This is a genomic window from Achromobacter sp. Root83 (assembly GCF_001428845.1).
GTDB lineage: Bacteria > Pseudomonadota > Gammaproteobacteria > Burkholderiales > Burkholderiaceae_B > Achromobacter.
On sequence record NZ_LMIU01000023.1, the window covers coordinates 169,098 to 282,307 of the forward strand.

The following is a 113,210-nucleotide window of genomic DNA, read 5'->3' on the forward strand; positions in this document are numbered from 1 at the left end:
TCGAAATCCTCGGCGCGCCCGAAGCGGAACAGTGACCAGCTTTCCTCGGCGTTGCGGATGATGGGCGGCTCCGGCCAGACTTGCGCGAACGGCGCCCAGCCGGCGCGCCCGCGCTCCACATTGTCCACGACATACACCGCATGCCCCTGGCGCAGGAAATGCTGCACCCAGCCCGGCCGGCCGTCCGGCGTCTGTTCCCACATCGCGCCCGTCATGCCGCCGCCGTGCAGCAGCACGACGGGCAGCGGATGCGCCAGCCGCGCCGGGATGAAGTACTGCACGTAAGCCTGTTCGAAGTGATACAGGCCGTTGGGGTCATAGGCCAGCGACGCGCTTTGCGTGAAGGCAATGTCGCGCTTGGGCAGCCCGTGGATGCACACCTGCCTGCCGCCCGCGTAGAAGCTGCCGAAGTCGGCCAGAGCCAGCGCCTGCGTCATTGCTTGGCCAGCGGGCATTGGCTTTCCGACAGCGGCCAGGCCAGGGTGTCGCCAGGAATGGTCCGCACGACGTTGTAATAGTCCCAGGGCGCCTTGGACTGCGCGGGTGTCTTCACCTGCGCGAGCATCATGTCGCGCACCACCAGGCCGTCGGCGCGGATATGCGCGTTCAGGCTGAAGGGGTCGTCGATGGGCAGCGACTTCATCTTGGCCATCACCGCGTCGGCGTCCACCGTGCCGGCGGCCTTCACCGCTTGCAGATAGTGGCGCACCGAGCTGTAGACGCCGGCCTGCAGGAAGGTAGGCGGGCGGCCCACGCGCGCTTCGAACTTCTTGGTGAAGGCGCGCGTGCCGTCATTCATGTCCCAATACGACGGCACGGTCAGGTAGGTCTTTTGCGCGGCCTGCAGGCCCAGGCTGTGCACGTCGGTCAGCAGCAGCAGCATCGCCGCCAGCTGCTGCGTGCCGCCCACGCCGAATTCCGCCGCCTGCTTGATGGCCGATATGGTGTCGCCGCCCGCGTTGGCGATGGCGATGATCTGCGCCTTGGAGCCTTGCGCCTGCAGCAGGAACGATGCGAAGTCCGGTGCATTCAGCGGATGGAAGACGGTGCCGACCACCTCGCCGCCGTTTGCCTTCACGACGGTCTCGGTGTCGGCGGCCAGCTGCTTGCCGAAGGCGTAGTCGGACGCCAGGATGAACCAGCGCTTGTTGCCCTCTTTGACGACGGCGGTTGCCGTGCCGCGCGACAGCGCATAGGTCGTGTAGGTCCATTGCACGCCGTAAGGCGAGCATTGCGCCTGCGACAGCGCGGTCGTGCCGGGACTGGAGAACAGCACCAGTTTTTTCTTTTCCCGCGCGATGCCCTGCACCGCCAGCGCGACCGATGAGTTGGGCACGTCCACCACCACGTCCACGCCGTCCGTGTCGTACCACTTGCGGACCATGCTGCTGCCGATGTCGGGGCGATGCTGGTGGTCTCCCGAGACCAGCGAGATGGGCTTGCCCAGCAGGGTGCCGCCCATTTCCTCGATGGCCAGCCGGGCGGCTTCCACGGAGCCCTTGCCGGTGGCGTCGGCGGTGACGCCGGCCATGTCCGTCAGCACGCCGATCTTCACGCCGTCGGCGGCGCTGGCATGGGCCAGGTGTGCGCCCGACGCGAAACACAGGCCCAGGCCCAGGCTCAACGCCGCGCGGCTGCGCAGGAATTGCTTTTTCATTTGTCTTCCACCCGTTTGATGCCGTCGATGCGGCGAATTCTTGTGGCGAAAGTGTAGCGCGGCCCCCCTGCAAACACGCCAAAAACCGCACCCCAAAAGCAAGACGCCCCGGCCGTGAGGCTCGGGGCGTCTGAATGCGGGGGCGGCGCGGGGCTTACTTGTTGCGCGCCATCGGGATCAGGCGGTCCACTTCCTTCAGGGCGCCTTCGTAGCTGTTGCCCGCCATGACCGGCGAGGTCATGAACTTGCCGCCGACGGCAAACGAGGGCGTGCCCTCGATGCGGTAGGCGTCGGCAAGCTGGTTGGCGCGCTGCACTTGGGCCTGCACGCTGAACGAATCGAACACCGAGTCGAACTTGGCGCGGTCCACGCCTTGCGTCGCGATCCAGTCGCCCATGGCCTTCTTGTCGAACAGGCGCTTGTGCTCGCCGTGGATGGCAGTGAAGACCTTGGGATGCAGGTCGGGGCGGTCCATGGCCAGCAGCGTGTAGTAAAGCTGCTGCAACGGCTTCATGCCGGCATTGAAGGCGATGGGAACTTGCTTGAGCACCACATCGGACGGGGCGGTCTTGGCCCAGTCTTCAACCATGGGTTCCATGGACGCGCAATGCGGGCAGGTGTAGGCAAAGAACTCCAGGACCTCGACCTTGCCCGGGGTGTCGGAGGGCAGCGGCGGATTGATGGGCACGTACTGCTGGGTGCCTTGAGCATGGCTGACCGGGCTGAAGAACGCCGTGGCGGTCAGCGCGGCGGCTGCCAGGATGCGGATGAGCTTGGGGGACAGCATGGATGAGGTTCCTGAGTAAAAAGCTACAGACAGGCTCGGGGCCGGATTAGTTCAATGCAAACCACCGCCGGGCGCCCCTACTGGCGCACCACCGCGGTTTCGATCTTGTTCTCGCCCAGCCTGCCGCGGGCGCGGTTCATGTCGTCCAGGCGCGCGAACGGCCCCACCCTGACGCGGTTGATGGGCTTGCCGTTCAGGTCCGCTTTCTGCACGGCCACGGGCAAGCCCAGCAGGATGATGCGGGCCTTGAGCGATTCCGCGTCGTTTTCGCCGCGGAAGGCGCCAGCCTGAAGGTAATACGTGCCCGTCGCGGCGGCATTGGGCGCCGGTTTGGCCGCCGCGGTGGCGGCAGGTGCCGGCTTGGAGACGGGCGTGGGCGCAGCGGCGGCGGCCGGCGCGGGCGCGGCCGGGGCCGCCTTGGACGTGGGCAGCGTGGCGATCAGGGCGCCCAGGTCGTCCAGCCTGGAAGGCGTCTCGTCGCCTTTGGCGGGGGCGCCGGCGCCGGGCAACGGCGCGGGGGCGGTGGCTGTCGGGCCGCTGGGCGGGGCGCCTGCCGCGCCGTCGCGGCCGTACAGGCCGGCGTTGGGGTCCGGCGCCTGGCGGGGATCGGGCAGCTTGCCCGTGTCGCCCTGGCGGCTGGCCCGGTCCACGAATGGCACGGGCGCCTTGGTGACATAGAACGCGACGACGGCGGCGACGATCAGCCCGATCAGCAGGCCGGCCAGCGCCCCATACAGGGTGCTGCCGCTTTCGCCGGAGGAGCGGCGGGTGGGTTTACGCTTGGTTGCCATGAACCGATGTTACATCCGCTCGGGCGCGGAAACACCCATCAGCTCCAGGCCATTCGCCAAGACCTGGCGCGTGGTGGCGGCCAGGCGCAGACGGGCCAGCTTCAGGGCGGTGTCGTCGACCAGCACGCGCTCGGCGTTGTACCAGGCATGGAAGTCCGAGGCGCAGTCGCGCAGCCAGAACGCGATGTGATGCGGCGACAACTCCTGGGCGGCCAGGGCAACCACCTGCGGGAATTCGGCCAGACGCTGCATCAGCGCGAATTCCGTGGGGGCGGTCAGCAGCGCGGCGTCGGCCTGGGCCACGTCCGCGGCGGGCATGCCGGCGTTGTTGATCACCGAGCAGATGCGCGCATGGGCGTACTGGATGTAATAGACGGGGTTTTCGTCGCTCTTGGACAGCGCCAGGTCCACGTCGAACACGAATTCCGTGTCGGCGCGGCGCTGGATCAGGAAGTAGCGCACCGCGTCGCGGCCGACCCAGTCGATCAGGTCGCGCATGGTGACGTAGCTGCCGGCACGCTTGGAGATCTTGACCTCTTCGCCGCCACGCATCACCTTGACCATCTTGTGCAGTACATAGGACGGATAGTCCTTGGGGATGCCCTCTTCCAGCGCCTGCAGGCCGGCGCGCACGCGCGCCACGGTGCCGTGGTGGTCGCTGCCCTGGATGTTCACGGCGCGATGGAAGCCGCGCTCCCATTTGGCCTTGTGATAAGCCACGTCGGGCACGAAGTAGGTGTAGCCGCCTTCGCTTTTGCGCATGACGCGGTCTTTGTCGTCGCCCGTGCCGAGTTCGGTCGTGCGCAGCCACAGCGCGCCGCCTTCCTCGTAGGTGTGGCCGCCGGCGACCAGGGCCTTGACCGTGGCTTCCACGCGTCCGGACGTGTAGAGCGAGCTTTCCAGGTAGTAGTTGTCGAACGCCAGGCCGAAGGCCTGCAGGTCCAGATCCTGCTCGCGGCGCAGATAAGCCACGGCGAAGACGCGGATGTCGTCCAGGCTTTCAATGTTGCCGGTGGCGGTGACGGGCTCGCCGTCGGACGCCTGGATGGTCTTGCCAGCCTGGAAGTCGCGGGCGATGTCGGCGATGTAGTCGCCCTTGTAGCCGTCGGCCGGCCAATCGGGCGATTCGGTCGTCAGGCCGCGGGCGCGAGCCTGCACGCTGATGGCCAGGTTATGGATCTGGTTGCCGGCGTCGTTGTAGTAGAACTCGCGCGTGACATCCCAGCCGCTGGCGTCGTACAGGCGGCACAGGGCGTCGCCCAGCGCGGCCTGGCGGGCGTGGCCCACGTGCAGCGGGCCGGTGGGATTGGCCGAGACGAACTCGACCAGGATCTTCTCGCCGCTGCGCGGGGCGCGGCCGAACGCGGCGCCCTGCTCGGCCACGGCCGCGATGACGGCCTGGCGGGCGGCGGGGGTGATGCGCAGGTTGATGAAGCCGGGGCCGGCCACTTCCGCGCTTTCGACCAGCGGGGCCGCATCGGGGTGCGCCAGCAGCGCATCCACGATGGCCTGGGCCAGTTCGCGGGGGTTGCGGCGGGCGGGCTTGGCCAGTTGCATGGCCACGTTGGTGGCGACGTCGCCGTGCGCGGCAACCTTCGGGCGCTCCAGGAGCACGTTCGCCTGGGCCGTATTGGCCTGGGCGTCGGGCAGGCTCTGCGCGACGGCGGCCTGGATCAGGGAGATAAGCTGTGTTTGTTGCTCGAGGAGCATGGGCGTCTGGAGATGTTCTGAGTGAGTGACGAAGGCGGCGATCAGTGGGCTACGGCCGGCCCGGCAATCCGCGTGCCGCATCCGCCAGCCGAAGCGGCGTTCGCGGGGCGGGCCGGGCGCGGGCCGGCGATGCCTGGCGCGCTCCGTGCCGGATTCATGGCCGCCACAGGCCTGCTGTCACGGGAATCCCCTGAATCATAGTTGATTTGAGGGCCAGGCCGCCGGGACGCCCCTTGTGTCCTCCAAGGCGCCAGTTGGCATCACCCGGGCGTTGCGGTAGTGTATGTAAGGTATTCAATGTGGGAGACTGCAACATGCTGATCACTTTTCATTCCAAGGTCGTGGCCGAAGTCCTGATGCTGACCGACCATGCCGGGGCGCTGCTCCAGGCCGCCGGCAAGCCCGTGGGCGACAAGATCCCGGAGCGCGGGGTATTCACCGTCGAACAGCTTGGGCCCGCCATCAGCGGCATCGAGCGCGCGATCGACGAATACCAGCACTCCCATGACGGCAGCGACGAAGAAGACGAAGACAAGGCGCCGGTTTCGCCGATGGCGCGCATGGTTGGCCTGAAAGAGCGCGCCTTTCCCTTGCTGGACATGATGCGCCAATCCCAGGCTGCCGGCGCCGAGGTCACCTGGGAGGTGTCGCGAGGCTGGTAGGCACTGTCGCCGGACGGACAATCTCTCCGGCGGTTTTTGCCTACCCTTCTTGCCTGACGCCATTCCAAGGAGCCTTCCGCCATGCGCAGCGACATCACCATTGTTTTCGACCCCCGGCGTTCGCTGGATCTCTCGGCCAGCGTCGAGCCCTCGCCGCAGCGCCAGGCCCAGGCGCGCGACTGGTTCGACGGCGCCTGGGAAACCCTGGGCTGCGAGCCGCTGCGCCCCAGCGGCAAGGTCCTGTTGCTGGACAAGGTGCTGGGCGTGGCCGACGCGCTGGGCTATGACACGCTCTCCACCGATGAAAAGGAAGCCCGGGAATTCGCCGAGAACCTGGCCCTGGCGCTGGAGCGCCCGCGCATCACCGTGGACCTGCCCGGACTCACCGTGGGCTATTGATACCCGCGCGCCTGCCCAAGAAAAACCCCGCTCGCGCGGGGTTTTTTTGGGTCGTGCCACGGAGAGCCTAGCGTATCCCCGCGCGCATGAACGACTGCACGAACTGGCGCTGGAACAGCAGGAACGCGATCAGCAGCGGCGCGGCCGACATCAGGGTGGCCGCGGTGATCACCGACCAGTCGATGCCCTGATCGGTGGACGAGAACACCTGCAGGCCCACGGTCAGCGGCCGGGATTCCACCGAGTTGGTGATGATCAGCGGCCACAGGAAGTTGTTCCAGTGGTGGCTGACCGACACCAGCCCATAGGCGACGTAGATCGGCTTGGCCAGGGGCACGTAGACCTTCCAGAGTATCTGCAGCGCGTTGGCGCCTTCCATGCGGGCCGCCTCTTCCAGTTCGCGCGGCACCGTCTTGAAGGTCTGGCGCAGCAGGAAGATGCCGAAGGCCGATGCGAAGTACGGCAGGCCGATGGCGAACACCGTGTCGCGGATGCCAAGCTGGCTCATCGAACGGTAGTTCTCCACCAGCAGCACGTCCGGCATGATCATGAGCTGCAGCAGCACCAGCATGAAGACGAAATCGCGGCCGCGGAATTCGAAGCGGGCGAACGCATAGCCGGCCAGGGTCGACAGGACGAGCTGCGCGGCCAGCACCATCGTCACCAGCACGAAGGTGTTGAGGAAGTACCGCGGGAACGGCGCCGCTTCCCAGGCGCGCACGAAGTTGTCCAGCGTCAGCGGCGCGAACAGGTCAAAGCGGGTCGCGTAGGCGGGCGGATGGAACGCCGCCCACATGGCGTAGGCCAGGGGCAGGATCCACAACAGGCCCAGCGCCCAGGCGCCCAGGGTATCGAGCTTGTCTTTCATTGATAGTGCGTCCTGCGGTCCAGCCAGCGGAACTTGATCAGCGCCGTCAGCGCCAGCACCACCAGCAACACGACGGTCAGGGTGGCGGCGTAAGCCGTGTCCCAGAAACTGAAACCCACCTGGTAGATGTAGTACAGCAGCAGCGTGCTGGCATTATCGGGGCCGCCGCGCGTCATCACGACCACGTGGTCGACCAGCCGGAACGCGTTGATCAGGGCGTTGATCAGCACGAAGAGCGTGGTGGGCATCAGCAACGGCCACAGGATACGGCGGAAGTACTGCCAGCGCGATGCGCCTTCCAGCATGGCGGCCTCGCGCAACGACGGTGACACCGTCTGCAGGGCGGCCAGGTAGAAGATCATGAAGAAGCCCGCTTCCTTCCAGACCGTCACCACCATCAGCGCGGGCAAGGCGGTCTCGCGGCTGCCCAGCCAGTTGGGGCCGGGCGAGCCGAACCAGCCCATCACCTGCGCGATCAGCCCGTACTGCGGCGTATAGAAAAACAGCCAGATGTTGGCCACCGCCACCATGGGCAGCACGGTGGGCGTGAAGTACGCCATGCGCAGAAACCCGCGGCCGCGCAGGTTCCGATTCACCCAAAGCGCCATGATCAGGGCGATGCCGATCGATGTGGGTATCGTGCCCAGCGCAAACCACAGGTTGTTCCACAGCGATTGCCAGAACACAGGGTCGTCGCGCATGACCGCGTAGTTGTCCAGCCCGACGAAGCGCGCCGGCCGCGCGCCCTTGGGGGTGGAGAAAAAGCTGTGCCATAGCGTCGCCAGCGCCGGGTAATGCGTGAACGCGGCGAGCAGCACGATGGCTGGCAGCAACAGCAGCCAGCCATAAAGCGCGTTTAAAGAGCGGCTCATCGTGCTGGGTCGGTTTACTTGTAGGAACGCAGGATGCGGTCAGACTCGCGCTGCGCGTCGGTCAGGGCCTGTTGCGGCGTCTTCGAGCCGGTCAGGGCCGCTTGCAAGGCGTCGTTCAGGGTCTTGGTGACGCGCTGGTTTTCATGCGTCGAGAATTCCGCCACGCTGACTTCCAACTGGTCGCGCGCGACTTCCGCGGCCGGCACTTCCTTCGCGTACTTCTTCATCTTTTCGGTCTGCCAGGCGGCCGGCGTCACGGCAACGTAGCCCGTGGCGATGCTCCAGTCGGCCGCGCGCTCCGGCGTGGTGGCCCACTGTGCGAACTTCAGCGCCGCCTGCTGCTGCTCCGGCGTGCCGCTCTTGAAGATGTAGAAGTTGCCGCCGCCCGTCGGGCTGCCGCCGCGCTTTTGCTTGGGCATCATGGCCACGCCGAACGGGAAGTCGGCGTTCTTGCGGATGTTGGTCAGGTTGCCCGTGGTGGTCCAGACGATGGCGGCCTTCTTTTCCAGGAAGTCCTTGGGGGTGGTGCCCCAGTCGATCGTGCCGGTCGGCATGATCTTGTGCTTGGCCGACAGGTCGCGCCAGAACTGGGCGGCTTCAACCACGGCCGGCTTGTCCAGGTAGACCTCGTTGCCAGCCTCGTTCATGAGGATCGCGTCGTTGGGCGTGGTCAGCGCCTGGAACAGCCAATAGGCGAAGGCGCCGCCCGAGGGGATCTCGACGCCCCACTGGGTGGTGTTGCCAGAGGCGTCCTGCTTGGTCAGCTTCTTGCCGTATTCGACCAGCTCGGCCCAGGTGGCGGGCGGGCGCTCGGGGTCCAGGCCCGCGGCCTTGAACAAGTCCTTGTTGTAGTACATGACGATCGTCGAACGCTGGAACGGCACGCCCCAGGTGTGGCCGCCGGTGCGGCTGTTCTGCATGAAGGCGTCATAGAAGCTGCCCAGCCATTTCTTGTCGGCGTCGCTCTTGGCCAGCCCGTCGATCGGGACGATGGCGTCCTCGTCGATCAGCGTGAACATGTCGGTGGACAGCAGCACGGCCAGTTGGGGCGGCGTGCCGCCCTTGAGCGCGGTCAGCGCCTTGGCGATCGAGTCCTGGTAGGAACCGGCGTAGATCGGCTTGATCCTGATGTTGGGATTTTCCTTCTGGAAATCCGCGACCATGTCGTCGACGATCTTGGTGATCGGGCCGCCGACCGCGACCGGGTAATAGAACTCCACCTCGACGGGCTTGTTCTGGGCCTGCACAGGCAGGGACAGGCAGGCGGCGGCCAGGCTGGCGGCCAGGGTCTTGAGTACGGTGCGTCGCATGTTGCGTTTCCTTCCTGTGGATTGGGCGTCTTCTAGCGCCCGACGGTGTTGATGACCGCCGAATCGGCGGCAAAGAAATGCTGTTGCCCGTCCAGCCAGGACAGGCGCAGCGCCTCGCCCGCGCTGGCGCGCAGATGCCCGCCCACGCGCACGGCGACGCCGCTGGTATCTCCGACGCGGCACACCACGATGGAGTCGGCACCGAAGTACTCCACGCTTTCGACGGTGGCGGGGATGCCGTCGCCATCGATGCGTATGTGTTCCGGGCGCACGCCCAGCTTCACGGCCCCGGCGGGAGCGTCCGCGATCGCGCAGCCTTGCGCGCCGGCGATGACCGTGGCGCCCTGCTGCGTCGTCAGGCCGATCAGGTTCATGGGGGGCGTGCCGATGAAGCGCGCCGCGAATTCGCTGGCCGGACGCGCATACAGGGCGTCGGGCGTGTCGTGCTGTTCGATCTGGCCGCCGCGCAGCAGCACCACCTGGTCGGCCATGCTCATGGCCTCGGTCTGGTCGTGCGTCACGTACACCATCGTGATGCCCAGGCTCTGCTGGAGGGCGCGGATCTCGCGCCGCATTTCGTGGCGCAGTTGCGCATCCAGGTTGGACAGGGGCTCGTCCATCAGGCAGACCGGCGCTTCGGAAATCACGGCGCGGCCCAGCGCCACGCGCTGTTGCTGTCCGCCCGACAACTGCGACGGCTTGCGGTCCAGCAGATGGCCCAGACCCAGCAGGCCGGCCACGCGCTGCAGGCGGCGGTCGTGGTCGCGCGCGGGCTCCTTGCGGACCTTCAGGCCGAACAGGATGTTCTCGCGCACCGACAGATGGGGGAACAGCGCATACGACTGGAAAACCATCGAGATGCGGCGCTTGGCCGGCGGCAACTGGGTCACGTCGCGGTCGCCGATACGGATGGTGCCGGCGGTGGGTGTGTCCAGCCCGGCGATCATGCGCAAGGTGGTGGACTTGCCGCAGCCGGACGGACCCAGCAGCACCGTGAAGCTGCCGGCCGGAACCGTGAAGCTCACGCCATGGATCGCGGCCGCGCCGCCGTACTGTTTGGTGAGGTTATCCAGAACGATGGATGACATGCTGTCTCGAAGATCTAATTGTTAGATCCGCATTGTTGCCTGTTATGAAAACCTTTTCATTGTGCAGCGCAAACATGACGGATATATGGCAAAAGCACGGGTTCGTAGTCTAGCGTCGGCCCTAGGCAAAGGGATAAGGGCCGGGGTATTCCCCAATGACCGCGTGATGCGTGACCAGATTGCCGCCCTGCCACCAATGAAGCTGGTAGCCCGGCGGTTCCATGATGTATTGCAGCGTCGGGCGCGGTCCCAGTTCCAGCGCAAGCTGATGCGCGGTTCCGGGACAGGTGGACGCGATCGTGCCGCCGAAGCGCTGGAAGATGGTGCGATGCAAGTGGCCGCACAGCACGCGTTCCACATTCGGAAAACGCGCCACGACACCTTCCAGTTCCGGCGCGCCCGCGAGCAGGCCGATGGCGTCCATGTGCTCGATGCCGGTCAGGAAAGGCGGATGATGCATCAGCACCAGCGTGGGCCGGCCGGGCTGCTCGGCCAGGCGGGCCGCCAGCCAGTCCAGGCGCTCCTGGCACAGTTCGCCGTGGCTCTTCATCGGCACCACGGTGTCCAGCGCCAGCATGCGCAACGGGTAGGTCTCGACGGCGTACTGGATGAAGGGTCCGCCGCCCTGCAGATAGGCGTGGTCGGGGAAGGCGGCGCGCAACTGGGCGCGGTCATCGTGGTTGCCGGGCAGCAGGAAGTACGGGATCTCCAGCGCTTGCAGATGCTGGCGCAGCGCCTGGTATTCCACGGGCTTGCCCAGATCGGTCAGGTCGCCCGTTATCAGCACGCAATCGGGCCGCGGCGTCAGGGCATTGAGCGCGCGGACCGCGGGCGCCAGGAAGGCGGCGGGATCGATGATCCCGTAGGCCTTGTCGCCGGGGGTGCGCATGTGCAGGTCGGTGATTTGTGCGATGAGCATGACGCGTGGAAATCTGAAAGTTGTCGGGGATGTGTGGATGCGGCGGCTAGCGGCGCACGGACGCCGCGGTGCCGCCCACGACGATGCAATGCGGCAGGCGGTTCGACTGCGGCGGCTGGCCGTGGATCTGCGCCAGCAGGTTCGAGCACGCCGTCTGCCCGATGCCGTCGCTGGGCTGCGCAACCGTGGTCAGCGGCGGGGTCAGCAAGGCGCCGAAGCGCATGCCGTCAAAGCCGCACACCGAGATGTCGGCCGGCACGGACAGCCCCAGGCCCACCAGGTCCGCGATGACCGCGGTGGCCAGCAGGTCGTTGGAGCAGAACAGCGCGGTGGGCGCCTGCTTGCCGCGCAGCGCGGCCTTCAAGGCGTCGACGTCGCTGCCGGTGTGCGAGCTCATGGCGATGTGCTGGATGGCGTCCAGGCCCAGCTTCTTGGCGCAGGCGCGGGCGCCCATCAGGCGGCGGCGGGCCCGGTCGGATGCGGTGAGCGGGCCCGTCACCAGGGCAATGCGCTTATGCCCCATCGCGGCCAGGTGGGCCACCATGTCGCTCGCGGCGGCGCGGTTGTCGACCGACGCAAAGGGATGGTCCGAGGATTCGTTATAGACCAGCACATAGGGAATGGCGGCGCGGTCCAGGTCGTCCAGCGTGGCGCTTTTGCTCACGTCCGCCACCGTCAGGATCAGGCCATCCACCTGATGGTCTATCAAGCCCTGCACGGCCGCCGACTCCACCGCGGGGTCATAGCCGGTGGCGGTCAGCATGACGCTGTAGCCGGATTCGCGCGCGCGCCGTTCGGCGCCTTCGAAGCATTCGGCGAAGACCGGATTGGACAGCGTCGGCAGAATCAGTCCGATGGTGCGCGTGCTGCCCGACCGCAGGCTGCGGCCCACGCGGTTGGGCCGGAAACCCGCGCGCTTGGCCACGCTGCGGATGTGCGCCAAGGTATCGGGATGAACGATCTCGGGTTGGTTGAACGCGCGCGAAACCGTCGCCGGCGACACCCCCGCCTTGCGAGCCACTTCAATGATGGAAAAGCGGGGCGACGAGCGCGTAGCCATGGCTGCATTGCTGCCGATTTGCTGAAAACGATTTCATCTTACAAGACAAATATGACCTTTGTATTGCACGGGTTTGCGCTATGCTGGTAGCGACGCAACAACACAAAGCCATGGCGCGGCGCGGGTACTTTTGCCGGGAAATCCCACGTTTTTTCGGTGTTTTTCCCAATTGACGCGGCGCGCACAATGGCAAGGATCGGTCTGCTCCGGCCGCGCGGCTGATTGCCGCATTGCAGGATCGGGCAGACCCTCGGTCAAGGGGACCGGGTGCGGAATGAATTACCGCGCATTCAGGCGCGGCACCGGTAAAGAGGAAAGGACCATGTCTACTGCCTTGAACAGACTTGGCGCGATTGAAGCCGCGCGCAAGCTGCAACGGCGCGAATTAACCGCGGTGCAACTGGTGCGCGCCTGTTTTGCGCGCATCGAGCAACGCGAGAACACCGTCCATGCGTGGACCGCCCTGCAAAAGCAGGCCGCGCTGGACCATGCGGAAGAACTCGACCGCGGCGCCCTGCGCGGCCCGCTGCACGGCTTGCCGATCGGCGTCAAAGACCTGTTCGACACGGCGGACCTTCCCACCCGCTACGGTTCGCCCATCTACGAACGTCATCGCCCCGGCCTGGATGCGGCGTCGGTGGCGCTGTGCCGCGCCGCGGGAGCCGTCGTCATCGGCAAGACCGTCACCACCGAGTTCGCCACCTACCTGGCGGGTCCCACGCGCAACCCGCGCAACGAAGCCTATACGCCTGGCGGCTCGTCCAGCGGGTCGGCCGCCGCGGTGGCCGACGACATGGTGCCGTTCGCGCTGGGTTCCCAGACCGCGGGTTCCATCATCCGTCCGGCGTCCTATTGCGGCATCGTGGGCTTCAAGCCCACCTTCGGCGCCATCCCCCGCGCGGGCGTCAAGAGCCTGGCGGAATCGCTGGACACCGTGGGCGGCTTCGCGCGCTCGGTGCCCGACGTGGCCCTGTTCGCGTCGGTGCTGATGCGCGATCCGCGCATGCAGAACCTCGCCTACGACGGCAAGCCGCGCATCGGCATGTGCCGCAGCCTGCAATGGCGGCACGCGCAGCCGGAAACCAAGGAAGCGTTCGCGCAGGCCGCGGCCACGCTGTCGCGCGCGGGGGCGGTGGTTCAAGAGGTGCCGCTGCCGCCGGCCGACTGCATGCTCGTGCAGCTCCATGCCGACATCATGGCGTTCGAGGCCTCGCAGTCGCTCGCGTACGAGCGGCTGGAACATGCCGGCCAGCTCAGCCCCAAGATCCAAGCCATCCTCGAAGCCGGCTCGCACATCACCGCCGAAGAACACATCAAGAATCTGGCCCGCGCCGAGGAATCGCGAGCGCGCGTGAATGGCTGGTTCCAGGAATACGATGCAGTGCTGACGCCCAGCGCCGCGGGCGAAGCGCCCTTTGCCGACCTGGGCACCGGCGATCCCCAGTTTTCGCGCGCCTGGACGCTGTTCGGGCTGCCCTGCCTGAACCTGCCGTTCGCGACGGGTCCCCAGGGTCTGCCCGTGGGCCTGCAATTGCTTGGGCAGCGCTACGACGACTATCGCACCCTGGCCATTGGCGCCTGGATTCACGAGCGCCTGCTTGCCGCCAATGCGCCCGATATCGGCGCCTCTGACATGTGGCCCCGCGGCTGAACGCTCCGCACAAAAAAAAGCTCGCCGGATAAGGCGAGCTTTTCATTTACGTCGTCGCGGATCACGCGGCTTCGGTGGCTTCCTGTTCGGCTGCCGTCACGGCGCCCGAATTGATGTGGCGGTTCACGGCGCTCAGTACGGCCTGGAACGATGCCGTCACGATGTCGCGGTCGATACCCACGCCAAAGCCCGTACCGGACTCGCCCACGCGCAATTCCACATAGGAAGCGGCGCGCGTGCCGGTGCCGGTGCCGATGGCGTGCTCGTGGTAGTCCATGATGCGCACGGGCACGTCCAGGGCGGCCACGAAGGCGGAAATGGCGCCATCGCCCTTGCCCGTCACGATGCGGCGTTCGCCGTTGTATTCGAGCTCGGCTTCGATGCTGAAATGCTGGCCTTCCCCGGCCGACGGATTGCCGTCGATGCGGTGGCGGATCAGCTTCCAGGGCGCCTTCTGTTCGAGGTATTCGCGGTTGAAGATCGTGTGCACGTCGTCGGCCGTGACTTCGCGGCCGGTTTCGTCCGTGACGCGCTGGATGGCGCGGCTGAACTCGATCTGCAAGCGGCGCGGCAACACCAGGCCGTGTTCCTGTTCAAGCAGGTACGACACGCCGCCCTTGCCCGACTGGCTGTTCACGCGGATCACGGCGTCGTAGCTGCGGCCGAGGTCGGCGGGGTCGATCGGGAGGTAAGGCACTTCCCAGACGGCGTCGGGTTGCTGCAAGGCGAAGCCCTTCTTGATCGCGTCCTGGTGCGAACCGGAGAACGCCGTGAAGACCAGGTCGCCCGCATACGGGTGGCGCGGGTGGACGGGCAACTGGTTGCAGTATTCCGCGCAGCGGCGCACTTCGTCGATATCGGAGAAATCCAGGCCCGGATGCACGCCTTGCGTGTAGAGATTCAAGGCCAGCGTGACAAGGTCGACGTTGCCGGTGCGTTCGCCGCTGCCGAACAGGCAGCCTTCGATGCGGTCGGCGCCGGCCATCACGGCGAACTCGGCGGCGGCGACCGCGGTGCCGCGGTCATTGTGCGGATGGACGCTGAGCACGATGCTGTCGCGGCGCGCAAGATTCTTGTGCATCCATTCGATCTGGTCGGCGTACAGATTGGGGCTGGTGGCCTCGATCGTGGCGGGCAGGTTCAGAATCATCTTGTGGTCGGGCGTGGGCTGCCACACGTCGGCCACGGCATCCGAGACTTCAAGCGCGAATTCGGGTTCGGTCGTGCTGAACACTTCGGGCGAGTACTCGTAGCTCCATTTGGTCTCGGGGCGCTGCGACGTGTATTGCTTGATCAGGCGCGTGCCGGTGGTGGCGATGCCCTTGATCTCTTCCTTGGACATGTTGAACACGACCTTGCGGAAGGCCGGCGCGCAAGCGTTGTACATGTGGACGATCGCCTGCTTGGCGCCCGCGGCGGCTTCCACCGTGCGGCTGATCAGATCTTCGCGCGACTGCGTCAGCACGATGATGGTCACGTCGTCGGGAATGCGCTTTTCGTCGATGAGCTTGCGCACGAAGTCGAAATCGGTCTGCGAGGCCGACGGAAAGCCCACTTCGATTTCCTTGAAGCCGATCTTCACGAGCTGTTCAAAGAAGCGGACCTTGCGTTCCACGCTCATGGGCTCGATCAGCGCCTGGTTGCCGTCGCGCAAGTCCGTGCTCATCCAGATGGGCGCCTTCGTGATGCGGCGGCTGGGCCAGGTGCGTTCGGAGAAGTCGCGGGCAAAGGGCGCGAAGGGGACGTATTTGGTGGCGGGGTTGGCAAGCATCATTACTACACCTCGATCGGTTTCTTATGAATCCCGGGAGCACTGAGTCTCGGCGGCGCATGCGACCGGATGACGGTCTTGTGCCAGGGGTTGCCGTGATTGACCGGCAGGATTCAGAGATAAAAGGGGGGAATCGCGTGTGGCAAGCGTGGCTGCCGAGCTACCACGGGGACACTAGGCCCGGCAACCGATCGGTAGCAGTAGCGATAGCGCAGCGAAGGCGCGAACGCGCAGGCCGGCAACCGGAGCGTCGGAGCGTCCGGCGGCAATCGCGAAGGGGGTGCGGTGTGCGGCCATAGGTTGCTAGTCAAACATACTTTGCCGGGAAGCGCAAACGGAAAAAGCCAGGGACGGATGGATATCGCGCGCTTTCCGCTGGCGCTTACCCGCAGGCCTGCCGGGCTTGCGGGCGGCCGGTGCATTACGGCCTGCTTGAGCGTTTCCCCGGGTGGCTGGGGGCTGAAACAGAAAGGCCGCCTTGCGGCGGCCTGGAGCGATGTTGGCGTGCGCGAACTTAGCGGGCCGGGCCGATGCGCGGTTCCACGTAGCGGTCGGCGCGGGCTTGGCCAAGCGGCTCGCGGCGGCCGTCGTCGCGCGGATCGCGGGTGGAGCGATCCGCGGAAGGTTCGAGGATCCGGGCCTGCTCGGCAACCATGTCGATCTTGCCGATGCGGTTGTGGCGGATTTCAGACAGGGAGCGGCGCAGGTCGCCCACGGTGAAGGGCTCCTGGCGGTCGCCCCAGGTCCAGCGCAAGACGCCCAGGGACTCTTCCGAGAGGTTAGGCGCCAGATCGGCCAGCACGTCCGTGCCCACCGGCGTCGCGGCGCCCGAGGCCAGGCTGGCGTAGAACCACGCGCGGACCAGGAAGAAGACGATCAGCGACCAGATGCCGGCGACCACCCACCAGATGTAGGGATTGACCCTCTGCGCCATGTCCATGGTCGGCTGGCCCAGGGTGTGCAGGAAGTCGTAGTTCATGCGCTTGCCGAAATCCAGTATCCAGGAGGCAACCAGATACCAGAGGACGATGGCGACGGCGATGACTATCGCGCGCACAACGAGTCGGGGAAGCGCCAATTTGAGCAGGGTCTGGCCGATGAGTCGGCAGTCCTGGCGAACGCTTGCGGGCGAAGTCAGATTCATCATGCAAAATATTGTACCTATGACCCGTCCAATTTTAGAACTGCGACCTGGGCAGCACCTGACGCTGACCCCACAATTACAGCAATCGATACGATTGTTGCAATTGTCCACGCTCGACCTAGAGGCCGAGATCTCGCAAGTGCTTGCGGAAAACCCGCTGCTGGACCGTGAGGACGAGTCGCCGTCGGCCGAGGCGCAGGCCGAATCCGAGCGCGAATCTTCCGTGCAGGACGACGAGCCCGCGGCCGAGCGCGAGACGCCGGTCGACGAGATGCCGGGATCCGGCGGCGTGTATCCGGATGACGACTCCAGCCTGCCGGAAGCCGCCCGGCCGGATACCCTGCGCGAGCATCTGCTTGGGCAGCTTGCCCTGACGCGCGCGGCCCCACGCGATGCGGGCTTGGCGTCGCTGCTGATCGACGAGTTGGATGAAAACGGCTATCTGGGTTCTCCGCTGGAGGAGATCCTGGGCTGGCTGCCGGCCGAACTCGAGCCGGATATCGATGAATTGCGCGCGGCGCTGTCCCTGCTGCAGTCATTCGATCCGGTGGGCATCGGCGCGCGCGACATGGCCGAATGCCTGCAACTGCAGTTGCGCAACCCGGATCTCGCTCGCCTGCCCGAGGCCGCCGACGCCACGGTGCTGGCCTGTGCCAGGCAGATCTGCGCGCAGCACCTGCCGCTGCTGGCCACGGGGAATGCCGCGCGCCTGTGCGCGGCGGTGGGCTGTGACGAGGCCACCTTTCGAGCAGCGCATTCCCTGATCCTCCGCCTGGAACCCCGCCCGGGACGCGCCTGGACCGTGCCGGCGGCCGAATATGCGGTGCCTGACGTCATCGTGCGCAAGACCCGGCGCGGCTGGCAGGTCACGCTCAACAGCGCGGCGGTGCCCCGGCTGCAGATCAACGGACTGTATGCCCAGATGCTGGGCAATCAGAAAGAGTCCGCCCACGCGGGCCTGCAGGCCCAGTTGCAACAGGCCAGATGGATGATCCGCAACGTGGAGCAGCGCTTCGATACGATTCTTCGCGTGTCGCAGGCCATCGTGGAACGCCAGACGGCCTTTTTCAGCCAGGGGCCCGCCGCCATGCGGCCGCTCATCCTGAAAGACATCGCTGGCGAGCTGGGTTTGCACGAATCCACGATTTCACGCGCCACAACGCAGAAGTACATGCTCACTCCGTTTGGCACGCTCGAGCTCAAACGCTTCTTTGGCGCGGGCGTTTCGACGGAGGGCGGGGACGCCACCTCGGCCACCGCCGTGCAGACCCACATCCGCCAAATGGTGGCCGACGAGAACCGGGCCAAGCCCTTGTCCGACAGTCAGATCATGCAAAAACTGGCCGATCAGGGGATAGTGATCGCGCGCCGGACGGTGGCAAAGTACCGCGAAGCGCTTCGAATTGCGCCGGCTGCGCTGCGCAAGGCCCAAGCCTCGGCCCGGTGAAATAAGGGACGCAATACCGGAAATTCGTCCCTATTTTCAACGACTTGCGTGACACAATCGTTGCAAATTTATTAGCGCGGGGGGCTTGTCAGCGCAGGAATAATTTTCGATAATCATTCGCATGTACATTTGCGTATGTAATGCCATCACCGAACGCCAAGTCCGCGCCAGCGTGGACGGTGGCGCGACGACGCTTTCCGACCTGCAATTCGAGCTGGGCGTGGCCACGTGCTGCGGCTGCTGCGCGGCAACCGCCGCCGAATATCTGCCGGGCGGCCGCTGCTCCAGCGTGTGCGACGTGCGCTCCATCGCAGTTCCGGTCAATGCCCCGGCCGCCATGGTCGAATCGGGTGCGCCTGCCGCCAACAGCAGCTTCCCGATCCCGCTGGTCGCCATCGCCTGACCTGGGGTGTCTCTTTCCGGCTCGCTGCTTTCATGCCGCGAGCCGCGTCGCTTCCTTCTCGCAAAAATCCCTGATAACCATCGCCAGTTGGCGAGCGGCGTCGCGCGCCGACCCGGCCACGCATAGCGCCAGCTCCGACGGCGGTACGGCCGGCAGGCCCACGTCCAGGATCCTGTGGCCCGGCGCGATGCAGCGCCGTTCCAGCAGGGCGATCCCCAGTCCTCCCGTCAACGCGGCCTGCAGCCCCGCCAGGTTCGGGCTTTCATACGCGATGCGCCAGCGCCGGCCGGCGGACTCCAGCGCGTGGATGGCGCGATTTCGATAGATGCAACCCTGCGGAAATGCCACCAGCGGCACGGGCGCGTCGGTTCCCAGGGGAACAGGGACGGACGCGCTGCCGATCCAGTGCAGACGTTCCGGCCAGGCGGCCATCGCGGCGCCCGCGCCGGGCTCCCGTTTCAGAAGCGCCACGTCCAGATCGCCGCGTTCCAGGCTGCGCGTCAGGATGGCGGTGAGGTCCGAGCGCACCGACAACTGCACCGCCGGCCGCGTCTGGGCGAACGCGGCGACGACGCCGGTCAGCGTGTCCACGGCGTAATCGTCGGGGATGCCCAGGCGTATCACGTCGACGCGTTTGCGTCCGCTTACCGCCTCGCGGACCTCGGTGGAAAGCGCCAGCATGCGCCGGGCATAGCCCAACAGGCGCTCGCCTTCCTCGGTCAATTGAACCTGGCGCCCTTCGCGCAGGAACAGGGGGCATTCCAGCGTTTCTTCAAGCTTGCGGATCTGCTGGCTGACGGTGGATTGGCTGCGGTGCACGCGTTCGCCCGCGGCGGTGAAGCCGCCGGCGTCCACCACCGACACAAAGCTGTGCAGAAGATCGAGGTCGAGCATAGAGCCGTCCAAAGCATTTGATTTTCAAATACTTTCGATCCAAATAAAGAGTTTGTCAATGAATCAGCCGCCGAGGAGAATCACGTCATTCCGCCGCTCCACCGGCTGCCGTTCTTCTTCCCCGGACGTTTCATGAAGGCCATTCCCACCCCTGTTGCCGCCCTGTCCGTGAATGACGCCCCGGGCATCAGCCTGGCGCCGATCGCCGCGTTCTGTTTCCTCTGGAGCTCCGCGTTCGCCGCCGCGAAGATCGCGGTCCGCGACTGTCCGCCGTTGACATTGCTGACCATCCGTTTCCTGATCGCGGGGGCGCTGATGCTGGGCGTGGCGGCAGCCAGCGGGCGCTGGAAACTGCCTGCTGGCCGCGACCTTGCATCCCTGGTCCTGCTGGGCGTGCTGAACAATGCGTTGTACCTGGGCCTGAGCTGGTCGGGCATGACCACGGTGTCGTCGGCGTTCACCGCCGTGCTCATCAGCACCAATCCGCTGCTCATCGGCGTACTGGCCGGGCCGGTCCTGGGCGAGCACCTGAACTGGCGCAAGCTGCTTGGCCTGTGCCTCGGGCTGGCAGGCGTGGCCCTGGTGCTGCGCTCGCGCCTGTCGGGCATGCAGGAGGACCTGCATGGCACGCTGCTCGTGACGGGCGGTCTGGTGGCGCTGGTGGCGGGCACTCTGTTCTACAAACTTTTGAAGCCGGCGTCGGGGCTGTGGACCTCGACGGGCATACAGTCGCTGGCGGGCGCGGTGGCTTTGTTGCCGGTGGCCCTGTTGACCGAAAACATTGGCGACGCGCGGCTGACGGCCAGCCTGTTCTGGAGCATGGCCTACATGGTCGTCGCGGTGTCGATGGGCGGCTACTACCTCTGGTTCATGATTCTTGGCCGCGCCAGCGCCACGTCCGCCAGCGCGCTGCATTTTCTGATGCCGCCGCTGGGCCTGCTGTTCGGATGGGTGGTGCTGCGCGAAGCCGTCACATGGCTGGATCTGCTGGGCATCGTTCCCATTGCGTTCGGCATCTGGCTGGCAACGCGGCGGGCCGAATGAGCCGCAAGCGATATTCGGTTGTTGATATGCAACGAGGCAGCGCCGCGCACTTCGGGCGCCCACCCGGCTGACGCGCGTCCGGCGCCGGGGCCCGCATCGGCGTGTGCATCCGGCGATTGGATCACCGCGCCTGCTTCGCAACCCGCGTGAACACTGCCCACTGCCCGCAAGGCATCAAGCATGCATACTCATTCTCATTGGCTTGTCGCTTTCTTGTTGCGCTCCTAAAGCCGTTTACCAAATGCAGCGCAAGGCTAGGCGCGGCCCCGCGCCTGGTGGTAGTCTGCCTGGGTTGCGTACGCGCGGCATCGTGCGCTCCTTTGTCGCGATGCGCTCGCGTCGCGCCTGACTGCAAGGAGTCCATCATGAAAGGCGACAAAACCGTCATCCAGTTCCTGAACAAGCAACTGACCAACGAACTGACGGCCATCAACCAGTATTTTCTGCATGCCCGCATGCTGAACCATTGGGGCTTCGACAAGCTGGGCAAGCACGAGTACGAAGAATCCATCGGCGAAATGAAGCATGCCGATCGTCTGATCGCACGCATCTTCATGCTGGATGGCCTGCCCAACCTGCAGGACCTGCACAAGCTGCTGATCGGCGAAGATGTGCCCGAGCTGCTGGCCTGTGACCTGAAGCTGGAGCAAGGCGCTCAAGCCACGGTCAAGGAAGCGATTGCCTATTGCGAATCGGTGCGCGACTACGTCTCGCGCGATCTGTTCCAGGACATCCTGGACGACACCGAAGAGCACATCGACTATCTGGAAACCCAGATCGATCTGATCGACAAGGTCGGCATCCAGAACTACCTGCAAAGCCAGATGTCCGTGCCCGAATAAGGCGCGCTTCGGCAATGAAAAATGGCGCCCTTTCGGGGCGCCATTTTTTATACCTGCGGACCTGCACGGCGGCAGGCTGCCGCAATTACTGCGGCCGGGCCGGGCATTCGGCCATCGTGCCCCAGGCGCGGTTCGGTGCGCAGTACTTGTTGCGCGCGTTCCAGGAGCAGGAGGGACGTTCGAAGAAGCCCTGCGTGGCGCACTGCGCGAGTTCACGCTTGAGCGCGTCCTGCCAGCCCGGTGCGCCGGCCGAGGTGGGGGTATTGGGGGGCGGCGGAGGCGCCTGCACCATCTGGGGCGTGCCATAGCCGCCGGCCTGCACCTGGCCGCCGTTGATTGCCGTGGACGTGCCGGGCACCTGGAGATCGAGCGTGCTGACGTCGGACGTGCCAGAGGGCAGCGGCACTTGGGAAGCCGCTGCGATCTCGCGGGCCTGTTCGGGGCTGATGCGTTCGCGGGAGATCTTCACGGCGGGGTCGCTGACGGTGTCGAACAGCGATACCGTGTTGACCTGCCATTCGCGGTCGGCCGGCTTGTCGGGCACGCCCAGCGTGCCGTCGATGCGCGGCTGCGGAGGCTGGGCCACATAGGGACGCCCGTTGGCGTCCAGAACGGGCTGCTGGGAAGCCGCGGTGTCGCCAGGAGCGGGCGCCGCGGGCGGCGCGTGCGCCACCAGCCAGTCACCCAGTTGAATTCCGCCCCAGGCCGACGCGCCAAGCGCGATCAGGAGCGTTGCGAATAATAAACGCCAAGACATTGCTACCCTCATCTGCCATGCGGAACCCGAACGGGTCTACGCTTTGTCTCCGAAAACCTTGCCGCCGTGCTCGCGCATGGCGTGGAATTTCACATCGGGATACAGTTCTTCGGCAACGCGCAACTGCGCGGGAGAACCGATCAAAAACGCCGCAGCATCGACCACATCATAGGCGATATGGGCGGCATTGGCATCCATGAACTTGCGCAGCGCCTTGGGGTTTTCAGACGTAATCCAACGTGCCATTGTGTAGCGCGACGGCAGCATCCGGGCGTCGGCACCGTACTCGGTCTTGAGGCGGTGGGCGACCACTTCGAACTGCAATTGGCCGATTGCGCCCAGCAGCAAGGAGCCGCCGGCAGCGGCCGGACGGAACACCTGGATGGCCCCTTCCTCGCCCAATTGGGTGAGGCCGGTGCGTAGCTGTTTCGTGCGCAGCGGGTCCTTCACTTCGACCGCCTGGAAGAGCTCAGGCGCGAAGAACGGCAGGCCCGTGAACTGCAGCGTTTCGCCTTCGGTCAGCACATCGCCCAATTGCAGCACGCCATGGTTGGGAATACCGATGACATCGCCCGCATAGGCTTCGTCGAGCAGCTCGCGCCGCTGCGACAGGAAGGACACCACGTTGTTCGGGCGCATTTCCTTGTTGGTGCGCGCCACCTTCAGGCGCATGCCGCGTTCGAAGCGGCCCGAACTGACGCGCACGAACGCGACGCGGTCGCGGTGCGCGGGGTCCATGTTGGCCTGCACCTTGAACACGACACCCGTGAACTTGGGTTCTTCGGGCTGCACTTCGCGCTGCAGGGCAACGCGCGGGCCCGGGGGCGGCGCCTGTTCGACCAGGGCGTCCAGCACTTCCTGCACGCCGAAGTTGTTGATGGCGGAGCCGAAAAACACCGGGGTCTGCTTGCCGGCCAGGAACTGGTCGCGGTCGAAGGCGGGCGCGGCTTCGTTGATGAGTTCGATCTCGCCGCTGGCCTGGTCGAAGGCCGAGCCGAAACGCTTCGCGATATCGGGATTGGTCAGGCCTTCGATGAAGTCGTCGGTGTCGGAACGCCGCTCCTGGCCGGGGCGGAACACGCGCATGCGGTCGCGGCGGATGTCGAACACGCCGCCAAACGCCTTGCCCATGCCGACTGGCCACGAGAACGGCACGGCGTCCATGCCCAGGTGGCCTTCGATCTCGGACAGCAGCTCCAGCGGTTCGCGCACCTCGCGGTCCATCTTGTTGATGAACGTGATGATGGGCGTATTGCGCGCGCGGCAGACCTGCAGCAGGCGGATGGTTTGCGGCTCGACGCCGTTGGCGGCGTCGATCACCATCAGCGCGGCATCGACCGCCGTCAGCACCCGGTAGGTATCTTCGGAGAAGTCCTGGTGGCCCGGGGTGTCGAGCAGGTTGATGACGCAGTCGCGGTATTCCATCTGCATCACGGAGGACGCCACGGAAATGCCGCGCTGCTTTTCGATTTCCATCCAGTCGGACGAGGCGTGGCGCGACGCCTTGCGCGCCTTGACGCTGCCGGCGATCTGGATCGCGCCCGCGAACAGCAACAGCTTTTCCGTCAGCGTGGTCTTGCCCGCGTCAGGGTGGGAAATGATGGCGAACGTACGGCGCCGCGCGACTTCGTTGGGGATGCTCATGATCGGAGGATTCTACTTAACGCCGGTTTTTAGGCCGGCGCGGTCCGGTATCGTGCATGAAAACATGTGGGGCATGCGCCGTTGCCGGCGCATGCCCCACGCTTCAAATTCAGGAATGGCGGCGGAACGTCGCCAGGAACACGCCGGCCAGGATGAACAGCGAACCAAAGGTGCGGTTCATCCAGCGGATGTGCTTGGCATCGCGCAACAGGCGCAGCACGCGCGCCGCCAGCAGCGTGTACACGCCCATCGCCACCAGGTCGGTGAACGCCAGCGTGGCGGCCAGCGCCGCGTACTGCTGCGTCAGCGCCAGCGCGGGGTCCACGAACTGCGGCACCACGGCCAGCAGGAACACGGTGCCCTTCGGATTCATGGTGTTGATCAGGAATCCGCGCATGACCAGCTCACGGATGGACGCCTTCTTGGGATCACCGGCATCCACCGCGACTGGCGCGGCGTCCGTGCGGATCTGGCGCACGCCCAGGTAAATCAGATAGGCCACGCCCAGGTACTTGACCACATTGAAGGCCATTTCGGACGTTGCCAGCACGGCGCCCAGTCCCACGGCCACGACGACGAACTGGAACAGGATGCCCAGGATCAGGCCCGCCGTGTTCCAGTAGCCGCGCGCAAAGCCGTATTTCAGGCCAGACGACATGGCCGAGATCGCGCCCGCCCCGGGTGAGAACGAAATGGCCCAGGAGGCCAGGAAGAACGTCAACCAGGTAGATAAGGGCATGATGGCGCGGGTCCGTCGGTCGCAGGATGGGGTTTGCCGGTGATATTACTTGCTTGGGATTACTTGCTCAGCAAAGCCGCGCGGGGGCCGCCTGCCGGACGCCCCTGTGCCGGGCGGCCAGAGCCGCCGTTGCCAGCCGGGCGGGAAGATCCTTCGGGATGGCGATGGCCCTGTTGGGGGCGGCTTTCGGTGCGGCCGGCGTGAGCCGGACGGTCGGCGGGCTTGCCGTCGCGCGAACCGCCGTTGCCGCGGCCTTCACCGCCGGCGCGGGCCGGAGCGGGCGCCCGGCCGCCGGCGGCGGCGCGGGGCTGGCCTTGAGCGGGACGCGAACGGCCCGCGCCGGCATTGCCATTGCCATTGCCACGGCCGGCATTGCCGCCGTTGCCGCCACGGCCGCCATTGCGGCCGCCGCCGCCGCCGCGCGGGCTGCGGGAATCCTCGTCGCGCTCCTGGCGCTCGAAGGCGGCTGCGCTGGTGGCGGACGGGGTCCAGCCTTCAACGGGCTTGCGTTCGATGGTCTTCTTGATCAGGCGCTCGATGTCCTTGAGCAGCTTGATTTCGCTGTTGTCGACCAGCGAGACCGCGGCGCCGGTGGCGCCGGCGCGGCCCGTGCGGCCGATGCGGTGGACATAGTCTTCCGGCACGTTGGGCAGTTCGAAGTTCACCACCTGGGGCAGCTGGTCGATGTCCAGGCCGCGGGCGGCGATATCGGTGGCAACCAGCACGGTCACGGTGCTGTCCTTGAAGCCGGCCAGCGCGCGGGTGCGGGCCGATTGGCTCTTGTTGCCGTGGATGGCGGCCGCGGTCAGGCCGTCCTTGACCAGCTTTTCAGCCAGGCGGTTGGCGCCGTGCTTGGTGCGCGTGAACACCAGGACCTGGTGCCAGCCGCTTTCGCGGATGATGTGGCTGATCAGGTCGCGCTTGTGGTGCTGTTCCACCATGTGCACCGTCTGGGTGACCAGTTCGGTGGCGGTGTTGCGCGGGGTGACCGAGACTTCGCCCGGATTGTTCAGGACGCCGCGCGCCAGGGTGCGGATCTCGTCGGAGAACGTGGCCGAGAACAGCAGGTTCTGGCGTTGCTTGGGCAGCAGCGCGAGGATCTTGCGGATGTCGCGGATGAAGCCCATGTCCAGCATGCGGTCGGCTTCGTCCAGCACCAGGATTTCCACGCCGGACAGGTCCACCGTCTTCTGGCCGCAATGGTCCAGCAGGCGGCCGGGAGTGGCCACCAGAATGTCCAGCGGCTTGCGCAGCGCGGAAATCTGGGGGTTGATATTGACGCCGCCGAACATCACCATGGACGTCAGCGAGGTGTACTTGCCGTAGGTCTGCACCGATTCCGCGACCTGCGCGGTCAGTTCACGCGTCGGGGTCAGGATCAGGCAACGGGGGCGGCCGGGCTTGCGGGCCTCGGGCTTTTGTTGCATCAGCAGATGCAGGATGGGCAACGTGAAACCGGCGGTCTTGCCGGTGCCCGTCTGGGCGGCCGCGAGCAGGTCGCCGCCTTTCAGGACTTGAGGAATGGCCTGGGCTTGAATAGGCGTGGGCGCGGTGTAGCCGGTATCGGCAATGGCGCGCAACAGGGAATCAGCCAGCCCGAGGTCGGCAAAAGGGGAAGAGGTAGTCAAAACAACTCCAGCGGCAGCCCGTCGCTCAAGTTGAGAGACTCCAATCCAGGCGGACGAATAAGGAGAAAAGGGAAGCGCCCTGATGGGCGAAGCTTGGCAGCGAAGGGCCTAGCGAACGTGTGCAGATTGGCAAAGCACACGGCCGGATTGTAGCTGATGTCGCGCCGCAGCACCGGCAAGAATGCCGACGTTCGTATCATCAGGCAACAATTTGCATCGACTATCAACCAAATAAGTGTTTTCCCTAGGCCACACTCCCTATAATCCGGGCGTTTTCATCCATTTGAAGAATAAAGGGTCGCAATGAAGAAATCGGCAATAGTGGGCATCGTGGTCGCGCTGGGCGCGGTCTGGACCGGCACGGCCTGGTACACGGGCCAAAAAGCCGAGGCATTCGTCAAGCAGACCATCGACGAGTCCAACGTCCAACTGAAGAAATTCGGCGAGCAATGGGGCATCTCGGCCGTGGCGGAACTGTTGTCGTTCGAACGCGGCGTCTTTTCGTCCACCTCGCGCTATCGCATCAAGTTCACCGAGCCGGCGGTCGACGGCAAGCCGGCGCAGGAACGCGACGTGGTGTTCGTCGAGCACCTGAGCCACGGCCCGCTGCCCTTCTCCAACCTGAAGGCAGGCAAATTCATGCCGGCCATGGTGGCCAGTGACTTCGCCCTGGAAGAGACTCCCACGCTGAAGGAATGGTTCGCCGCGGCGAAGGGCGCGACGCCCCTGTCGGGCCGCTACAGCGTCAGCTATGGCAAGGACATCACCGGCAACTTCGGCATGGCGCCCGTGGAATTCGGCAAGGAATCGACGCTGTCCTTCTCGGGCATGAAGGGCGACTTCGAGTACGCCACCTCCAGCAAGCGCGGCGTGTTCGCCCTGGCCTCCGACAGCCTGGTGCTGTCCGGCCCGTCGGACACCAGCGACATCACCAGCATGGCGATCAAGGGCATCACGCTGAACAGCGATATGAAGCCGGCATCCAACGACATGTACGTGGGCAGCCAGAAGATCGTGTTCAAGGACTGGACGATCACCTCCCGCGAAAAGCCGCCGGTCCAATTCAAGGACACGTCGATCGCCGTGGACCTGACCGAAGCCGGCACGGCCATGGGCGCCAAGATGGACGTGGACTTTGGCATGATCAATGTGCAGTCCAAGGACATGGCCGGTCTGAAGCTGTCCATCGACGCGCAGAAGCTGGACTCCAAGGCGCTGAAGGCGCTCAACGACGTCTATGAGGCCTCGTCGCGCCGCATGCTGCAAAGCCAGGGCGAACAGCAGACGCCGCAGTTCACGGACGAAGAAAAGGCCGTGATCAAGACCAACGTCGAGCAACTGCTTGCCGGCAATCCGACGCTGGCGGTGTCGCCGCTGGAAGTGCGTACCGCCAACGGCACGTCCACCTTCAACCTGAACCTGGACCTCGCCAAGCCCGCGTCGCTGGACGGCAACCTGCCCGACACGCTGATGCAGGCGCTGCGCAAGCTGGATGCCAAGCTGGTGCTGTCCAAGGGCAACCTGGGCGACCTGATGGCCATCGAGCCGCAGATGCGCGGCGTGCCGGCCGAGCAGGCTGTGCAGACGGCCAAGGGCCAGGCTGAAATGGTGGGCACGATGGCTACCGCGATGGGTCTGGGCAAGGTCGAAAACAACAACATCGTGACGTTCCTGAACTATGCCGACGGCCAGGTGGACTTCAACGGCAAGAAGATGCCGGTTGAACAGTTCATGATGATGGTCATGAGCGGCGCGATGGGCGGCATGCGCTGATCGCAGCCTCCGGACGGCCCTGACAGGGCAGAAGCCGCCGCGCCCAGGGCGCGGCGGTTTTTTTTCGTCAGGCGGGCAAAGCCCCCGCCGCGACTTCGCCGCCACGCAGGACCGCCACATGGAAGCGCTTGTCGGCCGCCTTCATGATGTCTTCGGTGGGATCGCCCCGCACCAGCAGCAGATCCGCCATCTTGCCGTCGGCGATGACGCCGTGCTCGTCCATGCCCATCAGGTCATGGCCGCGCGAGGTGCCGGCGATCAGCGCGTCCACGGGCGTCATGCCGAATTCCACCATGTAGGCAAGTTCCATCGCGTTCTCGCCGTGCAGATTGAACGGCGTGCCGGCGTCGGTGCCCAGCGCGATGCGGCCGCCTGCCTTGTAGTACATCTGGAACGATTCGCGGTGGCGCTGTTCCACCGCGCGGGCCTTCTCCACCGCGTACGACGGGATGCCGTTGTCGGCGTTGGCGATGATGTTGCGCACGGCGGCGATGGTGGGCACCAGGTAGGTCTGGGCCTCCAGCATCTCGCGCAGGCAGTCGTCATCCATGAAGATGCCGTGCTCGATGGAATCGATGCCGGCGCGCACGGCGTTGAGTATGCCCTGCGTGCCCTGGGCATGGCTGGCGGTGCTTTTTCGGAAGCGCTTGGCCTCGTGCACGCCCGCCTTCATTTCGTCGAAGCTGTAGTGCGCGTCCATGGGGCTCACGCCCGGCGTCATGACGCCGCCCGTGGCCATGATCTTCACCAGGTCGCAGCCCGCGTGGACTTGTTCGCGCACGGCCTTGATCACATCCTCGCAGCCGTCGGCCACGCGGCCGATGCGGTTGCCATGGCCGCCCGTCATGCAGATGATGCGGCCCGACGCCTTGATGGCGGGGCCCGCAAACACGCCGCGCGCGATCGCGTCGCGCACGCCGAACTCCAGGTAGTCCTTGCCGCCGCAGTCGCGCAGCGCCGTGATGCCGCCGCGCAGGCTGGCCTGGGCGTTTTCCAGCGCGGTCAAGGTGATCTGCGCCGGTCCCTGCTTGCTGAGATGCGCGTTGGGGTCCGCGCCGCCGGTGTAGACCAGATGCACGTGACAGTCGGCCAGGCTGGGCATCAGCGTCATGCCCGTGGTGTCCACCTTCGCGCCGGCAAAGCCGGAGAATTCGCCGGCGGGCGCAACGCGGGCCACGCGCTGCCCCTCGACCAGCACGCCGTGGCCGCGCAGCGTCCGCCCCTCGCCGTCAAATACCTGGCCGCCGATGAAGAGGGTCTGTCGTGATAGCGCCGTCATGTCTCGCTCCGGTTGCGCCCGGGTTCAGCTCACCACATCCAGCCCCTCGCGGGACATGGATTGCAGGCGGGGCATCAGGCCGAGCAGGTGTTGGCTGTAGGGATGCTGCGGGTGTTCGAAGAGGTTTTCCGTGTCCGCCACTTCCAGCAGTTCGCCGTAGCGCATCACGCCGACGCGGTCGCACATCTGGCGGATCACGGGCAGGTCGTGGCTGATGAACAGCATGGTCAGGCCCAACTCTTCCTGTAGGTCCTTCAGCAGGTTCAGGATCTGCGCCTGAATGGACACGTCCAGCGCGGACGTGGGCTCGTCGCAGATCAGGAAGCGGGGGCGCGTGGCCAGCGCCCGCGCGATACAGATGCGCTGGCGCTGGCCGCCGGAGAACTCGTGCGGGAAGCGTTCGGCCGCGCGGTCGCCCAGGCCCACCACGTCGAGCAGGTCGGCCACGATGCGGCGCGTTTCCGCTTCGTTGGCGGACAGCTTGTGAAAGCGGATGGGCTCGGCCACGATGTCCAGCACCCGCATGCGCGGATTCAGCGACGAGAACGGATCCTGGAAGATCATCTGGATCTGCCGGCGGAATGGGTTCAGTTGCTTTTCGCCCTTGAGCGCGGTGAGGTCGGTGCCGCCGAAATTGACCGAGCCTTCGCTGGGCGTGTACAGCCCGGAGATCAGGCGCGCCACGGTGGACTTGCCCGAGCCGGATTCGCCCACCAGGCCGAAGACCTCGCCTTCTCCGATGGAAAGGTTGACGCGCTTGACGGCGTCGAGCGTGCGCTGGTTGCGCTTGAAAAGGGCGCTCTTCAAGACAAAGCGCATGCTCAGGTCGCGGACCTGCACCAGCGGGCCGTCCGTGCGCTTGCCGAAGTCGCGGCGCTGGCCCAGCCAGTGCGTGGCCAGGTCCAGCGGCTGCGACGGCGTCTTCACGTCTTCGATGTAGGTCACCAGCGGAAAGCGCTTGAGCTTGATGTCGGGACGCGGCACGGCCGAGATCAGGCTGCGGGTGTAGGGATGGTCGGGATCGCCCAGTATCTTGGCGGTGCGGCCCTGTTCCACCAGCTTGCCGTGGTACAGCACGGCCACGCGGTCCGTCACGTCCGCGATCACGCCCATGTCGTGCGTGATGATGATCATGCCCACCTGTTCTTCGCGGCAGAGCTTCTTGAGCAGATCCAGGATCTGCGCCTGGATGGAAACGTCCAGCGCGGTGGTGGGCTCGTCCGCGATGATGACTTCGGGCTCGCAGCACAGCGCCAGCGCGATCACCACGCGTTGCCGCATGCCACCCGAGAACTGATGCGGGTACTGCTTGACGCGCAGTTCGGGCTGGTCGATGCCGACCTGCACCAGCAACTGCACCGCGCGCTTCTTGGCCGTTTCGTGCGACAGGTTCAGGTGCACCTGCATGGTTTCAACGAGCTGGCTTTCGACGGTCTGCAGCGGATCCAGCGAGGTCAGCGGATCCTGGAAGATCATGCCAATGCGGCGGCCGCGCACCTTGCGTTTCTGCGCCGGCGTCAGGGTGTCGATGCGTTCGCCGTTCAGCAATACCGACCCGCCGGCCAGGCGTCCCGGCGCTTCCAGCAAGCCGATGACCGCGTTGCCGATGGTGGACTTGCCCGCGCCGGACTCGCCGACCACGCCCAGGATCTCGCCTTTTTCCAGTGACAGCGAAACGCCGTCCACCGCCACCAGCGTGCCGCGGCGGCTGGGGAATTCGATGCGGATGTCTTCTATGTTCAACAGAGCCATGACGTCCTCAGCGCAGCTTGGGGTTGAGCGCGTCGCGCAGCCAGTCGCCCAGCAGGTTGACCGATAGCACCAGCGCCACCAGCGCAATGCCGGGGAAGATGGAGATCCACCACATGCCAGAAAACAGGTAGCTGTTGCCGATGCGGATCAGCGTGCCCAGCGATGGCGCGGTGGGCGGCACGCCCACGCCCAGGAAGGACAGCGTGGCCTCGGTGATGATGGCGATCGCCAGGTGGATGGTGGCGATGACGAGCACCGGACCCATGACGTTGGGCAGGATGTGGCGGCGCAGGATGGTGATGGGGCCGATGCCGATCAGCCGCGCGGCCTGGACGTATTCCTTGTTGCGCTCCACCAGCGTCGAGCCGCGGACGGTGCGCGCATATTGCACCCAGCCCGAGATGCCGATGGCGAATATCAGCACATACAGCGCAAGCTGATCGTGCATGTCGCGCGGCAGCAGGCCGCGCGCGACGCCGTCGATCAGCAGCGCCACCAGGATGGCGGGAAAGGAAAGCTGCACGTCGGCGATGCGCATGATGAAGCTGTCGATGCGCCCGCCGGCGTAACCGCTGATCAGGCCGAGCGTCACGCCCAGTACCATCGAGAACAGCACCGAGGCGAAGCCGACCAGCAAGGACACGCGCGAGCCATACATGACCGCCGACAGGATGTCGCGGCCCTGGTCGTCCGTGCCCAGCAGGAAGTCCGGGCTGCCGCCCTCTTCCCAGGCAGGCGGCGTATTGGCGTCCATGATGCTCAGGGACGCCAGATCGAAGGGATTGTGCGGTGCGACCAGCGGCGCGAACAGCGCGCCAAGCAGGATGACCAGCGTGACGATCGCGGCGACGATGGCGCCGGGAGACCGCTTGAAGCTGTGCCACAGGTCGCTGTCGGCCGCGCGTGAAAAGAAGGGAGCGATGCGAGCAATCATGCGAATTCCTTTTTTACCGCCGGGCCGTCCCAAGGTAAAAGGCGCCCCCTCGGGGGGCAGCAAGCCGAAGGCGCGGCGTGGGGGCTCTTTTTTACCGCCGGGCCGTCCCAAGGTAAAAAGCGCCCCCTCGGGGGGCAGCAAGCCGAAGGCGTGGCGTGGGGGCTTTTGTTCATTTGCTCTGCACGCGCAGACGCGGGTCCACGGCGAAGTACAGCAGGTCGACGACCAGGTTGATGACCACGAACATGAAGGCGATCAGCACCAGGTAGGCCGCCATGACGGGAATGTCCACCATGCTGATGGCCTGGATGAACAAGAGGCCCATGCCCGGCCACTGGAACACCGTCTCGGTGATGATGGCGAAGGCGATGATGGACCCGAGCTGCAACCCTGTGATGGTGATGACGGGAACCATGGTGTTCTTCAAGGCATGGCGGAAGTTGATGAGCCGTTCCGGCAGGCCGCGGGCGCGCGCGAACTTGATGAAGTCGGCGCGCAGCACCTCCAGCATCTCGGCGCGCACCAGGCGCATGATCAGGGTCATCTGGAAGAGCGCCAGCGTGATGGCGGGCATGATGAGCGCCAGCCATCCCGACTTGGTCAGGAAGCCCGTGGTCCACCATCCCAGGCTGACCACGTCGCCGCGTCCGAAGCTGGGCAGCCATCGCAACTGCACCCCGAAGAACAGGATGAGCAGGATGCCGATCAGGAACGTGGGCAGGGAAATCCCCGCGAGCGAGATCGCCATGAATGCCTTGGACAGAACGCCATGGCGCTTGAGCGCGGTATAGATGCCCATCGGGATGCCCAGCGCCAGTGCCATGACGGCGGACACGAAGGACAGTTCCAGGGTGGCGGGCATGCGTTCTTCCAGCAGGTCGCTGACCGGCCTGCGATGGCGGTACGACATGCCGAAGTCGCCGCGCACGGCGTTGGCGACGAAGTGCGCGTATTGCACGACGAATGGATCGTCCAGGCCAAGCTGTTCGCGCAATTGGGCGCGCTGCTCGGGCGTGGTGTCCTGGCCGACCATGCTGGCGACCGGGTCGCCCACATAGCGGAACATGGAGAACGCGATCAGCGCCACCGTCAACATCACCAGCACCGACTGGATAAGCCGCTGCGCAATAAAGGAAAGCATTATCGGAAGCCCTTTTGGTCGGATGGCGCCGGGCCGCGTTCACCGCGCGGGGCGGGAATCGGGGCTGGGCCGGGCGCACCCGGACGGCGCGCGCCGTCCGGGGTTTGCTACGGGGCCGCTTACGGCAGGACGACGTCGCGCAGGTCGAGCACGTCGTCGGCGCGCTGGGTGACCTTGACGTTTTCCTTGACGCCCCAGGACATGGGTTGCTGGTGCAGCGGAAGGTAGCCGAAGTCGCTGCGCACGATGCCGAAGGCTTCCTTGATCATCGCGTTGCGCTTGGCCTGGTCGGTTTCGACGCCGATCTTGTTGGTCAGATCGTCCACCTTCTTGTTGCAGTAGCCGCCCAGGTTGAACTGGCCCGCGGCCGTCTTGGCGTCGCGGCACGAGGTCAGGTTCAGCAGCGTGTTGTGCGCGTCGGTGGAGCTGGGCGTCCAGCCCAGCATGTACATGCTGGTCTGGTTGCCGGCCTGCAGCAGGATCTTGCCGAAGTACTTGGACTTGGTCTGCGCCAGCAGATTGATCTTGATGCCTACTCGCGCCAGCATGCCGGCGACTGCCTGGCAGATCTTTTCGTCGTTGACGTAGCGGTCGTTCGGGCAGTCCATGGTGACCGTGAAGCCCTTCGGATAGCCGGCTTCAGCCAGGAGCTTCTTGGCGCGTTCCGGATCGGGCTTGTAGGGCGCGCCGAAGGATTCGTCGTAGCCGTTGATGGCGGTGGCGATGAGCGAGCCCAGCGGCTTGGCCGCGCCGCGCATGATCTTTTCGTTGATGGCCTTGGTGTCCACGGCCAGCACGACGGCTTCGCGCACCTTGGGATCCTTGAAGGGGTTCTTGCCCTTCACGTCCGAGAACAGGAGTTCGTCGCGGTCCTGGTCCATGCCGATGAAGATGGCGCGGGCCTCGGGCGCGGTCAGCGGCTTCACGCCCTTGGCGTCTTCAAGGCGTTTCCAGTCCTGTACCGGAACGGGCTGCACGACGTCCATCTCGCCGGAGATCAGCGCGGCGACGCGCGTGGCTTCCTGCGTGATCGGCTGGAAGATGACCTCGTCGATGTTGGTCTTGACGTTCTTGTTCCAGTAGCCGCCGTAGCGCTTGAGCACCGTCTTCACGTCGGGCTGGCGTTCGGTCAGCATGAACGGGCCGGTGCCGTTGGCGTGCAGGTTGGCGTAGTTGCCCTGGTTGTCGCCCTTGACGTTGGTGGCTTCGGTGGTCTTGTTCTTTTCAGCCCACGTCTTGCTCATGATGTACAGGAACACCCATTCGCGCGGCAGGATGGGATTGGGCGTGGGCGTGGTGACCTCGATGGTGTAGTCGTCCACCTTCTTGATGTCGGAAGCCTTGGCGCCGTAGCCCTTCATGTCGGAGCCCGGGGTCAGGCTGCGCTTCCAGGAGAAGATCACGTCGTCGGCCGTGAAAGGCGAACCGTCGTGGAACTTCACATCGCGGCGCAGCTTGAAGACCCATTTGGTGGGTTCGGGGTTTTCCCAGCTTTCGGCCAGCAGCGGCGTGAGCTTCAGGTTGCCGTCGTAGCCGGCCAGCGTTTCGTAGATGTTGCCCTGGAAGCCCAGCGTGAAGGTTTCGTTCAGGGCCATCGGGTCCATCGATGTGGCGTCGCCCTGGTAAGACCAGTGCAGGGTCTTGGCGGCCGCGCCGGCGCTGAACGCCAGCGAGGCGGCTACGGCAGCGGCAAGCGCTGCCTGCTTGAGGTGGGGAAAAGTACGCATAGCCCTCATGCTCCGTGTGGTGCGCGGATCGCGCGACAGAAGTGATAGGGCCCCGGCCCCATCTGGAACCGGGGCATGGCGTTGCTGCTTACGACGAAGGACGGACCAGGGGCGGGCGGCGCGCGGCGCGAACTGCGCACAGGCCGAGGTTGGCGATGCCGGGAATCACTGCGCAGGACTTCGACTTCACGATAGACCCAACCCCTTGTGATTGTCATGGCGGGGACGGAACCACGCCGATGCAAAACGAATCTTATAGACCCATTCGTTTAAGCGTCAATCGGTTTGGATTGGGGTTAGTCCTTGCTTGCCGGATGGTCCGAATGGTGCGTTCGGCAAGGCGCGCGGACAGTGGCGTCAGGCGGCGGACAAGGGCGCGGCGGCAAGGGTTTTCGCCAAGTCGCGCAAGACGCGCTTGCGGCGCTCGCTGTCTTCATAATGCTTGCCCAAGGCGGACCATTCCGGCCTGCTGCGGGCTTCCTTCAAGGCGTCCGGCAAGGGTCCCTTGCGCCAGGTCTCATCAACCGGAAGATCGAGTTTCAAGGGGGCTTTGGCCGCATGGCCGCGGCGCTCCAGCGCGTCGATCAATTGCCGCTGGCGCAGCGCGAGCAGGCGCAGGACGGCATCGTCCACGCTGATCTCGCGCCAGCCGCGCAGCTTGCCCGCCACGCGCTTGCCCAGCTTCTCCACGCCCTGCCACAGCCCGCCCGCCGCGGCGCCGATCAGCATGCCGGTACCCAGGCTCAGGCCGGCGCTCATCAGGTCCACCGCCGCGCCCGCCATGGCGCCGGCGGCGGCGCCCATGCCGACCTGCACGCCCATGTCCTTGAGCGCCTGCGGATGGAACAGGTCCATGCCCCAGCGCTCGCCCTGTAGCGGCAGCGCGTCGTCAGTGAAATCGGACGAACGGAAGTTATAGAGCGCGAGCAGCGCATTGACGCAGGTCTGTTCGCGCTGGCGCACCTGTTCGCGAAGCTGATTCGACGCGGCGGCCAGCGCGGCTTCGCCGCTGGGGCTGGACACGTGCAGCGCGGCCACGTCGATCAGCAGGTCCGCCAGCAGCTCGTAGGCCGCGGCGCGGCGCTCGCGGCGCTGCGCGGCCAGGCTGTCGGAAAGCCGCGCCAGCGCGCCGGCATGGCGGTCCAGCAGCACGCCCAGCTTGGCATAGAGCTGCTGTTCTCCGTCCAGCGGCGGCGCGACGGTATCGAATTCCACCACCGCATGCAGACCCAGCCGCGCCATCGCGCCGCGCCATTCGTCGGCGCGATGCGCGGGCGCATTCACGAAGTTCAGCACCGGCAGCAATGGGCGCCCGCAAGCGGCCAGGATGGCGAGTTCATCGCGATGCTTGCCGAGCACCGGATCGCGCGCGTCGATGACATACAGGCCGGCATCGCAGTCCAGCATCTTGGTCAGGACGCGGGCTTCCTGTTCGTAGCGGCCATGCGCTTCCGGCGTGTCCAGGAAGCGGCGGATGCGCGCGGGGCCGTCGAGCCGTTCGCCGGGTTGGCCCAGACGCTCCAGATACTCCAGCAAGGCGATGCTGTCTTCCATGCCGGGCGTGTCGAACCATTCCAGCACGGCGCGCCCGTCCAGCCGCAGGCGCGCGCCTTCGACGTGGCGCGTGGTGCCGGGCCGGTCGGCCACTTCGCCGAATGTGGTGTCGCGCGTCAGGGTGCGCAGCAGCGACGTCTTGCCCGTGTTGGTGTGGCCGACCAGCGCGATCTTGATGATGGGCTCAGCCATGTCCGGACTCCAGCCAAGCCAGCGGGGCGGCGGTCGCCTGCATGATGGCATCGGCGGACAGGCCCAGCGCAAGCAGCCGGTCGCGCCAAAGTGCCGCGCGGGTGTCGGCGCCGGCGTGCGGCATGATGAGCCAGATGCGGGTCTGCCGCGCGTGCGCGGACAACTCCGCGATCAGGGACAGCGTGCCGCGGTCGGGCGTCTGGCGCGCATCGCAGGCGATCAGCAGGCGAGAGGCCGCGGCCTGGGCCAGCGCATCCAGCACGCGGTTGCGTTCTTCGCGCGTGTCCAGGTTGCCCGCCTGCCGGATGCCGGCGGGCAGGTCCGCGGGCGGCCACGCCAGGTCGCCGGGCAGTTCCAGTCCCAGTAGCAGGGGCTGGCCGCCCAACCCGTCCAGCGATGGCGCGTGCAGGCGCGGCTCGTGCAAGGGATCGACCAGACGGTCGATGCCAGTGGAAAGGGCGGGCGGCTCCAGCCGGTCGCGCAGCGTCGAAAAGCCTGCCAGCGAGGGATCGATGCGCAGGCCGCGCAATGCGCGCACCGTGGCGGCGATGCACAGCGCGCCTGCCGCCAGGCGGGGCAGGATGCCGTAAACCACCACGGTGCCGATCAGCCACAGCGACCACTGCACTTGCGCGCCGGCCGGCAAGGTCTGCGAGCCGTCGCTGGCGCGGACCGTGGCGGCGTCCGGCATGGGAAAACCCAGATGGGCGGGCAGCCAGCCGATGGCGTGCGTGAACCGGACGAAAGCGTCGGGCGCCAGCAGCGTGGTGGCCCAGACGAAGCGGTAGCTGGCGGTGGACAGCACGGCCAGCAGGGTCGCCAGCGCGGCGCACAAGGCCGTCAGCCACAGCAGATGGCTGATACTGCCGAACAGGCCGCGCAAGGCGCCCGCGCGCGCCAGCAGATTCAGGAAGGCTTGCGGCACCAACGCGCCATCCGGGCCGCGCGCCAGCTTGCGCGTGGCCCAGAGCCACAGGCGCCCCAAGCCGGTCACGGCCGCGGGCCTCAAGAGGAAGCTGGCCAGCCACAGCAGAAACGTCAGCGCGTGCAGGCCCAGCAGCGCGCCCAGCGCCCACAGCACGTTCACCGGCCGCGATCCGTCGCCCAGCGCACCCAGGGCCGCGCCCACGCCCGATGCCAGGGCAAGCAGGAACAGGGCAATCAGAATGCCCGTGGCGCTGCGGCGCCAGGCATCGACGAGCGGGGACAGGTTTTCGCGCTGCGCCAGCAGCGCGGCGCGGGCCAGGATGCGAGTGGGGAGATCCGCGTCCATCTGGCGCACGCGCCGGACGGTTTCCGCGTCTTCGAGAGGGCCCCAGTGCGCCTCGCGCAGGCGGACCAGTTCGGCCAGCCAGTGGGCGCGCAAAGGCCGCTGGCTGGGGCTGTCGGCCGGGGGGGCGAAGTCGCGGGAGGTCGGGGACGGCATCGCGTCGGGATGGGCGAGGTCAGGCCGCGTGAGGCCGCTAGGGCGATGCGCCATTGTAGACCGGGCAGGTCGTAAAACGGGGCCGGAGGGCGGCCGGGAATCAGTGCCTGGCGCGCGCGCCGCGGTATTGGCCCGGCGTGACGCCGATGGCATCGCGAAAAACCCGCGCCAGATGGCTGGCGTTGCCGAAGCCGCTGGCCTGCGCGATGCCGGCCAGGTCGCCCTTGCCCGTGGCCAGCAGGGTTTTGGCCCGAGCCAGGCGCCGTCCGCGCACCCACGCGTGCGGAGGCTCGCCGAACGAGGCGTGGAACATGCGGGCGAAATGATAGGTGGACAGCGCCGCCACGCCGGCGAGCTGATCCAGCGTCAGGGTTTCGGCCAGGTGCGCGTCCACGTAGTCCATGACGCGGCGGCGCACGCCGGGCGCCAGGCCGCCACGCACGGGCTGCGGGGGTTTGCGCGCCACGCCCTGCACCAGCAGATGGTGCAGCACGGTCTCGGCCGCGCTGCTGGCCGCCAGGCGGTCCGCGGGCTGGTTCCAGTCGGCGCCCAGGAGCTGCCGGCAGACGTCGATCAGCGAGTCGTCCTGGATGTAGGTGCGATCGCGCAGTTCCAGCGTGCGGGGTTCGCAGTCGAGCCGCATGACGGCTTCACGGGCCAGCCGTTCCGGCGCGATGTACAGGTGCAGGAAATGCACGTTGTCGTTCATGCTCCAGCGGGATTGGTGTTCGGCCGGCAGGACGCAGAACTTGCCCGCGCCGCCATGCAGCCGATCATGGCCGACGCGGAACGATTTATCCCCGCCGTGGAGATACAGCGACAGCGTGTGGTGGCCGGGCATGTCGTAGCCCACGGTTTCGCGGGCGCTGCGTGTCCATTGCGAGATCGCGATGCCTTCGCCCAGGGGCGCGGCGCGGTCCAGCGTTGCCGTGGAGCGCGACAGGGTGCGAAAGACGGAAAAATCGGCCGGGGCCGAAGCGATGGTGCCCATAGGATTGGGATGCTACTGCGATCTCTTCCACGCGACGCGCCCGTTTCGGACAAAAAACCGCAAGAACCGGCAATCCCGGCGCGCCGCCGGGGCGCACACTGGTTGCCCGGCGAGGCTTCGGAGCGCCGCATCCGTTCTTACCCTGCGCATCGTGAATCTATTCCTCTACTTCCTTACCGTCGTCATCTGGGGCACCACCTGGATCGCCATCAAGCTGCAGCTCGGCGTGGTGGCCATACCCGTGTCGATCTTCTATCGCTTCGCGCTGGCTGGCCTGGTGCTGTTCGCGGCCCTGCTGCTGACGCGCAAGCTGCAGAAGCTGGACCGGCGCGGGCACTGGCTGTGCGTGGGCCAGGGCCTGTGCCTGTTCTGCTTGAACTTCCTGTGCTTCTACACGGCCACGCAGTGGATTCCCAGCGGCCTGGTGTCGGTCGTGTTTTCCGCCGCGACGCTGTGGAACGCGCTGAACGCCCGGCTATGGTTCGGCACGCGCATCGCGCCGCGCGTGATGGCGGCGGGCGCGTTTGGTTTTTCTGGCCTGGTGCTGCTGTTCTGGCCGGAACTGGCCAGCCAGCAGGCCAGCCATGAAACCCTGCTGGGCCTGGGCTTCGCGCTGCTGGGCACGTTCTGCTTTTCCACGGGCAACATGCTGTCGTCGCTGCAGCAGCGCGCCGGTATCCGCCCGCTGACGGGCAACGCCTACAGCATGCTCTACGGGGCGGCGATCCTGCTGGCGGGCTGCTTGGTGGCGGGGCTGCCCTTCAATTTCGACGCCTCGCCGCCGTACGTGGGCGCCCTGCTTTATCTGGCCATCCCCGGGTCGGTGATCGGCTTCACGGCCTATCTGACGCTGGTCGGCCGCATGGGTCCGGCGCGCGCCGCCTATTGCACCGTGCTTTTCCCGGTCGTGGCGCTCAGCGTGTCCACCGTGGCCGAGGGCTATCGGTGGACGCCAGTCGCGCTGCTGGGCCTGGTGCTGGTGATGGTCGGCAACCTGCTCGTCTTCACGAAATGGTCGCCGTTCGCGCGGCGCGCGGGAATGTCCGGCCCGACCTAGCGCGCCAACCCGCGCAAGCCTTCCAGCAGGCGGTCGACTTCCGCGTCGCTGGTGAGATAGCTGACCGACGCGCGTGCAATGCGCGTCAGGCCGCGGGCCTCCATGTCGAACGGGGTGTAGGGCACGCCGTTGCTGCCGATGACGATGCCCTGTGCCGCCAGTTCGCGCTGCACGGCCACGGCGTCCCGGTCCGCCAGATTGAAGGCCACCAGGCCCGAGCGCTCGCGGCCCTGGTCCAGCACGGCGATGCCCGGAATGGCCGCCAGTTCGCTGCGCAGCGCCTGGGCGCGGGCGTCGATGCTCGCGCGGATGGCGTCCAGGCCGAGGTCCAGCGCTTCCCGCAAGGCGTTGGCCAGGCCGCAGCGCAGCGCCAGCGAGTTTTCGGCGGATTCCAGGCGCGCGGCGTCCGGGCGCAGCATGGGCCGTCCGTCCGCGCCCAGCGGCGCGGAATGGCTGTCCACGAAGGCGGGGGTGAGCTGGTCCAGAAAGCCGCGCCGCACATACAGCAGCCCCGTCCCGCGCGGGCCGCGCAAGGCCTTGCGGCCGGCGCCGCTCAGCACGTCGCAGCCAATCTGCGCGACGTCCACCGGGATCTGGCCCACCGCTTGCGCGGCGTCCACGAAATACGGAATACCGTGCTTGCGCGCCACGCGCCCGATGGCGGCGGCGGGGTTGATGAGGCCGCCGTTGGCGGGCAGCCAGGTCAGCGCGATCAGGCGGACCTTGCCGTCCAGCATGGCCTCCAGCGCGTCCGCGTCCACGCATCCGCTGTCGTCCGACGGGATGGCTTCCACGGTGGCGCCCGCGCGTTCCGCAGTGAACCGCATGGCGGCCAGGTTGCCGCCCCATTCGTGGCGGGCGACCAGGATGCGGTCGCCAGGCCGCCAGGCGGGCAGCGCGGCGAAGGCGGCGCCCCATCCCTGCGAATTGCCGCCGGTGAGCGCGATCTCATCGGTTTGTGCATTGAGCAGTTCCGCGGCGAGGGTACGGGCTGTTTCGGTGAGTTCGCGGGATGCCACGCCCGCCTCCATCGGGCCCTGCGCGGCCTCACGCGCCAGGTGCGCATGGATGGCTTGCAGCGTGGCCGTGGAAGGCAGCGAGGCGCCGGCGTGATTGAAGTGCACGGTGCTGCGCGTGCCGGGCGTCAGATCGCGCAACGCCGCTACGGCGCGTGGGGTCAGGGGGGCGGACATGGCGGTTCCTGTTGGGATCAGGCCTGGGTGAGCGCAATGACGGCTTCGACTTCCACGGCCACGCCCTGGGGCAGGGACGCCACGCCGACGGCGCTGCGCGCGTGGCGGCCGGCGTCGCCGAAGACTTCGACCATCAGGTCGGAGGCGCCGTTGGCGACCGCGCTCTGGCGGTTGAAGTCCGGCGTGCTGGCCACGAACACGCCCAGCCGCACGACGCGCGCCACGCGGTCCAGGCGGTCGCCCGTGGCGGCGGCGATCTGCGCCAGGATGCCCAGCGCGGACAATCGCGCCGCCTCGATGCCGTCGGCATCGGACACCTGGTTGCCCAATTGGCCCAGATGTGCGGCCTTGCCGCCCTTGCGGGATATCTGGCCCGAGATATAAAGCAGATTGCCTTCCTGGACGAAGGGGACGTAGTTCGCGGCCGGGGCGGCGGCGGCTTCAAGGGCAAGGCCAAGTTCGGCAACGCGGGCGGAAATGGTACGGGTCATATCGGTTCACCTGGTAGAGAAGATGCGGGAAAGTTCACAAACCACCCCGATGCTATCGGCCATGGCGCCGCCTGACCAATCAATTCTTGCTCTTTCCACGCGGCAGGAGGCAATGCGTACCGCCATGACGGGCTTCGGCCCCAATGCAAAAAGCCCGCAAGCAAACGCTGCGGGCTTTTTTAAGGGTACTGCGGGTACTGCAAAATTCTTGGCTCCCCGAGCTGGGCTCGAACCAGCGACCTGCGGATTAACAGTCCGTCGCTCTACCGACTGAGCTATCGGGGAACAGGTAGAGGGGCCGAATTATGCACAAAAATCGAGAAGAATGCAAAGCGGCCCGTGAAAAGGCCGGGTCCGGCGCGCGCCTCCAGCCTGCGCCGGGCTCATCACCACAAAAACCTGATGCCCGCGTGTCCGGCCAGGCTGTGTCCTGACCCGCGATCGACGGAAATGTTGTATTCGCCGCTCACGAAGACGCTGACGTTCTTCTTCAGTTCGCCGGACACGCCGACGCCGAGCTGCGTCCATGTGCTGCCAAGACCGGGAGCCAGGGTCGTGGGGCTGGAGCCATCCAGGGCCGCGAAGGTCGTGCGGCTTTCGGTGTCGAACGTGTGCCACAGATTGGCCTTGGCCCAGGTCTTGACGGTTCCGCCGTCGCGCGTGATCCAGTCTTTCGTCAGGCGGCCGCCGATGCGCCCGGAGACGGCATCGACGTCGCCAAAGCTGACCAGGCCGTAGCGGTCGGCGGCGTTTGCGATCTTGTTGTGCTGATAGACTAGCTGGGCCTGAGGCTCGATGGCGTAGTCCATTCCCAGCGGGATCCGGTAGCCGGTTTCCAGCGAGGCGGCGAGCCCATATCCGTCCGTGTCCAGCCGTTCGCCGTTCACGGATTTCGATTGGATGTCGCCGTATCGGGTGGCCTGGACGATCGCATCGGTATGCCAGCCGCCGTCGGTCTTGTGGTTCCAGTATCCGCCGATCGAGTAGCCGGTCATGTCGATGGTTCCCGCGCGGGATCCGTTCACGCCATATACCGTGCTGTTCAGCTGCCCCAGCCCCGCGTAGGCGCCAAGCACGTGATTGCCGGTGCGATAAAGATCGACGCCCGCCTGGACACCGGCGATCCCGTAGTCGTAGGAAGCGCCCTGGCTCGTGAAGCTGCCCAGGCGGTCCGCGGGGGTGCGTCCGCCATCGTTGTCGAAGGTACCGGTTTCCCCGAACACTCTTCCCCATGCGGACGGCTTGTCATTGCAGGTTTCGGCGCGGTCCGTGCGTTGGCGCTTGGTCCGTGCATCGTCCTGGCACGCGAGATCGGGCTGGCGAATCTCGGAAGTGCCAAGCATCGCCAGGTCAAAGCGATTGGCGAGCCTGGAGATCGTCATGTTCAACGGCACTTCAGCGCGGAAGTCCGGCGTTTCCCCGTCGATCCGCGTGCTGCGCAGATACCAGTCTCCATTCGCCGCATCGGCCCCCAGTCCATTCTGCGATAGCTTGTATTCGTATGCCCCCGCGGCAATCCGGCCGGCTTGCGTGAACTGGCCTTCCGAGGCTCCCTGCACGTCGATCAGCAGGATGCCATTGCCCGTGGTCTGGGCGCCCAGCCCGCCGGCGGACGGCTTGACGGTGACATTCGTGGCGCCCGAGGTGTTGCCCTGGACGACCATCTTGTCCGTTGGCGACGTATCGGCGCCAAGAAGCGTATTGAACGCGATGGTGCCACCCCTGCCGACATAGTCTCCCGCGACGGTCAGGACGGCGCCCGGCGCGGTGTCAGCGCCCATGGACACCACGCCCGCGTTGGCAAGGCCGCCTATGGTCTGGCTGAAGCCCGCCAGATCCAGGTTGGCGTTCGGCGCGATGTCGACCGTGGACCTTGCGCTCAACGCATTGCGGGCGCCGGCCCGCAGGCTGCCGGCTACGACATCGGTGTTGCCTGAATAGGTGTTGCTGCCGCCAAGCACGGTCGTGCCGGCGCCAATCTGCCTGACGGAGCCGCCGCCGGAAATCGCGCCGTCGAATGCAAGGGTGTCGGACCGGTTGAACGCAAGAATGCCGTTGTTCTGGACGGCGCCGACGACGGACCCCGACGCGCCGCCATCGCCAAGCTGCAGGGTTCCTGCCGAGATCGTGGTGCCGCCGGCATAGCGGTTTGCGCCGGTCAGTGTCAGCGTCCCGTCGCCCGCTTTCGCGAGCGCGCCGGGCCCGGCGATGGCCTGGCTGATGGTCGTATCGAAGGCCTGCGTGTCGATGGTGCCGCCCAGCGCATCCAGGGTGATCGCGCGTGCGGTTCCCAGATCGAAGCCCGACGCGAATTTCAGCGCCCCGCCATTGAAGGTCAATCCGCCCGAGGGCGCGCCCAGGTTGCTGTCGGAAGCTACCTGCAGTGCGCCGCCCGATATCAGCGTGCCGCCGGTATACGTATTGGCGCCGCCAAGCGCCAGCGTCCCCAGGTCGGACTTCTCAAGCCGTACATTGCCCGCCAGCGACGAATCGATCGTTGCCGTCATGCCCAGGCCTGCCAGGGTTCCATCGCCGACGCGGATGACGGAATCGCCGGGACGGGCTGCGCTTGTCTCGGCAAGCACGATGTTGCCGCCACCGACCGTGTAGCCATCGACGGCGAATTGCATGCCGCCCGCGCTTACCTGCCCGAGGCCATTGTCGACGGCGACGGTTCCGGGGGCGCCCTGGAACACGGCGAAGGCGCCGTTGCTCCAGGGCGCATTCACGGCGCCCGTGCTTTCCGTCCAGTTGTCGTTGCTGCCGGCGCCCGTCTGCCATGTTCCGGAGCCGCCGTTCACGACGCTATCGTCCCGGGCGCCGGTGCCGTCCCAGAAATTGAGCGCGAGCCCCGTTGCGTTGACCAGATTGACCTGATGGGCGACGGACGTCTGGACGCCGAGCGTGGTGCCGGCGGGGACGGCGCCAAGCGCCAGCCCATTGTTGACCAGCGACCCCGCATAGTTGAAGACGCGGTATATGCCGGGCCCGAACGTGCCGCCGGACGCCTGGGTCACATTCAGCGTCCCGTCCAAAGCGAGGTCTCCTCCAACCGCCACGAGGTCGTTGAAGGCGCCGCCGGGAACGTCAGGCTGGCCGAAGCTGTAGTCCAGAAGGGAGGCGCCGTTCAGATAGAGATTGCCGTTGACCGACAGGGTGCCGATGGCCCCGCCGGGGGCTCCGGGCGCCAGCGTTGCGCCATTGGCGACAGTGACGTCTCCGCCTATCGTGCCGCCGCCGCCCAGCACGGCGCCGGCGTCCACGGTGGTCGAACCGATGGCGGCGGATTGGTCGCCATTGATGTACAGCCCGCCGCCCGCAACCGTCGTCGAACCCAGATAGCTGTTGGCGCCGCCCAGAATCGTCGTGCCGGTCCCGGCCTGGCGAATCGCGCCCGCGCCCGAGATCACGCCGTCGAAGGCGATACCGTCCGACCGGTCGAACACCAGAGTCGCGTCGTTCTGGACATTCCCGATGATCGAGCCCGATGTGCCGCCATCGCCGATGCGCAAGGTGCCAGCGGCAATGCGGGTGCCGCCGGTATAGGTGTTGCCGGCCGTCAGCGTGGTGGTGCCGGTGCCCATTTGGCTGAGCGCGCCGTTGCCCGAAATCAGGCCGCCGAACGTCAGGTCGCTGGACCGGTTGAACGCAAGGACGCCATTGTCGAGGACATTGCCCACGATCGATCCCGAGGCGCCGCCATTGCCGACCTGCAACGTTCCGGCCGAGATGACCGTCCCGCCGGCGTAGTTGTTCGCGCCCGTCAGCGTCAGGACGCCGCTGCCTTCCTTGGTGAGCGCGCCGGGGCCGGTGATGTTTTGCGTGACCGTCGTCTGGAAGCCCTGCGTATCGATCGTGCCGCCGGCTTCCTGGATTGCGACGGAGCGTATGGCGCCAAGATCGAAGCTGGAGCCAAATCGAAGCGCGCCGCCATTGAACGTCACGCCGCCGCCGGCCGCGCCCAGATTATTGTCGGCCGAGACTTCGAGCGCGCCACCGGCGAGCAGCGTGCCGCCCGTGTAGGTGTTGACGCCGCCAAGGACGAGAGTGCCCAGGTCGGACTTTTCAAGCTGGACCGTTCCCGATAGCGCGGCGTCGATGGCCGCGGTCATGCCGGCGCCAGCCGTCGTGCCGTCACCAACACGAATGCCAGCGATCCCGGGCCGGGCGGGGTCCGTCTCCACCAGGACGAGACCGTCCCCGCTGACGGCATATCCGCCGGCCGCAAACTGCATGCCGCCTGCAATCACCTGCCCACGGGTGTTGTCCACGATGACCGATCCCGGCGACGCCTGGAAGATCGCGAACGAACCGGACGCCCAAGGGGCATTCGCCGCGCCCGCGCTGTCCGTCCAGTTGTCGTTGCTGCCTGGGCCTGCCTGCCATAGCCCGGAGCCGCCGCTTATGATGCCGTCGTTTCGAGCGCCGGTCCCGTCCCAGAAATTCAGCGTAATCCCCGCCGAATTGATGATGTTGACCTGATTGGCGACCGATGTCTGGACCAGCAGCGGAGGTCCGATCGGCGCGGTGCCGATGGCAAGCTGGTTGTCGATCAGCGATCCCGCGTAGTCGAAGACCCGATAGACGCCAGGGCCGAAACTGCCCCCGGGTGTTTCGCTGACGTTGAGCATGCCGTCGAGCGTGAGGTTGCCGCCTACGATCACCCGGTCGTTCAGCGCCCCGCCTGGAACATTGGCCTGGCCGAAGCTGAAGTGCAGACTGGAACCGCTGTTCAGCCCTAGATTGCCGTTGATCGCCAACGTGCCGACCGACCCGGCAGCGCCGCCGGGCGACAGGGACGCGCCATTCGCGACCTCGACATTGCCGCCGATGATGCCGCTGCCGGCCAGTTCAGCGCCTGCGCCCACGGTGGTCAGGCCCGTGGCTCCGGTCTGGTTTCCGTTGATGAACAGGGTGCCGTTGGTAATCGTGGTTTCGCCGGCGTAGCTGTTGTTGCCGGACAGCGCCGTGGAGCCGGTCCCGATCTGACTGACCGTGCCCGAGCCCGCGATCAAACCGCCAAAACTGAATGCGTCGGAACGGTCGAAGGCAAGGACGCTGTTGTTCAGGACGCCGCCCATGATCGAGCCCGACGTGCCGCCATTGCCGACCCGCACGGTGCCGGCCGAGATCGTGGTGACGCCCGCGTAAGTGTTCGCCCCCGTCAGCGTGAGGGTGCCGCTGCCCTGTTTGGTGAGCGCGCCCGGTCCGGTGATGCCTTGGGTCACGGTCGTCGAGTAGGCCTGCGTGTCGATCGTGCCGCCCAGGCTGTCGAGCGACAGCGCCCTGGCCGATCCAGGATCGAAGGCCGAACTCAGTTGCAGGGTGCCGCCGTTGAAGCTCAGCCCGCCCGCGGAAGCGCCCAGCGCGTTGTCCGCCGCTGCCTGCAGCGTGCCGCCAGAAAGGCGGGTGCCGCCCGCATAGGTGTTGGCCCCGCCAAGCACCAGCGTGCCGGCGCCGGCTTTGTCGAGCGCACCTGTCCCGCCGACGACGCCGTTCAGGGTCAGGACCGTGGCGGGATCGACTTCGATGGTGCCGCCGCCTGCGTTCAGGACCGTGGATCTGGATGTGGCGAAGCTTGCCGTGGTCTTCAGCGATGCGCCGTTGTCGAGCGTCAGCGATGCCGCGGAGGCGCCCAGGCTGGCATCGCTGGCGATCTGAAGCTTGCCGCCAGAAACCGTCCAGGGCGTGAGGGTCGCGGTCGAGCCGATCAGCGCCCATGTCCCGGCGCCGGTTTTTCCAAACGTGGAAAAGCCCTGGAATTTTCCGCCTAGTTGCGAGACGTCCAGGATGGTGGAATCGGAGGTGCCCAGGGGGTTGCTGGCGAGGTCGGTGCCCGCCCCGCCGAGCACGAAGCGGTTACCTCCCGAACCGGCTACGTTGCCGGTGAGTGCCCAGCCCTGCCGTAATTCGAGCGTATTGGCGCCTCCGGTAAAGGTGATCGCATTGGCGCGTATCGTGCTGTTGCCGTTCAAGCCGCCGGCGATCGAACCGGCGTTGATGATGTTCAGGTCGGAGCCCAGCACGCCGGCGCCGCCGGCGGCGGCCGAGCTGCCGTTCGTGCCGGTCGCGCCACCATTGCCGCCCCGGATCGAGCCAGAGTTCGTAAGCTGGAAGCCCGAACCGCGCACGCCGGCGCCGCCCGTGCCGCCCAGCCTGCCGGACCCGGCGTCCACGCCGTTCCCGCCATTGCCGCCATCGCCCCCGGCGATGGAGAATCCGTTGTCGATATTCACCGCGGTGCTGATCAGGCCCGAACCGCCGCCGCCGCCAAAGCCCGCGCCGCCATGGCCCAGGGGCGCGCCGCCATTGCCCCCGCTGCCGCCGCTGATGTTGCCGCCGACGATCGTGGAGCCCGACCCGGTGATGACGGCGCCTGCGCCGCCTCCACCGCCGCTGCCGGCGTCGCCGCCGGCATTCGCATTGGCGCTTTGAGGGGTGCCGCCATTGCCGCCGCGCCCGCCCGTGATCGGGCCCGAAACGCCGTCCAGCAACGACCCGTTGAAACCGTCGCCACCGCCTCCACCGCCGCCAGCGCCGATTCCTTGAAGACAGCCTCCACAGACCGCTGCCCCGCCCGCGCCGCCGTTTCCACCGTTGGGGTTGGCGCTGGTACCGGCGGTGCCGCCGGCGCCGCCCGCACCGGGCACGCCGCCCGAGACGGCATGGCCCGCGCTGCCCGCGCCGCCATTGCCGTTCGATCCGTTCTGTCCGGGATTCACGTTGGGGCTGCCGGCGCCGCCCAGCCCGCCGGTTCCCCCGCCTCCGCCGGCGCCGCCATTGATGCCGATCCCGCCCGACGATGCGCTGTTGCCGCCGCCGTTCCCCTCCGCCAGGACAGGAATGGGCGACAGCAGCATGACCGCCGCCGTGATGGAGAGAAGTCCGCCGGTAAAGGATCCACCTGCGCCGATGGCCCCGGCCGCGGATGCGGGCGGGTTGCGCCTACGGCCGCTCAAGCTGGGGGGGATGGGTTCTTGGGTTGGCGTCCCGGCCGACGGGGTGTCCGTCCCGGAATCGTCAACGACAGCGCCGGATAAGGCGCGGGTAAATGACGCGATTTGCATGCTTGGCCGATATTTACAGGGCCCGCCCGGCAGGCGGTGAAAAACCCGTTCTCGTTGCCGAGAATACTCCGGCGCAAGCGTCCGCGTGGGTAAATATTGCCAGTTTTCGGTGAAGATGAGCGTTATTGAGCGATTTTCGAATATTTATGAGGCCGCGTGGACCGCGATCGGCGCTGCTGCGGAGCGGGGTGCGAGGCGCCGTAATCCCTTATGATGGGCGCCGAAAGGCTCGCGACCTCTCTTGTCTTTTCTGGACTTACCTATGTCTTCGTTCGACATTCAATTGCTGCTCACCGCCCTGGTGAGCGTTTTGGTGCTGGTCGCGCTTATCGTCTCGCGCATCCGCATGCATCCGCTGCTGGCGCTCCTCATCGTTTCCATCGGCGTCGGTTTCGCGACAGGCATGTCGCCCGTGGCCATCGTCAAGAATCTGACGGACGGCGCGGGCAAGACCTTGGGCGCGGTGGGCGTGGTGATTGCGCTTGGCGCCATGCTGGGCAAGATCCTGGCGGATTCGGGCACGACCGAGCGCCTGGCCAACGCCATCCTGCGCCACACCTCGGCGCGCATGATTCCCTGGGCCATGACGCTGGTGGCTTTCGTCATCGGCATCCCCATGTTCTTTGAAGTGGGGCTGGTGGTGATGCTGCCGCTGATCTTCAGCGTGGCGCGCAAGCTGGAGAGCCAGGAACGCTTCAAGGGGTCGGCCTATGTCTATGTGGGCGTGCCGGTGATTTCGGCCCTTGCGGCCATGCACGGCATGGTGCCCCCGCACCCTGGACCGCTGACCGCAATCGCCACCCTGAAGACCACGGTCGGTCCGACCATGATCTATGGCTTCATCGCGGCGCTGCCGGCCATGGTCTTTGGCGGGCCGCTGTACGGCGCGTTCATCGCGCCGCGCATGACGACGCGCCCTGACGAAGCCCTGCTCGACCAGTTCACCGCAACCAAGGAAGGCGCGGCCGGCGACGCCGCGCCCAGCGTGGGCCTGGGCGTTCTGGCGGCCCTGCTGCCCGCGCTGTTGATGCTGGTGCATGCCCTGGCCGAGATGCTGCTGCCCAAGGATTCAAGCGTGACGCACGTCGCCGCCTTCCTCGGAAATCCCGTGGTCGCGATGTTGCTGGGCGTGCTGTTCGCAGCAGTGACGCTGGTTGCGCTACGTGGAGGCGATGCGGAGAAGTTGCGCGGCGCGCTTGGCCAAAGCCTGAAGCCGATCGCCGGCATCATGCTCATCATTGCCGGCGGCGGCGCTTTCCAGCAGGTGCTGACCAGCGCCAAGGTCGGCGATGCCATCGTGCACCTGACGCACCAGTTCGCCTTTCCGCCGCTGATCCTGGGCTGGCTGATCGCCATGCTGTTGTCGGTATCCACCGGCTCAGCCACGGTCGGCATCGTGGGCGCCGCCGGTCTGCTGGCGCCGCTGGCCGGCGCCGATCCCACCTTGAACCTGCCGCTGCTGGCGCTGTCGATCGGCTGCGGCTCGCTGTTCTTCAACTACGCCAACCACGCCGGCTTCTGGATGGTGAAAGAGTCGTTCGGCATGACCATGGGCGAAGCCACCAAAACAATCTCGGTGGTGCAGTCCATCGTCTCGCTGGTGGGACTGGCCATGGTCCTGCTGTTCAACATGTTGCCGCCGCTGGGCTGAGGCGATGCCGGGGCGATGCTCAGCATGGCCACGCAAAAGAAAAAAGCCCAACCGGGTGGTTGGGCTGGATGGCTTGATCTGGTGGTGCCGGGTCTGGGCTTATGCCGGGACCAGCTTTTTCAGGGGTGACGGCGGGCCGGCATCTTCGCGTGCTCCCTGCCTGATGCCCGCACTTCCGCTGGTAATTGCACGCACGCCAAAGTCCGTAAGCGTCAATTCGTGGACTTTGATCACTGCACCAGGTTTGGAAATGAGTTTGGACTCTTTGACGAAAGTCTCAGACGGCTTCTTGTTGGCAGTGTTCATATCAATAAGTGAGCGAGGTCACTCGAATCAGAGAACAAGACTTCTCTAGGCCATTTCTTTTGCCAGAAGCGCTTTTTTTGTGCCCCCGGAAGATGATTTGCAATCATGCCGGCAAGCCTCCTCGAGCCAGAGAGTGCCACGGTTCTAGTCTAGCGCGGCGTGGGAAAGGCGCGGGCTGTCTTTACGGCAGGGGTGCGCAAATCAGACCGAAGCCACGGCCTCCGCGAAAGAGAGGCTCGTGCAGGGCCTCAGCACTCGCTGAAGGCCGCACGCGTGCACCCCGAAACGACACAAACGAAAAAGGCCGATTCGCAAGGAATCGGCCTGGATCGTGGATCTGGTGGTGCCGGTGAAAGGAATCGAACCCTCGACCTTCTCATTACAAGTGAGCTGCTCTACCAACTGAGCTACACCGGCACGGCGTGCCGGGGCACGCGCAGGGACTGCATTGTAATGAAAAAAATGCAGGCCCTGCTTCGGGGGACGTTATTTGACGATGGTCAGGCGCGGACGCTTGGGTTCGTCGTCGTCGTTGCCGCCGCCGTCGCCTTCGGGGGCGGCATTGGCATCGGGGCCTTCTTCGGGCGCGGCGGCGTTTGCCGTCGTGCCCTGGGCGCCGGCCTCGGGCGGTTCGTAGGGCTGCACTTCAAAGCCCATGCCCGCTCCGGTTTCGCGCGCGTAGATGGCGCTGACGGCGCCCACGGGTACGTAGACGTTTTCGGTCACGCCGCTGAAGCGGGCCTGGAATTCGATGAATTCATTGCCCAGCACCAGACGGTTGGTGGCCAGCGTGCCCACGTTCAGTGTGATCTGCCCGTCGCGCACATGCGCCACGGGCACCATCGTGTGCTCGTCGACCTGCACGGTGATGTACGGCGTGTAGCCGTTATCGGTGCACCATTCGTGCAACGCGCGGATCAGATACGGTTTGGTCGAAGTTTCACCCATCACACAGCCAGCCTTAACGACGCATTACTTTTTCCGAAGGCGTCAGCGCTTCGATGTAGGCCGGACGCGAGAAGATGCGTTCAGCGTACTTTTGCAGCGGAGCCGCGTTCTTGGGCAGTTCGATGCCGTAGTGATCCAGGCGCCACAGCAGCGGAGCCACGGCCACGTCGAGCATGGAGAATTCCTCGCCCAGCATGTACTTGTTCTTCAGCAGCATGGGAGCCAGCTGGGCCAGGCGGTCGCGGATGTTCTGGCGGGCGTTGGCCAGCTTCTTCTCGTCGGGCTTGGCGCTGCGGTCTTCCAGCGTCGAGACGTGAACGAACAGTTCTTTCTCGAAGTTGTAGAGGAACAGGCGGGTGCGGGCGCGCATGACCGGGTCGGCGGGCATGAGCTGCGGGTGCGGGAAGCGCTCGTCGATGTACTCGTTGATGATGTTCGACTCGTACAGGACCAGGTCGCGTTCGACCAGAATGGGCACTTGACCGTACGGGTTCATCACCGAGATGTCTTCGGGCTTGTTGTACAGGTCGATGTCGCGGATCTCGAAATCCATACCCTTTTCGAACAACACGAAGCGGCAGCGTTGCGAAAACGGACACGTGGTTCCGGAATAGAGCACCATCATGGCGGTAAGTCCTTTATGAAAAACGAAAGGCCAGCGCCTAAATCTAGCAGGCGCTGGCCCCAATTGCCAGACGGGATAGGCATTACAGCCCTATCCGCCTCTTCCGGCCCCTTTTTAAAAAGAGGGCCGGTTGGGAACCTGGCGGGGCGTTGCGGTTAGCGCACGTGTTTCCAGTACGAGGCATTCAGGCGCCACGTAACAAAGAAGAACAGCAGCAGGAACAACATGACACCGACGCCGATGCGGACACGCAGTGTCTGGACCGGCTCGGCCATCCAGGACATAAACGCGGTCAGGTCGGCGACGTCGTTGTCGTATGTTGCGACTTGGGCCGGGTTGGCGGCCTTAAATTTGGCATCGAAGGTGGCATGGCCGTGGTAGTTGTCTACCGGTTCGGCCTTGACCGTGGAAAAACCCTGTGCATCGTACACCGTCGTGACGCGTTCCCAGGATTTGGGGGTGCCTTCCTTGCCTTCCACTTCATGCATGGCGACGGTCGTGAGCTCGCGCGGACCCTGATCTTGCCAGAGGGCGTGAGGCATGCCGACGGACGGGAAAACCAGGTTGTTCCAGCCCGTGGCACGCGACGTGTCGCGGTAGAAAGTGCGCAGGTAGGTGTAGATGTAGTCCGAGCCCGAGGGGCCGGCGTTCACGGATTTGGCGCGCGCGATCACGGACAAGTCCGGGGGCGTCGTGCCGAACCATTGCTTGGCGTCCTTGGCGGTCATGGCGACGTGCATCATGTCGCCCACCTTTTCGCCGGTGAACAGCAGGCTTTCCTTGATTTGCTGGTCGGTCAGCCCGATGTCCTTGAGCTTGTTGTAGCGCATCGAGGATGCGCTATGACAGTTCAGGCAGTAGTTGACGAACAGCTTGGCTCCGTTCTGAAGCGACGCCATGTCGTTGACGCGGTACGGCGCCTTGTCCAGCGGAAAGCCGCCTCCGGCGGCGAATGTAGCGGTACACGTGAGCATCAAGGCCACGGCACCAATCAGCTTCTTGATCATGGTTAGTCCGTTATTCTCGTGGGCTCAGTGGGCGTGGAACGTGACGCGATCGGGCAGTTGCTTGAAAGTGCCAAGGCGGCTCCATACCGGCATCAGGAAAAAGAATGCCAGGTACAGCAGCGTGCCGATCTGCGACGTGATGTTCAACGGCGGACTGGGCGGCTGCGTACCGATGTAGCCAAGCACCAGGAAGTTGACCATGAAGATGCCGTAGATCCACTTGTGCCACGTGGGGCGGTAGCGGATCGACTTGACCGGCGAATGGTCCAGCCAGGGCAGGAAGAACAGGATGACGACGGTGCCACCCATGGCGACCACACCCCAGAACTTGGCGTCGATGACGCGCAGCAGCACGGCGACGACGATCAGGATGCCGGGGATGGCGACGCGCATGATGCCCTTCAGGTTGCTCTTGACGAGCAACGCGATGGCGCCCAGCACCGATGCACCCGCCAGCACCCACGTGAATTCGTCGGTCGTGGCGCGCAGCATCGAGTAGAACGGCGTGAAGTACCAGACCGGGGCGATGTGCGGAGGCGTCTTCAGCGAGTCGGCAGGAATGAAGTTGTTGAACTCGAGGAAGTAGCCGCCCATTTCCGGCGCGAAGAACACGATGGCCGCGAACACGAGCAGGAAGCCCGCCACGCCCACCAGGTCATGGACCGAGTAGAACGGGTGGAACGGGATGCCGTCCTTCGGGCGGCCGTACTTGTCCTTCGGGCCCTGCTTGATCTCGATGCCGTCCGGGTTGTTGGAGCCCACTTCGTGCAGCGCCACCAGGTGAGCAGCGACCAGGCCCACCAGCACCAGCGGAATGGCGATGACGTGGAAGGCGAAGAAGCGGTTCAGCGTGGCGTCCGACACGACGTAGTCGCCGCGGATCCAGATGGACAGTTCAGGGCCGATGAACGGAATGGCCGCGAACAGGTTCACGATCACCTGGGCGCCCCAATACGACATCTGGCCCCACGGCAGCAGGTAGCCGAAGAAGGCTTCGGCCATCAGACAGAGGAAGATCGCGACGCCGAAGATCCACACCAGTTCGCGGGGCTTGCGGTAGGAACCGTAAAGCAGCCCGCGCAGCATGTGCAGGTAGACGACGACGAAGAACATCGACGCGCCGGTGGAGTGCATGTAGCGCACCAGCCAGCCCCACGGGACTTCGCGCATGATGTATTCGACGGATTGGAACGCGCGTTCGGCATCCGGCTTGTAGTGCATGACCAGGAAGATGCCGGTCACGATTTGCAGCACCAGCACCAATAGGGCCAGCGAGCCAAAAAAATACCAGAAGTTGAAATTCTTCGGTGCGTAGTACTCGGACAGATGGGCTTTCCAGGTGGATGTCACCGGAAAGCGCCGGTCCAGCCAGCCCAACAGGCCTGTCGTCTCGACGGTTTTCTCGCCAGCCATGTAACGGCTCCTTCTCTAATACGTGGCGTATTGTTTTACTTACGTAATTCGGGAAAAAAGCGCGACGCGAGCGTCAGGCCTTGTTGTCTTCATCGACGCCCACGATGATGCGGGTGTCGCTGAGATATTGGTACGGCGGAACTTCGAGATTGTCGGGAGCGGGCTTGTTCTTGAACACCCGGCCGGCCAGGTCGAACGTGGAGCCGTGGCAGGGACAGAGGAATCCGCCTTGCCAGTCCGAGCCCAAGCCGCCGCCGCCACCCGTTTCGAAGTGCGAAGTCGGCGAGCAGCCCAGGTGGGTGCAGATGCCGACGCAGACGAAGAGCTCGGGCTTGCGCGAGCGGCCTTCGTTTTCGGCGTAGGGAGGGGTGAAGCCAGGCCGTTGCGACTGGGGATCGGCCAGCAAGGGATCCAGCGCCTTCAGGCCGGCGAGCTGCTCGGGAGAGCGGTGCATGATCCACACCGGTTTGCCGCGCCATTCGACCGTCTTCATGGTGCCGACGGGGATGTCCCCGACGTCCACTTCCACGGGGGCCCCCGCCGCGCGGGCTTTTTCAGAGGGGGAAAACGTGCTCACAAGCGGCACTGCCGTTGCGACACCTGCTACGCCACCCACCGCACAGGCTGTGGTAACCCAGAAACGTCGCGAAGGATCAGGTGGCAGGTTGGGATCAACCGCACCGTCATCGTCATGCACCAGCGTATCCTGACTCATCTTCCTATCCTTGTTGATGCGCCCGCTCTACGAGTAGCATCACTTCTGCGGCATCGGGTTCGCGGGAATATGTAACAACATAGCAACCGCGTATTATAGGCCAGCCTACTCACAGGCGTATCACGAATGGAGTGCTTTTATGAGCAAAGCGACTGGTTTCGTCAAAGAATTTCGAGATTTCGCTGTAAAAGGCAACGCGGTCGACCTGGCTGTCGGTGTCATCATCGGTGCGGCGTTCGGCAGGATCGTTGATTCCCTGGTCCGGGACATCATCATGCCGCTGGTCAATTTCGTGCTTGGCGGATCGGTCGATTTCTCGAACAAGTTCTACGTCCTGTCGATGCCGGCCGGCTACAACGGCCCCATGACCTACGCCGACCTGGTGAAGGCGGGCGCCAACGTGTTCGCCTGGGGCAATTTCATCACGATCATCATCAACTTCGTGTTGCTGGCGTTCGTGATCTTCTGGATGGTGAAGGCCATCTACAAGGCCCGCGCGAAGGCCGAGGCGGCGCCCGCCGCAACGCCGGAAGACGTGGCCCTGCTGCGCGAGATCCGCGACCTGCTCAAGAAGCCATGACAAAAAGCGCCCTCCGGGGCGCTTTTTCATTGTGCTGGCGGTGAACCGCCAGCGGGCGGGAAGCACGTGCGGCAAGCGCACCGCGGGCGCACGCTAGGCGGGGTTGTCGATGTCCACGAACTCGACCTTGATGCCGAACTGCCGGGCCACGGCCTCGCCCAGCGCCTGTACGCCGTACCGTTCGGTCGCGTGGTGGCCTGCCGCAATGAAGCCCACGCCGGTCTCGCGCGCCAGATGGACGGTGGATTCCGACACTTCGCCGGTGATGTAGACGCTGGCACCCGCGTCCACGGCGTCGCCCATCATGCCCTGCGCGCCGCCCGTGCACCAGGCAATCCGCGCAAGCGGCTGGCCGGGATCGCCCACGACCAGCGGCTGCCGGCCCAGGCGCTCGGCCACCCGTTCGCCGAGCTGGCCCAGGGTTTGCAGGCCGTTGGCCGTGCCCAGCCAGATCAGATTGTCCTGTCCGCAGGTGAGCGGCGAGCCGTCATCGCGCCGTGCCGGAACCAGGTCCAGCACGCGCGCCAACTGGGCGTTGTTGCCCAGCGTGGGGTGCGCGTCCAGCGGCAGGTGGTAGGCGTACAGATTGAGGTCGTTCTTCAGCGTCAGGGCCATGCGGGTACGGCGCGTGCCGATGACGCGGCGGTCTTCGTTGCGCCACAGCCAGCCGTGATGCACCAGCACCGCATCGGCGCCGCGTTCGACCGCAGTGCGCAGCAATGCTTCGCTCGCGGTGACACCGGTGATAATGTGTCCGACTTCGGATCGGCCTTCCACCTGCATCCCGTTGGGACAGTAGTCCTTGAAGCGGGCCGCTTGCAGGGTGTCGTCCAGCCAATTGGCCAGGACGCGGGCGTCGACTTTACTCATTGCTAGTCCTATCAGAAACATGCGCCGATATTGGCTGATATTCGCTCAGGCCGTCACGGTCTGCCTGGCTATTCTATTCGTGGTGACGACCTTGCGGCCCGACCTGCTGCGGCTTGCGGGTCCAGCCACGGCCCAGCAAGCCTCGGCGGCGGGCGGGCTTTCGCCCGCCGGACCCGGCATGGGCGTGGTGTCCTACGCGGACGGCGTGGCCCGCGCGGCGCCCTCGGTCGTCAACGTTTTCACCACCAAGCACGTGAATGTGCCGCTGATTCCGCTGCCCGATGACCCGGTGCTGCGCCAGCTGTTCGGACAGGTGCCCGGGGTGACGCGGCGCGAGGCCTCGACCAGCCTGGGATCGGGCGTGATCGTGAACCAGGACGGCTACGTGCTGACCAATTATCACGTGGTGCAGGCCGCCGACGCGATCGAAGTGGCCTTGACGGACGGCCGCCGCGACACCGCCAAGGTGGTGGGCGCGGACCCGGACACCGACCTGGCGGTGTTGAAGCTGTCGACACTGCGCTCGCTGCCGGCCGCGACGCTGGCATCCGACCGCGGCTTGCGCGTGGGCGATGTGGTGCTGGCGATCGGCAACCCGTTCGGCGTGGGACAAACCACCACGCAGGGCATTGTGTCGGCGCTGGGCCGCAATGGGCTGGGGCTGAACACCTACGAGAACTTCATCCAGACCGACGCCGCGATCAACCCCGGCAATTCGGGCGGCGCGCTGATCGATGCCCAGGGCAACCTGGTGGGCATCAACACCGCCATCTATTCCGAATCGGGCGGATCGATGGGCATCGGCTTTGCCACGCCCATCGAGATTGCGCGCAAGGTCATGGACGAAATCGTCAAGACCGGTGGCGTCAAACGCGGCTGGCTGGGCGTGGAACCGCAGGACGTGACGCCGGAACTGGCCCAGGCCTTCGGCCTGCCTCGCGGCGCGCAGGGCGTGATCATCGCCGGCGTTATGCGCGACGGGCCGGCCGGGCGGGGCGGCCTGCGCGTGGGGGACATCGTGCAGTCGGTCAATGGCAAACGGGTGACGGACACCACCAGCCTGCTGACGGAAATTGCGCAACTGCCGCCGGGCCAGCGTGCCACGCTGGGCATCTTGCGGGCCGGAAAATCCGCGGAGCTGGCGGTGGCGGTGGGCACGCGCCCAGGCAAGCCGCGCTAGGCGGAGGCCGAAGGCCCAGCCAGCCGCGCCCGGGCGCCCAGCCATCCGCAACCGAATGCCGCGCCGCCCGCGTCCCAGCCCGGCGGCCGGGCGCCGAGCCGCCCGCACCCCCACGCGCCCGCCCGCGCCCGCACCCGCCCGCCCGGCGATACGTCCGTGGCCCTTACGCGCCGTCTTGCCTTTCGACGATCAGGCGCACCACCGTCAGGACCTTTCTTTTGGTGCTGTCGGGCAACTGCCGCAGCAGCGTGCAGATTTCGGTGCAGTAGCCATCGCCGTTGCTGTCGGGGTCGTCGTGGACGCGGTGCGCGCGGGCAGGGCCGGAGGCGGGCACCACGCCGTCCGTCAGCCATGGCACGCTGGTGTCCAGCGCGTGCGCCAGGCGGACCAGCGTGCCTCGGGCCGGTGAGTAGCGGTCTTCTTGGCGGGTAAGAATGCGATGGATGCAGGACTGCGGCACGCCGGATATGCGTGCCAGCTGGTTCTGGCTGCGGATTCCGCGCCACCGCATGAGGGTGCGCAGGCGTTGGGCTAGCGACATGACTGCAATGTAGGATTGCAGTCATGCGCGGACAAGAGTGAAACCGTCCTGCTTTTGCGCGGAATGCCCGTTAACGGGGCACGCCGCCCGGCGTCAGTGGCGTTCGGTCAGGGAGTCGGAGGCCGCGTCGTCCGCGGCGCCTTCCTTGGGGGTGACCATGCGGGCGCAGATCAGGCCGACTTCATAGAGCAGGCACAGGGGCACCGCCAGCATGAACTGACTGACCACATCCGGCGGCGTGACCACGGCGGCGATGATGAAGGCGCCCACCACCACATAGCCGCGCGCGGCCCTCAGCTTGGAAAGCTCGACCACGCCCATCTTCACCAGCAGCACCACGACCACGGGCACTTCGAACGTAATGCCGAACGCCATGAACATCGTCATGACGAAGCTCAGGTAGGCCTCGATGTCCGGCGCCGGCGTGATGGACTGCGGCGCGAAGGTGGCGATGAAGTGGAAGACCGTGCGGAACACGACGAAATAACAGAACGCCATGCCCGCGATGAACAGGAAGGTGCTGGAGACGATCAGCGGCAACGCCAGCCGCTTTTCGTGGCGGTACAGGCCGGGCGCCACGAAGGCCCAGGCCTGGTACAGCACCACGGGCAGGGCCACGATGAACGCCGCCATCATGGTGACCTTGACCGGCACCATGAACGGCGTGATGACGCCGGTTGCGATCATGCGCGTGCCTTCCGGCAGCGAGGCCAGCATGGGCGCCGCCAGCACGTCATAGATGGCGGAGGCGCCGGGATAGATGAACAGCACGATGAACACGGCCACCACGGCGCCGACGGCGCGCAGCAAGCGGGTGCGCAGCTCGACCAGATGGGAGATGAAGGTCTCCTGCTGGCCTTCTTCTTGGGATGCGTCCTGGGTCACGACGGTGTTCCGGAGGGCGGGACGGGCTTGGCGGCGGGCGCGGCGTCGTCAGCCTTGGGCGCGCTGGGCGCCGGGGCGGGTTGTTGGGCGGCGGCGGCCGGAACAGGGGCGGACCCGGCTGCGGGCAGGTCCAGATCCAGATTGTGATTCTGTCCAGGCGGCGCGATCGAGCGTCCGGCTTCGGCGCCTGCGTCACCGACGATGACCGGCGCGGCCTTGCCGCTGGCTTCGCGGGCCACTTCGTCGAGTTCCGCGCGGAACTGCTGCACGGGCTCTTGCAAAGAGGCCTGGGTTTCGTTCAGCGATTGCTGGACCCCCTGGGCGGCGTCTTCCATTTCGGTCTTGAACTTGCGCAGTTCGTCGAGTTCGATTTCGCGCTGGATATCGGACTTCACGTCATTGACGTAACGCTGCGCGCGCCCCAGCAGGTGGCCGACGGTGCGGGCTACCTTGGGCAGGCGTTCGGGCCCGATGACGATCAGGGCGACGACGCCGATCACCATCAGTTCAGTGAGGCTGACATCAAACATTCGACGGCCGCTTGGGAATTGAAGCAATAAGGGCCGGCCCTTTCAGGGCGGGCCCGCGGGAGGAGCAGGGGCTCAGGAGTTGGATTTTTCCTTGGCCTGCACGTCGATGGTCTCGCCGGCGACGCGCTGCTGCGCGATCGGTTCGGCGGGCTTGTCGCTGTTGGCGTCCTTCATGCCTTCCTTGAAGCCCTTGACGGCGCCACCCAGGTCGCCGCCGATATTGCGCAGCTTCTTGGTGCCGAAAATCAGAGCGACGATGACCAGAACGACCAACCAATGCCAAATGCTGAAACTACCCATGATGTTTCTCCGAATTACGCAGTGGGCGCCACGCGCCCTTTCCAGGGTCGCGAGCCGCCGATGATATGGAAATGCAGGTGCGGGACTTCCTGGCCGCCTTCGACGCCAGAATTGATCATGATGCGAAATCCGCCGTCATGGCCCGGACGGCAACCGTTCTCGGCGGCAAGCCGCGGTGCCAACGACATCATTCTACCCAACCAACCTGCGTCCTCGCCCGTAATATCCTGCATGGATATGACATGACGTCGAGGAATCAGAAGTAAATGCACCGGTGCGGCCGGATTGATATCGTGAAATGCAACAAAGTCCTGGTCTTCGTAGACCTTTTTGGACGGGATGTCGCCAGCGGCGATCTTGCAAAACAGGCAGTTATCGCTCATGGATTCGGGCTCCGTGGTCAGTCTTGCGGGCGGCTGGCCTTTTCCGCCAGTCCCGACAGCCCTTCGCGGCGGGCAAGCTCGGCCAGCACGTCTTCGGGCCGCAGGTTGAAATGCGTCAACGCCACCAGGCAATGAAACCACAAATCGGCGGTTTCGCTGACGATGCGGTCCGGCACGCCGTCCTTGGCGGCCATGACCAGTTCCGTGGCCTCTTCTCCGATCTTCTTCAGGAACGAGTCCGGGCCCTTGGCCAGCAGCTTGGCGGAATAGGAGGCCTTGGGATCGCCGCCATTTTCGGGGCGCCGGGTTTCCAGGGTATCGGCGATGCGGGCCAGGATGTCGGCCGCGCTCAGGGCTTGATCGGTCATTTGTAGATCAGTTCGGGGTCTTTGAGCACCGGGTCCACCGTGACCCAGGATGCCTGGTCCGTCTGGCCTTCCAGGCGGCGGAAGAAGCAGCTTGCGCGGCCGGTGTGGCAGGCGATGCCGCCTTCCTGGTGGACTTTCAGAAGGATCACGTCGCCGTCGCAATCCAGGCGCAGTTCGTGCACTTCCTGGACGTGGCCGGATTCCTCGCCCTTGCGCCACAGGCGCTGGCGCGAGCGCGACCAATACACCGCGCGCCCGGTGGCGGCGGTTTCCGACAGGGATTCGCGGTTCATCCAGGCCACCATCATGATCTGGCCGTTGTCGGCGTCTTGGGCGATGGCGGGGATCAGGCCGTTTTCGTCGAAGACGACGTCGGCCATCCAGGCGGGTTCGTTGCTCATAGTCAGTCCAATCGTACTGCGATGCCCTGTTCGGCCATGAAACGCTTGCACTCGCCGACGGTATGCTGGCCAAAATGGAAGATGCTGGCCGCCAGCACCGCGCTGGCGCGGCCGGTGGTGACGCCGTCGGCCAGATGCTGCAGGTTGCCCACGCCGCCGGAGGCGATGACGGGCACCGGCACGGCGTCGGACACGCTGCGGGTCAGTTCCAGGTCGAAGCCGGACTTGGTGCCGTCGCGGTCCATGCTGGTCAGGAGGATCTCGCCCGCGCCATAGGCGGCCATGCGGCGCGCCCAGGCCACGGCGTCCAGCCCGGTGGCCTTGCGGCCGCCGTGGGTGAAGACTTCCCAGCGCGCGGGTTCGCCGGGTGCCGACACGCGGCGCGCGTCGATGGCCACCACCACGCATTGCGAGCCGTGGTAGTCGGACGCGGCGCGGACCAGGTCGGGGTTGGCGACCGCGGCGCTGTTGATGCTGATCTTGTCGGCGCCGGCGTTCAGCAAGCGCTGGATGTCGGACACCTGGCGCACGCCGCCGCCCACCGTCAGCGGGATGAAGACCTGCGACGCGACCTGCTCGATGATGGGCAGGATCAGGTCGCGGCCATCGCTGGTGGCGGTGATGTCCAGGAAGGTCAGTTCGTCGGCGCCCTGCTCGTTGTAGCGGCGGGCGATTTCGACGGGGTCGCCGGCATCGAGCAGGTTGACGAAGTTCACCCCCTTGACGACGCGGCCGGCCGTGACGTCAAGGCAGGGGATGATGCGGCGGGTCAGCGCGTTCTGCAAAGGTGCGCCGGCCCCGGGGGTGCTGCGGGAAGTGGTCATTTTGCCAGTTCGTCGGCGCGGGCCTGCGCGGCCTGGAAGTCGAGCGTGCCTTCGTAGATGCTGCGGCCCAGGATGGCGCCTTCGACGCCCTCTTCCTCGACGGCGCACAGGGCTTCGATGTCCTGGATGCCGGCGATGCCGCCCGAGGCGTACACGGGGATGCGGACGTGCTGCGCCAGGCGGACCGTGGCGTCCACGTTGACGCCCGACAGCATGCCGTCGCGGCCGATGTCGGTGTAGATGATGGCTTCGCAGCCATAATCTTCGAACTTCTTGGCCAGATCCAGCACGTCGTGGCGGGTCAGCTTGCTCCAGCCGTCGGTGGCGATCTTGCCGTCGCGGGCGTCCAGGCCGACGATGATCTGGCCGGGGAAGGCGCCGCAGGCGTCTTGCAGGAAGCCCGGGTTCTTGACCGCGGCGGTGCCGATGATCACGTACGAAATGCCGGCGTCGAGATAGCGTTCGATGGTGTCGAGGTCGCGGATGCCGCCACCGATCTGGACAGGGATGTCGTCGCCGACGGCTTCCAGGATCGCCTTGATGGGGGCTTCGTTCTTCGGTTTACCGGCAACGGCGCCGTTCAGGTCGACCAGATGCAGGCGGCGGGCGCCCTGGTCCAGCCAGCGGGTGGCCATGGCGGCGGGGTCTTCGGAGAACACCGTTGCATCGTCCAGGTCGCCCTGGCGCAGACGCACGCAGCGCCCGTCTTTGAGATCGATGGCGGGGATCAGCAGCATGGTTGGCAGCAAGAAAATAGAGAGGTTGAATGGGCTGGCGCGTGGGCTCTAGGCCTACGGCTGCCAGTCTACAAAATTGCGATACAGGCGCAAACCGTGCTCGGCGCTTTTCTCGGGGTGAAACTGCACCGCGAAAATGTTAGCTGCCGCCACCGCGCAGGTAAAGGCGACGCCATAATCGGTTTCACCAACAGTCAGGCCCGGATCAGCCGGATCGGCGTAGTAACTATGGACGAAATAGAAGTGCGAGTCGTCCGGAATGCCGTCCCAGATGGGATGAGAGCGCGTATGGCGGACTTTGTTCCATCCCATGTGCGGCACTTTGAGCCGTTCGGGGCGGGTGTCCACCTGGCCCGCGGCGCCCGTGTCGGCCAGGCAGGCTTCGTCGTCGGCGGGGATCAGTTCCGCGAAGCGCGGGCCGGAAAAGCGGCGCACGACGCCGGGAAACAGGCCCAGGCAGGACGTGCCGCCTTCTTCGCTTGCGTCGAACAGCATCTGTTCGCCCACGCAGACGCCCAGCAGGGGCTTCTCGCGCGCGGCGCGGACGACGGCTTCGCGCAGCCCGGATTCATTCAGGGTGCGCATGCAGTCCGCCATGGCGCCCTGGCCCGGGAACACCACGCGGTCGGCCGCGGCGATGTCTTGAGGCTGGTTGCAGATGCGGACGTCAGCATCGGGCGCGGCGAATTTCAGGGCGCGTGCGACCGAGTGGAAATTGCCCATTCCATAGTCGACGATGGCGATAGTGGTCACTTCTGTCTGCCTGGTGCGGTGCGGTGTTGAGCGCGTACGTTACAGCACGCCTTTGGTGGAGGGCACGACGTCGCCCATGCGGGGATCGACTTCCATGGCCATGCGCAGCGCGCGGCCACAGGCCTTGAAGACCGTTTCCGCCTGATGGTGGGCATTGAAGCCGCGCAGGTTGTCGATGTGCAGCGTGATGAGCGCGTGGTTGACCAGGCCCTGGAAGAACTCGCGGGTCAGGTCCACGTCGAAACCGCCGATGTGGGAGCGGGTGAACGGGATGTGGTATTCCAGCCCGGGACGGCCCGAGAAGTCCACCACCACGCGCGACAACGCTTCATCCAGCGGCACGTAGGCGTGCCCGTAGCGGCGCAGGCCGGCCTTGGTGCCCACCGCTTTGGCGATGGCCATGCCCAGCGTGATGCCCACGTCTTCCACCGTGTGATGCGCATCGATGTGCAGGTCGCCTTCGGCCTTGATGTCCAGGTCGATCAGGCCGTGGCGCGCGATCTGGTCCAGCATGTGGTCCAGGAAGGGCACGCCGGTGTCGATGGTCTGCTTGCCGGTGCCGTCGATGTTGATGGCCACGCGGATGCGGGTTTCGTTGGTGTTGCGGGTGATTTCTGCGGTACGCATGTTAAGCACTCAAGATCTCTTGCAGGGCGGATAGCAAGGCGGCGTTCTCGGCCGGGGCGCCCACCGAGATGCGCAGGCAGTTGGCCAGGAGCGGGTGGGCGTTGGAGAAGTTGCGAATCAATATTTTGCGCGTTTTCAGGGCAAGATGCACGGCGTTGCCGTCGAGCTTGCCGGAAAAGCGCGCGAGTATGAAGTTGGCGGCGGAAGGGAATACCCTGACGCCGGGCAGTGCGGCCAAGGCCGCGGCCAGCGGTTCACGGTCGGCGCGCAGCCGGGCGGCCTGCTCGTCCAGCACGGGCTTGTGGCGCAGCACGGCCAGCAGCGTCGCCTGGGTCAGCACGCTCAGGTTGTAGGGCGGGCGGACCTTGTTCAGTTCGGCGATCCACTCGGGATGGCCGGCCAGGTAGCCGAAACGCAGGCCCGCAAGGCCGATCTTGGACACCGTGCGCATGACGACCACGTTGGGGGCGTCGAGCACGCGCGGCATCCAGGTGTAGTCGGCAAACGGCTGATAGGCCTCATCCACGACCACCAGCCCGGGGGCCGCGCGGACGATCGCGTCCACGTCCTCGACGGACCACAGCCCGCCGGTGGGGTTGTTCGGCGCCGCCAGGAACACCAGCTTGGGCTGATGTTCCTGAATAGCCGCCAGCATGGCCGGCAAATCCAACGTCAGGTCTTCGGTGAGCGGCACGCCGACGAAGCGGGCGTGGTTGAATCCGGCCGCCATGTCGAAGTAGACGAACGACGGCCACGGCGACAGCACCGCGTCGCCGGGGTGGCAGCAGGCCTGGATCATGAGGTGGATGAGCTCGTCCGAACCATTGCCGAACAGCACGTCCGCCGCGTCGGGCACGCCGAAGGCCGCCTTGACGGCGGCTTGCAGCCCGGACAGGTCGGCGGACGGATAGCGGTTCAGCGCGGTGTCGCGGACGGCGCGCGCGATATCGTCCCGGACAGACTCTGGAAGCTCATAGGGGCATTCCATCGCGTCCAGCTTGATGCAGCCTTCGGCGTGGGCGACGGGATAGGCGGCCAGTTTGCGGATATCGGCCCGGACGGTGCCGGCGATGCGGCCGGCGACACTTGCCGTCGGAGCCGCGGTCACTGCACCGCCTTCGGGCTGCGCACTCCGGTATTCGCCTTTGGGGCGGCCCGGCAGGCTCATGGTTTGTCGACCCGGTACTGGGCGCTTGCGGCGTGCGCCTGCAGGCCCTCGCCCAGCGCCAGTTCGGCGGCGATGCGGCCCAGCGTCTGGGCGCCCGCGTGCGAGACCTGGATCAGGCTGGAACGCTTCTGGAAGTCATAGACGCCCAGCGGCGACGAGAACCTGGCCGTGCGCGAGGTAGGCAGCACGTGGTTCGGTCCGGCGCAGTAGTCGCCCAGCGCTTCGGAGCTGAAGCGGCCCATGAAGATGGCGCCGGCGTGGCGGATCCGGGCGGTCCAGATCTCGGGCTGTTCGGTGGAGATCTCCAGGTGCTCCGGCGCGATGTCGTTGGCGATCTGGCAGGCTTCTTCCAGGCTCTGGACCTGGATCAGCGCGCCGCGGTTGGCCAGGCTGACGCGCAGGATGTCGGCGCGCGGCATCGTCGGCAAAAGACGGGCGATGGCGGCTTCGACTTCTTCAATGAAGGCGGCGTCCGGACAGAGCAGGATGGACTGGGCCAGTTCGTCGTGCTCGGCCTGCGAGAACAAATCCATCGCGATCCAGTCGGCCGGCGTCTTGCCGTCGCAGATGACCAGGATTTCGCTGGGGCCGGCGATCATGTCGATGCCCACCACGCCGAATACGCGGCGCTTGGCGGCGGCGACATACGCGTTGCCCGGGCCGACGATCTTGTCCACGGCGGGCACGGTCTCGGTGCCATAGGCCAGCGCGCCCACGGCCTGCGCGCCGCCAATGGCGAACACGCGGTCCACGCCACCGATGGCCGCGGCGGCCAGCACGATGGGATTGCGCACGCCGTCGGGCGTGGGCGTGACCATGACCAGTTCCTGCACCCCCGCGACCTTGGCGGGGATGGCGTTCATCAGCACCGACGACGGGTAGGCGGCCTTGCCGCCGGGCACGTAGAGGCCCACGCGGTCCAGCGGGGTCACCTGCTGGCCCAGCAGGGTGCCGTCGGCTTCGGTGTAGGTCCAGGTCTCGGCCCGCTGGCGTTCATGGTAGGCGCGCACGCGGTCGGCGGCGGCTTCCAGCGCATTGCGCTGGGCGGCCGGTAGCGTGGCCAGGGCCGCGTGCCAATCCGCCTTGGGGATCTCCAGCGTATGGGCCGATGCCCCGGGCATGCGGTCGAAACGCTGCGTGTATTCCACCAGCGCGGCGTCGCCGCGGGTGCGCACGTCCGCCAGAATGCTGGCGGCGGCGCGGTCGATGGAATCGTCCTCGGCGGCCTCGAAGGCCAGCAGCTTGGACAAAGCGGATTTGAATCCGGGATCGCGGGAGTCGAGACGATTGATCAGGGCCATGGCGTCATGGAGCAAAGCGGGATAGCGGCCGCCGCGACAAGCGCGGCGGGCGGGGGTCAGGCGTTGCGGGAGGCGGCTCTTTCGAACGCGTCCAGCAGCGGTTGCAGGCGGTCGCCGCGGGTTTTCAGCGCGGCCTGGTTGACGATCAGGCGCGACGAGATAGGCATCACGTCTTCCACGGCGACCAGGTCGTTGGCGCGCAGCGTGCCGCCGGTGGACACCAGGTCCACGATGCAGTCGGCCAGGCCGACCAGCGGCGCCAGCTCCATCGAACCATACAGCTTGATGATGTCCACGTACACACCCTTGGCGGCAAAGTGTTCACGGGCTGATTGCACGTACTTGGTGGCCACGCGCAGGCGCGCGCCCTGGTGGACGGCGGCGTCGTAGTCGAAGCCGTTGCGCACGGCGACGGCCAGGCGGCACTTCGCGATGTTCAGGTCGATGGGCTGGTACAGGCCGCCGGGCTGTTCCTTGGCGTGCTCGATGAGCACGTCCTTGCCCGCGATGCCCAGGTCGGCCGCGCCGTACTGCACATAAGTGGGCACGTCGGAGGCGCGCACGATGATCAGGCGCAGGCCAGGATCGCTGGTGGGAAGAATCAGCTTGCGCGAGCTTTCCGGATTCTCGGGTACCTCGATGCCGGCTTCCGCCAGCAGCGGCATGGTTTCTTCGAAGATGCGGCCCTTGGACAGCGCCAGGGTCAGGGGGGTGACGGGGGCATTGTTCATCGCCGAGCCGCCTCAAGGTGGACACGCCCCCTCGGGGGGCAGCAAGCCGAAGGCGCAGCGTGGGGGCTATTGGTTTTCATGGCTGTTCCTTGCCGGTTACGCGTTGGATGTTCGCGCCCAGGGCGCGCAGCTTCACTTCCATCTGATCGTAGCCGCGATCCAGGTGATAGATGCGGTCGACCAGCGTTTCGCCATCGGCGGCCAGGCCGGCGATCACCAGGCTGGCCGAGGCGCGCAGATCGGTGGCCATGACGGTGGCGCCCGACAGGCGAGGCACGCCGCGCACGATGGCGGTGTGGCCGTCGATGTCGATCTGGGCGCCCATGCGGCGCAGTTCCTGCACGTGCATGTAGCGGTTTTCGAAGATGGTCTCGACAATGACGGAGGTGCCGTCGGCCACGGCGTCCAGCGCCATGAGCTGGGCCTGCATGTCGGTGGCGAAGCCCGGGTACTCGTGGGTACGGAACCCCACGGCCTTGGGCCGGCCGGACATGGCGGCGCGGATCCAGTCGGGCCCGGTCTCGATGGCGAGGCCGGCTTCGGTCAGCTTGTCCAGCGTGGCGCCCAGGATGCCGGGGTCGACATTCTTCAGCAGAATGTCTCCGCCGGCCGCGCCCACGGCGCACAGGAAGGTGCCGGCTTCGATGCGGTCGGAGATGACGCGGTGTTCCGCGCCGTGCAGGCGTTCCACGCCGTCGATGACGATGCGGCCGGTGCCGTGGCCCTGGATGCGCGCGCCCATCTTGATGAGCAGTTCCGCGAGGTCCACCACTTCGGGTTCGCACGCGGCGTTTTCCAGCACGGTCTGGCCTTCGGCCAGCACGGCGGCCATCAGCAGGTTCTCGGTGCCGGTGACCGTGACCATGTCGGTGCGGATGGAGGCGCCCTTCAGGCGCTTGGCGCGCGCCACCACGAAACCGTGTTCGATGCTGATCTCGGCGCCCAGGGCCGCCAGGCCCTTGATGTGCTGGTCGACGGGCCGCTGGCCGATGGTGCAGCCGCCCGGCAGGCTCACGCGGGCCTCGCCGAAACGCGCAAGCAGCGGACCCAGCACCAGGATGGACGCGCGCATCGTCTTGACCAGGTCATAAGGCGCTTCCAGGTTGTCGACCTTGTTCGCCTGCAGCGTGACCACGCCGTCGCTGCCGCGTTCGGCGCGCATGCCCATGCGGCCCAGGAGACGCAGCATGGTGCCGGTGTCATTCAGATGCGGCACATTGGAGAGCGTCAGCGCGTCGGCGGTGAGCAGACCCGCGCACAAAATCGGCAGGGCCGAGTTCTTGGCGCCGGAAATCGAGATCTCGCCGTGGAGCCGTGCGCCGCCGGTGATGCGTAGTTTGTCCATTACACGCCCGCTTGCTGGTATTCGCCGGGAGTGAGCGTGCGCATCGAAAGCGCGTGGATCTCGGCCTTCATGCGGTCGCCCAGCGCGGCGTAGACGAGTTGATGGCGCTGGATCAGGCGCTTGCCTTCAAAGGCGGTGCTGACGATGACGGCGTCAAAGTGCGAACCATCGCCCTGCACGTCGAGATGTTCACAGGGCAGGCCGTCCGCGATGTATTGGCGGACTTGCTCGGGAGTGGGAAGCATGGACGTCAGTTCCTGAGTTTGTAGCCGCTGGCCAGAAGCCGCAGCGCATAAGTCGATAGTGCAAGGAACACCCCCGTCACCACGGCCAGGCTGCGCCAGGGGGAGACGTCCGACACCGAGAAGAATCCGTAGCGGAATCCGTCGATGGTGTAGAAGATGGGGTTCCAGTGGGACACGCTTTGCCAGAATGGCGGCAGCGTATGGATGGAATAGAACACGCCGGACAGGAATGTCGCCGGCATGATCAGGAAGTTCTGGAAGGCCGCGAGCTGGTCGAATTTTTCAGACCACAGGCCCGCGATCACGCCCAGCACGGCCATGATGCCGCAGGCCAGTACGGCGAACACCAGGACCCACAGCGGATGAACCGGCGCCAGCGATACGAAGAACAGCGCCACCGCCCACACGCACAGGCCGACCGCCAGACCACGGGCGATAGCCGCCAGCACGTAGGCGCCGAAGATGTCCCGGTGCGACAGCGGCGGCAGCAGCATGAACACCAGATTGCCCGTGATGCGGCTTTGGATGAGCGACGACGACGGATTGGCGAACGAGTTCTGCAGCATGCTCATCATCATGAGCCCTGGGATCAGGAACGACGTGTAGGGCACGCTGCCGTAGACCGTGACGCGCCCTTCCAGCACGTGCGCGAAGACCAGCAGGTAAAGCAGCGCCGTGATGACGGGGGCGGCGATGGTCTGGAAGCTGACCTTCCAGAAGCGCAGCAGCTCCTTGCGCAGCAGGGTCGGAAAGCCGGAACCGGCGTCCAGGCGGGGCTGCACCAGCGGCTGGCTGGAGGTCGCGGCGGACTGGGTCATGACGAGATCTCTTCGGGTTGCAGGGACGGCGTGGCGGGTTCGTCGTCCTGGTGCATGATGCGCACGAACGCGTCTTCGAGGTCCACGCCGCCCACGCGGGCCATGAGGGCCTGCGTGGTGTCCAGCGCCACGATACGCCCGCCCTTGAGCATGGCGATGCGGGCGCACAGCGCCTCGGCCTCTTCCAGGTAGTGGGTCGTGAGCATGATGGTGTGGCCGGCCTTGTTCAGGCGCGAGATGAACTCCCACAGGGTGCGGCGCAAGTCCACGTCCACGCCCGCGGTGGGCTCGTCCAGCACGATCACGGGCGGCCGGTGCACCAGCGCCTGCGCCACCAGCACGCGGCGCTTCATGCCGCCGGACAGCGCGCGCATATTGGTATCGGCCTTGTCGGCCAGGCCCAGGTTGAACAGGATTTCGTCGATCCAGTCGTCGTTCTTGCGCAGGCCAAAATAGCCGGACTGGATGCGCAGGGTCTCGCGCACGGTGAAGAACGGGTCGTAGACGAGCTCTTGCGGCACCACCCCCAAGGCGCGCCGCGCCGACTTGTAATCGGCGACGGCGTCGTAGCCACAGACGGTGGCGCGGCCCGAGGTGGCATGCGCCAGGCCGGCGAGGATCGAGATCAGCGTGGTCTTGCCCGCGCCGTTCGGCCCGAGCAGGCCGAAGAACTCGCCGTGCTCGACCTGCAGGCTGACATTGTCCAGCGCCTGGAAACCGGGGCGGGGCGCGCGGCCGAGCAGCTTCTGCCAGCCACGCTGGCGCGACGAGTAGATCTTGGAGACGTTTTCTAGACTGACGGCGGACATGACAGCGGGGGGTGGCCCGAAAAGAGCGAATTGACCATTATATAAGCCCGCCGAGGCGGCAAGCGCCTATGGCCCCAGCGGACGTGGGGGCGGAGCCAATGTTGCGTCCCCAAAATAATCGGCCCGGCGGACCCCGAAGGGTGCGCCGGGCGTATGCAGCCAGCCGCAGGGATTTACTTGTTGCGCTGGTTCAGCGCCTGGATCAGGCCGTCGATACCGTTCTGGTTGATCTGCTGCGCAAACTGGTTGCGGTAGTTTTCGATCAGCCAGATGCCTTCGACGTTCATGTCGTAGATCTTCCAGCCCTGCGCCGTCTTTTCCAGACGGTAGTCCACGCCCACCGGTTGGCTGTTGGACTGGCTGATCAGCGTGCGGACGACGACATCGTCGGCCTTCGCGTCGCCGCGGAACGGCAGCCCCGTGATACGGGTGCTGGGCGTGACGCGGGTCAACGCGCCGCTATAGGTGCGGACCAGGGTGCCGCGGAAGGCTTCGGCCAGCGCCGTCTTCTGCTGCTCGGTGGCCTGGCGCCAGTAGCGGCCGGCGGCCAGGCGCGTCGTCTTCTGGAAATTGACGAAGGGAAGGATGTGCTGGTCGACGACCTCGTTGATGCGGGCGGTATTGCCAGCCTTGACCGAACCGTCGGCCTTCAGGACATCGAGGGTTTCGTTGGCGGCGGCCAGCACGAAGGCGTCGGGCGGGCCGTTGGGGTCCGGCCGGGCTTGCGCGGCCGTGGCGGCCGCCATCCCGAGCAGGCCGGTGAAGACCAGCCGCTGCAACAGAGAGGTAATAGAAAATCGCATCAAAACTCCTTCAGTACCGAAAGCGCAATCCCGCAGCTTACTTGGTGGCGGGTTGCGGCGCGGGAGCGGCGGGGGCGTCGCCCTCGTCGTCTTCATAGTTGGGCAGCGACGATTCGTCGTCCACGCGGTGGCCCAGCACCATCGCGGCGCGGCGCTGCAGGAAGGCGTCGCGGATGAAGCTGTAGGGATCCAGCGCGACGCGGTCGATCGTGTCGGTGGTGTCCAGCAGGTTGGCGCGCGTATCCACGATGCGCAGGCCCCACAGCGAGTTACGCAGGCGGACGTTGTCGATCGCATCCACGCCCATGTAGCCGTAGGTCGTGCCGTAGAAGTCGCCCGCCAGGCCGATGCCGTCGCGCACGCTGGACGCGCCGAAGAACGGCAGCACCAGGTACGGGCCCTGGCTGAAGCCCCACACGCCGAGCGTGGTGCCGAAATCGTTCGGGATCTTGCGCGCGCCGTTGGCCGAAGCGACGTCGAAGCAGCCGCCCACGCCCATCGTGGTGTTGAACAGGAAGCGGCCCAGGGTGTTCACGAAGTCGTGGCCGCGGCCCTGCAGGAAGCTGTTGGTGCCCGACCAGAGGTCGCCCACGTTGCTGAAAATATTGTGGATGCAGCTACGCACCGGTTGCGGCGTGACGAAAGTGTAGGCCTGCGCAACGGGCTTGAACACCGCGCGGTCGACCGTATCGTTGAACTGGTAGACGCCCCGGTTGAAGCCTTCCCAGGGGTCGCGCGGGTCCGGGTTCTGGGGCGCGGCGCAGCCGGCCATCAGCGCGCCCGCCGCGGCGACGGTGGCAATACGGGAAAGAGCTTTCGTGGTCATGATCCGGGTATCCCTATCAACAATTCTTATGTTATTGCGGCCGTGAGACGCAGCGTAATTACGGCCTTTTCCGCAGCGTCTTTAATCCGGCGCTTTCGCGGCGGGTTCCGGGGCGGCGTTCGTGCCCTGCTTTTCCGCCGACCCATACAGGAATTGGCTGATGAGCTGCTCGAGGACGACAGCGCTTTGTGTATAGCGGATTTTTCCGCCGTCGGTAAAGTTGTCTTCTTCGCTGCCGGCGGTCAGGCCAAGGTACTGTTCGCCCAGCAATCCCGAGGTCAGGATGGCGGCCGAGGAGTCCTTGGGAAACTGATAAGCCGTCTCCAGGTTGACCGAAACGATCGCCTGGTAGGTCTTGTCGTCGAAGGAGATGCCGGCGACCCGGCCCACCACCACGCCGGCGCTCTTGACCGGCGCGCGCACCTTGAGGCCGCCTACGTTATCGAAGTTGGCCGTCACCGTATAGGTCGGTGCGAAGGAAAAGGTGCTCAAGTTGCCGGCGCGCAACGCCAGGAATGCCAGCGCGACCGCGCCGAGCAATACAAACAGGCCTACCCAGAAGTCGGTTTTTTCGCGTGACATGATCGATCCGTATCAATTTCCAAACATCAAGGCGGTGAGCAGGAAGTCCAGCCCAAGAACCGCCAGCGAGCCCACGACCACGGTGCGGGTGGTGGCGCGGGCAACGCCTTCGGGGGTGGGCTTGGCCTGCCAGCCTTCGTAGAGTGCCACCAGCGTCACCGTGACGCCGAATACCAGGCTCTTGATGACACCGTTGGCCACGTCTTTCCAGACGTCGACCCCATTTTGCATCTGCGACCAGAAGGCGCCGGCGTCCACGCCGATCAGGAGCACGCCCACGACCCAGCCGCCCAGAATGCCCACGGTGGAGAACACCGCCGCCAGGATGGGCATGGCCAGAATGCCGCCCCACAGGCGTGGCACGAGCACACGGCGTATCGGGTCCACGGCCATGACTTCCATGGCCGAAAGCTGCTCGCCGGCCTTCATCAGGCCGATCTCGGCCGTGAGCGACGTGCCGGCGCGGCCCGCGAACAGCAGCGCCGTGACGACGGGCCCCAGTTCGCGCACCAGCGACAGGGCGACGAGCAGGCCCAGGGCCTCCTCGGAGCCGTAGCGGTTCAGGGTGTAATAGCCCTGCAGGCCCAGCACGAATCCCACGAACATGCCGGACACGGCGATGATCAGCAGGGAATAATTGCCGATGAAATGGACCTGCTGCGACACCAGCCGCGGCCGCGACAGCGCAATGCCGCTGCGCGCCAGCATGGCGCCGAAGAACCGGGTGAAGTAGCCGATCCCGGCGACGCGGGCGCGCACCCAGTGCCCCAGCGTGGCGACGGCGTTATTGGGTCCGCTCATGCTTTGCGCCCCTTCTGTTCTGACAGCCATTTCTGGAAAGCGGGCGTTTCGGGATACTGGAACGCGACCGGGCCGTCGGGTTCGCCCTTGAGGAATTGCTGCACATAGGGATCCTGCGAGGCCGACAGCGTGTCCGGCGTGCCAGAGGCGGCCAGCTTGCCCTGTCCCACCAGATAGACCTGGTCGGCAATCGCGAACGACTCGTGCACATCGTGCGTGATCAGCACCGACGCGCAGTGCAGGCGGTCGGCCAGGCTGCGGATCAGGCGGGCGGTGATGCCCAAGGAGATCGGGTCGAGCCCGGCGAAGGGTTCGTCGTACAGGATGAGTTCGGGTTCCAGCACCACGGCGCGGGCCAGCGCCACGCGGCGGGCCATGCCCCCGGAGATCTCGGCCACTTTCAGATGCGCGGCGGCGCGCAGGCCGACGGCGTCAAGCTTGTCCAGCACGCGTTCGGTGATTTCCGCTTCGCCAAGCGCGGTGTGTTCGCGCAGCGGGAAGGCCACGTTCTCGAATACGTTCAGGTCGGTGAAAAGCGCGCCCTGCTGGAACAGCACGCCCATGCGCTTGCGCAGGGACTGAAGCTCGGCGCGGGTGACGCGCGCCATGTCCTGGCCGAAAGCCAGCACGCGGCCATGCTTTGCGGTGAGCTGGCCGGTGGCCGCCCGCAACAGTGTGGTCTTGCCGGAGCCGGAGCCGCCCATGACGGCGACCACCTGGCCCGCCCGCACGTCCATGGAAATGTCGCGCAAGACGGTGAAATCACCGTAGCCTAGCGCCACACCTTCCAGGCGCAGGGCGAATTCCGGGGTGCTGCTTGTTTGAGCGGACATGGGCAACGAAAGGGGGTTTCGGCGGCGGAGCTTGCCCTGCTGTCCTGTCGGCACGCAGGACAGAGAACCTGACCGGCGCGGGCAAGACAGGCTGCGTCGGGAAGCGCCCTGTTACTCAGATGCCGGGGACGAAGACAGACCTCGGCCCCCAGCGGCGAGGCGCCATTGTAGCCCGACGCTTCGTAATCACAATCTGACAGGCCATGCGTGGAACAGTGTTTTCGGCATGGGGAACAATCCCCGCCCCCGCGCGCTTGCCGCGCGGGGCAGCCCGTAGCGCCGGGCGCTCAGCGGCGCGCTTGGGCGGCCGCGGTTTCCCGCGCCAGGCGCTGGACCAGTGCCGCCGTGGTTTCGCGGCGGGCCAGCGGGGCTCCTTGGCCTGCCCACAGGGACAGAACGTTGATGTTTCCGCTTTTGCCGCCCGCCGTGCGCATGGGCCGGGTCAGGGCGTTTTGCTGCGGGTAGGGCAGGATGTCCGGCGCGATGGCGTCGGCATCGCGCATGAAGGCGTTGACGATGCCGCGGGCCGGCCGTCCGGAAAAGGCACGGGTGACCCGCGACTGCTCGGAGCGCGAGGCGGGCAGAACCGCCTTGTAGGCGTCGCTGATGCCCGATTCCTCGGTCGTCAGGAAGGCCGTCCCCATTTGCGCCACATCAGCGCCCAGGGCCAGCGCGGCGGCGATGCCGCGGCCGTCCATGATGCCGCCCGAGGCGATGACCGGCACCGATACGGCGTCGGCGATCTGTGGCACGAGCGCCATGGTGCCAATGAGCGACGCCTCGAAACCGTCCAGGAAGGTGCCGCGGTGGCCGCCGGCTTCGGCGCCCTGCGCCACGACGGCGTCCACGCCGTCCTGTTCGAGCGCCACGGCCTCCCGTACGGTGGTTGCCGTGCCCACGGTCAGGATGCCGAGTTCACGGCACCGCGCCAGGAAATCGGCCGGCACGCGGCCAAAGGTGTAGCTGAAGACTGCCGGCCGTACGCGCAGCACGGCTTCGAGCTGGCCGGGCAAGGGGTCGGCCTGGGGGCCGGGCGCGGCAGGCGCGGGGAGGCCCAACTGTTGGTGATATCGCGCCATCAGGGCCAGCATCCGGTCCGTATCGCCCTGCATGGGCTCGGCGGGCACCGAGGCAAACAGATTGATGGCGAACGGCAGCGCGGTGCGCGCACGGATCGCCACCGCCGCCTCCTCGATCTGTTCGGGGGTCATATAGGCCGCCCCGAGCGATCCCAGGATGCCCGCCTTCGACGCCTCGGACACCAGTTCCACCGTGGTGGCGCCGCCGGCCATGGGCGCCTGGATAATGGGGTGGTTCAGCTTGAGCAAGTCAGTCAGACGGGAAACCATGGGAAGACTCCTGAGGGGTTATTGAAGCTGGATGTTTCCAGCCTTGATGACGTGGGCCCACTTTTCGCTTTCGCTCTTGATGAAGGCCGCGAATTCTTCGGGAGTGCCGCCGCCGGCCTGGCTGCCGGTGTCGGCGATGGCCTTTTGCACATCCGGTTCCTTCAGGATGCGGTTGAACTCGGCGTTGAGCTTGGCGATGATCGGGGCGGGCGTGCCGGCGGGCGCGACGATGCCTTGCCAGTTGTAGGACTCGAAACCCGGCAGGCCGGATTCGGCCATCGTGGGCACGTCGGGCAGGACGGCCAGGCGCTTGGCGGACGTGACAGCGATGGGGTGGATCTTGGCGCCCTGGATGGCCGGCAGCGCGGAATAGCCCATCTCGAACATCATCGAGATATGGCCGCCCATCAGGTCGGTCGCCGCCAGGCTGCCGCCCTTGTAGGGAACGTGGACGATGTCGATCTTGGCCTGTTCGCGGAACATTTCGCCCGACAGGTGGTGCGCGCCGCCGACGCCGGACGAGCCGAACGACAGCTTGCCCGGCTGCTTTTTGGCCAGCGCGATCAGGTCCGCCAGCGTCTTGACCGGCAGTTCGTTGTTCACGCTCAGGACCAGCGGGCTGTTCTCGATCAGGATGACCGGCGCCAGATCCTTCTGCGGGTTGTAAGGCATGTCCTTCATCAGCGACGGGTTGACCGCCATCGGCGCGAGGTTGCCGGTCCCGATGGTGTAGCCGTCCGGGGCCGCCTTGGCGATCAGGTTGGTGCCCACCACGCCGCCCGCGCCCGCCTTGTTTTCGACGACGATGGGCTGGCCCAGCGACTCGCCCAGCTTGCGGGCCAGAAGGCGCACGCGGGTGTCGGCAAAGCCGCCCGGCGCATACGGCACGATGATGGTGACGGGCTTCGTGGGCCAGTCGCTGGTCTGAGCCTGGGCGGCGCCGCTGAAGGCGGCAACGGCAGCCAGGGCGGCGATTAGGGGGCGCAACGGTTGCATGCTGGGGACTCCTCTACCTGCTTTGTGATTTCTAATGTCAACGACCTCGGGGGTCGCTCGCATTATGCCCAGCGCCGTCGCGATCTGTCGTGACTTTTCCCAGGCGCCACGCGGACAGCGCCAGCAGCGCCGCGCTGGCCGCCAGCACGTCGGGCAGGCCCGCGCCCCAGTGGGCCGCCAGGGACGCCAACAGGGGCCCCAGGATCTGTCCGGCCGCGAAGGCGGCGGTCATGACGGCGGCCGCGCGCGGCGCCGCCGCCCCCGCCAGCCGCCGCGCGGTCAGCATGCCGGCCTGGGTGATCACCATGAAAGTGCCGCCCACCAGCAGCGCGGCAAGGATCACGCCTGCGATGTGATGCCACCCGGCCACGGTCAGCATGCCGGCCGCCATCAGCACCTGGGCGCCTCGCCAGACCTGGCGGTCGTCGCGGCCGCGCGCCAGACGGGGGACCAGCAGGCAGGACAGGGCGGCGGCCAGCCCGAACAGCGGCCACGCCCAGCCGAAGATCGCTGGATCGGGAAAGATCTCTTTGGCCATCGCGGGCAGGAAGGTGGCGGGAATGATGTAACCCACGCCGAATACGCCGTAATGCAGGGCCAGGCCGCCTATCCCGCGGGGCAGCTTCGCAGCGGGCGCGGCGGCCGACGGCAGACGGGCGGGGGGCGCCTGCCGGCTCAGGCCCGGCCAGGCCGCCAGGGACAACGCAAGCGCCAGCGCACCCAGCGCAAGCCAGGTCCGGTCCGCGCCGATGTTCCAGGCCATCAGCGCCAGGCAGGCCAGGCCCGTCAGCGCGATGCCGGCGCCCACGCCGGCATAGGTCATGGCGGATGCCGCCGCCTCGCGGGGATCGCCCGCGGGCACGGGCCGCCATGCCGCGACACAGATGAACGCGCTGGCGCTGGCGTAGCCGGCGGCCAGCCGCAGCAGGCTCCAGCCCGCCACGCTGTCGAGCAGCGGCATGGCCAGGGTCAGCGCCGCCACCGCCGCCAGACTTGCCGCCAGCGCGCCGCGCAGGCGGCGGATCGGCCAGACGATGGCGGCCAGCGCACCCAGCAGATACCCCGCGTAATTCGCCGACGCCAGCCAGCCGCCCTGGGCGAGGGACAGGCCGGATTCTTCGGCCATCAGCGGCCACACGGGCGTGAAGGCGAAACGGCCTATTCCCATGGCGGCGGCCAGGGCCAGAGCGGCCGGCCAAGCCATGCGCGCGGCGCCGGGCCGGGTGGAAGACAGAGGGTAAGCAGGCGTTGACATGCTTCCACTCTACGGCTGTACTAATATCTTTAATAGTGAATTATTAAGAACGCGAGTTCCCAAAATGAGAAACTTGGATCTCGATGCGCTACAGATGTTCAAAGCGGTGGCCGACCAGGGCGGCGTGGCGCGCGCGGCCGCGCACCTGAACCGGGTGCAGTCCAATGTGTCGACGCGCCTCAAGCAACTGGAAGCGTCGCTGGGCGCTCCGCTTTTCCGGCGCCAGAACCGGCGCCTGGTGCTGTCGGACCAGGGGCGGGTGCTGCTTTCCTATGCGGACCGCCTGCTGCGCCTGTCCGACGAGGCGCAGGCCGCCGTGCGCGAGGGCGCGCTGCAGGGCGTGCTGCGCATCGGCACGATGGAAAGCACGGCGGCGGCGCGGCTGCCTCCCATTCTTGCTGCCTATCACGCCGCCTGGCCGCAGGTGCGCATCGAACTGGTCACGGGCACGTCGGGCGCGTTGGCGGCCAAGGTGCGCAACTACGAGATCGAAGCAGCATTCGTGGCGCAGCCATTCCACGCCGAAGGGCTGGCGGCGGTGGATGCGTTCCAGGAGGAGCTGGCGTTGATCTCGCCGGTGGCCTGGGAACCGGTGGAAAACGCCAAAGCGCTGGCTGACCGCACTGTCATCGCGTTCGCGGCGGGGTGCTCATACCGGCGCATCCTGGAATCGTGGCTGAACCAGGAAGGCGTGGCGCCCGCCAAGGTGATGGAGTTTGCGTCGTATCACGCCATCGTGGCGTGCGTCGCGGCCGGCTCGGGCGTGGCGGTGGTACCGCGCTCCGTGCTGGCGGTGCTGGGGGCCGAGCAATCGGTCCGGGTGAGTCCCCTGTCCGGCGCCCACGGCCGCGCGCTGACCCAGCTGATCTGGCGGGCCGATGACGACACGGCCGCGCTGCAGGCCTTGCGCCGCCAGTTGGAAATGGCCCGGGGCTGACGTCCGCGCGGATCGCGCGGACGTCAGCCCCGGTTTGGACGATGCTTAGAAGCGGTAGCCGACGCCTACCGTGGCCACCCACGGGTCGACGCGGGCGGTTCCGACGCGCTGGCCGTCCAGGGTCACCTTGGACTTGATGTCGATGTAGCGGATGTCGGCGTTCATGAACCAGCGTTCATTGATCTTGATGTCCGCGCCCAATTGCGCGGCGACGCCCCAGGAATCGCCCAGCTTCAGGTCCGAACCCTTCAGCGCGCCTTCGGCCTGGGTGTCGAAGAAGTGGGTGTAGTTAATGCCCACGCCGATGTACGGCTGGATCATGCTGTCGGGCAGGATGTGCCATTGCAGGCTCAGCGTGGGAGGCAATTGCTTGCTGGAGCCGATCTTGCCCAGGCCGCCGCTGCCGCTGACATCGTGCTGGAAGGGCCAGGCGCCCAGGAGTTCGATACCGATGTTGCGCGTGGCCATGTAGGCCAGCGTGAAGCTGGGACGCACGTTGTTGTTCACGTCCAATTTGACGGAGCCATCAAGCACGGAGCCATTGTTCGACGAGGGGCGGACTTGCGTCACGCCGACCCGGAACAAGACGTCGCCCGCCTCGTGGGCATGAGCGGGGGCGGCGAATGCGCCGGCGGCAATCAGGCCGGCGATGGCGGTGGCGCGGATACGCCCGTTCAGCGAAAACATTTTCTTCTCCGATCTTTCCGTGGGGTGAGCACACAGGTTCTCAGACCCGCTCCGCCGTCCGATTGATATGTGTCAAATCGTGAAAAGACCGCATTGAAAAAGTGGTTATGCCGCAACACGCCTGGCGCGCGGTTCCCCAAATAAAAACGCCGCCGGCGCGGGGCGCTCGGCGGCGATGCGGCAGCGGGCTGGCCTCAGCGCGGCAGTTCGCTGCTGCCCATCAGGTAGGCGTCGACCGAGCGCGCGCACTGGCGGCCTTCGCGGATGGCCCAGACCACCAGGGACTGGCCGCGGCGCATGTCGCCCGCGGTGAAGACCTTGTCCACATTGGTGCGGTAGTCGTCGGTGTTGGCGCGCACGTTGCCGCGCGCGTCGCGGTCCACGCCAAAAGCGTCCAGCACGGTCTGCACGGGCGACACGAAGCCCATGGCCAGCAGCACCAGGTCCGCCTTGATCTCGAATTCCGAGCCTTCGACCTCGCGCATCTTCATCTGGCCGGTGGCGTCGTCCTTGAACCATTCGACGCGCGCGCCAATCAGCTTTTCAACCTTGCCGTTGCTGCCCTTGAGCAGCTTGGTGGTCACGGACCAGTCGCGGTCGCAGCCTTCTTCGTGCGAGGACGAGGAACGCATCTTCAGCGGCCAGTATGGCCACGTCATGGCCTTGTTCTCGGACTCGGGCGGCTGGGGCATCAGTTCGAACTGCGTGACCGAGGCCGCGCCGTGGCGGTTGCTGGTGCCCACGCAGTCGGACCCCGTGTCGCCGCCGCCGATCACCACGACATGTTTGCCCTTGGCAAGCGTCTGGTCGGTCAGGCGGTCGCCTGCCACGGCCTTGTTCTGCTGGCGCAGGAAGTCCATGGCGTAGTACACGCCCGAGAGTTCGCGGCCCGGGACCGGCAGGTCGCGCGGCGTTTCCGAACCGCCGCTCATGACCACGGCGTCGAATTCGGCCATCAGCGATTGCGGCGTACGCACCGTCAGGCCATCGGCCACGGGATCCTTCGGATTGCCGATGTAGGTAGACGGCGCGAACTCCACGCCTTCGGCCTCCATCTGCGAGATGCGGCGGTCGATCTGGTGCTTTTCCAGCTTGAAATCGGGAATGCCGTAGCGCAGCAGCCCGCCGATGCGGTCGCTCTTTTCGAACAGGGTCACCGAGTGGCCGGCGCGCGCCAACTGCTGCGCGCACGCCATGCCGGCGGGGCCGGAGCCCACGACCGCGACCTTCTTGCCCGTCTTGCGCGCCGGCACTTGCGGCGCGACCCAGCCTTCGGCCCAGCCCTTGTCGATGATCGCGTGTTCGATGGACTTGATGCCCACGGCGTCGCTGTTGATGTTCAAGGTACAGGCGGCTTCACACGGCGCCGGGCAGATGCGGCCCGTGAACTCCGGGAAGTTGTTGGTGGAGTGCAGCACGTCCAGCGCGCGGCGCCAGTCCTGCTTGTACACCAGGTCATTCCAGTCGGGGATGATGTTGTTGACCGGGCAGCCGTTGTTGCAGAACGGGATGCCGCAGTCCATGCAGCGCGCCGCCTGCTGCTTGGCCTGGTCGTCGGTCAGGTGCAGCACGAATTCGCGCCAGTTCTTCAGCCGCTTCTGCGGGGCCTCGGAGGCCTCCTGCAGACGCTGAAATTCCATAAAGCCGGTAATCTTTCCCATGGTATCCCTCACGCAGCCAGTTGTTGCGGGTTGGCTGCACGCCACATTTCACCCAATGCGCGGCGGTAGTCCGTCGGCATTACCTTTACGAATTTGCCGCGCGAGGCTTCCCAGTCGCCCAGGATTTCGCGGGCGCGGTAGCTGCCGGTATAGCGGAAGTGGTCTTCCACCAGGCGGCGCAGGATGGACTCATCCGTTTCGCGTTCGCCGCCGCGTTGCGCGCTGTGCCAGATGTCGATGTTGTTCAGCGACTGCTGTTCGGCATGCGGCGCCACGGCTTCCAGTTCGACCATGGACAGGTTGACGCGGTGCTTGAGCGTGCGTTCCGGATCCCAGACGTACGCCACGCCGCCCGACATGCCCGCCGCGAAGTTGCGGCCGGTGGCGCCCAGCACCACGACGGTGCCGCCGGTCATGTATTCGCAACCGTGGTCGCCCGTGCCTTCCACCACCGTGGCGGCGCCGGAGTTGCGCACCGCGAAGCGTTCGCCGGCCACGCCATTGAAGAAGGCTTCGCCCGCCAGCGCGCCGTACAGCACGGTGTTGCCGGCGATGATGTGGTCGGGGCCGAAACCGCGGAAGTCGTTGGGCGAACGCACGATGATGCGGCCGCCCGACAGGCCCTTGCCGACGTAGTCGTTGCCTTCGCCCACCAGGTCCATCGTGATGCCGTGCGCCAGGAACGCGCCAAAGCTCTGGCCCGCAGTGCCGTTGCACTGGATGTGGATGGTGTCGTCCGGCAGGCCGTCATGGCCATAGCGCGAGGCTACCGCGCCCGACAGCATGGCGCCGATCGTGCGGTTGCGGTTGCGCACCGGGACGATGAACGACACCTTTTCGCCGCGCTCCAGCGCGGGCTTGCTGCGGTCGATCAGTTGATGATCCAGCGCACCCGCCAGTCCGTGGTCCTGCTCTTCGGTCTGGCGCACATCGGCGTCCGACTGGGTCTGATGGAACACGCGGGCGAAGTCCAGCCCTTGCGCCTTCCAGTGTTCCACGCCCGAGCGCATGTCCAGCAGGTCGGCGCGGCCGATCAGGTCGTCGAACTTGCGGATGCCCAGCTGGGCCATGATCTCGCGCACTTCTTCGGCGATGAAGAAGAAGAAGTTCACGACGTGTTCGGGCTTGCCCTGGAATTTCTTGCGCAGGACCGGGTCTTGCGTGGCCACGCCCACCGGGCAGGTGTTCAGGTGGCACTTGCGCATCATGATGCAGCCTTCCACGACCAGCGGCGCGGTGGCGAAGCCGAATTCATCGGCGCCCAGCAACGCGCCGATGACGACGTCGCGGCCGGTCTTCATCTGGCCGTCGGCCTGCACGCGGATGCGGCTGCGCAGGCGGTTCAACACCAGCGTCTGCTGCGTTTCGGCCAGGCCCAGTTCCCAGGGCGTGCCCACGTGCTTGATGGACGACACCGGCGACGCGCCCGTGCCGCCGTCATGGCCGGCGATCACGACGTGGTCGGCCTTGGCCTTGGCCACGCCGGCGGCCACCGTGCCGACGCCCACTTCGGACACCAGCTTGACCGACACCGACGCCTTGGAATTCACGTTCTTCAGGTCGTGGATGAGCTGGGCCAGGTCTTCGATCGAGTAGATGTCATGGTGCGGCGGGGGCGAGATCAGGCCCACGCCCGGCACCGAATAGCGCAGCTTGGCGATGTATTCCGACACCTTGTGGCCGGGCAACTGGCCGCCTTCGCCGGGCTTGGCGCCCTGCGCCATCTTGATCTGGATCTGGTCGGCGGACGACAGGTACTCGGCGGTCACGCCGAAACGGCCCGACGCCACCTGCTTGATCTTCGAGCGCAGCGAGTCGCCCTTCTTGAGTTCGACGTCGGCTTCGATGCGGTCCGTGCCCAGCACCGAGGCCAGCGTGTCGCCGTCCTTGATGGTGCTCTTGCCTTCGCGCATTTCGGCGCGGTAGCGCAGTTCGTCCTCGCCGCCTTCGCCGGTGTTGGACTTGCCGCCGATGCGGTTCATGGCCACGGCCAGCACGGAGTGGGCTTCGGTCGAGATCGAACCCAGCGACATGGCGCCGGTGGCGAAGCGCTTGACGATGTCCTTGGCCGACTCGACGTCGTCCAGCGGAATGGCGCGCGACGGATCGAAACGGAACTCGAACAGGCCGCGCAGGGTCATGTGGCGACGGCTCTGGTCGTTGATGATCTGCGCGTATTCCTTGTACGTGCGATAGTTGTTGGCGCGCGAAGCGTGCTGCAGCTTGGCGATGGAATCCGGCGTCCACATGTGCTCTTCGCCGCGGACGCGGTAGGCATACTCGCCACCCGCATCCAGGTCATTGGCCAGCACCGGGTCGGTGCTGAACGCGGCGCGGTGCTGGCGCAGCGCTTCTTCGGCGACCTGGAAGATGCCGATGCCTTCGATGTTGGACGACGTGCCGGTGAAGTACTTGTTCACCAGGGCGCTCTGCAGGCCCACGGCTTCGAAGATCTGCGCGCCGGTATAGGACATGTAGGTGGAAATGCCCATCTTGGACATGACCTTGTTCAAGCCCTTGCCGATCGCCTTGATGAAGTTCTTCACGGCCTTTTCGGGGTCATTCATCTTGCCCAGCGATTCCAGCGCCAGGTAGGGGTGAATGGCTTCGGCGCCGTAGCCGCCCAGCAGCGCGAAGTGGTGGACTTCGCGCGCCGAGCCGGTTTCCACGACGAGGCCCGTGTTGGTGCGCAGGCCGGCGCGGATCAGGTGCTGGTGAACGGCGGAGGTGGCCAGCAGCGCGGGGATGGCCACGCGCTCGCTGTCGACCAGACGGTCGGACACGATCAGGATGTTGTAGCCGCTTTGCACCGCATCCACGGCGCGCGCGCACAGCGCGGCCACGCGGGCTTCGATGCCCTCGGGGCCCCAGGCGGCGGGGTACGTGATGTCCAATTCGAAGCTGCGGAATTTCTTGCCCGTCACCTGTTCGATGTCGCGGATCTGCGCCATGGCGGCGAAGTCCAGCACCGGCTGGGAGACTTCCAGGCGCAGCGGCGGATTGACGTTATTGATGTCCAGCAGGTTCGGCTTGGGGCCGATGAAGGACACCAGCGACATCACGAGCTGTTCGCGGATGGGGTCGATCGGCGGGTTGGTGACCTGCGCGAACAACTGGCGGAAGTAGTTGTAGAAAGGCTTGGCGCGGTCGGACAGCACGGCCAGCGGGGCGTCATTGCCCATCGAACCGATGACTTCCTCGCCCGAGGCGGCCATGGGTTCCAGGATGAACTTGAAGTCTTCCTGGGTCCAGCCGAAGGCCTGCTGGCGGTCCAGCAGGGACACGGCCGATTGCGTGGCCACGGCGACCTGGCGCGGCGTGGGCAGCGATTCCAGCTTGATCTGCAGGCGTTCGATCCACTGGCGGTACGGCCGGCTGTTCGCAAGCTGCAGCTTGATCTCGGCGTCGTCGATGATGCGGCCCTGTTCCAGGTCGATCAGGAACATCTTGCCCGGCTGCAGGCGCCACTTCTTGACGATGCGGTTTTCGGGGATCGACAGCGTGCCGGCTTCGGACGCCAGGATGACCATGTCGTCATCGGTGACCAGGTAGCGGGCCGGGCGCAGGCCGTTGCGGTCCAGCGTGGCGCCGATCTGGCGGCCATCGGTGAACGCGACCGCGGCGGGGCCGTCCCACGGCTCCATCATGGCGGCGTGGTATTCGTAGAAGGCGCGGCGGCTCTCGTCCATCTGCGTGTGCTGTTCCCAGGCTTCCGGGATCATCATCATCATGGCGTGGGCCAGCGAATAGCCCGAGTTCACCAGCAATTCCAGGCAGTTGTCGAACGTCGCGGTATCCGATTGGCCTTCGTAGACGATCGGGTACAGCTTTTTCAAGTCGTCGCCCAGCACGGCTGACTGCATCATGCCTTCGCGGGCGCGCAGCCAGTTGAAGTTGCCCTTGACCGTGTTGATTTCGCCGTTGTGGGCGATCATGCGGTACGGGTGGGCCAGCGGCCAGGCGGGGAAGGTGTTGGTCGAGAAGCGCTGGTGAACCAGCGCCAGGGCGGACACCGTGCGGGTGTCGGCCAGGTCGCGGTAGTAGCGGCCGACCTGGTCGGCCAGCAGCAGGCCCTTGTAGACCACGGTGCGTACCGACGCCGAGGGCACGAAGTATTCCTTGCCGTGGGCCAGATGCATGTTCTGGATGGCGTGGCTGGCGGTCTTGCGGATCACGTACAGCTTGCGTTCCAGCGCGTCGGGCACCATCACGTCGGCGCCGCGGCCGATGAACAGCTGGCGGATCACGGGCTCGCAGTCGCGCACGGTGGGCGACATGGGCATGTCGACGTCCACCGGCACATTGCGCCAGCCCAGCACGACCTGGCCTTCGGCGCGCACGGAACGTTCCAGTTCCTGCTCACAGGCCAGGCGCGACGCGGTTTCCTTCGGCAGGAACACCATGGCGACGCCATATTCGCCCGGAGGCGGCAGGATGATGCCTTGCTGGCTCAGTTCGTCGCGGTAGAGCGTGTCCGGGATCTGGATCAGGATGCCCGCGCCGTCGCCCATCAGCTTGTCCGCGCCGACCGCGCCGCGGTGGTCCAGGTTTTCCAGGATCTTCAGGCCCTGCTGGATGATCGCGTGGCTTTTCTTGCCCTTGATATGTGCAACGAAACCGACGCCGCAGGCGTCATGTTCGTTCTTGGGGTGGTACAGGCCCTGGGCCGAAGGCAGGCCGATGCGGCTGGCATCGATGGGGGTCGCCTTGGCGGGGGGACAGGATTCGATCGGGGTAATTTGGGGCATGGCGCGCTCCGCAGTGAGCCTGCGTCGTAATGTTGCAGTGCAGGAGACGGACAATACCCCCGCCAGGAGTAGGGTGCAACAGAAACATACGGGGTATGACCCCAATTATATCTACGCCCCATCATAGAGCATTAATAAGGGGACACAACAACGGCCGCGCCGTTATTGGGCTGGCGCTGGCAGGGCGAAACCGGGATGCGCGCAGGCGCAGGAAATCGCCCCAATCTGGCTTTATGTGTCCCTAATTTAAGGTGGCGGTTTCGATGCGAAATATCAACGGATCTGTGGCGGAAACGCCTACACGGCGGCCACGTGGGAAGGCAGGTGGATACGCGCGTGGGCACCGCCGCACGATCTGTGGCGCGACGGCGCGCAAGCGGGGCGACGGAATCTGTGTCGATATGGAGGCCGGCATGCCCGCCCGGGTCGGACTGCGGACACCCCCCAAAGGCAGAACCCGCCTGGCGGCGGGTTCGGGTGTCAGGACGTGGTCGGGGTGGACGTCGTCGGGGGGGAGGAGTTCGGTTCGGTATCGGCCGGCGCGGCGGGAGCGGGCTTCTTGCGCGGACGCCCGCGCTGGCCCGGAGCCACGCGCCGGCTGGCCGTATGCGCCAGGCTGGCGATGAAGTTGGCGCCACCCAGCGCCCATTGGCCGGATACGGCCTGGTCGATGCGCTGCGTTTCCTCGCGCGACAGGCCGTCCTGCAGGCGCTTGCGGTAATTGGCCTGGCGGTCGAAGGGCGTGTTGCCGCAAGCCCAGTAATCCGCGTGATCGGATTGCCACTGGGCGGGGGCCGCCGTGGTGTTGCCGGTGTGGCTGGCCGCCGAGGACCAGGGCCAGGAATCGGGATCTTGCGATGCGCCGCTGCGCACGGGGTAGGTTTCCAGCCAGACCAGCGCCGGCAGCACCCAGGCGCCGGGCTCCAGCAAGGCTGAGCGGTAGCGGCCCGCGAACACCCGGCCGCCGCGCAGGCGCGCCGCCAGATTCCGGCCCAGCGTCTGCATCAACCTGGGCAGCCCCTCTTCGTCAGCGGGGGTGGCCAGAAGCAGAATGCGGTCGTTGGCAAGCAGCCATCCGTGAACCGACACGCGATGGCGTTGGGCGGATTCGCCCAGCCAGGTGGCCAGTTGATTCAGGATGTCGGCGGGGGCGGGTTGCGATGCCGCCGCCAGAGGCTGAATGAAGTTGGCCTGCACCAGTTGGGGCAGCCCGGGGGCATACAGACGGGGCAGACGGGCCATAGTGTCAGGGCTTGCGTATCGGGAAGAACGGGTTGTCTTCGCACACGGTATATAAATAGTGCCACGGTGGGCGCCGGTCAAGTACCGTGATCAAAATATGGGCACGGAATGGTATTTTTTTGTCGCGGGCGCCCAATGAAGCGCAGGTTAACATTCGGCGACGGAACGTCGTACCGTGGATATACCCTAACCCGCCGACGCTTTTTTCACCCCCGACCGGAGAACACCTATGGCTGTGGCCCTGGAGCTCATTTCCCAGCATCGCTGCTTTGGCGGCACGCAGCGCTACTACCGCCACGCGTCGTCGGAAATCGGCCTGCCCATGCGTTTTTCCGTCTATGTTCCGCCGCAGGCCGAACAGGGTCCGGTGCCGGTGCTGTTCTACCTGGCGGGCCTGACCTGCACGGAAGAGACCTTCATGATCAAGGCGGGGGCCCAGCGGCTGGCGGCCGAACTCGGCGTCATGCTGGTCGCGCCGGACACCAGTCCGCGCGGCGCCGGCGTGCCCGGCGAGGAAGAAAGCTGGGATCTCGGCACGGGCGCCGGCTTCTATCTGGATGCCACCACGCCTGTCTGGCGCGATCACTACCGCATGTATAGCTACGTGACCCAGGAGCTGCACGGCATCGTCACGGGCGGCGCCCTGCCAGGCGATGCGTCGCGCACGGGCATCTTCGGCCACTCCATGGGCGGGCATGGCGCCCTGGTGCTGGCGCTGCGCAATCCCGCCAAGTTCCGTTCAGTCTCCGCCTTCGCGCCCATCGCAGCGCCCAGCCAGTGTCCGTGGGGCAAGAAGGCGTTCGGCGCCTACCTGGGCGACAACGTGGAGGACTGGGCCGCCTATGACGCGTCGGCCCTGATGCGCGGCCTGAAGCAGCCATTTCCGGACGGCATCCTCATCGATCAGGGCGACTCGGACCAATTCCTGGCGGAGCAGTTGTATCCCGAGGTTTTCGAGGCCGCCTGCGCCGCCGCCGGCCAGCCCCTCGTGCTGCGCCGCCAGGCCGGTTACGACCATGGCTATTACTTCATCTCGACGTTCCTCGAAGATCACATCCGGTTTCACGTCGAGCGCCTTGGAAAACGGGATGCCTGAAGGCCCGCTTCTATACTGGGGAGCCTGCCGCGGGATGCCGGGGGCGCCTCGCGGGCGCCTGGCTGCCATCCGCGGCGGTTTCAATAGGAACGCCTGATTTGATCAACGGAATCGCTCCCTTCGTCTGGATACTGCTGGGCGCCGTCGTCGTCCTGCTGCCCGGGATCGTCATGTTGCTGGGCCGGGGCGGCCCGCGCGACGAGCGTGGCCGCCGCCTGTTCCAGTTCCGGCCGGTGCGCCGCCTGTGCGGGCTGATGCTTGTGTGCCTGGGATGCGTGTCGGGGCTGCTGGCGCTGTCCCTGGTGCAATTCTTCAGGCTGACGGCCGATGAACCCGTCGCCCGCATCGACGTCCGCCAGCAGGCCGAAGGCCAGTTCCAGGTGAACGCCAGCGCGCCGGGCATCGGACCCAAGCAGTATGTGCTGTACGGAGACCAATGGCAGATCGACGCGCGCGTGGTTCGCTGGAGGCTGCCCGCCCTGATGGCGGGCGTGCCGCCGCTGTATCGGCTTGAACGCCTGTCCGGACGGTACAGCGACGCCGCGCGGGAAGCCTCGGCCACCCGTTCCGTACACGCGCTGGACGACTGGCCCGCGCCGGACCTCGGTTCGCTGAAAAAGAGCTTTCCGAACTGGTTCCCCTTCGTCGATGTCCAATTCGGCAGCGGCGCCTATATGCCCATGTTCGATGGCGCCAAATACCAGGTCTTTCTGGACCCCCGGGGTGCGCTCTTCATCCGTCCGGACGGCGAGGCCACCGCCGAAGGCCTCAAGCGCCTGGGCTGGTGAGCCGCCGACGATCGGCCGCGGCATTTCCCCCGGCACAGGCCCTGAAATAAATAGGGCCGCATGAAGAAATCGGAAACTTTGACGCGCCGCAATAGTCGAATTAGCACTCCAATAACTAGAGTGCTAACATCGAATCCATGTCGTTACCCCTTCGCTATCCGGAGACCCCCGCTATGAAGCAACCCAGTACCTCGTTGGCCGCTTCCGGCAACGCCCTGGCGTTGGCCATTGCCAATCCGGGCGCTCTCGGCACGATCGACGCTTATATTTCCTCGGTCAACCGCCTGCCGGTCCTGTCCGCGGAACGTGAAACGGAACTTGGCCGCCGCCTGCGCGACCAGGAAGACCTGGGCGCCGCCCGCGAATTGATTCTGTCGCATCTGCGTCTGGTGGTATCGGTGGCTCGCCAGTACCTAGGTTACGGCCTGCCCCACGCCGATCTCATCCAGGAAGGCAACGTCGGCCTGATGAAGGCCGTCAAGCGCTTCGACCCCGAACGGGGCGTGCGTCTGGTGTCGTTCGCCGTGCACTGGATCAAGGCCGAAATCCACGAATACATCATCCGCAACTGGCGCCTGGTCAAGGTGGCAACCACCAAGGCCCAGCGCAAGCTGTTCTTCAATCTGCGCAGCATGCGCCCCGACGGCCAGACCCTCGATCCCGAACAGGTCGATCACATCGCCCGCGAGCTGAATGTGCGCCGCGAAGACGTGAGCGAAATGGAAGTCCGCATGTCGGGCCGCGACATGTCGCTGGAAAACCAGGACGACGACGACGACAGCTACGCGCCCATCGCCTACCTGTCCGACGAAGGCCGCCAGGAACCCACGCGCGTGCTGGAACGCGCCGCGCGCGACCAGCTTCAAAGTTCCGGCCTGACCGGCGCGCTCGATGCGCTGGACGCCCGTTCGCGCCGCATCGTCGAAGCGCGCTGGCTGCAGGACGATGGCGGCGCCACCTTGCACGAGCTCGCGCAGGAATTCGGCGTGTCGGCCGAGCGCATCCGCCAGATCGAAGCCGCTGCCCTGAAAAAGATGCGCGGCAACCTGGCATCGTGATCCGTTCTTGAGCTTGACCGTGCGAAGGGCCGCTTTAGTGCGGCCCTTTTCTTTGATGCTTTCGACCCGGATGATGGTCAATAAATTGATACAAATTTGGGGCGGGAATTCGGCGATTTCCAGAAACTTAATGGGGATGGCACCACCTAACTTCATGTAGACCGCGAACTTCGGTTAGCAGTCTTGTCATCCGTCTCGGCTTCTCCTCTTTCCCCTCCCCTATGAGACGGATGCTTGCGGGGCACCAATGCATATCGGTGCCCCGTTTTTTATTTGCGCGTCGCGCTCTACGCCGCTTGTGCGCTGTCCGGCGCCACCAGCGCCGTATGCCATAGCGCATCCTGCACACGGCGCACGCCCGTGGCCATCGATCCGTCCTGATAAAGCTTGATCCACCGGTAACCGGGCGCCATGTTGTCCACCACATGCTTGCCGTCGCGAATACTGAACTGGAAGCACGTCGACGGCGTGGCCAGCATGCGCAGATTGTGCCGGCGGCGGTCGAACTCATGATGCACGTGCCCCCACAGCAGCACCCGGACCTGCGGCCAATGCGTCAGCCGCTTGAATAGCGCCTGCGGGTTGTCGATCATCATCGAGTCATGCCAGTGGCTGTCGATCTGCATGGGGTTGTGATGCATCGCGATCAGCGTGTGGCGGCCGGGCGCTTGCGCCAGCGCTCCTTCCAGCATGTCCAGTTGGCTGTCGGCCAAATGCCCGGCGTTCGAGCCGGGTACGGTCGTGTCCAGCGTCACCACGCGCCATGCGCCCACGTCCGTCACGGGCGCAGACCATTCGGGCAGTTCCTGCCGCAGCACGGCCGGCTGGTCGTGATTGCCGGGCAGGCAACGGATGCTGGCGCGGTCGAGCGCGCCGGCCTTGGACAGGATGTCGGCAAAGCGGCGGTAGCCGGCGGCCTCGCCATCCTGCGACAGGTCGCCGGTGGCCAGCAGCAGATCGGGATGCTTGCCGTCGGCTTCGATCTGGCGCAGTACCGCGCGCAGGCTCGCATCGGTGTTGACGCCCAGCATCACCGTGTCGGGTTCACCGAACAAATGGCTGTCGGTCAATTGGACGAGCATGGCGGGCGCATCTAGCCGCCGGGGCAGGGAATGGACGCGGGCCACATGCCGCTCCTGGAAAGTTCGCGTGATGCCACATTACCCAAAAAACATGGCGCGGCGCGTATCTCAAGTCTCTGTCGGGGTAACGAAACGTGCGTTCCGCGTGACGCTCCGCCGCCCTCGGCCACGGGCATGGAAAAAAAGCCGCTATTCTTGTGGAACTTCACACACGTTTTGCGATCGGGACGCGGCCTTACCCATGGATGTTGGTTTTCTTGTATTTGGCCTCGCGGGCCTGCTCACGCTGGTCTGCTTCATGCCGCCCTTGGCCGGCCGCCTCAAGCTGCCGTATTCGGTGCTGCTTGCCATTGTCGGCTGTCTGCTGGGCATCATCATTCATGTCCACGGCTGGGCTCCCAGCTGGATCGGCGACTTCCTTGATTCGCTGGAACGCTTCGAGATTTCCTCGGAGACTTTCCTCATGGTGTTCCTGCCGGTGTTGTTGTTCGAGACCGCGCTGTCCATGAACGTGCGGCGGCTGATGGACGACATCGGCCCCATTCTGATGATGGCCATCGTGGCCGTGGTGGTCTGCACGGTGGTGGTCGGCGTCACCCTGGATGCCATCTCGCCGTATGGGCTGGTGGTCTGCCTGCTGCTGGGCGCCATCGTCGCGACCACCGATCCGGTGGCGGTGGTCGGCATCTTCCGGGAGGTCGGCGCGCCCAAGCGGCTGACGACGCTGGTCGAGGGCGAAAGCCTGTTCAACGACGCGGCCTCCATCGCGCTGTATTCCGTGCTGCTGGCGGTCTTGAGCGGCCACGGGGAATTGACGGTAAGCGGAATTTTCAACGACTTCATCGTCCACTTCATCGGCGGCGGCGTGGCGGGCTTTGCCATGGGGCGGCTGGCGTGCTTCCTGTTCGCCTGGCTGCGCGGCTTTCCGACGGCCGAGATCACGCTGACCCTGACGCTGGCCTATCTTTCCTTTTTCATTTCCGAGCACTACCTGAATGTCTCGGGCGTCGTGGCCACCGTGATCGCGGGCCTGGTGGTGGGTTCCACCGGGCGCACGCGCATGTCGCCCACCACCTTCGAATACCTGGCCAGCGCCTGGGGCCAGTTCGGCTTCTGGGCGAATTCCCTGATCTTCCTGTTCGCGGCCATGCTTATTCCCAAGCTGATGGCCGCCGCTGAATGGCAGGAGGTGGTGCTGGTGGGCGTGGTGTTCGTCGTGACGCTGATCGCGCGCGCGATCGTGGTGTTCGGCCTGCTGCCGCTGCTGGGGTTGACCCGGCTGGGCACCAAGGTCAGCAACCCTTACAAGGTAGTGATGCTGTGGGGCGGATTGCGTGGCGCGGTGTCGCTGGCGCTGGCGCTGGCGGTCACCGAGCAGACCGGCGTGCCCGAAGAGGCGCGCCAGTTCATCGCCGTGGCCACCACCGGGTTCGTGCTGATGACCTTGTTCGTCAACGGGATCAGCCTTCGGCCGCTGATCAGCATGCTGGGGCTGAACCAGCTATCGCCGGTGGAGCGCACCATCCGCAACCAGGTGCTGGCGGTGGCGCTGGAAGACCTGCAGGGCAAGACGGACGAGGTGGCCAAGACGGAACACATCGGCAACGAGGTCCGCGACCGGATTCGCGCCGTGTTCGACGCCAGCCTGGCCAGCGTGCATGATGGCCAGGTCAGTCAGATGACCGACGAGCAGCGCGTGTCGGTGGGGCTGGCCATCGTGGCGCAGCGCGAAGAGGAAATGTTCTTCGACATCCTGAAGGCGCAGATCGTGGATTGGCGCATGGCGGAAGCGCTGCTGGCGCGGGCGGAACGGCTGGAAGATGCGATCCGGCTGGGGGGCGTGCCCGGCTTCGAGCGCGCCATCGTGGCCGACGTGCGTTATTCCAACGCCTTCCGCCTGGCCTTGCGCCTGCACTATGTGTTTGGGTTCCAGGGCTGGCTGGCCCGTGAACTGGGCCAGCGGTTCGCCAACCTGATGAGCAAGCGGTCGGTCGCGCAGCGCCTGATCGCCTTTGCCCGCGAACAGATTACCCCGCTGCTGGGCGAGGAAGCGACGCAGCGCATCGTGTCCCTGCATCAGCGCCGGCTGGACCTGATCGAAAACGCCATGCAGGCCCTGAACCTGCAGTACCCGTCGTACGCGCAGTGGCTGCAGGAAAGCTATCTGGGCCGCGTCGCCCGCGAACTCGAGCGCATCCGCTATCGCGACATGCTTGAACAGTTTCTGATCAGCGGCGAGGTCTACGCGGACCTGATGGAGCAATTGAAAAGCCGCTGGGCGCATATCGACAAGCATCCGCCGCTGGACATCGAAATGAGCGCGGCCGAACTGATCAAGCGCGTGCCGTTGTTCGAGGGGCTGTCGCCCGATTCCCTGCGCGCCATCAGCAAGTTGCTCAAGCCGCGCCTGTCCCTGCCCGATCAGCGGGTCCTGACCCAGGGCCGGCACGGCGAGGAAATGTGCTTCGTGGCGTCGGGCGCCGTGGCCGTCCACCTGCCTGACAACACCATGATCGAACTGGGCAGCGGCGAATTCTTCGGTGAACTCGGCCTGTTGGGCGAACAGCAGCTCAACCCGGATGTGACCTCGCTGGGGTATAGCAAGCTGCTGATGCTGTCTTCGCGCGACTTCCACGCCCTGCTGGCGCGGGACGAAAACCTGCGCGAGCGCATTCAGGTGGTAGCCAAGCAGCGGCTGCGTGCCATCGAGGTCTGGAAACAGTTCTCGCAGGCGTCCAGTGCCGCGCCTGCCCCGACGCCCGCGCCGGTGTCGGCGCCCAGCCCGGCGCAGGCGGCCGAAGCCGCGGAAGCGGCGGGCGTCAGTGGTGCTTTGGCCGGTGAGGACGCGCGGGCGATCCGCGAGTTGCGCGGGGAAGATACCCGCGATGACGGCGCGCCCGGAGACACGGTGCTGGGAACGCCGGAAACGGCGCCCCGCTGAACTCAGACCGCGCCCGCGGCCTGGCGCCGCATGATGTCCTCGATGAGCACCAGCGCCGCTTCCAGCGTGAATTCGCCTTCGATGATCCGGTGCACCGCCGTGTCCACATCGATGGTGGCGATCTCCATGACTTCGCCGTCGCGGTTGGCGGGGCGGGCGTCCGCCGCCAGCACGCAGGTGCTGGTCAGCACATCTTCCACCTGATAGCCCTCGGGCAGGCGGCGATGGATGCGCAGGATGGTGCGCAGGGGCGAACGGCGCGCCAGGTCCGGCTCGTCCAGGCCGGCTTCTTCGCCGCATTCGCGCACCAGCGCCAATTCCAGGTCCTCGCCGCTGCCGGCCAGACCGCCCACCAGGGTGTCCCACATACCGGGATCGGTTGATTTGCTGAGCGAACGCCGCGCCACCCACAGCCGGCCGTCCGGCGTCCAGGCGTTCAGGTGCACGGCCTTGGTCAGCAGACCCAGCGGCCGCACGGCCGCGCGTTCGATCACGCCCAGCGCCTGATCGCCGTCCATAACGTCCAGCAATTCATCGCGCCAGCCCCGCAAGCAGTTGGCTTGGCGCAACAGTTCGGCCGCCTGTTTCAGCACGGCGTCGAGCTCCTTGCCCGGCGCCATGCCCTCTCCGATGCGCAGTGCGGTGTCGTCCGAGTCCATGCGCGCCGCGCCGCGCAGCGCGTCGCAAGCGGCGTGCGTGGCCCAGCCGCAGCGGCGCCCCGCTATATATAGAGCGCGCGCGCCTTCAGGGGCGGGCTCCTGCGCACGGGCGCACAGGGCGGCATACAAATCGGACAACTGCTTATGCATCGTGGCGCCATGGTGAGGATGTTGCCGACGATTTTATGCCACCCTGTTTACGGCGCGCGGTCAAGAGGGGCGGCCAGATGGGGGCGGGCCGGATGAATTCAAGGGCACTAACTTACATCTGTTTGCGCGTCCGCTATAATCCGCCAGTTTCTTTGTGATTTCGAGTGGGAACGACAGGGCCGCTCTATCTCCCTGCAACGCCCTGCCATCTAATAATTGCGCGTTGCCCGGTTCCGGTGACTTCAGCCACCAGCGAATGGGCCTTCGCGCCGTATTTCGAGGTAAGCATGAAGAAGTGGAGAGGGGTACTGGGGGCTTGTGCGATGCTGATTGGCAGCGTGGCCGGCGCTCAGGTGCAAAACATGCCCGGCGGTCCGAAGGTCAATCAGCTCAACCTGCATGAAGGTGTCACGGCGATTTCGCGCGACATCATGTGGCTGCATTGGTTGCTGCTCACTATCTGTATCGTGATCTTCATCGGCGTCTTCGGAGTGATGTTCTACTCCATCTGGGCGCACCGGAAGTCGCGCGGCCACAAGGCGGCGACCTTTCACGAACACCTGGGCGTCGAAGTCGCCTGGACAGTCATCCCCTTCATCATCGTCATTGCCATGGCGTTGCCGGCCACCAAGACGGTTGTCGCCATGAAGGACACGTCCAGCGCCGACCTGACCGTCAAGGTCACCGGCTACCAATGGAAGTGGGGATACGAGTATCTCGACGGCTCGGCCGCGGGCATCAAGTTCCTGTCCACGCTGGCTACCCCGCGCGCGCAGATCGAGAACCGCGAGCCCAAGGGCCAGTTCTATCTGATGGAAGTGGACAACCACATGGTCGTCCCCGTGAACAAGAAAGTTCGCGTCGTCCTCACCGCCGCGGACGTCATCCATTCCTGGATGATTCCCGACTTCGGCGTGAAGCAGGACGCCATCCCCGGCTTCCTGCGCGACGCCTGGTTCAACGCCGAAAAGCCCGGTATCTACCGTGGCCAGTGCGCGGAACTCTGCGGCAAGGACCACGCCTTCATGCCCATCGTCGTGGAAGTCCTGGCGCAAGCCGACTACGATAAGTGGGTTGAAGACCAAAAGAAGAAGATGGCGGCAAACGCCGACGATCCCAATAAAGAGTGGACGGAAGCCGAACTGGTTGCCCGCGGCGAAAAGGTTTTCGCGGCGAATTGCGTGGCCTGTCACCAGGCCAACGGCAAGGGCATCCCGGGCTCTTTCCCGCCCCTCGACGGAGACAAGGTTGTTCTGGGTCCGAAGGCGGAACAGATCAACACCGTGCTGAAGGGCAAGCCCGGCACCGCGATGGCGGCTTTCGGCGGGCAGCTCAACGATGTCGAGATCGCAGCGGTCATCAGCTATACGCGCCATGCCTGGAGCAATGCAGGCAAGGGGCAGGACCCGACGGTTCCACCGAAGGACATCGCGGCGGCGCGTTGATCGCGCACGCCCAGTCCCTTCACCGTAGAACCGGTTCCGTTTAGTTAGAGATACCCTGTCCGCTCCGTTGAACGGGGCGGGCACTCAGCAGGAAGGAGTCCATCATGAGCAGCGTCACTGTAGACCACGTGTCGCCGGGCCACGGCCACGGTCACGATGACCACCACCACGGCACGCCCACGGGCTGGCGCAGGTGGCTTTTTGCCACGAACCACAAAGACATCGGGACGATGTATCTCATCTTCTCGTTCGTCATGCTTCTGGAAGGCGGGACGCTGGCCCTGCTGCTGCGCACCGAGCTCTTCGAGCCGGGCCTGCAGTTCTTCCGCCCCGAACTCTTCAACCAGTTCACCACCATGCACGGCCTCATCATGGTGTTCGGCGCCATCATGCCGGCCTTCGTGGGTTTTGCGAACTGGATGATCCCGATGCAGATCGGCGCGTCCGACATGGCGTTCGCCCGCATGAACAACTTCAGCTTCTGGCTGCTGCCGGTGGCCGCGATCATGCTGACGGTCTCGTTCTTCGTGCCCGGCGGCGCCACCGCCGCCGGCTGGACGCTGTACGCGCCGCTGTCGCTGCAGATGGGTCCGGGCATGGACCTGGCCATCTTCGCCATCCACATCATGGGCGCCTCGTCCATCATGGGCGCCATCAACATCATCGTCACCATCCTGAACATGCGCGCGCCCGGCCTGACGCTGATGAAGATGCCGCTGTTCTGCTGGACCTGGCTGATCACCGCGTTCCTGCTGCTGGCCGTGATGCCGGTGCTGGCCGCGGCCATCACGATGGTGCTGACCGACCGCCACTTCGGCACGGGCTTCTTCAATGCGGCGGCCGGCGGCGACCCGGTCCTGTACCAGCACGTGTTCTGGTTCTTCGGGCACCCCGAGGTCTACATCATGATCTTGCCGGCGTTCGGGATCGTGTCGGCCATCGTGCCCGCGTTCGCCCGCAAGAAGCTCTTCGGCTACGCCTCGATGGTGTACGCCACCGCCTCCATCGCCGTGCTGTCGTTCATCGTGTGGGCCCACCACATGTTCACGACGGGCATGCCGGTGACGGGGCAGCTCTACTTCATGTACGCCACCATGCTCATCTCCATTCCCACCGGGGTGAAGGTGTTCAACTGGGTCGCCACGATGTGGCGCGGGTCCATGACGTTCGAAACCCCGATGCTGTTCTCGATCGGCTTCATCTTCGTGTTCACCATGGGCGGCTTCACCGGCCTGATCCTGTCGGTGGCCCCCATCGACATCCAGGTGCATGACACGTACTACGTGGTGGCGCACTTCCATTACGTGCTGGTCGCGGGTTCCCTGTTCGCCCTGTTTGCCGGCGCCTATTACTGGGTGCCCAAGTGGACGGGCCGCATGTACAGCGAAAAGCTGGGCAAGCTGCACTTCTGGTCCACGCTGATCTCGTTCAACGTGACCTTCTTCCCGATGCACTTCCTGGGCCTGGCGGGCATGCCGCGCCGCTATGCCGATTACGCCGCGCAGTTCACGACGTTCCATCAGCTCGCCACCATCGGCGCGTTCTGGTTCGGCCTGTCGCAGCTCATTTTCCTGTGGGCGATCGTGCGCTGCTACAGGGGCAAGGGCGAACGCGCCGCGGCCAAGCCGTGGGAAGGCGCCGAGGGACTGGAATGGACGGTGCCTTCGCCCGCGCCTTTCCACACCTTCGAAACGCCCCCCGAAGTAAAGTGAACCCGTCTTTCACGTTTCAGGTAGCACAGCAATGACACCCGAGCAGCGCCGTCGCAACAAGATCGCAGGACTGGTTCTTCTGGTTTTCGTCCTTGCCGTGTTTGCCTGGACCGTGATTCGCGGTTCGGCGCTGCTGACCGGCAAGGCCGTCGGTTAGGCCACGGCCATGAGCGACGACCTTCGCGAAACCTCTCAGCGCAAGCTGAGTTTCCTTCAGACGATGAAGGCGGTGGCGTGGGGGTTCTTCGGCGTCCGCAAGGGCGCGGGATACCGGGAAGACAGCGCCAGGCTCAATCCGGTCCACGTGATCGTGGCTGGGCTGCTGGCGGCGGCACTCTTCGTTACTGTGCTGGTATTAATTGTGCGTTGGGCCGTTTCCAGCCTGACTTGAATCACTTAATCTAAAAATCTGTACCAGGGAGAAAGCCATGAGTGCAAGCCACTCGGTTCAAGGTAAAGAGGCACCGTACTACTTCGTGCCCGCCGACTCGGGCCACCCCGTGCGCACGGCCGTGGCGCTGTTGTTCATGGGCCTGGGCGCCGCCGCCTGGGTTAACGGCGTCAGCGCGGGCAAATGGGCCGTCCTGGCGGGATTCATCGGCTTGATCGTGGTGTTGTATTACTGGTTCGGCGACGCGATCCACGAATCCGAATCCGGCTTGAACAGCAAGCGCATCGACGGTTCCTACCGTTGGAGCATGAGCTGGTTCATCTTCTCCGAAGTCATGTTCTTCGCTGCGTTCTTCGGCGCGCTCTGGTATACCCGCACGATCACGACGCCGTGGCTGGGCGACATCGATCACCGGCTGATGCTGTGGCCCGATTTTCAGGCGACGTGGCCGAACTTCGGCCCGGCCGGCGTGGTCGAGACCTTCCAGACCGTCGGCCCCTTCTGGCTGCCCACGATCAACACGGCGCTCTTGCTGAGCTCGGGCGTGACGCTGACCATCGCCCACCATGCGCTGCGCGAAAACCATCGCAACAAGACCATGTTCTGGCTGGCGGCCACCGTCATCCTGGGCTTCATCTTCGTGGCCTGTCAGGCCGCCGAGTACATTCATGCCTATACTGAGCTGAACCTCAAGTTCAACTCGGGCGCGTACGGCTCGCTGTTCTACATGCTGACGGGTTTCCACGGTTTCCACGTGATCCTGGGCGCCACCATGCTGACGGTCATTCTGATCCGCCTGATGCGTGGCCACTTCACGGCCGACCACCACTTCGGTTTCGAGGGCGCGGCCTGGTATTGGCACTTCGTGGACGTCGTGTGGCTGGGGCTGTACCTGTTCGTGTACTGGTTCTGACACCTGCCGGCAAATCCCCGGCGGTCATTGCGGCACAAGAAAGCGCGACGGGCGCCGGGCGGCAAGCCGGGCATCCGCCGCGCTTTCAAGCTATTGAACGGGGGCGTGCGCCCTTGCCCAGGCCCGGGGCCGGCAGGCCTTGGGGAACTGGGGGTCAGGGCGCCTATCTAAATCCGGTGCTCTCGATCCAGCCCATGTGATGGGCGAACAGCACAAACAGGAACAGGGCGACCGACAGTCCGATGCGCACCGTCAGCGCGTTGACCGTACGGTTGGTGGTACCTTTGTCCCGCATCAGGTAGACCAGGGCGGATGCCAGACTGGCCAGGATCCCGACGAAGGCCAGAACGACGAAAACGCGCATAGTGGTCTCCAGACAAATCAGAGTTAGCAAAGACAAATGGCACGACCGCATTCCACCCGCTACACGGTAGCCGCCCTACTCCTGCTTGGCATCGCCGTGGTGATCCTGGTGTCGCTGGGGCAATGGCAGTTGCGTCGCAGCGATGAGCGACGCGCCATTCTGGACGCGATCGAAGCGGGTCGCAAGCAAACGCCGCTGGTGCTGACGCCGGCCACCCCGCCCGCGGACATGACCGCCTGGCGGGTGGCCCAGGCAAGCGGCACCTGGCTGCCGGAATTCAGTGTACTGCTGGACAATCGCAACCACGACGGCAAGCCGGGCTATTGGCTGGCCACGCCGCTGCTGCTGGACGCCGCCACCCGGCGCGCGGTGCTGGTGTTGCGCGGCTGGCTGCCGCGCGTGATCCAGGGGCAGGGGGAACCCCGGCTTCCGGCCACGCCCGAGGGCGTGCAGACCATAGAGGGCGAACTGTCCGTGCGCGTGCCGCGCCTGTTCGAACTCTGGTCGCTCGGCGGGCAGGAGTCTTCCAGCTTGCCGGCCGCGCTGCCGGTGGCGGGCGGGGCCGTTCCGCAGGTGCAGAACCTGCCGCTGGACGCCTACGCCAAGGCCACCGGACTCACCTTGCTGCCCACGGTGCTGAGCCAGGGGGGCAAGGGGCCTGACGACGGCCTGGTGCATGACTGGCCCCAGCCGTCGGTGGATTTTCAGCAGAACACGTCTTACGCGGTGCAGTGGTTCGCTTTTGGTTTGATTGCCGCCATCGCATGGCTGGTGGTGCTGGGGGGCGCCATCAAGCGCATGCGCCAGCGCGGGGACAGCGGGGCTCAGGCCCGAGCCCGCGCCCGCAGATAAACAACGCTTATTCAGGATACAAAGTGGCTCGCGACATTTCATCCAACAAGCCCGCAGGCAAACGCTCATTGATGCCCATGCTGCTGGTGTTCCTGTGTTCGCTGGCGCCCATCGTCGCCGCGTTCGTGGTCTACATGAATCCGCAATGGTGGCCCGCGGATTCCAGCAACTACGGCACGCTCGTGACCCCGCAGCGGCCGATGCCCGCGGCCGCCGAACTGCGCCTGACGACGCTGGACGGCAAGCCGTTCGACCTGCAAAGCTTGAAGGGCAAGTGGCTGCTGGTCGCCGCCGACGGCGCGGCCTGCCCCGAAAGCTGCGCGCGTAAGCTGTTCATCACCCGCAACAGCCATGCCAGCCAGGGCAAGAACGTCGACCGCCTGGCGCGCGTCTGGTTCATCACGGACGACGCGCCCGTGCCGGACAAGGTGCTGGAGGCCTACAAGGGGACCGTCATGGTGCGCGTGGATCCCGACGAATTGGCGCGGTTCCTGCTGGCGCGAGGCACGGCCGCCGGCCAGCCGGGCCTGCAGGATCCGATCTGGGTGATCGATCCGCTGGGCAACCTGATGATGCAGTACCCTGCCGAGGCGGATGGCGTGAAGGTGCGCAAGGACATCAGCAAGCTGGTCTATAACTCGCGCATTGGTTGAGTGTTTTTTCCGCCGGGCGCGCGTCGTGGCGGGGTTTATATTTTGGTTGATATGGAACGCATCAAAGCGCGTTATCGCAAGCTCGTTTTCTTCACCTGGTTCCTGACGCTGGACCTGATCATGTTTGGCGCCTTCGTGCGCCTGACGGACTCCGGCCTGGGCTGTCCCGACTGGCCCGGCTGCTATGGCAGCGCGACGCCGCTGGGCGCGATGGGCGACATCCACGAGGCGTCGCAGGCCATGCCCTTCGGCCCGGTGACCCTATCCAAGGCCTGGATCGAAATGATCCACCGCTACGTCGGAACCATCCTCGGCATGCTGATCATCGGCATCGTCTACATGGCGTGGCGCTACCGCCGCGAACTGGGCCGTTCGCCGGCGCTTGCCGTCACGACCCTGGTGGCCGTGTGCGTGCAGGGCGCATTCGGGGCATGGACGGTGACGCACAAGCTGATGCCTGCCGTCGTGACCGCGCACCTGGTGTTTGGCTTGTCGGTATTGGCGCTGATGACCTGGTTGTCGGCGCGTGAGCGCCCGCACCTGCCGGTGAGCGCGGCGGCCACGCGCTGGAAGCCCTGGGTGGCGGGGGGCTTTGCCCTGCTGCTGGTGCAAGTGACCCTGGGCGGCTGGGTCAGCACCAACTATGCCGCGCTGGCCTGCATGGATTTCCCCATGTGCCATGGGCAGTGGGTGCCGGAAATGGATTTCCATGGCGGATACTCGGTCATCCGGGGCCTGGGCGAACTACCTTCCGGCGAGATGATTTCCCAGCCGGCGCTGACGGCGATCCACTGGGTCCACCGCAATTTCGCTTTCGTGGTGTTCGTCTATCTGGGCATCCTGGCTTGGCGCCTGCGCGCCGAGGCCGGCTTGCGCGGACCGGCCACGCTGATGCTGACGCTGCTGGCCGCGCAACTGCTGACCGGCCTGACCACCATCTTCTTCCAGTGGCCATTGCTGATCGCGGTGCTGCACAACGGCGGCGCGGCGGGCCTGACCCTGGCGGCGGTCGTGCTGATGGTGCGTTTGTCGACGGCCGGGCACGCGCCGGCGGCGCGCTACGGCCCCAATTTGGTGCGAGTTTAAAATAGGGTCCACTATGACCAGTCTTGCCGCTCCTCAATCCGGATTGTTCCGCCAGTACCTCGTTCTGACCAAGCCGCGCGTGACGCAGCTGGCGGTGTTTTGCGCCGTGATCGGCATGTTCCTGGCGGCCCCGGGCATTCCAGACATGCGCCGCGTGCTGTTCGGCACGGTCGGCATCTGGCTGCTGGCCGCCGCCGCGTTCGCCATCAATTGCCTGATCGAACAGGAAGTGGACGCGCGTATGCTGCGCACCGCGCGCCGCGCCACGGCCCGCGGCACGATTTCGGCGTTCCAGGTGCTGAGCCTGTCCGGGCTGCTGGGCGGCGTGGGCATGTTCGTGCTCTACACCCTGGTCAACCCGCTGACCATGTGGCTGACGTTCGCCACTTTTGTGGGCTACGCCGTTATCTATACGGTCATCCTGAAGCCGCGCACGCCGCAGAACATCGTGATCGGCGGCTTGTCGGGCGCCATGCCGCCCGCGCTGGGCTGGGCTGCGGTGGCGGACTCCGTGCCGGCCGAGGCCTGGATCCTGGTCCTGATCATTTTCATCTGGACGCCGCCGCATTTCTGGGCGCTGGCGCTCTACCGCAACCACGACTACGCCAAGGCCGGCCTGCCCATGCTGCCGGTGACGCACGGCAATCAATTCACGCGCCTGCACATCCTGCTGTATAGCGTGGCGCTGATGGCGACGACGCTGTTGCCCTACGCCATCCGCATGAGCGGCGAACTCTATCTGCTGGCGGCGCTGGTGCTGGGCGGCATGTTCGTTTCGTATGCCTGGCGCCTTTACCGCGTGTACAGCGACGCGCTCGCGCGCAGCATGTTCCGTTTTTCCATCCTCTACCTGGCGCTGCTGTTCGGCGCCCTGCTGGTGGACCATTGGGTCGGCCTGTTGCGCTGATCATCCGGAGGTTCTCGATGTCCGTGTTTTCCGCCAGCCGCCGGCTGGCCCTGCGCCTGGGCGTAGCCGCTGCCTTTACCGCCGCCCTGGCCGCCTGCGGCGAGAGCCCGCCGGTGTTCAAGGGCAGCGACATCAGCGGCACGCAGTTGGGCCGCGCCATGGAACTGCCCGACCACAACGGCAAGACGCGCCAGCTCTCCGACTTCGCGGGTAAGGTCGTCGTCGTATTTTTCGGTTTCACGCAGTGTCCGGACGTGTGCCCCACGTCGCTGGCCGAACTGACCGAAGTCATGAAGAAACTGGGTCCGGACGCCGATCGCGTCCAGGTGCTGCTGATCACGGTGGACCCGGAGCGCGACACACCCGAGGTGCTTAAGCAGTACGTCACCGCCTTCGATCCACGCTTCCTGGGGCTGACCGGCACGCCGGACCAGGTCAAGAAGGCCGCGGCGTCGTTCAAGGCCTATTACGCCAAGGCGCCCACCAAGGACGGCAATTACACGATGGACCACACGGCCGCGTTCTATCTGCTGGACGGCAAGGGTGAATCGCGCATTCTGGCCAACAACAACATCGGTGTCGACGCCTTGACGCAAGACATCCAGGCGCTGCTCAAGCAGGGCTGAAGCGGCACGGGCGGCGCGGAACTCAGGGGGCCGCCGCAGCCCATCCGGCCAGCGCGGCGCGGGCCTTGTCGCTGAGTTCGGCCGACGTGATCTCGCGGCGGTGCGCGATGATCATCAGCGCATAAGGCGTGGCCAGCGCGGCTGCCTCGGGGCACAGGCGCGATTCTTCGCCGACCGATGGCGACACGTTGCGCCAATAGTTGATCGCCTGTTCGAGTTGGGGCAGGGTGATGGAATCCATGCGCCTATTGTCCACGAATGGGCTCCCCTGTCCACCTGCGTTCCCCTGCAAAGAAGCGTCACCATCGCAACATGCCGAAACCGCGCCCGGGTGCTATACCACTGCCGGTTAGTTTCGATGGAGCATCATCATGAATACATCCACCCGAATCGAAACCACGCGCCGTGGCCTGCATCCGCTGGTCGCCGCCGCGGCGGTCGCGGTCATCGTCATGTGCTCGGTGGGCGTGGCTGCGGTGATGGGCTGGCTGCCCACGCCTTCGGCCAACCCCCATGCGGACGAGCCCGTGGCCGAGGCCGGCCCCGAGGACGCCAACCTGGCGCCCGTCCCGGCAGCCCCGTCCGCAGCCGCCAAGCCCGCCGCTCAGGCGCAGCAGGCCCAGCAGGCGCGTCCGGCGCCGGCTTCCTCGCCTCGTCCCGCGCCGGCGCCTGCCCAGCAGGCCTGCGCAAGCTGCGGCGTGGTCGAGACCATTCGCCAGGTGCAGGTGCCCGTCAAGGACAACAGCAACAATCTGGTGGGCACGATCGCCGGCGGCGTGGCGGGCGGCGTTGTGGGTAATCAGTTTGGCGGAGGCAACGGCAAGACCGCGTTGACCGTGCTGGGCGCGGTCGGCGGCGCTTTGGCAGGCCGGGAAGTTGAGCGTAATATCAGAGAGCAACAAACGGTGACGCACTATGAGCTCACGGTACGCCTGAGCGACGGCAGCGCGCGCCAGTTCCGCAGTGCGCAGCCCTTCGCCTTTGCATCCGGCGATCACGTGCGCGTCGAGAATAACCAACTGCTGCCGGGCTAAGTCCGGCCGCCAGCGGCAACCATCTGTCTTTGGGGAGACCTGGAATGAGCGACCAATACACCAACCCGTTCGTCCTGCCTGGCATGGGCCAGAACTCCGACTTGTCGGGCAACCCGCTGTTGGCCAGCATGGAAATGATGCGCCAGGCATGGGCGGGCCTGACCGGCCCCGGAGGCCTGGCCAGCAGCCTGCCGATGGCGCCGCCCATGAACCTCGAGGACCTGGACCGCCGCATCGCCGAACTGCGCTCGGTGGAAAACTGGCTGCGCATGAACCTGAGCATGCTGTCGAGCACCATCCAGGGCATGGAAGTGCAGCGGTCCACCATCAGCACCTTGCGCGCCTTCGTGGACAGCGCGGCCCGGATGGACATGGGGTCGGCCGGCGACAGCGCCGCGGGGTCTCCCCTGGAGGTTGCCCTGGGGCTGAAGCCGGCGCCGAAACAGACTGCGTCTGCAAACGCGGCGGGTCACGGCGAAGCCAAGGCCGATGCCCGCAAGGACGGGGCGCCCAGCGGTGCGGAGGCATCGGCTGCCGGCCCTGAATCAGGGGCGGGCATGAGCGAGCAGATGGGCGCCGCCGCGCAATCGGCTTCCAAGGCATGGTGGGACCTGCTGCAACAGCAGTTCAACCAGATCGCCGCGGCCACCGCCGCCTCCATGCCGGCCGCGCCTGGGACCGATACGGGATCCAGCGCCAAGCCCGGCGAACCCAAGTCTGCAGCCCAGCCCGATGCCAAGGCATCCAAGCCGGCGGCGGCGCGCAAGCCTGCCGCTTCCAAAAGCGCCGCCAAGCCCGTCAAGAAAAACGGGCCTGCCGACGGCAAGCCCTGACCCTATCTTTCAATCGACACACCGGACGGCCGCAAGGCCGCCGGACCGTCTCTCAACGATATAGAACTTATGCTTAATGTAGTGATTCTTGCCGCCGGACTGGGTAAACGCATGCAGTCCGATCTCCCCAAAGTACTGCATACGCTGGCCGGCAAACCGATGCTGGCCCACGTCCTGGACAGCGCGCGCCAGTTGAAGCCGGCGCGCATCATCGTCGTGGTCGGCCATGGCGCGGATCGCGTCAAACAGGCTTTCGAAGGCCAGGACGATCTGCACTTCGTGCTGCAGCAGCCTCAGCAGGGCACGGGCCACGCGGTGCAGCAGGCCGTGCCGCTGCTCGATGGAGACGGCAAGGACGACGTGACCCTGGTGCTGTACGGCGACGTGCCGCTGGTGCAACCCGAAACCCTGCAGCGCCTGCTGGACGCCCGCGGCCAAGGCGCCGCCGTGCTGACGGAAGTGCTGGCCGACTCCACCGGCTATGGCCGCATCGTGCGCGACGCCAAGGGCAGCGTGTGCCGCATCGTCGAGCACAAGGACGCCTCGGAAGCCGAGCGCCTGATCAAGGAAGTCAACACCGGCATCCTCAGCGCGCCGACCGCGAAGCTCAAGGACTGGCTGTCCCGCATCGACAACAACAATGCCCAGGGCGAGTACTACCTGACCGATGTGGTCGGACTGGCCGTGGCCGATGACGTGCCGGTGGGCGCGGCCCAGCCCGGCGCGTCCTGGGAAACGCTGGGCGTGAACAGCCGCGTCCAGCAGGCCGAGCTCGAGCGCCGCTGGCAGGGTGAGCAGGCCCGCCGCCAGCTCGAAGCCGGCGTGACGCTGGCCGACCCCGCGCGCTTCGACGTGCGGGGTTCGCTCGCCTGCGGCCGCGACGTGTTCATCGACGTGGGCTGCGTGTTTGAAGGCCAGGTGTCCCTGGCCGATGGCGTGCGCGTCGGGCCGCATTGCGTGCTGCGCGACGTCAGCATCGGACCGGGCACGCATATCGAAGCCTTCAGCCACTTGCAGCAGGCCCAGGTGGGCCGCGATGCGCGCGTGGGTCCGTATGCCCGCCTGCGCCCCGGCGCCGAGCTTGGCGACCGCAGCCACGTGGGCAATTTTGTCGAGATCAAGAAGAGCGTGCTGGGCGAAGACAGCAAGGCGAACCACCTGGCCTATATCGGCGACGCCGACATCGGCGCCCGCGTGAACGTGGGCGCGGGCACGATCACCTGCAACTACGACGGCGTGAACAAGCACCGCACGGTCATCGAAGATGACGCCTTCATCGGCTCCGACACGCAGCTCGTGGCGCCTGTGCGCGTGGGCCGCGGCGCAACGCTGGGCGCCGGCACCACCCTTACCCGCGATGCGCCGGCCGACAAGCTGACCGTGTCGCGCGCCAAGCAGCTCACTGTTGAGGGATGGCAGCGCCCGGTCAAGAAATCGTGAGCCCGGAGCACGACCCGGCGCCGGGCGGCGGTGCCAGGCCCGCCCCGCCCGACGGTCTGCCCACGCCGCGCCGGTATTGGGCGGCGGCCACCGTGATGACGGGCATCAGCCTGTCGGTGCTGGACACCACCATCGCCAACGTGGCGCTGCCCACCATCGCGGCCGATCTCAATGCCTTGCCGGCGCAGGCGGTCTGGATCGTCAACGCCTACAACCTGGCGGTGGTGATGGCGCTGCTGCCGCTGTCGGCGCTGGCCGAGCGCATCGGCTTTCGCCGCATGTTCACCTTCGGCCTGATCCTGTTCACACTGGCTTCGCTGGGCTGCGCCCTGGCCGGCACGCTGTGGCAGTTGACGGCGGCGCGGGTGTTCCAGGGGGTGGGCGCGGCCACGCTGATGTGCATGTTCGGCGGCCTGGTGCGCAATATCTATCCGCTCAAGATGCTGGGCCGAGGCATTGGCATCAACGCCACCACGGTGGCCGTGATGTCGGTGCTGGGGCCCACCATCGGGTCCGCCATCCTGTCGGTGGCGCCATGGCCCTGGATCTTTGCCGTCAACCTGCCCATCTGCGCGCTGGCCATGCTGGGATTGCGCCATCTGCCGGAGGTGCCGCGCAACGACGTGAAGCTGGACTGGATCAGCGCCCTGCTCTGCATGGCCACGCTGGGCGTGTTCATTTCCGGCGTCGACATGATGGGTGAAGACCTGCTGCGCGGAATCGGCCTGGTTGCCATTGCGTCGGTGGCGGGCATGGTGCTGGTGCGCCGGGCCAGCAGGCAGGCCAAGCCGCTGGTTCCCGTGGATCTGCTGCGCATCCGTCCGCTGGCGTTCGCCGTGGGCGCCTCGGCCTGCACCTTCGCCGCGCAGATGGCGTCGTACGTGTCGCTGCCGTTCTACTTCCAGCAGGTGCTGGGCCGGCCGCAACTGGAGGTCGGCCTGCTGATGGGTGCCTGGCCGGTGGGCACGGCCATCATCGCGCCGCTTGCGGGCCGCCTGTCGGACCGCTATTCCGCCGCCACCCTGAGCGGCATCGGAGCGGCCGCGATGGTGGCCGGCATGCTCTGGCTGGCCGTGCTGCCTTCCTCGGTGTCGAACTGGCCGGTCGTCCTGGGCATGTTCGTGGCGGGCGTGGGCTTCGGCTTCTTCCAGACCCCGAACAACCGGGCCCTGCTGTCGGCCGCGCCCCGCTCGCGCAGCGGGGCGGCGGGCGGCTTGCAGGCCACCACCCGGGTTTTCGGGCAGAGCTTCGGCACCGCGCTGGTGGCGATCGCGTTCAGCGTCAGCGCGGCCCATGGGCCGGGCCTGGCCCTGGTGCTCGGGACCGTCTGCGCCGCCTTGGCGGTGCTGGTCAATACCGTCCGGTTCAGCAAGCTTCGGGCGTAGGGCGGCGCCGGGGCGCGGACAGGGTCCGTTTCGCGCCGGCGGGCCATGGATCGCGGCCGCTTCTATAATGGCCGCCGGCCCCCGGTTCCTTAGCCTGGGGGCGAAGATTACCTATTTGGAAGGCGTTCAGGCATGAAGATCACGGTCGTGGGTACCGGTTACGTGGGTTTGGTGTCGGGAGCGTGCCTGGCCGACATGGGCAACGACGTCATGTGTCTGGACGTGGACGCGGCCAAGATCGCGCTGCTGCGCCAGGGCGGCATCCCCATCTACGAACCCGGCCTTGAAGACCTGGTTCGCCGCAACGTGCAGGCCGGCCGCCTGCATTTCACGGACGACGTGGCGCAAAGCGTGGCGTTCGGCGATGTGCAGTTCATCGCCGTGGGCACCCCGCCCGGCGAAGACGGTTCCGCCGACCTGAAGTACGTGCTGGCGGCCGCGCAGAACATCGCGCGCCACATGACGTCGCGCAAGCTGATCGTGGACAAGTCCACCGTCCCCGTGGGCACGGCCGACAAGGTGCGCGCCGTGGTGGCCCGCGAACTGGCCGGACGCGGCGTGGATATCCCGTTCAGCGTGGCGTCCAACCCCGAGTTCCTGAAGGAAGGGGCGGCCATCAACGACTTCATGAGCCCGGACCGCGTGGTCGTCGGCGCGGACGACGAATACACCATCAGCGTGATGCGCCGCATCTACGAGCCCTTCCAGCGCACGCACGACCGCCTCATGGTGATGGACGTGCGTTCCGCCGAGCTGACCAAGTACGCCGCCAACGCCATGCTGGCCACGCGCATCTCGTTCATGAACGAAATGGCGAACCTGGCCGAAGCCCTGGGCGCCGACGTCGAGCAGGTGCGCCGCGGCATCGGCGCCGATCCGCGCATCGGCTATCACTTTCTGTATCCGGGCGCGGGCTACGGCGGTTCGTGCTTTCCCAAGGACGTGCAGGCGCTGGTCAATACCGCCGCCGAGCATGCCTTGCCCATGCGCGTCATCGAGGCCGCCGAGGCCGCGAACCATGCGCAGAAATTCCGCCTGTCCGAAAAGCTGGTCGAACGGTTTGGCGAGGATCTGCGTGGCCGCAAGATCGCGCTGTGGGGACTGTCCTTCAAGCCCAACACCGACGACATGCGCGAAGCCCCCAGCCTGACGGTCATCGCCGAACTGACGCGCCGCGGCGCCGAAGTGCGCGCCTACGATCCCGTTGCCATGCACGAGGCCGGACGCGTGCTGGCCGGCCACCAGGGCATCAGCTTCGCCGCCGACATGTACGAGGCGCTGGACGGCGCGGACGCGCTGCTGATCGCGACCGAATGGAAGGTCTTCCGTGCGCCCGACTTCGATCGCGTCAAGGCCCTGCTCAAGACCCCGCTGATCATCGACGGCCGCAACCTGTACACGCCCGCCGATGTGCGCGGCCTGGGCTTCGAGTACTCGGGCATCGGGCGCGCATGAAGATCCTGCAACTCAACTTCGAGAAGGGCTGGCGCGGCGGCGAACGGCAGACGCTGTATTGCATGCGCGCCTTTCGCAAGGCGGGCCATGACGTCGAGGTGATGTGCCGCGAAGGCGCGCCGCTGGCTGAGCGCGCCCGCCAGGAGGGGTTCGTCGCCCACACCCGGCGCAACGTGCCCGGGCAACTGGCCTTCCTGGCCGGCGCCGGCCGCTACGACATCATCCACGCGCAGACCGCCAACACTATCACCTGGGCGGTGCTGACCAAATGGCTGCATCGCAGCCCGGTGGTGTTTTCCCGCCGCACGTCGTTCGTGGTCAAGCCGGGCGACGAATGGAAGACCGGCTTCAAGTGGCGCCGTGCGAACCTGTTCGTGGCCATCAGCGAGATGGCCGCGGGCGAACCGCGCCGCCTCGGCATCGAACCCGTCATCATCCGCAGCGCGGTCGAGCCGCACGAGATCAACGCCGACAATGTTGCCGGCCTGGTGCGTGAGTTCGACCTGAGCGGCAAAAAGGTCATGGCGACGTCCGCCGCGCTCATCCGCGACAAGGATCCCGTGACCCTGGTCCGGGCCGTGGGCGAACTGGCCAGGACGCGCCGCGATTTCGTCTTCCTGCATTTCGGCGCCGGTGGCGATCGCGAACAGCAGGCCAAGGACGAAGCGCGCAGGCTGGGCATCGAAGACGTGTACCGCTTCGCGGGCTTTCGCAAGGGCGTCGAGGACTTCTACAGCATCCTGGACGTGTTCGTCATGAGCTCCGAGGAAGAGGCGCTGGGCAGCAGCGTGCTGGACGCCTTTCTGCAGCGGGTGCCGGTGGTGTCCACCGACGCCGGCGGCCTGAAGGAAAGCCTGGCCGACGGGCGCGGCGTGCTCGTCGCGGTGGGCGACCACCAGGCCATGGCCGCGGGCATGGCGCGCTGCCTGGACGACGCGGCCTTCCGCGAAGCCATCACCGGACGCGCCTATGCGTACGTGCGCAGCGAACACGACGTGCAGGAAATGGGCAACCGCTACCTGGCGCAGTTCGAACGCCTGCTTGGCCGGGGCTAGGGCCCCGGTCACTCCCTTACGTCGATGCGCGTCTCGAACTTGGCGCGATGCACCGAAAAGAACGTGCGCACATTGCGCACGTTGGCCTGCGCGGTGAACGCCCGGTGCACCAGTGCGTGATAGGCGGGCATGTCCTTGACCTGCGCGATCACCACGAAGTCCGGCCCGGGCGACACCCGGTAGCACTGCAGCACGGCCGGTTCGGCCAGCATGCATTGCTCGAACGCATCCAGGCTTTCCGCTGCCTGCACATCCAGCGTTATCTCGACGATCGCCGTCAGCGTGCTGCCCAGCTTCTGGGCGGACAGGATGGCCACCTGCCGGTCGATCACGCCTTCGTCCACCAGGCGGCGCACGCGCCGCAGGCAGGTCGGGGGCGACGCATGCACCCTGGCGGCCAGATCCTGATTGGTCAGCGAGCTGTCGTCTTGTAACTGTTCGAGAATGCGCCGGTCCAGATCATCCAGTTCGGGTAGCAAAATCGGCGTGTTTTGCATGTTTAATTCAAAAATCTCCGGTTTAAGAAAGATTATTTAATCACATTTATGTAAGGGAATTAATTTCCAAATTATTCAATATTAAGAAATCAAATTTCTTGCGGGGTCGCGCACAATGCGTCGGTACACGAACTAACCGGAGTCTCTCCTATGTGCGGCATTGTTGGCGCCGTCGCCCAGCGCGACATCACCCCGATCCTGGTTGAAGGCCTGAAGCGCCTGGAATATCGCGGCTATGACTCTTGCGGCGTCGCCGTCTACGCCGACGGCCATCTGCGCCGCACGCGCAGCACGCAGCGCGTGGCCGAGCTGGCCGATCAGGTCGCCCAGGACAAGGTGCAGGGTTTCACCGGCATCGCCCACACCCGCTGGGCCACCCACGGCGTGCCCGCCACGCATAACGCCCACCCGCACTTCTCGCGCCTGGGCAATGAAGAGCCGCGCATCGCGCTGGTCCACAACGGCATCATCGAAAACCACGACGAACTGCGCGCCGAGCTGCAGGCCGTGGGTTATGTCTTTGAAAGCCAGACCGACACCGAAGTCATCGCGCACCTGGTGAACCATCTGTATTCGGGCGACCTGTTCGAAACCGTGCAGAACGCCGTGCGCCGCCTGCATGGCGCCTACGCCATCGCCGTGTTCTGCCGCGATGAACCGCATCGCGTCGTGGGCGCGCGCCAAGGCTCGCCGCTGGTGGTGGGCGTGGGCCAGAACGAAAACTTCCTGGCGTCCGACGCGCTGGCGCTGGCCGGCACGACCGACCAGATCATCTACCTGGAAGACGGCGACGTCGTCGACCTGCAGCTCTCGCGCGTCTGGATCGTGGACGCCGCCGGCAAGAACGTGGACCGCGAAGTGCACACCGTGCACGTGCACACCGGCGCCGCCGAACTGGGCCCCTATCGCCACTACATGCAGAAGGAAATCTTCGAGCAGCCGCGCGCGGTCGGCGATACCCTGCAGGACATCGAATCCATCACGCCCGAACTCTTCGGCGACCAGGCCTACAAGATCTTCAAGGACATCGATTCCCTGCTGATCCTGGCCTGCGGCACCAGCTACTACGCCGGCCTGACCGCGAAGTACTGGATCGAATCGATCGCCAAGATCCCGGTCGCGGTCGAAATCGCCAGCGAATACCGCTACCGCGACAGCGTGCCCAACCCGCGCTCGCTGGTCGTGACCATCTCGCAGTCCGGCGAAACCGCCGACACGCTGGCCGCCTTGAAGCATGCCCGTTCGCTGGGCATGGAACACACGCTGACCATCTGCAACGTGTCCACCAGCGCGATGGTGCGCGAGTGCAAGCTGTCGTACATCACGCGCGCCGGCGTCGAGAT

General features: G+C 66.0%; 104 protein-coding genes and 2 tRNA genes (2 of these 106 cut by a window edge). 34 read left to right on the plus strand and 72 right to left on the minus strand.

Annotation, left to right across the window (positions count from 1 at the left end):
• The 5 genes from ASE30_RS20380 to argS form a co-directional block, all read right to left on the minus strand.
• Window positions 1-455 carry the beginning of an alpha/beta fold hydrolase gene (locus ASE30_RS20380; protein ID WP_057286094.1) on the minus strand. It extends 511 nt beyond the left edge of the window, so only the first 455 of its 966 coding nucleotides appear in the window; it begins with the start codon at window positions 453-455; the stop codon falls past the left edge of the window.
• On the minus strand, window positions 434-1,657 hold the full coding sequence (locus ASE30_RS20385) for an ABC transporter substrate-binding protein (RefSeq protein ID WP_057286095.1): 1,224 nt from the start codon (window positions 1,655-1,657) through the stop codon (window positions 434-436). Before ASE30_RS20385 ends, ASE30_RS20380 begins: the two co-directional genes overlap by 22 nt.
• A 154-nt stretch (window positions 1,658-1,811) precedes the next feature.
• On the minus strand, window positions 1,812-2,444 hold the full coding sequence (locus ASE30_RS20390) for a thiol:disulfide interchange protein DsbA/DsbL (protein ID WP_057286096.1): 633 nt from the start codon (window positions 2,442-2,444) through the stop codon (window positions 1,812-1,814).
• A 77-nt stretch (window positions 2,445-2,521) separates the two neighbouring features.
• Entirely contained in the window at window positions 2,522-3,235 is a 714-nt protein-coding gene (locus ASE30_RS20395) for an SPOR domain-containing protein (protein ID WP_057286097.1), read from the minus strand.
• Between the two features lie 9 nt (window positions 3,236-3,244).
• A complete protein-coding gene (gene argS, locus ASE30_RS20400) occupies window positions 3,245-4,945 on the minus strand; it encodes an arginine--tRNA ligase (RefSeq protein WP_057286098.1) in 1,701 nt (566 codons plus the stop codon).
• Between the two features lie 314 nt (window positions 4,946-5,259).
• On the opposite strand from argS, the gene ASE30_RS20405 reads away from it, so the two are divergent.
• Both ASE30_RS20405 and ASE30_RS20410 read left to right on the plus strand, forming a co-directional pair.
• Window positions 5,260-5,607, plus strand: coding sequence for a DUF1840 domain-containing protein (locus tag ASE30_RS20405; protein ID WP_057286099.1), 348 nt, complete (start codon window positions 5,260-5,262; stop codon window positions 5,605-5,607).
• Window positions 5,608-5,688: 81 nt separating this feature from the next.
• Window positions 5,689-6,006: a hypothetical protein gene (locus ASE30_RS20410; protein WP_057286100.1), complete on the plus strand. Its 318-nt coding sequence runs from the start codon at window positions 5,689-5,691 to the stop codon at window positions 6,004-6,006.
• A gap of 67 nt (window positions 6,007-6,073) precedes the next feature.
• Here the strand turns inward: ASE30_RS20410 and ASE30_RS20415 are convergent, their stop codons facing one another.
• From ASE30_RS20415 to ASE30_RS20440, 6 genes are all read right to left on the minus strand, one after another.
• A complete protein-coding gene (locus ASE30_RS20415; protein WP_057286101.1) occupies window positions 6,074-6,874 on the minus strand; it encodes a carbohydrate ABC transporter permease in 801 nt (266 codons plus the stop codon).
• Window positions 6,871-7,746, minus strand: coding sequence for a carbohydrate ABC transporter permease (locus ASE30_RS20420; protein WP_057286102.1), 876 nt, complete (start codon window positions 7,744-7,746; stop codon window positions 6,871-6,873). The genes ASE30_RS20415 and ASE30_RS20420 overlap by 4 nt, the downstream gene beginning before the upstream one ends.
• A gap of 14 nt (window positions 7,747-7,760) precedes the next feature.
• Window positions 7,761-9,056, minus strand: a complete 1,296-nt coding sequence (locus ASE30_RS20425) for an ABC transporter substrate-binding protein (protein WP_057286103.1) — start codon at window positions 9,054-9,056, stop codon at window positions 7,761-7,763.
• 32 nt (window positions 9,057-9,088) lie between these two features.
• The gene (locus ASE30_RS20430; RefSeq protein ID WP_057286104.1) at window positions 9,089-10,144 is read right to left on the minus strand and encodes an ABC transporter ATP-binding protein; all 1,056 of its coding nucleotides are present in this window, start codon (window positions 10,142-10,144) and stop codon (window positions 9,089-9,091) included.
• A 121-nt stretch (window positions 10,145-10,265) separates the two neighbouring features.
• Window positions 10,266-11,063, minus strand: coding sequence for a phosphodiesterase (locus tag ASE30_RS20435; protein ID WP_057286105.1), 798 nt, complete (start codon window positions 11,061-11,063; stop codon window positions 10,266-10,268).
• 46 nt (window positions 11,064-11,109) lie between these two features.
• Window positions 11,110-12,123 (minus strand): LacI family DNA-binding transcriptional regulator, encoded by a 1,014-nt coding sequence (locus tag ASE30_RS20440; RefSeq protein WP_057286106.1) that lies wholly within the window; start codon window positions 12,121-12,123, stop codon window positions 11,110-11,112.
• A 322-nt stretch (window positions 12,124-12,445) separates the two neighbouring features.
• Here ASE30_RS20440 and ASE30_RS20445 point away from each other — a divergent pair, with 322 nt between their 5' ends.
• Window positions 12,446-13,774: an amidase gene (locus tag ASE30_RS20445; RefSeq protein ID WP_057286107.1), complete on the plus strand. Its 1,329-nt coding sequence runs from the start codon at window positions 12,446-12,448 to the stop codon at window positions 13,772-13,774.
• A 61-nt stretch (window positions 13,775-13,835) separates the two neighbouring features.
• On the opposite strand, the gene leuA is transcribed toward ASE30_RS20445, so the two are convergent.
• Entirely contained in the window at window positions 13,836-15,548 is a 1,713-nt protein-coding gene (gene leuA, locus ASE30_RS20450) for a 2-isopropylmalate synthase (protein WP_057286108.1), read from the minus strand.
• Window positions 15,549-16,059: 511 nt separating this feature from the next.
• Window positions 16,060-16,692, minus strand: a complete 633-nt coding sequence (locus ASE30_RS20455) for a hypothetical protein (protein ID WP_057286109.1) — start codon at window positions 16,690-16,692, stop codon at window positions 16,060-16,062.
• Here ASE30_RS20455 and rpoN point away from each other — a divergent pair.
• Window positions 16,691-18,136 carry an RNA polymerase factor sigma-54 gene (gene rpoN / locus ASE30_RS20460; RefSeq protein ID WP_057286110.1) on the plus strand — a complete coding sequence of 482 codons (1,446 nt, stop codon included), beginning with the start codon at window positions 16,691-16,693 and terminating at the stop codon, window positions 18,134-18,136. The genes ASE30_RS20455 and rpoN overlap by 2 nt on opposite strands.
• Before the next feature lie 121 nt (window positions 18,137-18,257).
• The gene (locus ASE30_RS20465; RefSeq protein ID WP_057286111.1) at window positions 18,258-18,539 is read left to right on the plus strand and encodes a bacterioferritin-associated ferredoxin; all 282 of its coding nucleotides are present in this window, start codon (window positions 18,258-18,260) and stop codon (window positions 18,537-18,539) included.
• A gap of 30 nt (window positions 18,540-18,569) precedes the next feature.
• On the opposite strand, the gene ASE30_RS20470 is transcribed toward ASE30_RS20465, so the two are convergent.
• The gene (locus tag ASE30_RS20470) at window positions 18,570-19,433 is read right to left on the minus strand and encodes a LysR substrate-binding domain-containing protein (protein ID WP_057286112.1); all 864 of its coding nucleotides are present in this window, start codon (window positions 19,431-19,433) and stop codon (window positions 18,570-18,572) included.
• 132 nt (window positions 19,434-19,565) lie between these two features.
• Here ASE30_RS20470 and ASE30_RS20475 point away from each other — a divergent pair, with 132 nt between their 5' ends.
• The gene (locus ASE30_RS20475) at window positions 19,566-20,477 is read left to right on the plus strand and encodes a DMT family transporter (RefSeq protein ID WP_057286113.1); all 912 of its coding nucleotides are present in this window, start codon (window positions 19,566-19,568) and stop codon (window positions 20,475-20,477) included.
• 365 nt (window positions 20,478-20,842) lie between these two features.
• A complete protein-coding gene (gene bfr, locus ASE30_RS20480) occupies window positions 20,843-21,319 on the plus strand; it encodes a bacterioferritin (RefSeq protein ID WP_057286114.1) in 477 nt (158 codons plus the stop codon).
• Window positions 21,320-21,404: 85 nt separating this feature from the next.
• On the opposite strand, the gene ASE30_RS20485 is transcribed toward bfr, so the two are convergent.
• The 4 genes from ASE30_RS20485 to ASE30_RS20500 all read right to left on the minus strand — a co-directional run bounded on the left by ASE30_RS20485 (window position 21,405) and on the right by ASE30_RS20500 (window position 26,087).
• Window positions 21,405-22,088 (minus strand): hypothetical protein, encoded by a 684-nt coding sequence (locus ASE30_RS20485; RefSeq protein ID WP_200964455.1) that lies wholly within the window; start codon window positions 22,086-22,088, stop codon window positions 21,405-21,407.
• A 24-nt stretch (window positions 22,089-22,112) separates the two neighbouring features.
• Entirely contained in the window at window positions 22,113-23,720 is a 1,608-nt protein-coding gene (locus ASE30_RS20490; RefSeq protein ID WP_057286116.1) for a peptide chain release factor 3, read from the minus strand.
• 109 nt (window positions 23,721-23,829) lie between these two features.
• Window positions 23,830-24,459: a LysE family translocator gene (locus tag ASE30_RS20495; protein ID WP_057286117.1), complete on the minus strand. Its 630-nt coding sequence runs from the start codon at window positions 24,457-24,459 to the stop codon at window positions 23,830-23,832.
• 59 nt (window positions 24,460-24,518) lie between these two features.
• Window positions 24,519-26,087, minus strand: coding sequence for a DEAD/DEAH box helicase (locus ASE30_RS20500; RefSeq protein ID WP_057286118.1), 1,569 nt, complete (start codon window positions 26,085-26,087; stop codon window positions 24,519-24,521).
• A gap of 303 nt (window positions 26,088-26,390) precedes the next feature.
• Between ASE30_RS20500 and ASE30_RS20505 the strand changes: the two genes are divergently transcribed.
• Window positions 26,391-27,860, plus strand: coding sequence for a YdgA family protein (locus ASE30_RS20505; RefSeq protein ID WP_057286119.1), 1,470 nt, complete (start codon window positions 26,391-26,393; stop codon window positions 27,858-27,860).
• Between the two features lie 67 nt (window positions 27,861-27,927).
• Here ASE30_RS20505 and ASE30_RS20510 read toward each other — a convergent pair whose 3' ends face one another.
• From ASE30_RS20510 to ASE30_RS20545, 8 genes are all read right to left on the minus strand, one after another.
• The gene (locus ASE30_RS20510; RefSeq protein ID WP_057286120.1) at window positions 27,928-29,139 is read right to left on the minus strand and encodes an amidohydrolase family protein; all 1,212 of its coding nucleotides are present in this window, start codon (window positions 29,137-29,139) and stop codon (window positions 27,928-27,930) included.
• Window positions 29,140-29,163: 24 nt separating this feature from the next.
• Window positions 29,164-30,891 (minus strand): ABC transporter ATP-binding protein, encoded by a 1,728-nt coding sequence (locus tag ASE30_RS20515; protein WP_057286121.1) that lies wholly within the window; start codon window positions 30,889-30,891, stop codon window positions 29,164-29,166.
• 7 nt (window positions 30,892-30,898) lie between these two features.
• The gene (locus ASE30_RS20520; RefSeq protein WP_057286122.1) at window positions 30,899-31,825 is read right to left on the minus strand and encodes an ABC transporter permease; all 927 of its coding nucleotides are present in this window, start codon (window positions 31,823-31,825) and stop codon (window positions 30,899-30,901) included.
• A 169-nt stretch (window positions 31,826-31,994) separates the two neighbouring features.
• Window positions 31,995-32,966 carry an ABC transporter permease gene (locus tag ASE30_RS20525; RefSeq protein ID WP_057286123.1) on the minus strand — a complete coding sequence of 324 codons (972 nt, stop codon included), beginning with the start codon at window positions 32,964-32,966 and terminating at the stop codon, window positions 31,995-31,997.
• 119 nt (window positions 32,967-33,085) lie between these two features.
• On the minus strand, window positions 33,086-34,693 hold the full coding sequence (locus ASE30_RS20530; RefSeq protein ID WP_057286124.1) for an ABC transporter substrate-binding protein: 1,608 nt from the start codon (window positions 34,691-34,693) through the stop codon (window positions 33,086-33,088).
• Window positions 34,694-35,050: 357 nt separating this feature from the next.
• A complete protein-coding gene (locus ASE30_RS20535) occupies window positions 35,051-36,439 on the minus strand; it encodes a GTPase/DUF3482 domain-containing protein (protein ID WP_057286125.1) in 1,389 nt (462 codons plus the stop codon).
• Window positions 36,432-37,865, minus strand: coding sequence for a DUF2868 domain-containing protein (locus tag ASE30_RS20540; protein ID WP_057286126.1), 1,434 nt, complete (start codon window positions 37,863-37,865; stop codon window positions 36,432-36,434). Before ASE30_RS20540 ends, ASE30_RS20535 begins: the two co-directional genes overlap by 8 nt.
• A 100-nt stretch (window positions 37,866-37,965) precedes the next feature.
• Complete coding sequence (locus ASE30_RS20545) at window positions 37,966-38,856, minus strand: helix-turn-helix domain-containing protein (protein ID WP_057286127.1); 891 nt, start codon at window positions 38,854-38,856, stop codon at window positions 37,966-37,968.
• Window positions 38,857-39,007: 151 nt separating this feature from the next.
• Between ASE30_RS20545 and ASE30_RS20550 the strand changes: the two genes are divergently transcribed.
• Window positions 39,008-39,913: a DMT family transporter gene (locus tag ASE30_RS20550; RefSeq protein ID WP_057286128.1), complete on the plus strand. Its 906-nt coding sequence runs from the start codon at window positions 39,008-39,010 to the stop codon at window positions 39,911-39,913.
• Here ASE30_RS20550 and ASE30_RS20555 read toward each other — a convergent pair.
• The 4 genes from ASE30_RS20555 to ASE30_RS20570 form a co-directional block, all read right to left on the minus strand.
• The gene (locus ASE30_RS20555) at window positions 39,910-41,106 is read right to left on the minus strand and encodes an aminotransferase class V-fold PLP-dependent enzyme (RefSeq protein ID WP_057286129.1); all 1,197 of its coding nucleotides are present in this window, start codon (window positions 41,104-41,106) and stop codon (window positions 39,910-39,912) included. The genes ASE30_RS20550 and ASE30_RS20555 overlap by 4 nt on opposite strands.
• A 17-nt stretch (window positions 41,107-41,123) precedes the next feature.
• On the minus strand, window positions 41,124-41,597 hold the full coding sequence (locus tag ASE30_RS20560; RefSeq protein WP_057286130.1) for a RidA family protein: 474 nt from the start codon (window positions 41,595-41,597) through the stop codon (window positions 41,124-41,126).
• Window positions 41,598-41,806: 209 nt separating this feature from the next.
• A tRNA-Asn gene (locus ASE30_RS20565) sits at window positions 41,807-41,882 on the minus strand.
• 101 nt (window positions 41,883-41,983) lie between these two features.
• Window positions 41,984-48,457, minus strand: a complete 6,474-nt coding sequence (locus tag ASE30_RS20570) for an autotransporter-associated beta strand repeat-containing protein (protein ID WP_057286131.1) — start codon at window positions 48,455-48,457, stop codon at window positions 41,984-41,986.
• 469 nt (window positions 48,458-48,926) lie between these two features.
• Between ASE30_RS20570 and ASE30_RS20575 the strand changes: the two genes are divergently transcribed.
• On the plus strand, window positions 48,927-50,315 hold the full coding sequence (locus ASE30_RS20575) for a GntP family permease (RefSeq protein WP_057286132.1): 1,389 nt from the start codon (window positions 48,927-48,929) through the stop codon (window positions 50,313-50,315).
• A 647-nt stretch (window positions 50,316-50,962) separates the two neighbouring features.
• On the opposite strand, the gene ASE30_RS20580 is transcribed toward ASE30_RS20575, so the two are convergent.
• The 6 genes from ASE30_RS20580 to petA form a co-directional block, all read right to left on the minus strand.
• Window positions 50,963-51,038, minus strand: a tRNA-Thr gene (locus ASE30_RS20580).
• Between the two features lie 69 nt (window positions 51,039-51,107).
• Window positions 51,108-51,569, minus strand: a complete 462-nt coding sequence (locus ASE30_RS20585; protein ID WP_057286133.1) for a ClpXP protease specificity-enhancing factor — start codon at window positions 51,567-51,569, stop codon at window positions 51,108-51,110.
• A 13-nt stretch (window positions 51,570-51,582) separates the two neighbouring features.
• On the minus strand, window positions 51,583-52,194 hold the full coding sequence (locus ASE30_RS20590) for a glutathione S-transferase N-terminal domain-containing protein (RefSeq protein ID WP_006388039.1): 612 nt from the start codon (window positions 52,192-52,194) through the stop codon (window positions 51,583-51,585).
• A gap of 155 nt (window positions 52,195-52,349) precedes the next feature.
• Entirely contained in the window at window positions 52,350-53,201 is an 852-nt protein-coding gene (locus ASE30_RS20595) for a cytochrome c1 (RefSeq protein WP_057286134.1), read from the minus strand.
• A 24-nt stretch (window positions 53,202-53,225) separates the two neighbouring features.
• Window positions 53,226-54,614 carry a cytochrome bc complex cytochrome b subunit gene (locus tag ASE30_RS20600; RefSeq protein ID WP_057286135.1) on the minus strand — a complete coding sequence of 463 codons (1,389 nt, stop codon included), beginning with the start codon at window positions 54,612-54,614 and terminating at the stop codon, window positions 53,226-53,228.
• Window positions 54,615-54,687: 73 nt separating this feature from the next.
• Window positions 54,688-55,329 (minus strand): ubiquinol-cytochrome c reductase iron-sulfur subunit, encoded by a 642-nt coding sequence (petA, locus tag ASE30_RS20605; RefSeq protein ID WP_057286136.1) that lies wholly within the window; start codon window positions 55,327-55,329, stop codon window positions 54,688-54,690.
• A gap of 139 nt (window positions 55,330-55,468) precedes the next feature.
• On the opposite strand from petA, the gene mscL reads away from it, so the two are divergent.
• Entirely contained in the window at window positions 55,469-55,909 is a 441-nt protein-coding gene (gene mscL / locus ASE30_RS20610; protein WP_057286137.1) for a large conductance mechanosensitive channel protein MscL, read from the plus strand.
• A 93-nt stretch (window positions 55,910-56,002) separates the two neighbouring features.
• Here mscL and ASE30_RS20615 read toward each other — a convergent pair whose 3' ends face one another.
• The gene (locus tag ASE30_RS20615; RefSeq protein ID WP_057286138.1) at window positions 56,003-56,779 is read right to left on the minus strand and encodes a Nif3-like dinuclear metal center hexameric protein; all 777 of its coding nucleotides are present in this window, start codon (window positions 56,777-56,779) and stop codon (window positions 56,003-56,005) included.
• Window positions 56,780-56,798: 19 nt separating this feature from the next.
• Between ASE30_RS20615 and ASE30_RS20620 the strand changes: the two genes are divergently transcribed.
• Window positions 56,799-57,959: a trypsin-like peptidase domain-containing protein gene (locus ASE30_RS20620; RefSeq protein WP_057286139.1), complete on the plus strand. Its 1,161-nt coding sequence runs from the start codon at window positions 56,799-56,801 to the stop codon at window positions 57,957-57,959.
• 163 nt (window positions 57,960-58,122) lie between these two features.
• Here ASE30_RS20620 and ASE30_RS20625 read toward each other — a convergent pair whose 3' ends face one another.
• From ASE30_RS20625 to ASE30_RS20750, 26 genes are all read right to left on the minus strand, one after another.
• Window positions 58,123-58,500: a helix-turn-helix domain-containing protein gene (locus ASE30_RS20625; RefSeq protein ID WP_057286140.1), complete on the minus strand. Its 378-nt coding sequence runs from the start codon at window positions 58,498-58,500 to the stop codon at window positions 58,123-58,125.
• Window positions 58,501-58,593: 93 nt separating this feature from the next.
• Window positions 58,594-59,385, minus strand: a complete 792-nt coding sequence (gene tatC / locus ASE30_RS20630) for a twin-arginine translocase subunit TatC (RefSeq protein WP_057286141.1) — start codon at window positions 59,383-59,385, stop codon at window positions 58,594-58,596.
• On the minus strand, window positions 59,382-59,915 hold the full coding sequence (tatB, locus tag ASE30_RS20635) for a Sec-independent protein translocase protein TatB (RefSeq protein WP_057286142.1): 534 nt from the start codon (window positions 59,913-59,915) through the stop codon (window positions 59,382-59,384). The genes tatC and tatB overlap by 4 nt, the downstream gene beginning before the upstream one ends.
• Window positions 59,916-59,987: 72 nt before the next feature.
• Window positions 59,988-60,215 (minus strand): Sec-independent protein translocase subunit TatA, encoded by a 228-nt coding sequence (gene tatA, locus ASE30_RS20640; protein ID WP_057286143.1) that lies wholly within the window; start codon window positions 60,213-60,215, stop codon window positions 59,988-59,990.
• Between the two features lie 14 nt (window positions 60,216-60,229).
• Window positions 60,230-60,598: a histidine triad nucleotide-binding protein gene (locus ASE30_RS20645; protein WP_057286144.1), complete on the minus strand. Its 369-nt coding sequence runs from the start codon at window positions 60,596-60,598 to the stop codon at window positions 60,230-60,232.
• Window positions 60,599-60,615: 17 nt separating this feature from the next.
• The gene (locus ASE30_RS20650; protein ID WP_057286145.1) at window positions 60,616-60,966 is read right to left on the minus strand and encodes a phosphoribosyl-ATP diphosphatase; all 351 of its coding nucleotides are present in this window, start codon (window positions 60,964-60,966) and stop codon (window positions 60,616-60,618) included.
• Window positions 60,963-61,367, minus strand: a complete 405-nt coding sequence (hisI, locus tag ASE30_RS20655) for a phosphoribosyl-AMP cyclohydrolase (protein WP_057286146.1) — start codon at window positions 61,365-61,367, stop codon at window positions 60,963-60,965. The genes ASE30_RS20650 and hisI overlap by 4 nt, the downstream gene beginning before the upstream one ends.
• Before the next feature lie 2 nt (window positions 61,368-61,369).
• Window positions 61,370-62,191 carry an imidazole glycerol phosphate synthase subunit HisF gene (gene hisF / locus ASE30_RS20660; protein WP_057286147.1) on the minus strand — a complete coding sequence of 274 codons (822 nt, stop codon included), beginning with the start codon at window positions 62,189-62,191 and terminating at the stop codon, window positions 61,370-61,372.
• Entirely contained in the window at window positions 62,188-62,928 is a 741-nt protein-coding gene (gene hisA, locus ASE30_RS20665; protein ID WP_057286148.1) for a 1-(5-phosphoribosyl)-5-[(5-phosphoribosylamino)methylideneamino]imidazole-4-carboxamide isomerase, read from the minus strand. The genes hisF and hisA overlap by 4 nt, the downstream gene beginning before the upstream one ends.
• A 54-nt stretch (window positions 62,929-62,982) precedes the next feature.
• Window positions 62,983-63,681 carry an imidazole glycerol phosphate synthase subunit HisH gene (gene hisH, locus ASE30_RS20670; protein WP_057286149.1) on the minus strand — a complete coding sequence of 233 codons (699 nt, stop codon included), beginning with the start codon at window positions 63,679-63,681 and terminating at the stop codon, window positions 62,983-62,985.
• A 39-nt stretch (window positions 63,682-63,720) separates the two neighbouring features.
• Window positions 63,721-64,308 carry an imidazoleglycerol-phosphate dehydratase HisB gene (gene hisB, locus ASE30_RS20675; protein ID WP_057286150.1) on the minus strand — a complete coding sequence of 196 codons (588 nt, stop codon included), beginning with the start codon at window positions 64,306-64,308 and terminating at the stop codon, window positions 63,721-63,723.
• Between the two features lies 1 nt (window position 64,309).
• Window positions 64,310-65,476 (minus strand): histidinol-phosphate transaminase, encoded by a 1,167-nt coding sequence (gene hisC / locus ASE30_RS20680; RefSeq protein WP_235515300.1) that lies wholly within the window; start codon window positions 65,474-65,476, stop codon window positions 64,310-64,312.
• Window positions 65,473-66,777 (minus strand): histidinol dehydrogenase, encoded by a 1,305-nt coding sequence (gene hisD / locus ASE30_RS20685; protein ID WP_057286151.1) that lies wholly within the window; start codon window positions 66,775-66,777, stop codon window positions 65,473-65,475. Before hisD ends, hisC begins: the two co-directional genes overlap by 4 nt.
• A 56-nt stretch (window positions 66,778-66,833) precedes the next feature.
• Entirely contained in the window at window positions 66,834-67,508 is a 675-nt protein-coding gene (hisG, locus tag ASE30_RS20690; RefSeq protein ID WP_057286152.1) for an ATP phosphoribosyltransferase, read from the minus strand.
• 76 nt (window positions 67,509-67,584) lie between these two features.
• Window positions 67,585-68,853 carry a UDP-N-acetylglucosamine 1-carboxyvinyltransferase gene (gene murA, locus ASE30_RS20695; RefSeq protein ID WP_057286153.1) on the minus strand — a complete coding sequence of 423 codons (1,269 nt, stop codon included), beginning with the start codon at window positions 68,851-68,853 and terminating at the stop codon, window positions 67,585-67,587.
• Entirely contained in the window at window positions 68,853-69,098 is a 246-nt protein-coding gene (locus ASE30_RS20700) for a BolA family protein (protein ID WP_057286154.1), read from the minus strand. Before ASE30_RS20700 ends, murA begins: the two co-directional genes overlap by 1 nt.
• Before the next feature lie 5 nt (window positions 69,099-69,103).
• On the minus strand, window positions 69,104-69,916 hold the full coding sequence (locus tag ASE30_RS20705; RefSeq protein WP_057286155.1) for an ABC transporter permease: 813 nt from the start codon (window positions 69,914-69,916) through the stop codon (window positions 69,104-69,106).
• The gene (locus ASE30_RS20710) at window positions 69,913-70,725 is read right to left on the minus strand and encodes an ABC transporter ATP-binding protein (protein WP_057286156.1); all 813 of its coding nucleotides are present in this window, start codon (window positions 70,723-70,725) and stop codon (window positions 69,913-69,915) included. Before ASE30_RS20710 ends, ASE30_RS20705 begins: the two co-directional genes overlap by 4 nt.
• A 173-nt stretch (window positions 70,726-70,898) precedes the next feature.
• Window positions 70,899-71,528: a phospholipid-binding protein MlaC gene (locus ASE30_RS20715; RefSeq protein ID WP_057286157.1), complete on the minus strand. Its 630-nt coding sequence runs from the start codon at window positions 71,526-71,528 to the stop codon at window positions 70,899-70,901.
• A 37-nt stretch (window positions 71,529-71,565) separates the two neighbouring features.
• Entirely contained in the window at window positions 71,566-72,354 is a 789-nt protein-coding gene (locus ASE30_RS20720) for a VacJ family lipoprotein (protein WP_057286158.1), read from the minus strand.
• Window positions 72,355-72,435: 81 nt separating this feature from the next.
• Window positions 72,436-72,936, minus strand: a complete 501-nt coding sequence (gene mlaD / locus ASE30_RS20725; protein WP_057286159.1) for an outer membrane lipid asymmetry maintenance protein MlaD — start codon at window positions 72,934-72,936, stop codon at window positions 72,436-72,438.
• 12 nt (window positions 72,937-72,948) lie between these two features.
• On the minus strand, window positions 72,949-73,737 hold the full coding sequence (gene mlaE, locus ASE30_RS20730) for a lipid asymmetry maintenance ABC transporter permease subunit MlaE (protein ID WP_057286160.1): 789 nt from the start codon (window positions 73,735-73,737) through the stop codon (window positions 72,949-72,951).
• Window positions 73,734-74,570: an ABC transporter ATP-binding protein gene (locus tag ASE30_RS20735; protein WP_057286161.1), complete on the minus strand. Its 837-nt coding sequence runs from the start codon at window positions 74,568-74,570 to the stop codon at window positions 73,734-73,736. The genes mlaE and ASE30_RS20735 overlap by 4 nt, the downstream gene beginning before the upstream one ends.
• 287 nt (window positions 74,571-74,857) lie before the next feature.
• Window positions 74,858-75,919 carry a nitronate monooxygenase family protein gene (locus tag ASE30_RS20740; protein ID WP_057286162.1) on the minus strand — a complete coding sequence of 354 codons (1,062 nt, stop codon included), beginning with the start codon at window positions 75,917-75,919 and terminating at the stop codon, window positions 74,858-74,860.
• A gap of 18 nt (window positions 75,920-75,937) precedes the next feature.
• A complete protein-coding gene (locus ASE30_RS20745; protein ID WP_057286163.1) occupies window positions 75,938-76,915 on the minus strand; it encodes a tripartite tricarboxylate transporter substrate binding protein in 978 nt (325 codons plus the stop codon).
• A 37-nt stretch (window positions 76,916-76,952) separates the two neighbouring features.
• Window positions 76,953-78,170 (minus strand): YbfB/YjiJ family MFS transporter, encoded by a 1,218-nt coding sequence (locus ASE30_RS20750; RefSeq protein WP_057286164.1) that lies wholly within the window; start codon window positions 78,168-78,170, stop codon window positions 76,953-76,955.
• A 64-nt stretch (window positions 78,171-78,234) separates the two neighbouring features.
• Here ASE30_RS20750 and ASE30_RS20755 point away from each other — a divergent pair, with 64 nt between their 5' ends.
• Window positions 78,235-79,107, plus strand: coding sequence for a LysR family transcriptional regulator (locus ASE30_RS20755; RefSeq protein ID WP_057286165.1), 873 nt, complete (start codon window positions 78,235-78,237; stop codon window positions 79,105-79,107).
• A 45-nt stretch (window positions 79,108-79,152) separates the two neighbouring features.
• On the opposite strand, the gene ASE30_RS20760 is transcribed toward ASE30_RS20755, so the two are convergent.
• The 4 genes from ASE30_RS20760 to ASE30_RS20775 all read right to left on the minus strand — a co-directional run bounded on the left by ASE30_RS20760 (window position 79,153) and on the right by ASE30_RS20775 (window position 87,445).
• Window positions 79,153-79,794 carry an OmpW family protein gene (locus ASE30_RS20760; RefSeq protein ID WP_057286166.1) on the minus strand — a complete coding sequence of 214 codons (642 nt, stop codon included), beginning with the start codon at window positions 79,792-79,794 and terminating at the stop codon, window positions 79,153-79,155.
• Window positions 79,795-79,988: 194 nt separating this feature from the next.
• Window positions 79,989-81,455 (minus strand): glutamate synthase subunit beta, encoded by a 1,467-nt coding sequence (locus ASE30_RS20765; protein ID WP_057286167.1) that lies wholly within the window; start codon window positions 81,453-81,455, stop codon window positions 79,989-79,991.
• 8 nt (window positions 81,456-81,463) lie between these two features.
• Window positions 81,464-86,203, minus strand: coding sequence for a glutamate synthase-related protein (locus ASE30_RS20770; RefSeq protein ID WP_057286168.1), 4,740 nt, complete (start codon window positions 86,201-86,203; stop codon window positions 81,464-81,466).
• Between the two features lie 480 nt (window positions 86,204-86,683).
• A complete protein-coding gene (locus ASE30_RS20775) occupies window positions 86,684-87,445 on the minus strand; it encodes a hypothetical protein (protein WP_057286169.1) in 762 nt (253 codons plus the stop codon).
• A 229-nt stretch (window positions 87,446-87,674) separates the two neighbouring features.
• On the opposite strand from ASE30_RS20775, the gene fghA reads away from it, so the two are divergent.
• The 3 genes from fghA to rpoH all read left to right on the plus strand — a co-directional run bounded on the left by fghA (window position 87,675) and on the right by rpoH (window position 90,387).
• Entirely contained in the window at window positions 87,675-88,541 is an 867-nt protein-coding gene (fghA, locus tag ASE30_RS20780; RefSeq protein WP_057286170.1) for an S-formylglutathione hydrolase, read from the plus strand.
• Between the two features lie 98 nt (window positions 88,542-88,639).
• Complete coding sequence (locus ASE30_RS20785; RefSeq protein ID WP_057286171.1) at window positions 88,640-89,329, plus strand: hypothetical protein; 690 nt, start codon at window positions 88,640-88,642, stop codon at window positions 89,327-89,329.
• Between the two features lie 173 nt (window positions 89,330-89,502).
• On the plus strand, window positions 89,503-90,387 hold the full coding sequence (rpoH, locus tag ASE30_RS20790) for an RNA polymerase sigma factor RpoH (protein WP_057286172.1): 885 nt from the start codon (window positions 89,503-89,505) through the stop codon (window positions 90,385-90,387).
• A gap of 287 nt (window positions 90,388-90,674) precedes the next feature.
• On the opposite strand, the gene ASE30_RS20795 is transcribed toward rpoH, so the two are convergent.
• Window positions 90,675-91,469, minus strand: a complete 795-nt coding sequence (locus ASE30_RS20795) for a phosphodiesterase (protein WP_200964456.1) — start codon at window positions 91,467-91,469, stop codon at window positions 90,675-90,677.
• A 241-nt stretch (window positions 91,470-91,710) separates the two neighbouring features.
• Here ASE30_RS20795 and ASE30_RS20800 point away from each other — a divergent pair, with 241 nt between their 5' ends.
• The gene (locus tag ASE30_RS20800) at window positions 91,711-94,410 is read left to right on the plus strand and encodes a cation:proton antiporter (RefSeq protein ID WP_057286174.1); all 2,700 of its coding nucleotides are present in this window, start codon (window positions 91,711-91,713) and stop codon (window positions 94,408-94,410) included.
• A gap of 2 nt (window positions 94,411-94,412) precedes the next feature.
• Here the strand turns inward: ASE30_RS20800 and ASE30_RS20805 are convergent, their stop codons facing one another.
• A complete protein-coding gene (locus ASE30_RS20805) occupies window positions 94,413-95,219 on the minus strand; it encodes an NUDIX hydrolase family protein (RefSeq protein ID WP_057286175.1) in 807 nt (268 codons plus the stop codon).
• A 287-nt stretch (window positions 95,220-95,506) separates the two neighbouring features.
• On the opposite strand from ASE30_RS20805, the gene coxB reads away from it, so the two are divergent.
• From coxB to ASE30_RS20825, 5 genes are all read left to right on the plus strand, one after another.
• Window positions 95,507-96,664 carry a cytochrome c oxidase subunit II gene (coxB, locus tag ASE30_RS20810; protein WP_057286319.1) on the plus strand — a complete coding sequence of 386 codons (1,158 nt, stop codon included), beginning with the start codon at window positions 95,507-95,509 and terminating at the stop codon, window positions 96,662-96,664.
• Window positions 96,665-96,768: 104 nt separating this feature from the next.
• The gene (gene ctaD / locus ASE30_RS20815) at window positions 96,769-98,376 is read left to right on the plus strand and encodes a cytochrome c oxidase subunit I (protein WP_057286176.1); all 1,608 of its coding nucleotides are present in this window, start codon (window positions 96,769-96,771) and stop codon (window positions 98,374-98,376) included.
• A gap of 31 nt (window positions 98,377-98,407) precedes the next feature.
• Window positions 98,408-98,533 carry a cytochrome oxidase small assembly protein gene (locus tag ASE30_RS29625; RefSeq protein WP_235515301.1) on the plus strand — a complete coding sequence of 42 codons (126 nt, stop codon included), beginning with the start codon at window positions 98,408-98,410 and terminating at the stop codon, window positions 98,531-98,533.
• A 9-nt stretch (window positions 98,534-98,542) separates the two neighbouring features.
• On the plus strand, window positions 98,543-98,767 hold the full coding sequence (locus ASE30_RS20820; RefSeq protein WP_057286177.1) for a DUF2970 domain-containing protein: 225 nt from the start codon (window positions 98,543-98,545) through the stop codon (window positions 98,765-98,767).
• A gap of 37 nt (window positions 98,768-98,804) precedes the next feature.
• The gene (locus tag ASE30_RS20825; protein WP_057286178.1) at window positions 98,805-99,680 is read left to right on the plus strand and encodes a cytochrome c oxidase subunit 3; all 876 of its coding nucleotides are present in this window, start codon (window positions 98,805-98,807) and stop codon (window positions 99,678-99,680) included.
• 163 nt (window positions 99,681-99,843) lie between these two features.
• On the opposite strand, the gene ASE30_RS20830 is transcribed toward ASE30_RS20825, so the two are convergent.
• The gene (locus tag ASE30_RS20830) at window positions 99,844-100,044 is read right to left on the minus strand and encodes a twin transmembrane helix small protein (RefSeq protein WP_008166451.1); all 201 of its coding nucleotides are present in this window, start codon (window positions 100,042-100,044) and stop codon (window positions 99,844-99,846) included.
• 36 nt (window positions 100,045-100,080) lie between these two features.
• On the opposite strand from ASE30_RS20830, the gene ASE30_RS20835 reads away from it, so the two are divergent.
• From ASE30_RS20835 to ASE30_RS20855, 5 genes are all read left to right on the plus strand, one after another.
• Complete coding sequence (locus ASE30_RS20835; protein ID WP_057286179.1) at window positions 100,081-100,896, plus strand: SURF1 family protein; 816 nt, start codon at window positions 100,081-100,083, stop codon at window positions 100,894-100,896.
• A gap of 71 nt (window positions 100,897-100,967) precedes the next feature.
• Window positions 100,968-101,549 carry a hypothetical protein gene (locus ASE30_RS20840; RefSeq protein ID WP_057286180.1) on the plus strand — a complete coding sequence of 194 codons (582 nt, stop codon included), beginning with the start codon at window positions 100,968-100,970 and terminating at the stop codon, window positions 101,547-101,549.
• Window positions 101,550-101,600: 51 nt separating this feature from the next.
• Window positions 101,601-102,635, plus strand: a complete 1,035-nt coding sequence (locus tag ASE30_RS20845; RefSeq protein ID WP_057286181.1) for a heme A synthase — start codon at window positions 101,601-101,603, stop codon at window positions 102,633-102,635.
• Between the two features lie 13 nt (window positions 102,636-102,648).
• On the plus strand, window positions 102,649-103,542 hold the full coding sequence (cyoE, locus tag ASE30_RS20850; protein WP_057286182.1) for a heme o synthase: 894 nt from the start codon (window positions 102,649-102,651) through the stop codon (window positions 103,540-103,542).
• A gap of 17 nt (window positions 103,543-103,559) precedes the next feature.
• Window positions 103,560-104,168, plus strand: coding sequence for an SCO family protein (locus ASE30_RS20855; RefSeq protein ID WP_057286183.1), 609 nt, complete (start codon window positions 103,560-103,562; stop codon window positions 104,166-104,168).
• A gap of 22 nt (window positions 104,169-104,190) precedes the next feature.
• Here ASE30_RS20855 and ASE30_RS20860 read toward each other — a convergent pair whose 3' ends face one another.
• Window positions 104,191-104,409, minus strand: coding sequence for a DUF3717 domain-containing protein (locus ASE30_RS20860; RefSeq protein WP_057286184.1), 219 nt, complete (start codon window positions 104,407-104,409; stop codon window positions 104,191-104,193).
• A gap of 130 nt (window positions 104,410-104,539) precedes the next feature.
• On the opposite strand from ASE30_RS20860, the gene ASE30_RS20865 reads away from it, so the two are divergent.
• The 6 genes from ASE30_RS20865 (at window position 104,540) to ASE30_RS20890 (ending at window position 111,370) form a co-directional block, all read left to right on the plus strand.
• Window positions 104,540-105,202, plus strand: coding sequence for a glycine zipper 2TM domain-containing protein (locus ASE30_RS20865; RefSeq protein WP_057286185.1), 663 nt, complete (start codon window positions 104,540-104,542; stop codon window positions 105,200-105,202).
• A 44-nt stretch (window positions 105,203-105,246) separates the two neighbouring features.
• Window positions 105,247-106,035, plus strand: coding sequence for a PhaM family polyhydroxyalkanoate granule multifunctional regulatory protein (locus tag ASE30_RS20870; protein WP_057286186.1), 789 nt, complete (start codon window positions 105,247-105,249; stop codon window positions 106,033-106,035).
• A gap of 69 nt (window positions 106,036-106,104) precedes the next feature.
• Complete coding sequence (gene glmU / locus ASE30_RS20875) at window positions 106,105-107,475, plus strand: bifunctional UDP-N-acetylglucosamine diphosphorylase/glucosamine-1-phosphate N-acetyltransferase GlmU (protein ID WP_057286187.1); 1,371 nt, start codon at window positions 106,105-106,107, stop codon at window positions 107,473-107,475.
• Complete coding sequence (locus ASE30_RS20880; RefSeq protein ID WP_235515303.1) at window positions 107,472-108,860, plus strand: MFS transporter; 1,389 nt, start codon at window positions 107,472-107,474, stop codon at window positions 108,858-108,860. Before glmU ends, ASE30_RS20880 begins: the two co-directional genes overlap by 4 nt.
• Before the next feature lie 132 nt (window positions 108,861-108,992).
• A complete protein-coding gene (locus tag ASE30_RS20885) occupies window positions 108,993-110,315 on the plus strand; it encodes a UDP-glucose/GDP-mannose dehydrogenase family protein (RefSeq protein ID WP_057286189.1) in 1,323 nt (440 codons plus the stop codon).
• Window positions 110,312-111,370: a glycosyltransferase family 4 protein gene (locus ASE30_RS20890; protein ID WP_057286190.1), complete on the plus strand. Its 1,059-nt coding sequence runs from the start codon at window positions 110,312-110,314 to the stop codon at window positions 111,368-111,370. The genes ASE30_RS20885 and ASE30_RS20890 overlap by 4 nt, the downstream gene beginning before the upstream one ends.
• Before the next feature lie 8 nt (window positions 111,371-111,378).
• Here ASE30_RS20890 and ASE30_RS20895 read toward each other — a convergent pair whose 3' ends face one another.
• On the minus strand, window positions 111,379-111,867 hold the full coding sequence (locus tag ASE30_RS20895; RefSeq protein WP_057286191.1) for an Lrp/AsnC family transcriptional regulator: 489 nt from the start codon (window positions 111,865-111,867) through the stop codon (window positions 111,379-111,381).
• A 150-nt stretch (window positions 111,868-112,017) separates the two neighbouring features.
• Between ASE30_RS20895 and glmS the strand changes: the two genes are divergently transcribed.
• Window positions 112,018-113,210 carry the 5' portion of a glutamine--fructose-6-phosphate transaminase (isomerizing) gene (gene glmS, locus ASE30_RS20900; protein ID WP_057286192.1) on the plus strand. Its footprint extends 640 nt past the window's final position, so 1,193 of the gene's 1,833 nt are visible here — the first part of the coding sequence; the start codon lies at window positions 112,018-112,020; its stop codon lies beyond the right edge, outside the window.

Coding starts and splice junctions, on each gene's coding strand:
- ASE30_RS20585 (WP_057286133.1), bottom strand. CDS start 51,569: ATGGGTGAAACTTCGACCAAACCGTATCTGATCCGCGCGTTGCACGAA.
- ASE30_RS20735 (WP_057286161.1), bottom strand. CDS start 74,570: ATGTCCGCTCAAACAAGCAGCACCCCGGAATTCGCCCTGCGCCTGGAA.
- ASE30_RS20855 (WP_057286183.1), top strand. CDS start 103,560: ATGTCCGTGTTTTCCGCCAGCCGCCGGCTGGCCCTGCGCCTGGGCGTA.
- ASE30_RS20740 (WP_057286162.1), bottom strand. CDS start 75,919: ATGGTTTCCCGTCTGACTGACTTGCTCAAGCTGAACCACCCCATTATC.
- ASE30_RS20710 (WP_057286156.1), bottom strand. CDS start 70,725: ATGTCCGCCGTCAGTCTAGAAAACGTCTCCAAGATCTACTCGTCGCGC.
- ASE30_RS20495 (WP_057286117.1), bottom strand. CDS start 24,459: ATGCCCTTATCTACCTGGTTGACGTTCTTCCTGGCCTCCTGGGCCATT.
- ASE30_RS20865 (WP_057286185.1), top strand. CDS start 104,540: ATGAATACATCCACCCGAATCGAAACCACGCGCCGTGGCCTGCATCCG.
- argS (WP_057286098.1), bottom strand. CDS start 4,945: ATGCTCCTCGAGCAACAAACACAGCTTATCTCCCTGATCCAGGCCGCC.
- hisA (WP_057286148.1), bottom strand. CDS start 62,928: ATGCTGCTGATCCCCGCCATCGATCTCAAAGACGGGCGCTGCGTGCGT.
- ASE30_RS20395 (WP_057286097.1), bottom strand. CDS start 3,235: ATGGCAACCAAGCGTAAACCCACCCGCCGCTCCTCCGGCGAAAGCGGC.
- ASE30_RS20465 (WP_057286111.1), top strand. CDS start 18,258: ATGTACATTTGCGTATGTAATGCCATCACCGAACGCCAAGTCCGCGCC.
- ASE30_RS20845 (WP_057286181.1), top strand. CDS start 101,601: ATGGAACGCATCAAAGCGCGTTATCGCAAGCTCGTTTTCTTCACCTGG.
- hisB (WP_057286150.1), bottom strand. CDS start 64,308: ATGCGTACCGCAGAAATCACCCGCAACACCAACGAAACCCGCATCCGC.
- hisI (WP_057286146.1), bottom strand. CDS start 61,367: ATGAGCAACGAACCCGCCTGGATGGCCGACGTCGTCTTCGACGAAAAC.
- ASE30_RS20485 (WP_200964455.1), bottom strand. CDS start 22,088: ATGAGGGTAGCAATGTCTTGGCGTTTATTATTCGCAACGCTCCTGATC.
- glmU (WP_057286187.1), top strand. CDS start 106,105: ATGCTTAATGTAGTGATTCTTGCCGCCGGACTGGGTAAACGCATGCAG.
- ASE30_RS20645 (WP_057286144.1), bottom strand. CDS start 60,598: ATGAGCGATAACTGCCTGTTTTGCAAGATCGCCGCTGGCGACATCCCG.
- ASE30_RS20530 (WP_057286124.1), bottom strand. CDS start 34,693: ATGCGTACTTTTCCCCACCTCAAGCAGGCAGCGCTTGCCGCTGCCGTA.
- ASE30_RS20405 (WP_057286099.1), top strand. CDS start 5,260: ATGCTGATCACTTTTCATTCCAAGGTCGTGGCCGAAGTCCTGATGCTG.
- ASE30_RS20555 (WP_057286129.1), bottom strand. CDS start 41,106: ATGTCCGCCCCCCTGACCCCACGCGCCGTAGCGGCGTTGCGCGATCTG.
- leuA (WP_057286108.1), bottom strand. CDS start 15,548: ATGATGCTTGCCAACCCCGCCACCAAATACGTCCCCTTCGCGCCCTTT.
- rpoH (WP_057286172.1), top strand. CDS start 89,503: ATGAAGCAACCCAGTACCTCGTTGGCCGCTTCCGGCAACGCCCTGGCG.
- ASE30_RS29625 (WP_235515301.1), top strand. CDS start 98,408: ATGACACCCGAGCAGCGCCGTCGCAACAAGATCGCAGGACTGGTTCTT.
- ASE30_RS20505 (WP_057286119.1), top strand. CDS start 26,391: ATGAAGAAATCGGCAATAGTGGGCATCGTGGTCGCGCTGGGCGCGGTC.
- ASE30_RS20515 (WP_057286121.1), bottom strand. CDS start 30,891: ATGGCTCTGTTGAACATAGAAGACATCCGCATCGAATTCCCCAGCCGC.
- ASE30_RS20575 (WP_057286132.1), top strand. CDS start 48,927: ATGTCTTCGTTCGACATTCAATTGCTGCTCACCGCCCTGGTGAGCGTT.
- hisF (WP_057286147.1), bottom strand. CDS start 62,191: ATGACCACTTCCCGCAGCACCCCCGGGGCCGGCGCACCTTTGCAGAAC.
- ASE30_RS20870 (WP_057286186.1), top strand. CDS start 105,247: ATGAGCGACCAATACACCAACCCGTTCGTCCTGCCTGGCATGGGCCAG.
- bfr (WP_057286114.1), top strand. CDS start 20,843: ATGAAAGGCGACAAAACCGTCATCCAGTTCCTGAACAAGCAACTGACC.
- ASE30_RS20510 (WP_057286120.1), bottom strand. CDS start 29,139: ATGACGGCGCTATCACGACAGACCCTCTTCATCGGCGGCCAGGTATTT.
- ASE30_RS20755 (WP_057286165.1), top strand. CDS start 78,235: ATGAGAAACTTGGATCTCGATGCGCTACAGATGTTCAAAGCGGTGGCC.
- ASE30_RS20805 (WP_057286175.1), bottom strand. CDS start 95,219: ATGCATAAGCAGTTGTCCGATTTGTATGCCGCCCTGTGCGCCCGTGCG.
- ASE30_RS20455 (WP_057286109.1), bottom strand. CDS start 16,692: ATGATGAATCTGACTTCGCCCGCAAGCGTTCGCCAGGACTGCCGACTC.
- ASE30_RS20590 (WP_006388039.1), bottom strand. CDS start 52,194: ATGATGGTGCTCTATTCCGGAACCACGTGTCCGTTTTCGCAACGCTGC.
- ASE30_RS20560 (WP_057286130.1), bottom strand. CDS start 41,597: ATGACCCGTACCATTTCCGCCCGCGTTGCCGAACTTGGCCTTGCCCTT.
- hisD (WP_057286151.1), bottom strand. CDS start 66,777: ATGGCCCTGATCAATCGTCTCGACTCCCGCGATCCCGGATTCAAATCC.
- ASE30_RS20430 (WP_057286104.1), bottom strand. CDS start 10,144: ATGTCATCCATCGTTCTGGATAACCTCACCAAACAGTACGGCGGCGCG.
- ASE30_RS20750 (WP_057286164.1), bottom strand. CDS start 78,170: ATGTCAACGCCTGCTTACCCTCTGTCTTCCACCCGGCCCGGCGCCGCG.
- ASE30_RS20770 (WP_057286168.1), bottom strand. CDS start 86,203: ATGCCCCAAATTACCCCGATCGAATCCTGTCCCCCCGCCAAGGCGACC.
- ASE30_RS20800 (WP_057286174.1), top strand. CDS start 91,711: ATGGATGTTGGTTTTCTTGTATTTGGCCTCGCGGGCCTGCTCACGCTG.
- cyoE (WP_057286182.1), top strand. CDS start 102,649: ATGACCAGTCTTGCCGCTCCTCAATCCGGATTGTTCCGCCAGTACCTC.
- ASE30_RS20545 (WP_057286127.1), bottom strand. CDS start 38,856: ATGGGCACCATCGCTTCGGCCCCGGCCGATTTTTCCGTCTTTCGCACC.
- ASE30_RS20490 (WP_057286116.1), bottom strand. CDS start 23,720: ATGAGCATCCCCAACGAAGTCGCGCGGCGCCGTACGTTCGCCATCATT.
- ASE30_RS20830 (WP_008166451.1), bottom strand. CDS start 100,044: ATGCGCGTTTTCGTCGTTCTGGCCTTCGTCGGGATCCTGGCCAGTCTG.
- petA (WP_057286136.1), bottom strand. CDS start 55,329: ATGAGTCAGGATACGCTGGTGCATGACGATGACGGTGCGGTTGATCCC.
- hisC (WP_235515300.1), bottom strand. CDS start 65,476: ATGAGCCTGCCGGGCCGCCCCAAAGGCGAATACCGGAGTGCGCAGCCC.
- ASE30_RS20385 (WP_057286095.1), bottom strand. CDS start 1,657: ATGAAAAAGCAATTCCTGCGCAGCCGCGCGGCGTTGAGCCTGGGCCTG.
- fghA (WP_057286170.1), top strand. CDS start 87,675: ATGGCTGTGGCCCTGGAGCTCATTTCCCAGCATCGCTGCTTTGGCGGC.
- coxB (WP_057286319.1), top strand. CDS start 95,507: ATGAAGAAGTGGAGAGGGGTACTGGGGGCTTGTGCGATGCTGATTGGC.
- tatB (WP_057286142.1), bottom strand. CDS start 59,915: ATGTTTGATGTCAGCCTCACTGAACTGATGGTGATCGGCGTCGTCGCC.
- mlaD (WP_057286159.1), bottom strand. CDS start 72,936: ATGTCACGCGAAAAAACCGACTTCTGGGTAGGCCTGTTTGTATTGCTC.
- ASE30_RS20540 (WP_057286126.1), bottom strand. CDS start 37,865: ATGCCGTCCCCGACCTCCCGCGACTTCGCCCCCCCGGCCGACAGCCCC.
- ASE30_RS20535 (WP_057286125.1), bottom strand. CDS start 36,439: ATGGCTGAGCCCATCATCAAGATCGCGCTGGTCGGCCACACCAACACG.
- ASE30_RS20745 (WP_057286163.1), bottom strand. CDS start 76,915: ATGCAACCGTTGCGCCCCCTAATCGCCGCCCTGGCTGCCGTTGCCGCC.
- ASE30_RS20835 (WP_057286179.1), top strand. CDS start 100,081: ATGGCACGACCGCATTCCACCCGCTACACGGTAGCCGCCCTACTCCTG.
- ASE30_RS20445 (WP_057286107.1), top strand. CDS start 12,446: ATGTCTACTGCCTTGAACAGACTTGGCGCGATTGAAGCCGCGCGCAAG.
- ASE30_RS20415 (WP_057286101.1), bottom strand. CDS start 6,874: ATGAAAGACAAGCTCGATACCCTGGGCGCCTGGGCGCTGGGCCTGTTG.
- ASE30_RS20885 (WP_057286189.1), top strand. CDS start 108,993: ATGAAGATCACGGTCGTGGGTACCGGTTACGTGGGTTTGGTGTCGGGA.
- ASE30_RS20470 (WP_057286112.1), bottom strand. CDS start 19,433: ATGCTCGACCTCGATCTTCTGCACAGCTTTGTGTCGGTGGTGGACGCC.
- ASE30_RS20650 (WP_057286145.1), bottom strand. CDS start 60,966: ATGACCGATCAAGCCCTGAGCGCGGCCGACATCCTGGCCCGCATCGCC.
- mlaE (WP_057286160.1), bottom strand. CDS start 73,737: ATGAGCGGACCCAATAACGCCGTCGCCACGCTGGGGCACTGGGTGCGC.
- ASE30_RS20595 (WP_057286134.1), bottom strand. CDS start 53,201: ATGATCAAGAAGCTGATTGGTGCCGTGGCCTTGATGCTCACGTGTACC.
- ASE30_RS20620 (WP_057286139.1), top strand. CDS start 56,799: ATGCGCCGATATTGGCTGATATTCGCTCAGGCCGTCACGGTCTGCCTG.
- hisG (WP_057286152.1), bottom strand. CDS start 67,508: ATGAACAATGCCCCCGTCACCCCCCTGACCCTGGCGCTGTCCAAGGGC.
- ASE30_RS20765 (WP_057286167.1), bottom strand. CDS start 81,455: ATGGGAAAGATTACCGGCTTTATGGAATTTCAGCGTCTGCAGGAGGCC.
- ASE30_RS20425 (WP_057286103.1), bottom strand. CDS start 9,056: ATGCGACGCACCGTACTCAAGACCCTGGCCGCCAGCCTGGCCGCCGCC.
- ASE30_RS20390 (WP_057286096.1), bottom strand. CDS start 2,444: ATGCTGTCCCCCAAGCTCATCCGCATCCTGGCAGCCGCCGCGCTGACC.
- ASE30_RS20410 (WP_057286100.1), top strand. CDS start 5,689: ATGCGCAGCGACATCACCATTGTTTTCGACCCCCGGCGTTCGCTGGAT.
- ASE30_RS20825 (WP_057286178.1), top strand. CDS start 98,805: ATGAGTGCAAGCCACTCGGTTCAAGGTAAAGAGGCACCGTACTACTTC.
- ASE30_RS20625 (WP_057286140.1), bottom strand. CDS start 58,500: ATGTCGCTAGCCCAACGCCTGCGCACCCTCATGCGGTGGCGCGGAATC.
- ASE30_RS20895 (WP_057286191.1), bottom strand. CDS start 111,867: ATGCAAAACACGCCGATTTTGCTACCCGAACTGGATGATCTGGACCGG.
- ASE30_RS20720 (WP_057286158.1), bottom strand. CDS start 72,354: ATGACCACGAAAGCTCTTTCCCGTATTGCCACCGTCGCCGCGGCGGGC.
- ASE30_RS20615 (WP_057286138.1), bottom strand. CDS start 56,779: ATGAGTAAAGTCGACGCCCGCGTCCTGGCCAATTGGCTGGACGACACC.
- murA (WP_057286153.1), bottom strand. CDS start 68,853: ATGGACAAACTACGCATCACCGGCGGCGCACGGCTCCACGGCGAGATC.
- ASE30_RS20795 (WP_200964456.1), bottom strand. CDS start 91,469: ATGCTCGTCCAATTGACCGACAGCCATTTGTTCGGTGAACCCGACACG.
- ASE30_RS20760 (WP_057286166.1), bottom strand. CDS start 79,794: ATGTTTTCGCTGAACGGGCGTATCCGCGCCACCGCCATCGCCGGCCTG.
- ASE30_RS20520 (WP_057286122.1), bottom strand. CDS start 31,825: ATGATTGCTCGCATCGCTCCCTTCTTTTCACGCGCGGCCGACAGCGAC.
- ASE30_RS20700 (WP_057286154.1), bottom strand. CDS start 69,098: ATGCTTCCCACTCCCGAGCAAGTCCGCCAATACATCGCGGACGGCCTG.
- ASE30_RS20775 (WP_057286169.1), bottom strand. CDS start 87,445: ATGGCCCGTCTGCCCCGTCTGTATGCCCCCGGGCTGCCCCAACTGGTG.
- mscL (WP_057286137.1), top strand. CDS start 55,469: ATGAGCAAAGCGACTGGTTTCGTCAAAGAATTTCGAGATTTCGCTGTA.
- ASE30_RS20705 (WP_057286155.1), bottom strand. CDS start 69,916: ATGACCCAGTCCGCCGCGACCTCCAGCCAGCCGCTGGTGCAGCCCCGC.
- rpoN (WP_057286110.1), top strand. CDS start 16,691: ATGCAAAATATTGTACCTATGACCCGTCCAATTTTAGAACTGCGACCT.
- ASE30_RS20435 (WP_057286105.1), bottom strand. CDS start 11,063: ATGCTCATCGCACAAATCACCGACCTGCACATGCGCACCCCCGGCGAC.
- ctaD (WP_057286176.1), top strand. CDS start 96,769: ATGAGCAGCGTCACTGTAGACCACGTGTCGCCGGGCCACGGCCACGGT.
- ASE30_RS20420 (WP_057286102.1), bottom strand. CDS start 7,746: ATGAGCCGCTCTTTAAACGCGCTTTATGGCTGGCTGCTGTTGCTGCCA.
- ASE30_RS20600 (WP_057286135.1), bottom strand. CDS start 54,614: ATGGCTGGCGAGAAAACCGTCGAGACGACAGGCCTGTTGGGCTGGCTG.
- ASE30_RS20440 (WP_057286106.1), bottom strand. CDS start 12,123: ATGGCTACGCGCTCGTCGCCCCGCTTTTCCATCATTGAAGTGGCTCGC.
- ASE30_RS20475 (WP_057286113.1), top strand. CDS start 19,566: ATGAAGGCCATTCCCACCCCTGTTGCCGCCCTGTCCGTGAATGACGCC.
- ASE30_RS20715 (WP_057286157.1), bottom strand. CDS start 71,528: ATGCGATTTTCTATTACCTCTCTGTTGCAGCGGCTGGTCTTCACCGGC.
- ASE30_RS20840 (WP_057286180.1), top strand. CDS start 100,968: ATGCCCATGCTGCTGGTGTTCCTGTGTTCGCTGGCGCCCATCGTCGCC.
- ASE30_RS20890 (WP_057286190.1), top strand. CDS start 110,312: ATGAAGATCCTGCAACTCAACTTCGAGAAGGGCTGGCGCGGCGGCGAA.
- ASE30_RS20820 (WP_057286177.1), top strand. CDS start 98,543: ATGAGCGACGACCTTCGCGAAACCTCTCAGCGCAAGCTGAGTTTCCTT.
- ASE30_RS20860 (WP_057286184.1), bottom strand. CDS start 104,409: ATGGATTCCATCACCCTGCCCCAACTCGAACAGGCGATCAACTATTGG.
- ASE30_RS20525 (WP_057286123.1), bottom strand. CDS start 32,966: ATGCTTTCCTTTATTGCGCAGCGGCTTATCCAGTCGGTGCTGGTGATG.
- tatA (WP_057286143.1), bottom strand. CDS start 60,215: ATGGGTAGTTTCAGCATTTGGCATTGGTTGGTCGTTCTGGTCATCGTC.
- ASE30_RS20570 (WP_057286131.1), bottom strand. CDS start 48,457: ATGCTGCTGTCGCCCATTCCTGTCCTGGCGGAGGGGAACGGCGGCGGC.